We start from the raw sequence: 86445 nt of genomic DNA, 5'->3' as shown, positions 1-86445 counted from the left end.
CATTGACTTATGACCTCGAGGGGCAAACGCCTGGAACTAGACATCAAGAAATGTGGAGGCGACTGTTAAGCTCCGACAAGCATAAGACAAATACCATTTTGCCCCAATACAGCATTCCTTCAGATACTTCAAGAATTTATTTTAAAATCCATTTTTTCAGACGAAAAAAGAGAGGTGAATAATCACCTCTCTCCATTTTTTTAGTTACCACTAACAACTTTTACTTTATTAACTTGAATGGGACCCATTCCTCTAGGTAGCTCAACATTTTCACGCGTATCAGCTTCAAGAGCCTCAGCGATATAGTTTGCAGCTACATTTGGATCAATTCTATCACCGCAAGTGTAAACATCGATACTTGCATAACCATGCTCAGGAAAACTGTGAATAGTTAAATGTGATTCTGAAATGATTACGACACCACTAACGCCATGAGGAGCGAACTTGTGAAAAGCAACTTCACGAATTTCTGCACCCGAACGTAATGCAGCATCAACAAAAGTCTCCTCAATAAATTTCATATCATTTAATTTTTCTGTGTTACAACCCCATAATTCCGAAATGACGTGACGACCCATAGTATCCATATTCATTTCCCCCTTAAATAATTTTACATGACTCCTATTGCAAAAGTATGATCAACTACCACGGGGGAAAGTTAGTCCAAAGAGGTCCTAACCCTTTAAGTAGTTAGTTATACTTTTAGAAGTTCACGAAAGTTAGTATACTTTCTTTAAATTTGAATTGCAAGATAAATTTCATTTTTTTGTAATTTACTAGTTTAAATGTGAAAAAAATATGGATAAAACAAGCCATTTGCCCAATGCCAAGCAAGCATTCTTTTAAACTTCGAAAAGACTAGCCGATTCAATCAGCTAGTCATTTGTATTCGCTTACATTAATTTATGAGATTACGTTTGTTAATTTTGAACTGTTTCAAGCTTAGAGATTTTAGAAGCAACAATTGACACTAAGTCAACAACACGTCTAGAATAACCCCACTCATTATCATACCATGCTAGTACTTTCACTTTTCTACCATCAATCACCATTGTTGATAGTGAATCAATGATCGCAGAATGTGTATTACTATTGAAATCGATTGATACTAATGGTTCATCACAGAATTCAATGATTCCATGCATAGAGCCTTTAGAAGCCGTTTCAAATACTTCGTTTATTTCATCTACTGTTACATCTCTTTTTAAATCAACAACTAAATCTACAAGTGATACATTTGGCGTTGGTACACGTAATGCCATACCATGCAATTTTCCATCTAAATGAGGCAGTACTTTAGAAAGTGCTTTTGCTGCTCCCGTTGTTGTTGGAATGATTGACTGGCTACAAGCACGCGCTCTACGTAAATCCTTATGTGGATTATCTATATTCTTTTGATCATTTGTAAATGAGTGAACAGTCGTCATTAGACCATTTACAACTCCAAATTGCTCATCTAATACTTTCACAACTGGCGCTAAACAGTTCGTCGTACAAGAAGCATTTGAAATTACATTGTGTTTTTCTAAGTCTAATTTGTCATCGTTTACACCAATTACAACAGTGATATCTTCATTTTTACCTGGAGCAGTTAAGATGACTTTTTGTGCTCCTGCAGTTAGGTGCATTTTAGCTTTTTCTGCATCATTAAATTTCCCAGTTGCTTCGATAACGATATCAACATTTAGTTCGTTCCATGGAAGTAACTCTGGATTTCTCTCACTAATTAGGTCAACACGTTTTCCATCAACGATTAAATGATCTGTATTCGCTACAACTTCACCGTCAAACTTTCCATGAACAGTGTCATATTTTATTAAATGCGCTAAAGTTTCAGCTGGATAGCTAGCATTTATTGCAACGATGTTATAATCTGCATTTTTAATTGCTTGACGGAAAACCATGCGTCCAATTCGACCAAATCCATTTATTGCTACATTTACCATAAGTAAACCCCCAATTAAGTTATACTGATTTATTATATCCCCTTAATTAGTATAACACATAACACGGATTTTGGTTAAACTATTTACATTATTTCTATAAATTATTTTATTTTTTTTAATAAGTCCATTACTTGTTTTTTTGTATCCTCTAAATTTCCGTTATTATCGATCACAAAATCTGCTTTTTCTTCTTTTTCTTTCACAGGTATTTGTGACGATATTCTACTGATAGCCTCTTCTCTCGATAAATGATTTCGATTCATTAATCTACTTAACTGAGTTTCTTCATTTACTGTAACGACAATTACTTTTTCAACTAAATGTACTAAATTACTTTCATACAATAACGGTATGTCCATAATGACAAGAGTCTCGCCGTTTTCTAAATATGTATTTGTTTGCTCTAACATAACTCGTCTTACTTCAGGATGAACGATGGAATTTAATTGTAAGCGCTTTTCTTTATCATTAAAAATAATACTACCAAGTAGAGGGCGATTTATCTCTCCACTTTGTAGGACGATGTCAGGACCAAATGCTTCAATAATTTTTTTATAGGCAGGTTGTCCAATTTCAACTACTTCTTTTGCAATGATGTCTGCATCGACAATTGGTATGTTACATTCCTTCAAAAAATTTGAAACAGTACTTTTCCCACTAGCAATACTACCAGTTAATCCAAAAACTTTTCCCATTTATCTCTTCTCCTAACAAAGTTATAGAGGTACCAAATGGAAGAAATTCCATTCGGGTACACTCTAACAGATTGATTCACTACATCTTCATTAATCCTAGTAAAATCAAGAATACACCTGGTAAAAACGTTAATTTCTGAAGCCAACTATTCTGTGACAGAACATTTCCTAACTTCATACCAAACATTAAAAATAGCGCACTTGCAGTTGATGTTACGGCGGCTGTTAACAATGGTGAAAATCCCAACATTGATGCCCCAATACCAGCTCCAAACGCATCAAGTGATAGCGCAAAGCCTAGTAACATCGCTTCTAATCCATTAATACTACCCGAACGATCTAAGTCTGCCGCTGTAGGCTTTTTGAGTATCTTCACAACAATTCCGAGCACTTCAATTTCAAAATTGATGATTGTATCCTCAGAATCATTTTTTTCCTCAATGACTGAATTTGCCCCTTTATGTGATCGGTAAAATTGATATAAAACCCATAAGCCTATACATACTAGTACAAATCCACCAATTCTTTTCGCTATGATTGGTGAGAAAAAATTAGTTACCGCATGGCCGATCCCCATAGAGGTCATTAAAATAATCCCAGAGCAAATTGCAATTGTGATAATTGATTTCATAGGGATCTTCACTTTTCTAAGCCCATAAGTGAAACCAACGCTACAGCTATCTAAGCTTAATGCACATGCTAGTAGAATTAATGATAGCATATTTACCATAAAAATAGGCTCCTCTCTTTCGTACTCACGTTATAGTATGAAAGAGAGGAACCGTATGTTAATTTTTTTTAGGCTGACATGTAGGACAATACGAAGTACCTCTTCCACCAACTGTAATTTTTTCAATTGGCTGACCACAATTTACACATTCTAACCCTTTACGTCCATAAACTTTAATAATCTCCTGGAAAGTACCAATTTTACCTTGCGAATTCACATAAGATCGAATCGTACTCCCACCTAAATCAACTGCTTCTTGTAATGTTTCAGTAATGATTCTTGCAAGTTCTTTAATCTGTTTTGGTTTCAGTGCTGATGCTATCGTTTCTGGATGAATACCAGCTCTAAATAAAACTTCATCAACATAAATATTTCCTAGACCAACAACCAATTCCTGATCTAATAAAACAACTTTTATTTTTCTATTTGATTGTCCAATCTTCATCTTCAAATAGTCAGCGTTAAATTCATCTGAAAAAGGCTCTGGGCCAAGCTTAGCTAATGGTGGCTGGAATTGTTCCTCACCTTTTATAAATAAATGCATTGTTCCAAATTTACGTACATCTTGATAGCGAAGCTCTGTATCATCATCAAATAAAAATCTCACATGAGTATGTGCTGCTACAGGCTCATCAGCTGGAAAGACACGATATTTCCCTTCCATTCTAAGGTGTGAAACAAGGGTGAAATCCTTTAGCTGAAATAAAAGAAATTTTCCTCGACGATGAACATCCTCAACAGTTTGTCCTTGTAATAAAAACTGAAATTCTTCAATATCCTTAGGTAGTTTAATAATATTTTCCCATGAAACAATGACAGAAGAAATCGTCTTTCCAACGACTAAATCAAATAACGTTCTTCTTACGGTTTCAACTTCAGGTAATTCCGGCATTTACATTACTTCCATTCTATTTATTTTGCTTCAAACCATGATTCTCCAGAGTTATAATCCACTTTTAAGGGAACAACTAACTCAACAGCGTGTTCCATAACTTCTGGTACAAGTTTTTCTAAAATCACTAGTTCTTCTTTTGGTGCTTCTAAAATTAATTCATCGTGTACTTGTAAAATTAATTTCGCTTGAAGTTTTTCAGATTTTAACCGCTCATCCAATAAAATCATCGCTTTTTTAATAATATCAGCTGCACTTCCTTGAATAGGTGTATTCATAGCAGTTCGTTCCGCGAAACCTCGAACATTAAAGTTTGAGCTTGTGATTTCAGGAATGTAACGACGTCTATTTAAAATCGTACTAACAAATCCTTCTAATTTTGCTTTTTGAATGATATCAGACATATAATCTTTGACTTTAGGATAACTAGCAAAATATTTTTCAATAAAAATTGAGGCTTCTCGACGAGTAATACCAAGTCCTTGAGATAAACCATAATCACTTATTCCATAAACAATACCGAAGTTTACTGCTTTCGCTTGTCTTCTCATATTGCTCGTTACTTCGTCCTCGCTTACATGAAATACGTCCATTGCTGTTTTTGTGTGTACATCAAAATCATTTTTAAATGCTTCCATTAAATTTTCATCTTGTGCTATATGTGCAAGAACTCTTAATTCGATTTGAGAATAATCCGCTGCAAAAATAACCCAGTCTTTCTTTGATGCAACAAATGCTTTTCTAATCTTTCTTCCTTCTTCTAAACGAATCGGTATATTTTGAAGGTTTGGATCAATTGAACTTAATCGACCAGTTTGCGCTAACACTTGATTGAATCGTGTATGAACCTTCGAATCCGCTGCATTGATCACCTTTAATAAGCCTTCAACATAAGTAGAATTCAATTTACCAACTTGTCTAAAGTGTAAAATCATTCTAATAATCTCATGTTCAGATTCTAATTTTTCAAGTACGTCAGCTGAAGTTGAATAACCTGTTTTTGTTTTTTTACCTGAAGGCAGCTGAAGCTTTTCAAATAAGATGACACCTAACTGTTTTGGAGAATTTATATTGAACTTTTCACCTGCAAGTTCATAAATTTTCTCTTCAAGTTCTTTTAATTTACTTGCTAACTCAGTACCCATTGTCTTAAGTGTTTCTTCACGAACAGTTACCCCTTCAAATTCCATATCTCCAAGAATAAATGTTAAAGGTAGCTCTAATTCCGTTAGAAGCTCATATTGGCTATTTTTACGAAGTGATTCTTCAAGTGATTCCTTCAACTTACTGATCGCGATTGTTTTGCGAACAACGTAATCTGCTAATATTTCGCTAGAAGGTTGTGCTTGTTTAGCGCCTTTACCATAGATTGACTCAGCTGTTTGAATTGAAAAATTTATTTTTCCATTGATTAAATCAGAGAATTCTTTATTTGACTGAGCTGGATCATTTATATAAGAAGCTAGTAAAGGATCAAAGTTCACACCTTTTAAATGTATCTCTTTCCATTTTAATGCTACATATGCTCCTTTAGCATCGTAGACGTTTTTCTTCGCATGTTCATCCTCTAGCCATGTTTTAAAAACGTCAGAATCTAAGCCAACTGTAGTCGGAATAAAGAAATGACCTTTTTCATTTGATAAACCAAACCCTTGAATTACTTCAGTATGATAGTTCTCACCAATCATCTCAACAATTAAGCTAGAATCAGCGCTTAAGTGATCTTCACTAATTGTTTCAAGAACCTCAAACTTAATTTCTTCTAATTCCTCAGTTGGTTCATTTTCAAGCGATACACCTAGTTTTGTAAGTAATGATGTGAATCCAAGTGATTTAAAAAATTCTGCAACCTTGTCCATCTCAGCGTCTGGACGTACCGTATCATTCACTGTTAATTCAATCGGTGAATCTGTATTAATCGTCGCTAATTCTTTACTCATTAATGCTTGTTCTTTGTTTTCACTTAAATTTTGAAGAAGTTTCGCACCACTTACTTCATCAATGTTTTCATAAACACCTTCAACTGTTTTAAATTGTTTTAGAAGTTTGATTGCTGTTTTTTCACCTATACCAGGAACGCCAGGAATATTATCTGACTTATCTCCCATTAAACCTTTCATATCAACAATTTGCTCAGGCGTTAGTTCATATTTTTCTAAAATTGCGGCAGGCGTATATTCTTCGACCTCTGTAATTCCTTTTTTCGTCATACTAACTGTAATTTGCTCATCAACAAGCTGTAATAAATCTCGGTCTCCCGAAATGACCTTTACTTCATAATCTTCTTTTGAAGCTTGTTGAGCCAGGGTACCTATAATATCATCAGCCTCGTAATTTTCTAATTCGTAGCGTGCAATCCCATACGTATCTAATAATTGTCTTACAAGTGGAAACTGTTCACTTAATTCTGGTGGCGTTTTCTGTCTTCCACCTTTATATTCTTTAAACGTGCTATGTCTAAATGTTGTTTTCCCTGCATCAAAAGCTACAAGCATATGACTTGGTTTTTCATCTTCAAGAATTTTCATTAACATCATTGTAAAACCATAAATTGCATTCGTATGTACACCCTTATCGTTGCTCAAAAGTGGCAAAGCAAAAAAGGCCCTATAAGCAATACTATTTCCATCAATCAGTATGAGTTTCTTTTTCAAAATAAATCCTCCATATCATTAAGAAATGAGAAAGGCGTCTTTTTTATCGTAAAAAATATTTACGGGTTACGCTTATTTACTCGCATTTACCTATATTTTTCTGCGCGAGTTCCTTCTTTTTCCTGCTCTATTCATTTTATCTATATTTTACCATGAACTATTCACAAATGAAAAAGAGGTAGTCTAAGGAATCTTATTTTCCAAAAGAATCGAATCTCCAAAGGAGTGAACTTCTTTTAAGAAATAAAATCTTAGAACTTCCTCTTGATTAATCGTGTAGTTCTCTCTCAAAAATTAATTCAACACTCGCACCTTCTTGTGCTTTTTGATTATTTAATACTTGGTGCAATCGCCAACCACTTTTTGCATAATTCCCAACTACATCATAGTAATGACGGTTTGAGGATTTCGTGTTAACTTTAACAAATTCATATTCGTACATTGGCAACCCTCCACTATCATTTCTTATAATCATAATTTCCCCAAATTCGAGGAAGTAATATCAACAAAAAGTGAAAAAAAGTAAAAAAATCCCGAGAGCAGCTTCTGCTCTCGGTTTCATTCTAACTCCTTGGATGAAGGGGTTTTCATCATTACTATAACAACTTTATATTAACTATAATTAAATCTACTGTAAAATCCTTGTAAATTGTTATGAATTAATATGTTTATTCAGCGTTACAATAAATGATGTTCCATGGCCAAGCTTGCTTTCAACTTCAACTTTCCCTTTGTGAGCTTCAACAAGATGCTTCACGATTGCAAGGCCTAACCCCGTTCCTCCAGAGTTTCTACTTCTCGCTTTATCAACACGATAAAAACGTTCAAAAATACGAGATATCTCGTCTTTCCCTATTCCAACCCCTGTATCATTTACACGTACAACAATTTGCTCATTCGTTTCTGACGCTGTAATAAAAACTTTACCGCCTGTAGGAGTATAATGGATTGCATTGTCAATTAAATTGATAAAAACTTGTTTTAATCGCAGTGCATCTGCATTAACAACGAGTGGAGTTTTTAAATAAAGCGCAAAATCAATATCCTTTTCTTCAGCTTTTTGAATTAGCATTTGCTGTACTTCTTCAATAATAAGTTTTACAGACACATCCGCTCTGTCTAATTTGAAATTTTGTTGTTCAATTTTTGAAAGGTCCAATAAGTCTTGAATTAATGATTGCATACGATCACTTTCAGTTAAAATGATGGATAAGAAATTTTTACATAGCTCTTCATTCTCCATTGCTCCATCAAGTAAAGTCTCTGTGAAACCTTTAATTGAAGTAATTGGTGTTTTCAGTTCATGAGATACATTCGCGAAGAAATCCTTACGCACCTGCTCAAGTTTTTTCAATTCGCTTATATCATGGAAAACTAATACAATCCCTTTCCACTCATGATTTATACCAATAATTGGTGCTCCGTAAACTTCAAAGTGCTTTCTCTCGATAGAAAGTGGTAAGATGATTTGCTTTCTAACTTTTACTTCCTTCAGAAAAATTTCTTCAACTATTTCAACTATTTCTTTATGCTTAAATGCATCGTAATACAACTCACCAATAATGCTTCTAGAATCAACTTTAAATATTTCTTTATACGTTTTATTAATTAGGTTTACATGTCCTCTACTATTTATGAGAACAACGCTACTACCAATATTATGAATAAGTGTATTTAACCGATCTTGCTGCATTTCTTGTTGTGTCGTCATCTCTTGAAGATTTTTAGCTAATACATTCATCGATTGACTCAACATTGTTGTTGTTTCATTACTTTCGGTATATGTTCTAGCTTTATAATTCCCTTTTGATAACTCAATTGCTACTTGTGTAATGTCATCAATTGGTTTAGAAAATTGATGAGAATATCGAATGACTAAGACAATAATCGTCATCAGAACAAAACCTAATAAAGAAATTAATAATATCCAAATACTGCGATAAACTTCATTTATTGATTTAATCGAATAATCAATCAGGAGATAACGTGTGTCTCCATCCTTGTTTATCATTTTTTTCCCGTAAAATTTTTCATTATCATTTTCATGTTTTAGTTTTATGGCTTCATTATTCTTATCTAAATTTTTAAAGAAAAATGCTAGCGTACCTTTTGATAATTTGAGTTCATTATTTGATTTTGCTACTAAACGACTTTGATTGTCATATAAAAATACTTCAATATTCAAGTCTTCTGAAATACTGTTCATCGTTTTTACAGTAATATTATTTGGATTAGATTCGATAAAAGAAGCGATTAAATTAGTCTCTTTCTCGATTCTTTGGTCATAGCTTGTCAGATAGAATGACTTAAATGTCTGACCAAGGATAACTCCTAGGATGATTAAAATAACGATAATAATACTTGATAAACCATAAAGCAATTTCTGATTCAGTTTACTCATTGAATCTCGGTTCCTCTAGTTTATAACCTAATCCTCTAATTGTTTTAATGTATTGTGGTTTTTTTGAATCTTGCTCAATTTTTTCTCGCAAATGGCTAATATGGACGTCTACAATTCGAGTATCACCTGCAAAATCATAGTTCCAAACTGCACTTAATAATTGATCTCTTGTTAAAACTCTACCTTTATTTTTCGTCAAATATAATAACAGCTCAAATTCCTTAGGTGTTAATTCTAAAATTTGCCCTTGGAAATAAGCTTCATAGTATTCCGGTAATATTTTCAAATCCGCAATCATTAATGTATCAGTTTCATCATTCGTTTCGACCGGAGTTTCAGTAATTTTACTTCTTCTTAAAATCGCTTTAACTCTTGCTACAACTTCCCTAGGGCTAAATGGTTTTGTCATATAGTCATCAGCACCTAGTTCTAAGCCCAGAACTTTATCAAATTCATCATCTTTTGCTGTAACCATTAAGATCGGTGTTGTATTTCTTTGTAGACGTAATTCTTTACATACTTCCATACCATCTTTTTTAGGTAACATTAAATCTAGCACAATTAATTCTGGTTTTTCATCAATTGCTTTTTGCAATGCTTCATCTCCATCGATTGCTGTAACAACTTGAAATCCAGCTTGTTCTAGATTGAACTTAATTAACGTTAAGATATGTTCTTCATCGTCTACTACAAGAATTTTATTGTTCATTACATATTCCTCCAGGCTTTATTAGAAAACCTTCATCCAATATTTATCTCTATATCTTTTTTAATCATACTAAAATTTCTTTATTACGTAAATTTAAATACTTATTCTTTATCATCCCTAGTCGTGAAAATTTTATTGATGGATTAGCTATCACTTTAATAGGAAAAAAGCATAAAAAAAGAATGTCATATGACATTCTTCTCTTAAAAATTATCGTATAAAAGACTATTTGATTGCTCTACTGTTGGTGGAATAACTGTAATATTTCCAGACGCAATTTTATGTTGTGATTTATTTAAAACGCTTACATTTAATGATACTTCTTTATTTTTCAAATCAATATCAACTACTTCGAAGTGAATTGAGATTGTTTCATTATGGTGTAAGTGATGATGGTATTCCATTTCTTTTTTAATTTCATGGCTTCCAGGACCAGGTAAATGCTTTGTCACTGCAGCTGATACCATCCCACTAATTAAAACACCAGGTACAATCGGTTTCTGGAATTTTGTTTGTGATGCATAATTATATTCAGTATATAAAGGGTTTGTATCTCCAGTTAATGCGAGGTATAAATAAATATGTTTTTCTTCTATGTGTTCTGTAACAATTAACTTTTCACCAATTGATAATTCTTCAAGTTTTCGTCCGATTTTTGCTCTTTTCGTTAACATATTGAACCCCCTGTTTATCTTAATATTTTAAAAATTCTATAAACACCATCAATATTCCTGCTTTTATTTACATTTTACCCAATAAATCTACTTTATTTTTATATTTATATATAATAAAAAGGCTTGGTTTTAAACCAAGCCTTTTTCGTAACTATTAAGCTAAAACGTTCATTACGTTTTTAACTGCTTCAACTGAACGATCTAATGCCGCTTTTTCATCAGCCGTTAAATCTAATTCAATAATTTGTTCAATACCGTTTCCACCGATGATTGTTGGAACTCCTAAGTAAATACCTTTATATCCATACTCACCTTCTAAGTAAGCGATAGTTGGTAACACTCGACGTTGATCCTTAAGGATTGCTTCAACCATTTCAACTAAAGAAGCAGCTGGTGCATAATATGCACTACCATTTCCTAATAGATTTACGATTTCTCCGCCACCCTTACGAGTACGTTCAACAATTGCATCTAAACGTTCTTTTGGTATTAAGTTTTCTAATGGAATCCCACCTGCATAAGAGAAACGCACTAGTGGTACCATTTCATCACCATGTCCCCCAAGAACGAAACCAGAAATATCTTTAACAGATAAGTTTAATTCTTGTGCAACGAAAGTTCTGAATCGAGCTGTATCAAGAACACCTGATTGTCCAATAACGCGATGTTTTGGGAAACCAGATTCTTTGAATACCGTATATGTCATTGCATCAACAGGGTTAGTTAATACAACAATTGTACAGTTAGGAGAGTGCTTAACGATTTCGCGAGTAACTGCCTTCATAATGTTAGAGTTTGTTGAAACTAAATCATCACGGCTCATACCTGGTTTACGAGCAATTCCAGCTGTGATTACAACCACATCTGAGTTTGCTGTGTCAGCATAATCGCTTGTACCGATGATGTTTGCATCAAATCCTTGTACTGGACTTGCTTCAAGCATATCTAGCGCTTTACCTTTTGTAGGATTTTCTAATTGAGGAATGTCTACGATTACTACATCCCCTAATTCTTTTTGAGCAAGCAAGAAAGCTGTTGTAGCACCAGTAAATCCAGCACCTACTACAGAAATTTTACGTCTACGAATTGACATGTTAATTACCTCCCTTATGTTTACTCTTTAATTATACAAGAACTGATTCCATATTAGAAATTAATTCATTTGCAAATTCTGAGCATTTTACTTCAGTTGCGCCATCCATTAAGCGAGCGAAGTCATAAGTTACTACTTTAGAAGCAATAGTTTTCTCCATAGATTTTAAGATCATTGAAGCAGCTTCGTTCCATCCCATGTGCTCAAGCATTAATACGCCTGAAAGAATAACTGAAGACGGGTTAACTTTGTCTAATCCAGCATACTTTGGTGCTGTACCATGAGTAGCTTCAAAAATTGCATGTCCAGTTTCGTAGTTGATATTTGCTCCTGGAGCGATACCAATTCCACCAACTTGAGCAGCAAGTGCATCAGAAATATAATCACCATTTAAGTTCATTGTAGCAACTACATCAAACTCACGTGGTCTTGTTAAAATTTGTTGTAAGAAAATGTCAGCAATGCTGTCTTTCACAAGAATTTTGCCAGCTTTTTCAGCATCTTCCATTGCTTTGTTAGCAGCATCTTTACCGCTAGTTTCTACAATGCGATCATACTCAGCCCAAGTGAAAACTTTATCACCAAATTCTTGCTCAGCAACTTCATAACCCCAGTTCTTAAATGCACCTTCAGTAAATTTCATGATATTACCTTTATGAACTAATGTTAATGATTTACGGTTCTCTTGAATTGCATAGTTAATTGCAGCACGTACTAAGCGTTTTGTTCCTTCTTCAGAAATAGGCTTAATTCCAATTCCTGATGTTTCAGGGAAACGAATTTTATTAACACCCATTTCTTTTTGTAAGAATTCTAATACTTTCTGAACTGCTTCAGAACCTTTTTCGTATTCAATACCAGCATAAATATCCTCTGTATTTTCACGGAAGATAACCATGTCAGTATCTTCAGGACGTTTTACTGGAGAAGGTACACCTTCAAAGTAACGTACTGGACGTAAACATACGAAAAGATCCAATTCTTGACGAAGAGCAACGTTTAATGAACGAATTCCTCCACCAACTGGAGTCGTTAAAGGTCCTTTAATAGCGATCATATATTCTTCAATAGTGTTTAAAGTTTCTTGTGGTAACCATTCGCCAGTTACATTAAATGCTTTCTCACCAGCTAATACTTCTTTCCACTCGATTTGACGAGTGCCATTATATGCTTTTTCAACAGCTGCATCTAATACACGTGAAGATGCTGCCCAAATGTCTGGACCTGTCCCATCTCCTTCAATAAAAGGAATAATTGGATTATTTGGAACGTTTAACTCGCCATTTACTAATGTAATTTTTTCAGCTTGCATGATTTGCTCCCCCTTGAATAAATACTTAATTACATACTTATAGAGGAAGATTTCTCTTCCTCTCATTACTATACCATTATTATTCAAACATTAAATACTATTTTAAGTATTCAATATTTTTCTTATGCACGCTCTTCAATTGGAATGTAAGAGTTTTTCTCTGGACCTGTATAATCTGCACGTGGACGGATAATACGATTGTTATCATATTGTTCTAAAATATGTGCAGTCCATCCAGACATACGGCTAATTGCAAAGATCGGAGTAAATAGATCATGTTCAATTCCTAAGCTGTGATATACAGACGCAGAGTAAAAATCAACATTTGGTGGTATATTCTTTTGAGTTGTAACAATCTCTTCAATTTTTTCAGACATTGTATACCACTTTAATTCGCCAGTAATTCCACCTAGTTGACGTGACATTTCTTTAAGATGCTTAGCACGAGGGTCTCCACCACGATATACGCGATGACCAAATCCCATAATTTTTGCTTTTGCATCCATTTTTTCTTGAATGTAAGCCTCTACATTTTCAACATCACCAATTTCAGCTAACATTTTCATAACGCTTTCATTTGCACCGCCGTGTAAAGGTCCTTTTAAAGCACCGATAGCAGCCGTAATACCTGAATAAATATCAGATAATGTTGCTACGCAAACGCGTGCAGTAAATGTCGAAGCGTTTAATTCATGGTCTGCATGTAATACTAATGCTTTGTTAATTGCTTCTTCAGCGATTTCATTTGGTTCTTCACCTGTTAGCATATATAGGAAGTTTGCCGAGAATGAAAGATCTTTACGAGGAGCGACTGGTTCAAGCCCTTGACGAACTCGAGAAAACGCTGCCACAAATGTCGAAATTTTTGCTTGTAATTCAATTGCTTTTACATAATTTGAGTTTGCATCCATCGCTTCAGCATTCTCATCATACAATGCAAGCATTGAAATTACGGTACGTAGCACTGTCATAGGATGTACATCTTTAAAGTTAGTAGATTTTAAGAAAGTAATTACACCTTCTGGTAATTCCGCATGATCCGCAAGTTGAGCTTTTAACTCTTTAAGTTGCTCTTTGTTTGGTAATTTGCGGTGCCATAGTAAGTAAACTACTTCTTCGAAACTTGCAAATTCTGCTAATTCATCGATGCCGATACCTACATACGTTAATGTATCATCAATAATAGAACTTATAGAAGTTGTAGCAGCTACAACACCCTCTAAACCACTTTTAACTGTCATATTCCCCTCTCTCCTTTACGTAAAAAATTTCCCCTAGTGTTTTACATACATATACTGGTATAACACTTAAAATATACACGTGTATATGTAGAAAGGAACCCTACTATAACTTATTATAAACAATAATCTGACTTTTGTGAATGAAAACAATTTACTAAAATATAATTATTATTAAATTACTTAATAAAATCAACAATCCAAATGAATAGATATGCGATTCCAGCACCAATTAATGGCCCAACTGCAACCCCTTTAAATAAAGCAACTGACAAGACAGTTCCAAGTACTAATGCAGCTGTAATTTGCGGACTAGTTGCTAATAGATTTACGCCACCTTTTGCTAGTAGGGCAACTGCAATCCCTGATAATAAGGCAATCCACGCAACTGGAGTTTTTAGTGCTTCTCCTAAATGTTTAAAGCCAATTTCACCTGTTGCAATTGGCACTAATACTGCAATTGTTATGACAGTTACACCTAAATTTATTCCTTTTGATTGTAAATATGGAAATACTCTATCACCAATTGGAGTATATTTTAATAGTAACAATACTATAATTGAAATAATTAAGGAGTTATTTTTCGCGATTACACCAATTAATAATAGGATTACTAGGAATAATGTAGATTCACTCATTATTTTTTTCCTTTCTATGTATAATTTATTAATAAATACATTTAAACTTTACTATTATAAAAAAATAATTCTTGGTAAAATAGAACTGAGTTAACATAATTTCTCAAACGAAAGGGGGACGAAAAATGAGCCGAGATTTAGTTTACCAAATCATTCGTTTCTTATTTGTCACTACATGTATTATTCTCGGACTTTACGTGGCTTTGTTTGTATCAAAACTTACATATCCATTTATAATTGCTTTTATTATCGCTTTTCTATTAAATCCACTAGTAAATTTATTAAATGAAAAAGCTAAAATTCCGAGAGGGATCGCTGCTTTTATCTCGATTATTTTATTGTTGTCAGTTGTTGCTGGATTATTTACACTCTTAATTACTGAAATCATTTCAGGATCCACTTATTTAGTGCAAGTAGTACCCGAAAGCTTTCAACGTCTTGTGTATTTTGTAGAAAACATTGTGACCGATAAAATCATACCTTTATATGATGTTGTCATGAACGAATATAGTCAGCTTGGAGCAGGACAACAAGCAACCATTCGTACAAATATCCAGTCAATCGGAGATTCAGTTATTAACCTAGGAAAAGGCGCATTAAATGGGATTATTGATGGGATTAAATTGATTATTGCGGTACTACCAAATACTGCAACATTAATTTTTGTATCATTACTAGCTACCTTCTTTATTAGTAAAGATTGGTATAAAATTAAAAATTTATTTGCCATTTATACGCCTAAACGCATAAAACATTACAGCAAGACCATTTTTACAGATTTACGAAAAGCATTATTCGGTTTTATTAAAGCACATATTACTTTAATTTCTATGACAACAGTGCTTGTATTAATCGGATTATTAATTTTAAGAGTTCCGTTTGCTATTACAATTGCAATCTTAATTGGCCTAATTGATTTACTTCCTTATTTAGGCACCGGCTTAATTTTTGTTCCATGGATTCTATATACATTCTTAACTAGTGATTATTCTTTAACTATAGGACTTGCAATTTTATATGCAGTCGTAATTGTTCAACGTCAACTTGCAGAACCAAAGATTTTATCTTCAAATATCGGCTTACACCCACTTCCAACTTTAATTTCTTTATTTGTTGGATTTAAATTCCTTGGATTATTAGGATTAATCGTAGGTCCTGTTACCTTAGTAGTTTTATCTACATTGTATAGAGCAAAGGTTTTTCATGAGCTTTGGTACTATATTAGAGGGACACATAAAAAAACGTGAAAACTTAGTTTTCACGTTTTTATTTTTTTATATAACCCGTCCAAACAATGTTTCCTTTAAATTTTTTCATCACAATCATAAGTAAAAGTTGAACGAATTTAAGTCTGATTGGTTTAATTAATAAAATAATCGCAATTAAATCTGTGATTGGTCCAGGAATCGCTAATAATAATCCGATCAAGAAGAATGAAAGTCCTTCGACCATTAATACATCGGGCATTTTCCCAGCTCTGAACTGTTCAATTGCCTGTTGTTTTACTGTGATCCATACATTTTTTATAATGTACGAACCGATTAATAACGTACCAATTAACCATAAGAATACGGAAATTGACCCTATAAATCTACCAAGTATGATTAGAAAAATGAAGTCAATTATAGGAATCAACATTAGCCAACCGAAAAGTTTTTTCAGAGAACTCACCTCATTATTATTTTGGATGTAAAAAAAGAGAAGGAACATCGTTCCTTCTCTTTATTATATATTATAAGATACTTTTATGTCCTGTACTAACTATTCCACGAGAAGCATCTACTGTAACTGCTTGACCATTTACTAAGATATTCGTTGCATTTTCAACACCAACGATTACCGGAATACCTAAACTTACACCAACAACCGCAGCATGGCTAGTTAATCCGCCTTCTTCAGTAATAATTGCTGCCGCTCTTTCAATAGCAGGCATCATGTCTTTATCAGTACAATTTGTTACTAAGATACTACCAGAAGTAACTTTAGAAACAGCTTCTTCTCCAGTTTTTGCAACAACTACTTTACCTGCTGCAGATTTACGACCAATACCTTGACCTTGAGCGATTACATCTCCAACTACATGAATTTTCATCATGTTAGTCATTCCAGTTTCACCTACAGGTAATCCAGCAGTAATGATCACTGTATCTCCATTTGAAACGAATTTCGCTTCTTGAGCTGCATCCATTGCATGCTGTAGCATTTCATCAGTTGTGTTTGCTCTTTCTCTATATTGAGTTTGAACACCCCATACTAATGTTAAACGACGACAAATACGGATATCTGAAGTAATTGCTAAAATCGGTGCTTTTGGACGATATTTAGAAATCATTTTCGCAGTATGTCCGCTTTCAGTAGGTGCGATAATTGCAGCTACTTGTAAGTTTAATGCTGTAGCAGCAACAGACTGACCAATTGCATCTGTGATCGTACCTTTATTTTCTCTTTGGCGTTTTTTGAACAATTCATCATATTGTAGACTTTGTTCAATACGTAAAGCAATTGAGTTCATCATCGACACAGATTCTACCGGATATGTTCCTGCAGCCGTTTCACCTGATAACATAATTGCATCAGTTCCATCTAAAATTGCATTTGCAACGTCACTTGCTTCAGCACGTGTTGGACGTGGATTACGTTGCATTGAATCTAACATTTGAGTAGCTGTAATAACTGGTTTACCTAGAATATTACACTTTTTAATTAATGACTTTTGCACTAAAGGTACATCTTCTGGTGGAATTTCTACACCCATGTCTCCACGAGCTACCATTAAACCATCAGAAACTTCAAGGATTTCATCAATATTATCGATACCTTCTTGGTTCTCAATTTTTGTAATGATTTGGATGTATTCTGCACTATGTTTACCTAAAAGCTCACGGATTTCTAATACATCAGATGCTTTACGAACAAATGATGCAGCAATGAAGTCAATACCTTGCTCAATACCAAATTCAATATCACTTACGTCTTTTTCAGTAATACCAGGTAAGTTTACACGTACATTTGGTACATTTACACCCTTTTTATTCTTCACTAGTCCACTATTTAATACTTTTGTGCGAATATCTTTTCCTTCAATTCCGATTACTTCTAATCCAATTAGGCCGTCATCGATTAGGATTCTAGAACCAACATGCACATCTTCAATTAAACCTTCATATGAAACCGCAAATTTTTCAGCTGTTCCCATTACAGGCTCTGTTGTAATGATTACTTCATTACCAGTTTTTAATTCAGCTTGCCCACCTTCAAAATCTAACGTACGAATTTCAGGTCCTTTAGTATCTAATAAAATTGCTACTGTTTTACCAGTAATTTCTGACGCTTCACGGATACTCTTAATTCTTCCTGCATGCTCTTCATGTGAACCATGAGAGAAGTTTAATCGAGCAACATTCATACCTGCATTAATTAATTGTACTAATTTTTCTACCGATTCACTAGCCGGACCAATCGTACAAACTATTTTTGTTTTACGCATTTTTTACCCTCCAAATATATATAAAGAAAACTTAAATAAAATCATATTACTCAGTATAGCTTACATAAAGTATTAAAATACTGATTTTTACATGCGGAAACGATTGCTCAAAAAAAGTAGCTAACTTAGATTGAAAGCTCTTGAGATAGTTGATACATATCTTTATCAAGTTCATGTTTTTGTGCTAACGCTTCAATGATGTCATGGTCAACCAATTTATTATTTTGGATACCTACACAACGTCCACCTTTGCCTTCCATAAGGAGTTCAACGGCTTTAGCTCCTAAACGACTAGCAAGCACTCTATCTGCTGCGCTTGGTGATCCTCCACGTTGTACATGACCAAGGACAGTAACACGTGTATCAAAATTCGTTCTTTCTTCAATTACTTTACCGATTTCAATCGCACTTCCAACGCCTTCTGCAACTACAATAATACTATGCTTTTTACCACGTTCGTTACCGCGAGTTAATCTATTAATAATATCATCCATGTCATAGTCACACTCAGGAATTAAAATCGTTTCAGCACCATCAGCTAATCCAGCCCATAAAGCGATGTCTCCTGCATTGCGTCCCATTACTTCGATTACATAAGTACGTTCATGTGAAGTAGCTGTGTCACGAATCTTATCAATCGCGTCAATTACAGTATTAAGAGCTGTATCGAATCCAATTGTAAAGTCTGTTCCTGGGATGTCATTATCAATCGTACCTGGTACACCAACACATGGATAACCATGTTCAGTTAATTTTTTAGCTCCTTGGTAAGAACCGTCACCACCGATTACAACTAATCCTTCAATTCCAAACTTTTTCAGTTGTTCAATACCCTTCATTTGACCTTCTAATGTTTTAAATTCCGGACAACGTGCACTAAGTAATTTCGTACCACCGCGATGAATAATGTCACCTACTGAACCTAGTTCAAGTTTTTCGATATTTCCATTGATTAAGCCAGAGTATCCTTGATACACACCATATACTTCTAAGCCATGAAAAATCGCTTTACGAACAACTGCGCGCACTGCAGCATTCATACCTGGAGAATCTCCCCCACTTGTTAATACTCCAATTCTTTTCATATGTATCCACCTCAAATGATTTTCCATTAATACTTTATTAATTCATTTAAATAAAGTAACATGTTCTACCTTTTTAAACAATAGATATAATGTGAACTTTTTCATAAACTTGCATAGAAAAATGATTTTCTAAAATAATGCAAGTACAAAAACACAGATTTACAGATATTTTTTACAAATTCCTTAAAATAATACAAAAAAAGAGTATGCTCACATGATTGTTTCACACACTCTCGAAGTTAAATCTTAGTTTTATTTGTAAAAAGAAATTTGTCCTAACTTTGCGTGTTTATCATATCTTTGTTGAACTAGTTCTTCTTTATCCATTGATACAATTGATTTTAATGCATCATATAAATACTTATCAATGTTTTTCGCCTGTTGTTCAACATCATTTTGTGCTCCACCTTTTACTTCAGGTATCATTTGGTCTACAACACCTAATTCAAGTAAATCTGGAGCAGTAATTTTCATTGTTTCAGCAGCCCTACGAGCTTGAGAAGCATCTTTCCATAATAATGCAGCAGCACCTTCTGGTGAAATAACAGAATATGTTGAGTTCTCTAACATTAGTAATTTGTTACCAACGCCTAAACCAAGAGCTCCACCACTACCACCTTCACCGATTACGATACAAATTGTTGGTACTTTTAAACCTGCCATTTCAAATAAATTGCGGGCAATTGCTTCACTTTGACCACGTTCTTCAGCAGCTTTACCAGGGTAAGCACCTTTAGTATCGATAAATGTAATAATTGGTCTGTTAAATTTCTCAGCTTGCTTCATTAATCTTAATGCTTTTCTGTATCCTTCAGGATGAGGCATACCGAAATTGCGGCGTATATTTTCTTTTGTATCTTTGCCTCGTTGATGACCGATTACTGTGACAGGCAATCCATGATAAGAAGCAATGCCTCCTATAATAGCAGCATCATCACCGAATAGTCTATCTCCATGACATTCAAAGAAATCCGTAAATAATCGATTAATATAATCCATAGTTGTTGGACGTTCTGGATGTCTTGCTACTTGAACGCGATCCCAAACTCCCATGTTACCATATATTTCGTTTTCTAAAGTTTTTAAACGCTCTTCTAAACGTCTAATTTCTTCAGAAAAGTCTACGTCATGTTGGTTTGTATAAACCTTTAGTTCATCTATTTTTGTTTTCAGTTCATGTATCGGTTTTTCAAATTCTAACATAACCACTATTGAAGGACACCTCCTTGATGTAAATGAAGGATCGTATATAATTTTGAACGCATTTCTGTACGTGGAAGAACTGCATCAAGTTGTCCATGATTTAAGAGAAACTCTGCTGTTTGGAAATCCTCAGGCAATTCTTCACGAATCGTTTGTTCAATAATACGACGGCCAGCAAATCCAATTAACGCTCCTGGTTCTGCAAAATTAAAATCACCTAATGATGCAAAACTTGCCGATACTCCACCTGTTGTAGGATTTGTTAAGATTGAAATTGCTAAACAACCAAGTTCGCTATGTCTATTCAGCGCAGCACTTGTTTTAGCCATTTGCATTAAGCTTAAAATACCTTCTTGCATTCTTGCTCCACCAGATGCAGTGAAAATAATGAAAGGTAAAAACTCTGAAGATGCACGCTCGATTGCTCTCGTAATTTTTTCACCAACAACAGATCCCATACTTCCCATTCTAAATCTTGAATCCATCACAGCAATTACAACAGGAATCCCGTCAATTGTTCCTTTTCCTGTTACTACAGCTTCGTTTAAATCAGTCTTTTTACGATCACTTTCAAGTTTTTCTATATAATCTGGGAAATGTAAAGGATTCGAAGAAATCATATCTTTATCAAACTCTTCGAATGAAGCTTCATCTAGTAAAAATTCAATTCTTTCAAAGGCAGTCATTTGATGGTGAAAACCACAATTACTACATACTTTTACATTTTTTATTAATTCTTTCGTTATACTTATTTTTTTACATTTAGGACATTTTGTCATAACACCATCAGGTAAATCTTGTTTCATTACTTCTGAAGGTATGGATGCATATTTTTTCTTTTTGGAAAATAAGTCTTTTATTTGCAACCTAATTCCTCCTAACTTTTTTAGTACTAAATACTAATAGGATACAATAAATGTTATACACTTTTTGTTAACATTTGTCGATAAAATTCAGCTAAATTTCGTCATTCACAAATTTCTAAACCGTAGAATTTTGTAAAAACTTATCAATAATTAGCTCGTTAACTCACATACAAAAACCTTTAAAATTCAACGTTTTCTAATGTTTTTTTATCCATTTAAGTATTATAACAGATAAAAAAGGATAGTACTACACTACTTATTTTGAGCATTGTAATACTATCCCCTCCAAATATTAATATCTGGTGATAAAAACTATTTAATTAAAGCTAGTTTTTTTGTTTTTTCTTCGATTTCCTTAGGGTCCACTTTAATTCGTGCAACACCTGTTTCCATAGCAGCTTTCGCAACACTTGCTGCTACTTTTGGTGCAACGCGTGGATCAAATGGAGCTGGGATAATGAAATCTGGAGCTAATTCATTTTCACTAACTAAACTTGCAATTGCCTTTACGGCTGCAATTTTCATTTCTTCGTTAATATGTGTAGCTCGAACATCTAATGCACCTCGGAAAATTCCTGGGAATGCAAGTACATTATTAACTTGGTTTGGATAATCACTGCGACCTGTACCAATTACTAGTGCACCAGCTTCTTTTGCATCTTCTGGCATAATTTCTGGATCTGGGTTAGCCATTGCAAAAATTATTGGATTTTCATTCATTGAACGTACCATTTCTTTCGTAACTGCTCCTTTTACAGAAACACCTACGAATACATCTGCATCTTTAATTACATCTGCAAGGCTTCCTTGAATTCTGTCCTTGTTTGTATATTTAGCTACTTCATTTTTTACACTATTCATACCAGTTGGACGACCTTCATAAATAGCACCTTTTGTATCACACATGATGATTGAACGTACACCGAAACGATATAATAGTTTTAAAATTGCAATTCCTGCTGCTCCGGCACCGTTTAGTACTACTTTTATGTCTGCCATATTTTTATTAACTAATTTTAAAGCATTTACTAATCCAGCTAATGTAACAATAGCAGTTCCATGTTGATCATCATGGAAGATTGGAATATTTGTTTCACGTTTTAATCGTTCTTCTATAATAAAGCAGTTTGGTGCTGCAATATCTTCTAAATTAATTCCTCCAAACGTAGGCTCTAACAGCTTTACTGTTTGGATGATTTGTTCAACATCTTGCGTTGCTAAACAGATTGGAAACGCGTCTACACCAGCAAAACTTTTAAATAGTGCAGCTTTTCCTTCCATTACAGGTAATGCAGCTTCTGGTCCTATATTTCCAAGACCAAGAACAGCAGATCCATCCGAAACAACACCAACCATGTTACCTTTCATCGTGTACTCATACACTCTGCTTTTTTCTTCATAAATTTCTTTACATGGCTCAGCAACACCTGGTGAATATGCTAAACTTAATTCTTTCGCATTTGTAACAGGTACTTTTGAAATTGTTTCTAATTTACCTTGATGAACCCTATGCATATGTAATGCTTCTTCACTTAATAATGACAAACTGTTCACTCTCCCTAATAACGACGAGTTGAAATTCAATTCAACTGTTTATTTCTTGGAAACTTTATTTTTATAAAAGATGTCTTTATTTTTAGAATAACATCCATCTTAATAATAAATGATTTTAAAGAAAAATGTCTATTTCTTTAATACAACATTTTCATCTCCGACAATATTTTTCAACATAGACAGACATGTAACAGAAGGATTCACAAAGTATTGTTCAGATAATTGAACTGCTTTCTTTTCTTCTTCATAGTATAAAACGACCTTCGTATGACCCTTAAATTGTGCAATTGCTTGTTGTATTGTAAATGAAATGTTTTTATTAGTATGTCCACTTATTTTAATAAATAAAGTTAACTCTTTTTGGCTATTTCTCTCTTCAATTTCCTCAACTGTAAAGATTTCATTTATGATTAATTGCTTTCGCTCATCACGTTCATCTATCTTAGCTCTTACAACGACGACTTCTTTTTCCTTTAATTTATGACGATATTTTTCTAAAGTTTTTGGAAAAACAACAGCATCAATTAAGGTGCTCATATCTTCTACTTGTAAGAATGCCATTTGTTGCTGTTTCTTTGTTTTCATTACTCTTAAATCCCTAATGTACACAAATACAAGTTGTTCCTCTTTACTATTTTGGATCATTGATGTTATCGTTGCTGTTTTGCTTTCGTTTTGTAATTTCTCATATTGACTAATTGGGTGACCCGTTAAATACGTTCCTAGCGCTTGTTTCTCAAGTTCAAGCTTAATTGAAATTTTCATAGGTTCTACTTGGATTAATTGTGGTTTTGGTACAAAATCTTCATCCAAAAATAAATCGAATTGATCTTCATTTTCTGGTCTTACAATATCAACATAATCAAAAATAATATCAATATTGGCAAGAAGAGTAGCCCGGTCTATTTTGAACTCGTCAAAACATCCAGCAAAGATTAAGTTTTCAGTACTTTTACGATTTAAAGCCTTTGGAGATATTTTAATACAAACTTCAAAGAAGTCATTATATGGACGTTTTTGTAAAATTTCTCTAACAGTAGCCATTCCAATATTTTTTATAGCTAGCAAGCTAAAGCGAATACCTTTCCCCTCAACAACAAAAGCATACTGACTTTTATTAATTGAAGGTGGATAAATTGGAATTCCTTTTAATTTTGCTTCACCGATATAAGTTGAAACCTTCTCTTCACTTCCAATAAAACTTGATAATAACGCTGCATAAAATTGTAATGGAAAATTTGCTTTCAGATATGCTAATTGATATGCAATCATACTATAAGCAACTGCATGACTTCGGTTAAAACCATAGTTTGCAAATTGCACAATCAAGTCATATACTTCATTAGCAATTTTTTCATCGTAGCCTTTTTTTATAGAACCTTCAACAAAGTGAATTCTTTCCTCGTCCAGCACTTCTTTCTTTTTTTTACTGACAGCTCGACGAAGTAAATCCGCTTCACTTAAAGTAAAACCAGCTAAGGAAGATGCAATTTGCATAATTTGTTCTTGGTAGATGATTACGCCATAAGTAGGCTCTAATATTTTTTCCAGATCAGGATGAGGATAAGTAACCTTTTCTAACCCATGTTTATATTGAATAAATTTAGGGATTTGCTCCATTGGACCCGGACGATATAACGCATTTACAGCGACAATATCTTCAAATTGATTTGGCTGTAATTGTTGTAAAACTCTTCTCATACCTGATGACTCTAATTGGAAAACACCTGATGTATCACCTTTACTTAGAATTTCAAATGTCTTTTCGTCTTCTAATGGAATTTGTTCTAGTTGAATTCTCTGACCCGTTGTTTCTGTAATTAACTTACATACTTCTTCTAACAAGCTTAAATTTCTGAGCCCAAGAAAATCCATTTTAACTAATCCAAGCTCTTCAAGAATTTCTGCTGGATATTGAGTTAAATAAACACCATGATTCCCTTCCTGTAAAGGCACCACATTCGTTAAAGGTATTTCTGAAATAATAACGCCAGCAGCATGTATGCTTGTATGCCTCGGCAAGCCTTCTACTCTACAAGCTACTTCAAATATTCGTTTATGGATACCTGAATGGTCAACATGATTTCGGAACGCTTTTGATTGTTCGTAAACATCTTTTAACGAGATCCCAATTGTTGATGGGATTAGTTTTGAATACCGATCAATTTCAACAGGGGCTAGCCCCATTACCCTAGCTATATCTCGAATTGCAGCCTTTGCTCCTAATGTTCCAAATGTAATGATTTGAGCAACGTGCACATCACCATATTTTGCAGCAACATAATCAATCATTTCATCTCGACGATGATCTGGAAAATCTATGTCTATATCAGGCATTGAAATACGTTCTTCATTTAAAAAGCGTTCAAAAAGCAGATTATAATGAAGTGGGTCTACATTTGTAATATTTAAAACATAAGCAACTAGAGACCCTGCAGCTGAACCTCGTCCTGGCCCTACAGTAATCCCTTGTTCTAGTGCATATTTAATGAAATCCCATACAATTAGAAAGTAATCATCAAAGCCCATTTTATGTATAATTCTGAGCTCCATCTCCAATCGTTCCATATGTTTTTCTTCGATTACACCATAACGTTCAACTAAACCTTTTTCACAAATTAACTTTAAGTATTCTACAGTGGAATAAGACTCAGGTACTGGATACTTAGGCAATAACGGTTGATGAAACGGTATATCCACATCACATAATTGTGAGATTTTAACTGTATTTAGAAATGCATCCTCTTCTTCAAAAAATAAATTTTGTAATTCATTTTTCGTTTTAAAATAATACTCATGTGTTCTTAATCTCGGTCTTGATTCGTCTGATAATTTTGTAGCATTCTTAACAGAGAATAAAGCATCCTGGATCAGCGCATCATCTTTTTCTATATAGCGGACATCATTTGTAACAACTAATTTAACGTTCGTTTCATTTTGAAGCTGTTTAATGAGTGGATATAAAGTACGATCTTCAGGTAAACCGTGATCTTGAATACTGATAAAAAACTCTTCAAAGATGTTTTGATACTCTTTTACCTGTTGAACCGCTCGTTCATGTTCGCCATTTAGCAAATATGTTTCTATTTCTCCTTCAATTCCCGGTGTAATCGCAAGGACGTCTTGACTATATGCAGATAACCATTTTTTAGGAACGCCCAAGGGCGACTTTGTTCCGATAATACTAGTTAATTTTAGAAGGTTTTCATAACCTTTTAGAGATTTAGCTAGCAAAACTAATGGAAATACTTTTTGATCTTCTGTTAATATGGAAAGCTTTACTCCAATAATAGGTTTTATACCTGCTTTTCTACACGCATGATAAAAAGGAATAACACCGTACATGACATTTTCATCTGCAATAGCAAGCGCAGGATGGCCTTGTGTAACAGCTGCATTTATTAAATCTTCAATTTTACAAGCGCTTTGCAGTAGGCTAAACGAACTTTGAACCTGCAAATGAACGAAACTCATCTACACTCCTCCTTATCTTCCTTCTTTATATAATCTATTCTATCACAAAATACGAACTTACATTCTATTTTTGTTCGTAAAAAAATTCAGACAACGTTTCTATTCTTTATTAAAACATACATGAAACAATCATCATACATAAAACACTTTGTCCATATATATTTAAAGAAGGAGTGATTTATAATGGAGCTTAAATTACCGTTTATTCCAACGTTAATCTCAATGTACTTTATAGCACTTGGGATTATCATTGGTGGTGCATTAATAGGGTCAATTGGATACTATGTGATTGGGGAACCACCACTTAGTAAAATGTATGATTTGTCGATGAGTTTACGTATTTGGGCAATTGTTGGGGCGGTTGGCGGAACATTTGATACGTTTTATAGCTTTGAAAAAGGACTATTTGCAGGAGAAACGATTGAGTTTATTAAGCAAATATTTATGATTATAGCTGCAATGGGTGGAACACATACTGGAACAATCATTATTCAATGGTTCACTGGAGAGCATGTATAGTGAAAGCTCCACCAGAGAAACTTTCTTTTGGATGGGCTAAGTTTTTTGCCGGTATTTTTTTTGGCTCAGTTATTAGTTGGATGGTCTTCATTTATCAGTATGGCGTTACACAAGAGCAGCAGGTTAAAATTATTAATGAGCTAAAAGATGAAAGAAATGACCTGATACGCGATAACAATATTTTAATTGAAAACCAAGAAAGGTTAAATGAGGAAAATAAACGGAACTTAACAGTTCAGGAAATTAAAGTAACGATAATTAATGAAAAGCAATATAGCTTAAATAAATTCACTCGCTTTCAATTAATTGAAGATGTACAAAATGATTTAAGTCACTTACTGACGCAAGATATTCGAAGTGTATCAAGGAATCGTGAATTATTAAGAAGAGCAATTGAAAACAAAGTTTACAAGAAAGATGATCGAAGGTTTAAGCTTGAAGTCGATACAATTTACTTTGATACGACGTTAGAAATCACATTAAAAATCAGAAGTACAAAATAAAGAGAGGCATTTGCTAAAAAAAGGTTGCCTCTCTTTATACATCATATTATTGTTCCTCTTTACATACCTTTTTTAACTCTTCAACTACTTGATCCGCTTCTTCCCACGTGAAGACTTTTGCTCCAGAAGCAAGTGGGTGTCCACCACCATTAAACTTCGCCGCTACTCCATTAATTACAGGTCCTTTTGAACGAAGTCGAACACGAATTAAATCATCTTCTTCTAGGAAAATCACCCATGCTTTTACACCTTTAATATGACCAAGTGAGCTCACCGCTAAAGATGCTTGTTCAGAATTAACGTTGTATTTCGCCATTAATTCTTTCGTCATTCTAATATGTCCTACACCCTCTTCAGTTAGGCTGAAGTTTTGAAGAACATATCCGTTTAAATGAGCCATTTCAATAGACGTCTCATACATATTGTCATAGATATCATTGATTGAAAAATCTTTTTGGATTAACTGACTAGCTGCATGGAACGTTCTTTCTGTCGTACTAGAGAATAAAAATCTACCAGTATCACCAATAATTCCTGCATAAATTAAACGGGCTGCTTTGTCAGTTATGACAAGTTGCTCATTACTGCTCTCAGCAAGTTCAAAGATTAATTCACTTGTTGAGCTAGCAGTTGTGTCAACATGCATAATATCACCGTAAGGATCTACATTTGGATGGTGATCAATTTTAATTAGTTTTTTTCCAGTTGAATACCGAACATCATCTACTCGCTCTGTATTTGCTGTGTCACATACAATTACAAGTGCATCGTTATATGTTGCATCTTCAATATCATCCATTTGATATAAATAATGTAAAGACTGTGGTAATTCACCAACTACATATACATTTTTTTCAGGATAGCTTGCTTTAATCATTTCAGCTAAACCACACTGCGAACCAATCGCATCAGGATCTGGACGAACATGACGATGTAAAATGATTGTATCGAACATATGTATATCTTTTAAAATTTGATCTTTCATCGTTTTACCCCTACTTTCCATTATTTTAAAACTTTTGAAATATAGTTTCTATCAAGTTAAAATAGAATTATGTATTTGTTATTGAAAGGTGGAAGCTAAGTGGATAGCATCGCAACAATCGTAATTATTTCATTTCTATTATTCTTATTTTATGTTACCAAATTTTTCTTTACAAGCGAACTATTAACAAAAAAAATTGCTGGCTCTCGAGCTAGATTAACTTTTGGGTTGTTCTTGTTACTTTACGGAGTGTTTCAAATGATGTCAAAACTTGAGCTATTAACAATCGTAATTGGAATTGTTTTTATCATTTTTGGTTTTGCTAATCTATACAGAGGATATTTGCAAAATAAACATTACAAAGCAATTCAAAATAAACAAACAATGTAAAAGATACAGAACAGATCTATAAAATGATGAAAAGGAAGGGTATTGTTTTGCCCTTCCTTTTTAATTTAACGATCTAATAATTGCATCATCATTAATGCTTTTCCAACTAGAATTCCTTGTTGGTATACCTCAACATCAACTTTTCCAAATTTACGCCCTAGTTCTAATACTCTTGGTTTAATCTCAATCACATCATCTATTTGAACTGGTTGTACGAAATAAATCGTAATGTTTTCGACGATTACATCTCCATTTTTCTTCATTTCTCGAACAGCACGTTTTCCTGATTCAGTAACAATTGTAGTAAATACGCCATGTGATAATGTTCCAATTACATTTGTCATTTGAGGAGTAACATTACAACGAATAATCAATTCTTCACTTTTTTGATCCTTTTCATTATGAAATTGACTAGTAATAATATCATCAATTGTTTCTCCAACTTGTGGTTGACGCTGCAATTGTTGTAATGCTTCAAGTACGTCCTGACGGCTAATAATTCCTAGTAATATATTTGATGAATTAACTACTGGAAGTAATTCAATGCCTTCCCAAACCATCATTCTAGCTGCAGCTGCCACTGACATTTTTTCATTTACACTGATTGGGTGCCTTGTCATAACTTTATCAATTCGTTGAGATCTCTGTTCATGAATGACATCTTTTGAAGTGACAATCCCGATTAATTTCCCTCGATCATCTACAACTGGATAACGTCCATGCCCCGTATTCCGATTATATTCAAACCATTTTTCTACTTCATCAGTAGGTGATAAAGTAGATGTTTTTTCAAATGGAATTAATATATCTTCAACTAATACAATGTCTTTCTTTATTAGTTGATCATAAATTGCTCTGTTAATTAATGTTGCAACTGTAAAAGTATCATAGCTAGACGAAATAATCGGCATTTTCATCTCATCTGCTAGACGTTTCACACTTTCATCTGTATCAAATCCACCTGTTACTAAAACAGCAGATCCTTCTTTTAGAGCTAGTTCATGTGCTTTCACACGATTGCCAACGATTAATAGATTATTCGCTGTGATATAACGCATCATTGCATCAAGCTGCATTGCTCCAATAACAAACTTATTTAATGTTTTATGTAATCCTTCTTTTCCACCTAAAACTTGTCCATCAACAATATTAACGACTTCTGCAAAAGTTAACTTTTCGATATTTTCTTTTCGCTTTGTTTCAATTCGAATTGTACCAACTCGCTCAATCGTACTTACATACCCTTTATTTTCTGCATCTTTAATAGCTCGATAAGCAGTTCCTTCACTAACGCTTAAATCTTTTGCTATTTGTCTAACAGAAATTTTATGACCTACTGGTAGTTGTTCAATGTGTTCTAATATTTGATCGTGCTTTGTTGTCAATTGCCTCACCAAGCTTTCAATGGTTGTATTAATATTTTTATTAACTATTATATAACAATTCATACCATTAAAAAAAGCACGTTTCAACGTGCTTAATAAACTGTACCATAATTTTAACGCTTAATTTATATTACAATAATGAAATAGTTGTATTTGCTTCTTGAACAAAACCGTTTTTCTTTGTTAACTTTTCTAAAAATTCATTAGGGTCCGCTTGAATAGCCGGGAATGTATTGTAATGAATTGGCACTACTTGTTTTGCATTGATCCAATCTGCAGCTATAACTGCATCATCAATCCCCATTGTAAAATGATTGCCGATTGGTAAGTAAGCTAAATCGATTTTTTCGAATTCACCAAGTGTTTTCATTCCTCTAAATAACGCTGTATCTCCTGCATGATAAATCGTTTTACCTGCAATTTTTAGTAAAACTCCTGATGCAGGACCTACATTAATAATTTGTTTATTTTCTTCGTCAACAATACTTGAGCCATGAATTGCTTCAACTAATTTCAGTTTTCCAAAAGAAAACTCCTTTTCTCCACCAATATGCATTGGTACAACATTCACACCCTGCCATGAAATCCATGTTGCTAGTTCAACTGGAGCGATGACTGTTGCATTATTTTGTTTTGCAAGTTCTACCGTATCACCTAAATGGTCTCCGTGTCCGTGTGTAACATAAATATAATTTACTTTTATATCCTCAACCTTAATATTCGTATGAGGATTACCATTAATAAACGGATCAATGATTATAGCATCCTGCCCATGTTCTACTAATAAAACACTTTGTCCAAAATATGTGATATTCAAAAGAACTCACTCCTTTACATAAAATTATTTCTACCATATTTTAACAGATATTCTGTATTTTCAAAAACAATAAACCAAGTAATGTTGTTGTTATTTTACGACACTTATAACTAATGATAAAATAATGATATAAAACACTGTAAAGACTATTTGTTGAATGCAGTAAATTGCTTTTTGAGAAAGGATGTTACATATGGAACACCGTATACAAAATCTATCAACTTGGTTAAAAGAACAAGATATTCAACTAGGATTCATTACATCTACTGAGAATGTATTTTATTTAACTAATTTCCATTGTAATCCACATGAACGCCTACTAGCAGTTCTTGTATTTCCAAATGAAGAACCAATTCTAGTTTGTCCACAAATGGAAGTTGGACATGTAAAACACGCTGGCTGGAAATATGATGTGATTGGCTTCAATGACAGTCAAGACCCTTGGGATATGATTCAAGAATCATTAGCTAAACGTAATATTACTGTTAGTCGTATGGCAATTGAAAAAGAACATTTACTTGTACAACGATATGAGAAGCTATTACAACTTTTCCCAGGTGTACAATTCTTAGCTGCCGAAGAAAAATTACATGATTTACGTTTAATAAAAGACCAAGAAGAAATACGTCGTATGCAAGCTGCAGCTGGAGCAGCTGATTTAGCATGTCAAATCATTGTCGACCGTATTGCTGAAGGTAAAACTGAAATGGATTTAATTGCAGAAATGGAATACGAAATGAAGAAAAAAGGTTTTGCAAAAACTTCATTTAGTACATTAATCTTAACTGGTGCTAATTCAGCATTACCACATGGTAACCCAGGAACAAACGCAATTAAAAAAGGTGAGTTTGTTTTAATGGACTTAGGATTTATTGTTGATGGATATTGCTCTGATATCACTCGTACGGTAATGTTCGGAGAGCCTAATGAACAACAACGTGAAATTTACGAAACTGTATTAAAAGGTCAACTTGCTGCAATCGATGTAAGTAAACCAGGTGAGACTTTAGGTAATGTTGATCGTGCTGCTCGTAACATCATTGCAGATGCAGGTTATGGTGAATACTTTGTTCATAGAATCGGTCATGGTTTAGGAATCGGTATTCATGATTACCCTTCAGTAAATGATTCAAATACTGGCATTATTAAAACTGGCATGTCATATACAATTGAGCCTGGTATTTACGTACCAAACGTTGGTGGAGTCCGTATTGAGGATGATATCGTTATTACTGAAACAGGAGCTTTAACTCTTACAAAATTCCCTAAAGAGTTAATCATTTTATAATATGTGTCAAGTAGGTACAATAATTGTTCGTCAGGTATCCCCTTCAGATGTTCCGATAATGCACAAATGGGAATGTGATGATGCGATTGGTAGGCTAGTTGGAGTAGAAAAACCAAGAAGTCTTGAAGAAATGCAAAATGGCTATAAACAGTATTTTGAAGGTTTAAAACCAACGCTTCATTTGTTTACAATTGAGTATAATGGCCAATGTGTAGGCAGAGTCGAGCTTGGAAATCTTGATCAAGAAAATGGTCATGCCGCTTTTGGCATTCTCATTGGCGAAAAAGATTTACAAAATAAAGGCATTGGTTCATTCGCTATAAACTATTTATTAAATTTTGCTTTCAACAATTTACATTTAACAAAATTGTATGGGGAAGCTTATGATTTTAATGTAGCATCACAAACATTCCTTACAAAAAACGGTTTTCATTTAGACGGAATCCTAAGAAAGCATGAATTTTTTAGAGGCGAACATCGTGATATGTACCAATATAGTTTTTTAAGAGAAGAATTTTTGAATTAATAATAAAAGGTAGTTTCAAGTTTACTTGAACTACCTTTTTTACATTTTTAATGAGGGTATTGCTATCAAATATTTAATAAGAGTAAATAAAAAATCCCTTTCCACCATAGGAAAAGGGATTTAATTTAATTAGTTTGTTGATACAGAAGTACCTTGTAATAATGTAGCTGCTTCTTTAAACTCTAAACCGTGAGATTCAGCAACTGCTTCATATGTTACATATCCATCAAGCGTGTTAATACCTTTTAATAATGCTGCATTGTCTAGGCAAGCTTTTTGGTAGCCTTTGTTAGCAATTTGAACAGCATAAGGTACAGTTACATTTGTTAATGCCATTGTTGAAGTACGTGGTACTGCACCAGGCATATTAGCAACTGCGTAATGAACTACTCCATGTTTCTCATATGTTGGGAAATCGTGTGTAGTAATACGATCAGTCGTTTCAAAAATTCCACCTTGATCGATTGCGATATCTACTACAACAGAACCTGGTTCCATTGATTCAATCATTTCTTTTGTAACAAGTTTAGGCGCTTTAGCACCTGGAATTAACACTGCACCAATTACTAAATCTGATTCCTTAACTGCTTCAGAAATATTATATGGATTAGACATTAAAGTTGTAATTTGATGTCCGAAAATATCATCTAATTGACGTAAACGATCTGGGTTTAAGTCGATCATTGTTACATGAGCGCCAAGACCTACAGCTACTTTCGCAGCATTTGTTCCAGCAACTCCTCCACCAATGATTGTTACTTTTCCACGACGAACACCAGGAACGCCACCTAATAAAATACCTTTACCGCCTTTGTTTTTCTCAAGGAATTGAGCACCGATTTGAGCTGACATACGACCAGCAACTTCACTCATTGGAGTTAACAATGGTAATGTGTTTCCAACTTGTACAGTTTCGTATGCGATTCCAACTACTTTTTTATCAATTAAAGCCTTCGTTAATTCTGGCTCTGGAGCTAAATGTAAATATGTGAAAAGGATTAAACCTTCACGGAAATAGCCATACTCACTCGGAATTGGCTCTTTAACTTTCATAACCATATCATTGTTCCAAGCATCTTCAGCTGTTTCAACAATTGAAGCACCAGCTTTTACGTATTCTTCATCAGTAAAACCTGAACCTAGACCAGCTGCTGTTTCGATGAATACTGTATGACCATGGCCTACTAAATTCATTACTCCAGCTGGTGTAATCGCTACTCGATTTTCATTATTTTTAATTTCTTTTGGTACCCCAATACGCATTTTATTTCCCCCTGAAATATAATTAATTCGTGCCTCTTAGGATGAATTCTATATTTAAAAATATAACACCTTTATTTTATCACAAAAAGGTAAAATGACCCAATGAAAACGCTTTTTTTCTAATTAAATTGTTAATTCACAATCTTTTGTACTATAATTTATGCTTCAATATTGGAATTGTCCCATTTATTCATTATAATGATTGATGCCTATATTTATGAATCACATCTAACCCACCAGTTATTTCGATTACATCACCCGTAATAAAGTCTGATTCATCTTTACATAAAAATTGAACCATTCTTGCTATATCCTCACCAGTTCCGAATCGACCAACTGGTGCATTTCCATTACCTTTTTGTAGTGCATCGATTCTAGAAGCTTCCTTCATTTCGCCATATATATCGCCAGGACAAATCATATTAGAAGTGATCCCATTTTCGGCCTCTTCATATGCAATTGTTTTAGTTAGTGAAACTAACCCTACTTTTGCAGCACTAAAAGCTGATCTGTAAATCCAACCCGATGCTGAATTTGCCCCTTGGAAACCATAATTGATAATACGACCAAATTTTTGTTCTCTCATGATTGGTATGATTTGCTTTAACAGATAAAACACGCTGTGCAAGTTACCATATAACAAGTATTCCCACTCCTCTTCAGAGTAGTCAGCCAGTTTTTTACGGTTAAACAGATAGGGTCCAGCATTATTGATTAAACAATCAATTCTTCCAAATTTCTTCATGGTTTTCGTCGTAATCTCTTTTAAAAATTCTTTATCAGTTATATTTCCTTTTAAAAAAAGAATTCGGTCTGAATATTCATTCCACTCTTCTTTTCTTTTGCTCATTGCTTCTTCATCTGAGAAATAGGTAACTGTTACAGAGTAACCCTCTTTTAAGAATGATTCTGTAACTTTTTTTCCTAACCCTTTCGTCCCTGCTGTTATGACAGCATGTTTCATATACTTCTTCCTTTCAAATCTAAATAACAACTTTTTTATGTTTTAAGACTAAAATGAGTATTTTTTTATTTAAATTTCATGCGTTTTATGTAAGTATCTATCTCTTCTATCTTATACAATATAGAAAAAATTAATTTGCAACAGGTATACTAGAAAAAATTAGATATGTAAGGTAAATATAACTTAGTTTCTGATTTATGTTAAATAGAATGTCTTCAAAAATGAAGCTGAGACTATATTTTAAAAATATCAAAAACAAATTGTTTCACTTATTTTTTTCAATGTATAATATAGTGTAGAGGGGGAGTACGGATGTTACAAGATTATTTTTCATTTGATGAACGATTAGGTATTTTTCTACCCAACCTATTATTAGACTGGGAAGAATACTCTCACGAACAGCAGCAGGCGATCCTGACAGAATGGGAATGTATTAGAGGCGATATTCCTGATCGCATCAAACGCCTTGAGTTCTCAATTAATCATAAACAAGAGCAATTAAATAATGAAGCTGATTTTGTCGTTAGCTGTAAATTAAATTCTGAAATAGCGGAATTGGCTTCCATTATTAATGATTTATGGATTTGGTTTAGAAGTAACCAACAGGTATCTATTGATGATATGAAGATACATGGATAAAAAGGGCCAACAGTGTTAAACTGTTGGCTCTTTTTTGATTCGTTTTGATAACAATCTATACTGATAAAAAGCTTTCGTGTATTCTAGAACGTTTTTAGTAAGATTTTCATTCCACTTGGCCCCAACAGCTATTCCAACTACAGGAACGCCACCAATTAAACGATTTTTTAACGAGTGAAGAATGAATAGCTTACTAAATTGTAGAAATAATGTTTGGTAAAAATCTTCTCCATTAAATTCACTGTCCCAAATTGCAAATACATCCTCATCTTCATGCTTCAAAGTGTCAGTCATTAGTGAATGCCATCTCTCATATTTAACTGGCGAAGGAAGTAAAGCACCTTGCAATACTTTTAAACAGCATTCCATTTCTAATGGAATACTGACGTCATACCCATAGCACATTGCAATTTCTTGGACAGTTTTCAAATTTACAAGTACTAATGCCGGCAAATCACAAAACATCGCAAGTTTAGAGCTTGTGCCGCTCATCCCACCTTGTACACTTGAAATAATGAGTGCTTTAGAAATCTCTTGCTCGGCTAAAAAATTCAGTTGACGGATTGGTAAATTCCTTAGGTCATTAATCTTCGTTATATCACTTCTTAATATCTGTGCTCTTCTTAAAATATCATGTTTCTTTTCATGGAAATGCTTAGAAGTTTGTAGTAAGGATTGTGAGTGAAAGAATGCAGTTGATAAAAAATCTTTAAAAGCATCAGAATATGCTTGTGGAATTTTTTGAAAAATATAAGAAGAGGATTTTTTAAACATCTGCTCAAATCGATTTGCGTTATTTTGTCTTTTCTCATTCATCCTTTCACTAATCTCTAACCAAAGATTTAATTCTTTTATACTGTCCATTGCCATCACCTCGAAGTATAAAAAAACGTAGAGCGCAAAAAAAGTGAACTCATAATAAGAATATGAGATCTTCTTTTTTTGTATGCTCTACGTTACATTAAATCATTTGACTATTTTTCATCTTATTGTTGCTATAAAAGAATGCTTTAGTTGATATTACATTCCAATACGAACAACGTCTCTTGCGATTACAACTTCTTCATTCGTTGGAATAACAATTACTTTTACAGGTGAGTGGTCAAAGCTAATAAATGCTTCTTTACCACGAATATTATTTTTACTTGGATCGAAGTAAACTCCCATAAACTCTAGTCCTTCTAATACTGCTTCACGAATTTCTGGACCATTTTCACCGATACCTGCTGTGAAAATAATCGCATCGACACCTTTCATACGAGCAGCATAAGAGCCTAAATATTTATGGATTCGACTTACAAAGACATCTTGTGCAATAATAGCACGTTTGTTACCTTCTTCTGCTGCAGTTTCAATATCACGTAAATCACTAGAGAAGCCTGAAATTCCAAGCATTCCGCTCTCTTTATTTAGTACTTCAAGTACTTCCTCTGCTGTTTTGCCTGTTTTTTCCATGATATAAGGAATTAGTGCAGGGTCTAAGTTACCTGAACGAGTACCCATCGTTACACCTGCAAGCGGTGTGAATCCCATTGAAGTATCAATAGACTTTCCACCTTCAACAGCTGCGATACTTGCACCATTTCCTAAATGACATGAAATAAGTCGTAATTCTTCGATTGGTTTACCGATTAATTCAGCAGCTCTAGCAGTTACAAACTTATGAGATGTACCATGGAATCCATATTTTCGAATACCAAATTGTTTATAGTATTCATAAGGTAAGCTGTATAAGAATGACTCTTCAGGCATTGTTTGATGGAATGCCGTATCAAATACTGCTACTGCAGGAATATTTGGTAAAATTTGTTTAAACGCACGAATTCCAACTAAGTTAGCTGGATTATGAAGTGGTGCTAAATCTGAAAGTAGTTCAATTTGTTTCTCCACTTCTTCAGTAATTAAAGCTGAGTCAGTAAATAACTCACCGCCGTGAACTACACGATGTCCTACACCGTGAATCTCATCGAACGAAGAAATAACTCCTAAACCTGTTAGCTTATCTAATAGCATTTTTACTGCTACAGAATGATCAACTATGTCTGTTACTTCTTTCATTTTTTCGCCATTTACAGTGATAATAAAAACACTATCTTTCAGACCAATACGTTCTACTAACCCTATTGTTAGTACTTTTTCACTAGGCATCTCGATTAATTGGAACTTTAATGAAGAAGAACCAGCGTTAATTGCAAGAATATTTGCCATGTTTCAACATCTCCTTTAAACATGAAACTGTTATATTTTTTTAATTAAAATCATTATAACACAAATAAGTTTACGTGTTTAAAAGTTCAATTATTGTAAATTTTCTTTAAACCATGAATTCATTTGAAGCATGATGTCTTCAACAGCCTTCATATTAGTTAACTTAGGGAAATCAACTAATAAAGCGTGTTTTGGCTTCTTCATATTTTCTGCATTTTTTCGGATAATTAATATGCTTTTTTGATGTCTTTCATCCTTAAAGGCAGATACTGGCAACTGTATTAATCCTTGAATCACACCTGTTTCATTAATATAGTTCTGTAAATCTTGAGATTGTTCAGATGTAAATAGATGATTTGGTACTAATCCGATGAAAAATCCTCCAGATTTTAAATAGTTCATACTCTGTTCAATGAATAAATGATGAGCAAACGACATACCTTCTTTTGCTTTTAGTGTATAAGCTTTTGCGCGTTCATCATTTGGATAAAAACCGATAGGTAGATCGCATACAACTAAGTCAACCGGATCGACAAATAGAGGTGCTAAGCTATCTTGATTAAATAGTTCGATTTCGTGACCTAATAAATTTCCGACTACAAATGCAATTCTTACTAAAACATCATCTACGTCTATCCCAACTGATTCAGTAAATTTATCCTTTGATGCATTTAGAATCGTTAATAAAAGATTCCCTGTACCGATAGCTGGATCTAAAATTTTCAAATCTTTTTTTCCATCAGTAAATTTTCCAACTAAATAGGAAACAATAAAGGCAATACCATCAGGTGTCATCTCATGATTTGTTTGGACACCTTGCTTCATTCCTTTTAAAATTGCTAGTTGAAAAGCCCGTCTAATACTTTCATTATCTTTTGACGTTTCATTGAACTGTTGGATCATTTGCATAAGTTTCTCTTGTTGTTGGTCAGTAATTTCTTCTTGTAATATTTCCCCTTCGAAGAAATTCTCGCCCGTTTCAATTAATGCTTCTAAATAAGATAACTCTAAACTGTCTTTTAATAATTCTGTAGATTCATCTATGTAATCAAATAGTTCAACTGATATTTCTTTACTCATTTATGTATTCCTCACCTTCTAATTTGTTCAATCATTGTTTCTCATTATACGTATGCCTTTTAAGCGTGTCCACTTTATTAATTGTGTAAAAGTTATTTCTTTCAACTAGTAAGTATTTATTTCTATATTTGGACAAATTTGATATGAAATTGCTCTTAAGAATGCGTTAGTTGATTACAATTCAAATCAAAAAATAAAGAAGACCTCGAACTAAATCAAGGCCTTTTCTCCATTAACTTATTTTTGCTTTTTTTAAGACAGGTTTTTTAAATTTGATAATTGAATCGAGTGATTTTTTTCCGTGTACAATTTTGTACAAAGTATTTACTACCATAATAAATGTGTAAGGCTTATACGCTAAATACTTTGGTTCCCAACAATTTGCAAACTTACTTTTATATGTTAAAAGCCCTTTGAAATTATAGATTGAATTACCGTATTTAAATATTAATTTAGCCGATTTTTCATATATAGTAGCATTTGAATCAATTCCTACATTCGCTAAAGGTGCCATTCCTAAACTACACTTAACAAATCCTTTTTCTTTAGCCCAAAATAGGATAGAAATAAATAGCATATCCATTGCCCCGTATGGCATATCTCTTTTATGCCTCATTAAATCAATGGAAATAATCTCTCCTTCAATTGCTAAGGTTGCAAATGCAATGATTTCCCCATCACTATTTTTTAAACTTGCAACAGGAAAATTGGAAACATAATCATAGTGAAAAGAACTGACAGAAAACGATAGTTCTTCTCGTCCATTTAACCATTCATCAGATACCTTTTTTAAATTCTCAAGGAAATACACATCATGATCTGGTATTGATACTTCAAATTCAAAGCCTTGACGAATTAATCTATTCCTTTTCGTGCGAAGCTTAGCGCCTTTTTTCCCTGCTATTTCATACTGTTCTAACTCCACAACAGCTTCTTCGCCTAGTTTAAATAAGCTATATCCCGCCTTTATATATACTTCTTTCATATTATCATTTATTTGATAGAAACACGGCACACATTTCATGCTCCTGGCAAATTGTTCAAATTCTAGTAATGCTTCTACAGAATTTTCGCCAAGTGCGTCTCCTAAAACAACGAATTTGTCTTTATTTTTTCGATATAGAAATGCAGCCTTTTTATTTTTCGTAACAAAAATATCCTTATCACCAAGAAAACCTAAATGTGTTTGAGATGAACCACCATAAGTTTGAATGAATTCTTGAATTAATTGGATCGTATTTTTGTCTTTATGCTGAATACATGTTTGTTTCATAATTCCCCCCTTATGAAGCTTCAATATCACTTGCATGTTCTATTTTACAAAAAAATGATGTGAACGGGAATAAATTATTAAAATTTTTTAACAAACTATTATTTGGTAAAAATTAGGTCCTACTGTATAATTCAATTTATTACTTAATAATGGATGTGAAGAAATGGATAAAAAAATAGGCTTTATAGGCTGCGGAAAGATGGCTCAAGCGATGATTGGTGGGTTAATTGACTCCAATCTAATAGAAAGAAACAATATAATTGTAAGTGCTAAATCGAATGAAACACTTGAAAAAGTAAAAGGTTTATACGGCGTTCAAACATTACAAAACAATGTAGAATTAGCTTCGAAAGTCGATTATTTATTCTTAGCAGTTAAACCAGATCTGTATCCAACGATCATTGATGAAATTAAGGATCAAATTTCAAATCATACAGTAATTATCACAATTGCGGCAGGTATAACATTAGAAGGGGTAGAAAAATCTTTTGGTAACGAAGTAAAGATTATTCGTACAATGCCAAATACACCATCATTAGTAAGAGAAGGAATGAGTGCACTTTGCCATAATCAAATCGTTACAGATTCTGAACTTGAAGAAGTTATGTCTATTTTTAATAGCTTCGGAAAATGCGAAATTGTAAATGAAAATGTAATGGATGCAATCCCTGCAGTTAGTGGATCTTCTCCTGCTTATGTATATTTAATGATAGAAGCACTGGCTGATGGTGCTGTTTTGCAAGGTATCCCACGTAAACAAGCTTATAATCTAGCTGCCCAAGCCGTACTTGGTGCTGCTAAGATGGTCCTTGAAACAGGATTACATCCAGGCGAATTGAAAGACCAAGTATGTACACCAGGTGGTGCAACAATTGAAGCAATTGCTGAGTTAGAAAAGCAAGGATTCCGCTCTTCTATAATCAGCGCTATGGAACGATGCACAGCAAAATCTAGCGCTCTTGGTAAATAAAAATTCATGGAAAATGATAAGTAAACAATAAAAAGACAACTAGCATTTTCATTAGTTGTCTTTTTTCTATGATTGTCCACACCAAACCACCATCTCTTCAGAAATATAAAAAAACTGCCGAGTATCACTCGACAGCTTTGTTTACTAAAATAGAGTTTTATTATTTCGCTGCTTTTACAGCTTCGATTGCTGCTTCGTAGTTTGGATGGCTTGTACCTTCACTTACGTATTCAACATAAGTTACTACGTCATTAGAATCTACTACGAATACTGCACGAGCAAGTAAACGTAATTCTTGCATTAATACGCCATAAGCTTCACCAAAAGAAGCATCACGGTGATCTGAGAAAGTATGTACATTTTCTAATCCGCTAGCTGCACACCATCTTTTTTGTGCGAATGGTAAGTCCATAGAAATAGTTAATACTTCTACATTTCCAATGTTAGATGCTTCTTCGTTAAAACGACGAGTTTGTGCATCACATACACCAGTGTCTACTGAAGGTACAACACTAATTAAACGAACTTTACCAGCCGAAGTTTCTAAAGTAACAGGGCTTAAGTCATTAGCTAATACAGTAAAGTTTGGAGCTTTTTCTCCTACTTTTACTTCAGAGCCGATTAAAGTTACTGGATTGTTTTTGAATGTTACAGATGCCATGATAATTCCTCCCAAAAATTACAAAATGTTCACAACATTTATCTTACTGGAAGGAATGCATGAATGCAATTAACTTTACTCAAATTTTATATTTAATCTAGTTCTGAATCGTAGCCATCTTCTTCATCAGTTGGTTCTTCTTTTTTCTTCATATAGCTCTTAACTTTTTCTAATGCTTGCGGTGTTAAGTCCATTAGTTTTTCAATTAAATGTGTGTTCTGATCTAAGTGTAAAAGTTTTACTCCATGCTTGTTTACAATTAAGAAAGCAATTGGCGTGATTGATGCTCCACCACCAGTACCTCCTCCAAATGGATGAGGACTTCTAGTTTCAGTTTGTTTGACACCATCAATTAAATGATAGTTTCTAAACTCACTTCCACCAGCTGCAAATCCAACACCTACTTTTGAAACAGTTAATATGATGCTTCCATCAGGTGTTGAAATTGGATCACCGATTATTGTATTAACGTTTATCATTGCAGATAGATTTTCCATCGCTGCATGCATTAAATCACCGATTGGATGTTGACTCATTACTAATCACCTCGAAATAGATTCAAATGGATGTGTAACCTGAAATTCTTTTCTTGTCTTCCTATAAGCCAAAAACATTAAAAAGCCTGTATAAACTGCTTTTCTAATTGAAAATGAAAAACGAATTTTCCCATTCGCCTCAATGATTGTTGCATAATAATTAGGTGTTATATCTATATTTGGTGGTTTATGTAAGATTGTAAATCGTTCTAGAATGTTCTCTATTAAACCAATCATACTGTAAGCTGCACCAATAGATACTCCTGTTATAGCCGAATTTCCAACACCAAAGTGGACATGGTAATTTACATTATATATTTGCACTGATTGTAAAAAACGAATAATGATAGTATGTGCATTTGAATATAAATTTATGAAAAAATCAATTTGTTGAAAGATAGAAATATCTCTTTTTTTCTCTAAGTGCTCTAACTCTTCTTTTACTTCGTTTGGTTTTAACGGAATGATAAATTTATATCTCAACAAATTTTTTAACATAGAAATTTTTACAATCATAATTCGTTCCTGATTTGTGTAAATGGTATGACTCATTACTCTTAGATCAATAAATAGTATCATTAGAATTAACGTTAAAATTAAGATTCCAATAATGATTAAGAAGGAATATAAGTAAAGCAAGAAACCACCCTTTTTTGTATCAGTATGGGCAATCAAACTTTTCCATAAACAAAAAAGAATGGTAAAAATACTTACCATTCTTTCAGACTATTGACAAACGTTCACTTTCTTCGTTACTTTTCCTGTTTGCGGTGCTCATTACCGTCAAAGGTAACATCCGGTTTTCCGCCTCGAAAGACAAGCGTTTTCAAATTTTTTAAGAAAAAAATAACTAGTTTCTAGAAAATACAACTCTTCCTCGACTGATTGTTTCACTACATTCTAATGTTAATAAATCATTTGGGTTCATTTGAAATGGGTCTTCTTCAAATAATATAAAATCGGCGTTATACCCTACTTTGATTAATCCCCTATGATTGTCTTGTCCAAATGATTTTGCACTACTAACTGTATATAATTGTATAGCCTCAAATAGACTAATTGCTTCTGATTCATTATATGTTAATCCATCTTTTGCTTTTCGAGTAACTGCAGAATATACACCTTGCCATGGATTTATTGTGTCAATTGGTGTATCTGATCCATTCGCTATCGGTATTTTTTCATCTAATAGGGTTCTTATAAGGAAAGCATTTTGATTACGCTCCTCCCCTATTCTCTCAATTAGCCATGGATAATCTCCATATAAAAAGGATGTTTGAACGTCAACAACGATATGTAGGTTCTTCATTTCTTCAATTAATTGATTTGACAATAATTCACAATGGATAAACCGATCAGGTAGTTCTAAATGATTCGGATATTTCGTAACAACATCAATTGCCTGTTTTACTGCTAAATCACCAATCATATGAAAAGCTACTGGAAGGCCTGCCTCTCTTGCTTTTTTTGTAATTGACTCCAGTTTAGTAGGTGCAGTGACTTGTAAACCATTTGTATTGTGATCATCAGCATATGGCTTTTCTAAAAGAGCTGTTCTACCACCAAATGAGCCATCTATAAAGGCTTTCACTCCACCAAAAGAAACATTTTCATTACCACTATGTAAACGCCCTTTTACATCATCAAGTGTTGAATGGTGTATTAGTACATGTGTATGAAAGGAAAGCTCTTCAAGTAATTGTTCATACAAATCAACAACGAGGTTTGCATTGCCATAATAAGATAGATCCTCTGTCACACACGCGACGATTCCATAGCGATGGCAATCCTTCACAGCTGTAGTAATTGCTTTTGATAAATAAAGATCATCAGGCGCAGGCATTGCTTTTAAAATTAAATTGACTGCCTCATCATATAGCAGGCCATTTAATCTACCATCTACGCCTACTCCAATTTGTCCTCCTTCAATCTCCGTTTGATGGTCGATTCCAGCTTCAATAAGTGCTAAAGAATTTACAAAGTAAACATGTCTACAAGTTCTTTTTAAAACGATTGGATTTTTATTTGATAGCTGATCTATATCAACAATTGAAAAGTCTTCTTGAATTGTCCATTCATTTTCATTCCACCCCTCCCCAATGATCCATTCATTAGGCTTGGCATCTTTTACTGCGGAATGCATTTTTTGAAGCATCTCATGGTAAGAGGAACAGTTTGAAAGGTCAACTCGATTCATCGCTTCACCATGGCCAATTAAATGCATGTGACTATCGATAAAACCTGGCAGTCCTACTTTCCCTTTACAATCAATCAACTCAACAGCCTCATCAGCTATCCATGTTATCAGATCATTGTATGAACCTGTTTTCACAATTTTTCCGTCTTCGGTACAAATTGCTTCAAGTGTCTCTCCTTCTCTTGCCATCGAATAAAATAATCCATTAAACCAAAGCTTTTTCAATTAGAACACCGTCCATTCTAAAATAATGCTATTTTCGTTTGTTATTATTTTTTATTACCGCATTTTCTGTTTTATTTGGATGCTTTCTTCTGATTAAAGAGCCAAAATAAAAAAAGAGGGAATTTCCCCTCATTTTAACATAAGTATTTGTTTATTTCGATTCTGGCATTTGTTCCCTAGCACGTAATTCAACTCTTCTTATTTTTCCTGATGTCGTTTTTGGTAATTCATGAACAAATTCAATTTTTCTAGGATACTTATATGGAGCAGTTACTTTTTTTACATGCTCTTGTAATTCAATGACTAGCTCATCATTGTTAGAAGAGTTCTCCGTTAACACGACATATGCTTTTACGACATTACCTCGCAATGGATCAGGACTTGCTACAACAGCACATTCTTTAACCAGCTTATGCTGAACAAGAGCATCTTCTATTTCAAATGGACCAATTGTATAGCCTGCACTGATAATGATATCGTCGCTACGACCATCGAACCAATAGTAACCGTCTTCGTCCTTTTTAGCTCGATCTCCTGTAATGTAATAGCTTCCTCTTATTTGAGCCTTTGTTCTACTCGTATCATTATAGTAATGTTTGAATAAAGCAGGAGAATTAATATGAACTGCAATATTTCCAACTGTATTAATCTCAACCGGATTACCATCTTCATCAACAATTTCAACTAAATTCCCCGGAGTCGGAACTCCCATTGAACCTACTTTGGCTTTTAAGTCTTTTAACGTTCCAATTAATAAAGTATTTTCTGTTTGGCCATAACCATCTCTTACATCAACCTGAAAGTATTTTTTAAATGTATGAATTACTTCTTGATTTAATGGCTCCCCTGCAGAAACAGCACTTCGTAAAGAAGGTAATTTGAATTGGTCCAAATTCTCCGCTTTTGCCATGAAACGATACTCCGTTGGTGTACTACAAAATACAGTGATATTGTGTTCATTTAATAAAGTTAAAAATGTTTCGGGATCAAATTTACCTTCATAAAAGAAACCTGTTGCACCGCTTCCTAGTGTAGCTAGAAATGGACTCCATATCCACTTTTGCCACCCTGGACCCGCTGTTGCCCACACAATATCATCTTCAGTTACATCTAACCAGCTTGAAGCGATTGTACGAATATGTGCGTATCCCCAACTATGAGTATGTACCACACCTTTTGGATTGCCAGTTGTACCTGATGTATAAGAGATAAATGCTAAGTCATCACTTTTTGTTTCCACAGTTAAAACATGAGCTCCTAAAATTGCTTGATCGTTTAATGAGTTCCATACACCAGTTTCTTCGTTGATCGTAAACAATTTATAATTTCCACTTTTAGCAAAGCTACTAAATGTATCTAAATACTGATTATGCGCTACAATTCCTTTTACTTCACTATGGTCAATTCGATACTGAATATCTTTCACTGTAAGCATTTCTGAGCCTGGAACAATGACACAGCCAATTTTTAAAATCGCTAAATAAACAGCGTATGTCTCTACGCATCTAGGCATCATAACAAATAGTTTGTCCCCTTTTTCAATCCCATTGTTCTTAAATGAAAATGCATATTGGTGAACCTTACTATATAAATCTTTATAAGTTATCGAATGAGTCTCACCGTTCGAATTTACCCATCTTAATGCTACCTTACTTGTTGTCGCAAACTTTTCAATCTCCCAAACAAGATTATATACTTTCGGAGCAACTAAATTGATTCCATTCATATGGAAACTCCCCCTTTTATACGATTACTAATTTATATTTAGTAGCTGTCCAAATTAGAATAATTAAACATTTCGTTAATAATATGCGTAAAACCTTCTTTTATTCAGAAAATTTAAACAAATAAAAAAACCACCTAAAAAGATGGTTTTTACTTACTCATTTTCCAATCGTAATGTTATATGTACAATCGAAGCTTTCATTTGGTTCAAGTATATTTACACCTAAACGATTTTTCATTTCTTTCACTGGACCTGCTTCATCAGCGATACCGTACCAAGGTTCAATACAAACAAATGGTGCTGTTTCCGTCGTCCAAATCCCTACATAAGGAAAGCCCTCAAAATCCACCTTAACAAAACTTGAATGATTTTTTGAGTGAATTGAAATAGAATTTTTCTTCAAATTTTCAAGAATTAATGCATCATCTTTAAATAGCTCGCGAGTTAATGGAAGAACACTCGTCTTGTCTGCTATCAATTCTCTCTTTCCATTCCGATAAGATCCTTCTAATTTGATTGTTTCGATTGTTTCCTTTTCTTCAAATTGTATGTAATAGTCTTCAAAAGATTCATTTTCCAATAAAGGTACATTAAAAGCTGGGTGAGCACCAATTGAAAACGGCATTGAAACATCATCTTTATTTGTCACTTTGTACGTGACATATATTGATGAACCTTCAATTCGATATTTTATTTTTAAAGAAAATTTATAAGGGTATTTTAATAATGTTTCACTATTACTAACTAACTCATAAATAATCTCATTTTGATCTTCCTTTATTACGTTAAATACCATATCACGAGCAAAGCCGTGTTGCGTTAATTCAAATATTTTTTCATTCACCTTATATTGGTTGTCGATTAATTTACCCACAATTGGAAATAGGACTGGAGCATGTCTCCCCCAGAATGAAGGATTCGCATTCCACAGAAATTGAATTCCATCAGTTTTTGATAGGATACTCGTCAATTCTGCACCTTCAGGTTTAGAGGTAATTTTAATGAATTCATTTTCTAATATTGACATGATCAATTTGCTCCTTTATTTTCATTAACCATTATTATAGCAAATTTCATAATCAAAAACCCATTTTACTATTTCCAGTCCATTTTACTAATATAATGTTTTCGAAAGCTTCTTTTAAAGAAGAATGCTTTATTCCGCTTCAGGTTGCTCACTTTCCATGGGATTAACAGTTTACTTACTGGTCACATAAAGGTCATGCATGCATTACCTGAGGACATCGTGATATGCAAATTAATTCTCATGTAGAGGGGTCTCACTTGCCCTACAATTACCCTAAGAGTCGTTCTTTTTACAACCTTGGTTATATTCACAGCTCAAAGTGCACAATTTATTCCAAATTATCTCTAACAAATAGAAAAGAGGTAGGTTTAACCCTACCCCTTAATCCATAGATATTTAAAAAGTATTATCGAGAAAATCCACCAAGGCTTTGTTCAGCCATTTGTACTAAACGCTTTGTGATTTCACCACCAACAGAACCATTCGCACGAGAAGTTGCATCAGGGCCAAGGTTTACGCCAAACTCTGAAGCAATTTCATACTTCATTTGATCTAAAGCAGCTTGTGCACCTTCTACCACTAATTGATTACTACCTGAATTATTTCTATTTGACATGTGTTGTCACCTCCTTGTGAGTATAGAGTGTGATAAAACACATATCTTCATACATAATTTTTCTGGAAATTTTTAGTAATTTATAATAAAGCGTCTATATCAACCTGTTCTTCTACTGAATTAAACTGTTTTCGCATCATTTCATTTTCAAAAATAAGTGTTTCTTTCGAGGCTACTGCCTCGTTTATTAAATCAGTGAAGTCAAAACGACTTTCAAAACGCGCCACTTTATCACGCTTTGGTTTTGTTGTTGGATTCGCTGGTGTAAAGATCGTACAGCAATCCTCATACGGTCTAATACTAATATCATACGTATCAATTTTTTTAGCAATATCCATGATTTCTAATTTATCCATCGCAAGCAACGGACGTAATACTGGATAGTTTGTAACCTCATTAATTGTATGCATACTATCTAGCGTTTGGCTCGCAACTTGTCCTAAGCTTTCACCAGTCGCTAAAGCAAGTGCTTTTCGTTCCACTGAAACTTTTTCTGCAATTTGTAACATGATACGTCTCATAATTGTCATTGTATAGCTAGCAGGCATTTCTTTGTGGATCGCTTTTTGAACTTCTGTGAAAGGTATGACATGAAGCGTTACTCTCTTACAATATCTTGTTAATGTACTAGCCAGATCTGTTACCTTTTGTTTTGCGCGATCACTTGTAAAAGGCGGACTTTCAAAATGGATTGCCTCAATTGAAACACCTCGTTTTAAAAGCATATAAGCTGCAACTGGACTATCTATTCCTCCAGATAATAGAAGCATTACCTTTCCGCCTACTCCAACTGGATAGCCACCTGCTCCATATTCTTCACCGCAAGTTATATAAGTTGCATCATCACGCACTTCCACTCGTACGGCAACATCTGGATTATGAACATCTACTGTTAGATGCTCTGTATTTTGCAAAATATAGCCACCTAGTTCACGATTTAATTGTGGAGTGTTTAATGGGAATTGTTTATAGCTTCGTTGAGCATTCACTTTAAATGTTTTTACAGTATCGCCTAATTCCTCAATTGCTTGTAATGCGCCTTTTTTAATCGCTTCTAATTCTGTTTCAACCTTTCGAGCATAACTAAACGTATGAATACCAAAAACTTGTTTCAAGCTTGCAGCAACTTTTTCATGGTCATCACCATTTAATTTAATATACATACGATCTCGAGTAGCAGTAATTTTAATGTTTTCAAAACTTTTTAAGCGATTTCTAACATTTTCTCTTAATATACTTGTAAAACGACCTCTATTTTTTCCTTTTGTTGTCATTTCACCATAGCGGATTAATATATATTCTACATTCATTATGTTACCTCGTTACTTTATATAAATTTTTAATTACTTCACTCATAACTTCATTAAATTGCTTAACTTCTTCATTTGTATTTTCATAAGAAAGACTGATTCTAATCGCACTTCCAGCGACCTGTTCGCTTTTTCCCATACTTTGAAGTACACGACTGATTTCATAATTCTTAGATGAGCAGGCCGATTTAGTCGAAATATAAATATTTTCTTCAGATAGAGCATGTACAATTACTTCAGGCTTTAACCCTACAAAAGAAATATTTAATATATGAGGTGCAAAATTTGAAGATGGAGAGTTAATGACAGCACCATCAATTTTCTCCAAATGATGCAATAATTCATTTCTTAATGTTAATAAATGATCACTCATCGATTTTTGCTTCTCAAGTGTAATTCTTAAAGCTTTTGCCATTGCAACAATTCCAGCTAGATTCTCAGTACCAGATCGAATTTCTCTTTCTTGAGAACCGCCAGTCATCATAGAAGATAATGTAACTCCTTCACGAACATATAAAAATCCAGTTCCTTTTACACTATGAAATTTATGACCTGAAACAGTGAGTAAGTCAATTGCAGATTTCTTTATCTGTAAAGGCACCTTTCCAATTCCTTGCACCGCATCAACATGAAAGAAAATTTTTGGATACTTTTTTAAGAATTGTCCAATTTCACTAATCGGTTGAATGGCTCCAGTCTCATTATTTACATGAATAATTGAAACTAGAATTGTATCTTCTCTCAAGGCAGCTGCTACATTTTCTACTGAAATAAATCCATCTTCATCAGGAGACAAATACGTTACTTCAAAACCGAGTTCCTCAAGCTGCTTATAAGCTTCATAAATCGAAGGATGCTCCATTTCTGTTGTAATTAAATGTTTTCCTCTAGAACGATGCATCATAGCAGTTCCTTTAATAGCTAAATTATTGCCTTCTGTTCCACCCGATGTAAAGATAATTTCTGAAGGTTGAACCGAAAGGAGATCAGCTATTTGTAATCTTGCCTTGGATAGTAATTGCTCAGACTTACCACCTAATTTATGAATAGAGGAGGGATTACCAAAAAACTGTTCAGAGACAGTCATGTATGTTTCCAATACCTCTTTATATGGTTTTGTTGTCGCACTATTATCAAAATAAATCATCACAGTTCCTCCATGCTGCTCACTTAAGTCCTTATTATAGCCGAAAACAGACTGAAACCCCTAAGATTTAATCTATAGGGGTAGTGTGTACTTTTGTTCATTTAGTATTTCTTGTAATTTATTAATTGCACCTGGTTCAACACTTTCAATAGAAGCAGCTGCTTCTTCAAGAGCTTCATTATATTGGAATTCCCTGAAAAGTTGTTCTGATTTATCCATTGCAGATGCAATTTGTACATTTTTACTTCTATAGCGATTACCATATTGTATCACTTTTTCTACAAAATATCCTTGTTCAATCATAAATTTTGTATCATTATAGCATTCATTCACAGCAGTTGATGCTTTTTCTAATAGAATAGAAACCTTGCCCATTTTTAAAGGCTTTTTCTCTAATTCTAAATAGACATTCTGCATACTTTCTTGCGCTTTTTGAATTTGTTCTAATGATGAGACAGGCATCCCTGGTAAGTTAGAAATTTGAACAAGACGTTTGACCTCTAACATTAGTCGCTTCATATCGATCAACTGATCTCTTGCTTGAAGTTCATCTTTACGAAGTGCCTTTAACATTTCAACATACATTGCATGTGATTCTTTCACATCCAGCATTTGCTTTTTCAATAAATCTAGTTCCTCTCGAATGACTGAAAATGCAAGATCTTGCTCTGCCACTCGAATTTGTAATAATTCAAAACGCTTTGTAATGATACTTACTTGCTTTTCAACAAGTTTTTGAGCTTGCGTATCTTCTTCGTTTAACTCATAAATTTGTTGAACTAATTGAGTTTCTTCTTTTGTTTTTAAATTCGCTTCACGAATTCGATGTATTTCTTCTTGTGCTGACCAAATTTCTTTCTCAACAATATATTTACTTTCCACTTCTTGCTCTAATGAATCATAGATTGAATCAATTTTATCTTTAACAGATTCAAGCTTTTCATTTGCTTCAGTGATATTTAATTTCTTAATTAATTCAATACATTCATTACATATTTTCGAACAGTCAGCTGCTTCACTTTCAATCACTTCAAATTCAAGTGCGTAGCCATCAGATTTCATTTGTTTAACACCTTCAAGTAAATTATGTATTTGTGATGGCATTGTCGTTGAAGATTCAATATACAAATCTGGTATAATTTGCATTTGAGCTTTTATTGTATTTACTTTATCAACGATTGTTTTTACTAACTCTCTAGCTTCTAAATAATTCCCTTGTTCTGTAGTTTCATTAAACAATTGAATTTCTTTTTTTATTTCATCAAGCTTTTTCTCTAATTGAGTTTCCGCAATTGAATATAAGTGACGATGAGTAAGTAATAGTTTTCTTTGTTCGAGATATTCTTGATTTAAATGTTCAATATCCGAATTATTCTGTTCTTCACTACCTATTAACTCACTTACTTCACTTAAAATCGTATCAATATTTGCTTCTGCTTCTTTTAGTACGCTTTCTAATTCAGCAATTGTATATTTTGCTTCCATGAAATGGTACTTATTGATTGCTTCGTCAATATCATAAACCGAATCTGTTACTTTTGGTAACACAGTTGTGACTAATTCATCCCAATCGGTTCTCCATTTTTCAAAGAGTTCCTCTGTTTGACCCGTCATATTTAGTCCCTTAAGCTTTGACAACTCGTCAGTAACTGGCTTACTCATCAGCTGCATTCTCCAAGCCTCAAGCTCATCAAGTCTTTTGTATAAACGGTTGCGCATTGTTAGGGCTATTATCATTAAAGCAATAACAATAGAAATTACAATTAAAATTACTGGGATTGTCATTTCCTAGGTGTACCTCCTCTGCTTGCCTTCTAATCTATTTATCGTTCCGTGACATTTTTTGATGTTTTAAGTCGTTTCATCTTAGACTTTATAGTTTATCATAACATGATACAGTTGATTTTTGACCTTATTTTTTCAATTTTTTTAAATATTTATCAAACTATAATAAATATTGTAATAACTTGTCTAAAAACATGTTTTTTAAACAAGGAAAATCGCCTCTCTTATTGTGATTACTCACATTAAAAAGGCGAATCTTTTAAGAGTACATTTTTAATTCAGTCAAACCATGTGTATCTAATACGAAAAGTGAAGAAATCCACTTTTCCACATATTCTTTATATCTATCAAAAAAATAAGTATCATTCTGTTGAATATATAGGACTTCATTCATATAACTAGGAAATAAGTATGGTGTAGATAGAAAAGATTTTAATTGGACAAAGAACACTGAAAAAGGCACAGTGATGTTTGTATTATTTAATCTTAACGCATCATAGATCTGAATAAATGTATATCGCTCTCTTGCCAAGTATGTCATCATAATTTCACGGATAAAAACGGAATCAAGTGTTAATTCCCTATAAAAAATAGATGCATATTCTTTTTTATGAAAATTATAATTCAAAACTTCTTCTACTAGGTCAATTAATACTGAATCTGCCTTTTTAGTTTCCAGAAGTAGAGTATATTTATTTAATATCGCTACGTAGCCTTCTAAAAAATCTACTATTATGTGCTCTAATAATCCCTGTTTACCTTTAAAATAATATGAAATTGTTGCGATATTAACATTGGCTTTTTTAGATATATCTCTCACTGATGTACCTTGATAACCATTCGTCTTAAATAATGCTAGGGCTGTCTCGATGACTTTATTCTTAGTTGCAAGTTTTTCTTGCTCCATACTTGTCACCTCTGCTTCTACACAATTTCCTTTTTTAAAACATTGGCGAAAACTTACTAAAATCCTTTATGAAATAGTCGACAAAATTACCAGTAATCTCTTGAAATATGCTATGATATTCCAAACGATATAGGGAAAGGGGTCAACTTATGTTTCAAAAAGTCGAATATTCAGGTACGAAAGAACAACAATATAAGACGCTTACATCACAAGTGAAAGCATTAACACATGATGAATTTAATTTAATTGCAAATTTAGCTAATACAGCTGCACTTTTAAATCAATTTTTACATGATATAAATTGGGTTGGTTTCTATTTAAAAGATGGAGATCGCGATGAATTAGTATTAGGACCATTTGTGGGTCTTCCAGCTTGCGTCCGTATTCCATTTGGAAAAGGTGTTTGTGGAACATCAGCTCAAACAAAAACTGTACAACGTATTGATAATGTTCATGATTTTCCAGGTCATATCGCATGTGATGCAGCATCTAACTCAGAAATCGTTATCCCAATTTACCATAATGGTGAAGTAATTGGAGTACTAGATATCGATAGCCCTGAATTTAATCGTTTTGATGAGATTGATCAACAATATTTACAAGAAATTGTTCAAATAATCGAAGGAAACATTAAGTAATAAAAAAGGAATCCAAAAATAGACATATTCTATCTTTGGATTCCTTTTAATTTGCAATTGTCACTTTATTTTTACCTGTATTTTTTGCAATGTATAAAGCATCGTCAGCGCTTTTAAATAATTTATCAATTGATGAAGTATTATAAGTACCATTTCCCCACGCAGATACCCCACATGAAGTCGTTACTCTTGGACTAGAAATCTTTTCAACTTCTTCAATAATTCTTGATGCTACTTTCTTTCCAGTATCAATACCGATTTTTGGTAAGTATGCAGCTAATTCTTCTCCACCCCATCTTGCAGCGATATCAGTTGAACGCACTACATCTTTTATAATATTCGCAACTTGAACTAGAACATTATCGCCGATTTGATGACCGTAAGTATCATTTATTTTCTTAAAATCATCAATATCCAGTAGTATTAATGTTCCTTGGGAATCTTCCTGCATACTTTTGCTAATTTGCTCTTCTAAGTACGCTCTAGAAAATAGATCAGTTAAGTGATCCGTTGCAACCAATTGCTCCAATTTCTCTTGTAGCATTGTATTTCGAAGCGCTAATTTAGTTGGCTCCATAACATTTTGGACTAACGTGCGATCATCATATTTGAATTTGAATGGATTACGATGAAGCATAATTGCTACACCTTTTAAACCTGTCGTCTCAATTTTAACGGCCACGATGGAATTAAAAGGGTACTGTTCATAACATTCTTCCTGTGTTGCATTTACTTTTAATAAAGTTCCGTCATGCAACCTTATATCATCGACTATTTGTCCAATCAACGAATTAGCAATTTCCGAGTTAAAATAGCTTGTACTACCATCTAACACTTTAAATTGATTATGTTCTTGAAGAATTACAATCGCAAATTCTTCACATTCAAAACGATTCTGAAACTTATATACTAAATAGTTTACAAGCTCTAAACTATGAAGGTTCTGATTTAAATTTTGTCCAACTTCATTTACAAATTGAATTCGTTTTGCACTATCTTCAACCTGTTGATACAGCTTTGCATTTTCTAAAGCAATACCTGCTTTAGATGCCAATAAAGTAAAGAACTCTTGTTCAGAGACTGTAAATCGATTGACATTCTTATTCCATATTTGAAGAACTCCATAAACACCCTGTTGTCCATGAACCGGTGCATACATAAAAATCGAATCACTATTTGTTTCATAAGTATTAACATTTTCACTATAAGCCTGAATAGCATATGGATTTGCATCCTTATCCATAGGTGAAAATTGTTTTACTTCAATATGTGACGGTTCTACACTTTGATTTGTCAGTAATAGTAGATATTCATAATTTGGATAGACTGTTTTTAATGAAGAGATAATTTCGGAAAAAACATTTTCGATATTAAATGATGAATGTAGTTTCGAAGTAATTTTTGATAATTGTAGATACTGTTTACCTTGTTCAACCGTTCTCGCTACTTTTACTAGTAAATCTCGTAACTCAAACGTTTCTTTGTGGATATTTATTAAAAATCTTTCACTATATTGCTCAAGCTTGTCCACTGCACCTGTAAAATCAAATTCTACAATGTGAATATCACTGTCTTCGAAATACCATAAATACAAAAAAGTATGATGTAAATTGTGTACTATTCTGTATTTACTCTCTCTGTCAAATTCAATATTTAATTTTTCAATCGATACATTCGAGTTTACTTCATATTGATCGTCTTCCTCGGAAAATCTATTATAAGTTAAAGACTCAAGCGTCTCTCCATTACCATTTTTACCGTACAATGTAACAGCTCTTGACCCTAAAACATCACACACCAATTTAGAATATTTCTTATATACTTTTGAATGTTGCTGAAAATTTTCTTGATTTACCATTAAATCAAAAAATTCCGATTTCAAATACAATATTTTACTTTTCTCGTCGAGATTCATACAAAATCACCTACTTACAATTTAAGAAATGAACTAATATAACTATTTTTACTATTCCCATTATAAAACAATTAGTAAGTTTTTCCTACAACTATTTTTATACAAAATTGGACATTTTCTTATAATTCCGACAAAATTACTTCCTTATTAAATAGCAAGTTTCTATGCAATTTTTCATTTTTTCCCAAGAATAATTTCTATACTTATAAAAAATGCGTTCTTGACTAAATAACGTAATCTAGATATAATATTCTTTGTGTAAAATAACGCAGCGTTGTAAGCACGGGCTTGAAATTTATTTTGTTCCTCTTAACAGAGGTGTCATCGCGTAACTCCGGCTGCTGGGGCGAGGATACATGAAAGCAAAATAAACAAACTGGGGCTACACGAACGTTTTTATTTTACTCCAAAATAAAAACTTGAAGGAGGAGACAATCAATGTCTCGTTATACAGGATCTACTTGGAAATTATCTCGCCGTTTAGGCATTTCATTAAGCGGAACAGGTAAGGAATTAGAAAAACGTCCTTACGCACCAGGTCAACACGGACCTAACCAACGTAAAAAATTATCAGAGTACGGTTTACAATTACAAGAGAAGCAAAAACTTCGTCACATGTTCGGAGTTAATGAGCGTCAATTCCGTCGCACATTCGACATCGCTGGTAAATTAACTGGTAAACACGGTGAAAACTTCATGATCTTATTAGAAACTCGTTTAGACAACGTAGTTTACCGTATGGGTCTTGCTCGTACTCGTCGTGCTGCTCGTCAATTAGTTAACCACGGTCACATCTTAGTTGATGGTAAACGTGTAGACATCCCTTCTTTCCGCGTAAAAGTTGGCCAAACTATCAGCTTACGTGAAAAATCACAAAACTTAGCTGTTGTTAAAGAAGCTGTTGAAGTTAACAACTTTGTACCTGAGTACATCACTTTCAACGCTGACAAATTAGAAGGTACTTTCAACCGCTTACCAGAGCGTTCTGAATTACCAGCTGAAATCAACGAAGCTCTTATCGTTGAATTCTACAACCGTTAATAATATCGCTTCTTAAGAAGTGATACAAAAACCTCTAGAAAAGTTGATTTATCAACGATTCTAGAGGTTTTTTATTTTAACTAGATTAATTGTAGGTGGATTTTATTATAAAGGTGTGTAATGAGTCTTTACATAAAACAAAAAAGGCCTCGAAAAAATCGAGAGCCAAAAAAGAGAGGTGTTTTTTCATGAAAGCAAAGCTACTGTTATTTTAAGCTTAATCTTGCTAAATCATGTTGTACTGCGTTATTACCAGTTTGTGGATCAAAGTCAAGAGCACTTAATCCAAAAGTACTCACTACAACGTCTTTGTCTTTCGGATGAACAATTCTTACTTCATACGCAAATACAGTTGGTGGTAGTGCAAGTGATCTAAAAGTGCGATATTGACTTGGTGGAATTAAAATTGTTGAAGGATCTATCATTGGTAGAATGACTGGTGAGCCTGAAGACCAATCAAACATTTGAACCGTTACAGAACGAAAGCTGTCTGGATCAGCATTCATTGCTTCAACTGTTAGAAATGAAGTGTCAGAATGTCTTCTTAATACACCAGTCGATAAAATTTTTGTACCCAATTCTATCTCTCCTATTATATTATTTGGACAAGCTTTGTCCATATAATATAAAATGTAAAATCAGAAAAAAAGTAACGGACAATCACACAAATGAACCTATTATTTCTTCAAAAATAGTTAATAAATCTATTAAATATGATCATAGTATAGAGCTTTTAATATAGATAAACATTCTCTAATATATGCAGTAGGTAGAATAACGGTTGGTGTTTTTGCTGGTAATCCAACAATTTGTAAGCCTTGTTTTTGAGCTAACTTAATTGATCTGAATAAGTGATAGTCATTCGTTACAATAATTCCTTTTTCATTCTCATTAATAAAATTTTTGGAGAACTTCATATTCTCATATGTATTCGTTGATAAATCCTCTTTTATAATTCTTTTTTCTTCTATACCTAGTTTGATTAATTCAATTTTCATACACTCTGCTTCTGAAATTAGTTCATCCTTACCTTGTCCACCTGAAACAATAATTTTTGTTTTTGGATTTTCTTTTGCATACACAGCTGCGGTTTCAATTCTGTATTTCAGTGCTAATGTTGGTTTATTCTTCTTTAATCCTGCTCCTAATACAATTACATAATCGGCATTTTTAGGAACTTTATGTTTATATTGCAAATAACTATTTATGCCGATAAATAAAAAACAAAATACATAGACAAAAATTCCAAATAGAACGAAATAAGTTATCATTTTAATAAAGCCCATTTGAAGGTTTCCTCAATCTTTCATTTTTTACTTTTAATTGTAGCGAAAATTGAGGTCTTTTTCATTAAAAAAAGCAAACAATTTAATGTTTTACCATTTAATTGTTTGCCTCAGTATTTATTTATCTAGGATATTTTTCATCCATTGGATCATGTTGATCTTTTGAAAGTCTTTTTTGATGAGCTTTCGTTTTTGCATCTACATGATTTGCATCACTCGGACGATTTTTCTTTGAACCACCTGCTGCATGACTCATTTCTTTCCCTCCATCTAACCAGTTAGTACAAAAACTAGTTTACGTAGAAAGAACTTGTTTATGCAATTTTTCGAGAATCTTTCATTTCATTTTTACCATCTAGACTTTTGCCAATGATCGCTGCAATGATACTAAATATTGGTGTAATAAATAGGATAAATGCAAATGGTAAGTATTCTAATACTGGAACACCTAATGTTGCTGCAAAAAATGCGCCACTTACACTCCAAGGTACGATTGGGTTGAATAATGTTCCACCATCTTCAAGTGCTCTTGATAAGTTTTTAAGCGGTATGTTTCTTTTTATAAATACATCCTTTAATAATTGACCCGGAAGTAAAATTGACAGATATTGTTCTCCTGTTAACAGGTTCACACAGATTGCTGATAAAGTACTTGCAATAACAATATTACCTTTTCGTTTTAAATTAATTAATGATTGAATCACTGAATCAAACACTCTTAATTCTTGTAATAAACCACCTAAAGCCAGTGCAATAAAAATTAATGAAACAGACCACATCATAGACTGTAAGCCACCACGGTTTACGATTGAGTTTAACATTGCATTCCCTGTATCTAGTTGGAAACCGCTTTGAAGTGTCGTAAATACTTGTTCTAATGATACTCCCTTTTGGATAATAAATGCTAAAATAATTGAGCTAATGATCCCTGCAGACATTGTAGGTAAAGTTGAAAAGCCTTTAAATGACATAATAAATACGATGATACAAGGTATTAATAAAAATGGATTAATTTCAAAGCTTGTTGCAATTGCTTTTTTCATCTCGTTAACTTGTGCCATGTCAGATTGTCCATGACCCATTCCAATTATTAAAAACAATATAATTGTCACAATTAATGCCGGAATTGTCGTGAATGCCATATGACGAATGTGTTCATTTACTTTAATTCCTAATACACTTGGTACAAAATTTGTCGTATCTGAAATTGGTGACATTTTATCCCCAAAGCATGCACCACAGATAATTGCACCTGCTGCAATTGCTGGAGAAACACCCATTATATGTGCGATCCCCATTAATGCTACACCTACTGTTCCTATCGTAGTAAATGTACTACCTGTAAAGCTCGCTACGATAATTGTGATAAAAATTGCACTAATTGCAAACCATTTTGCTGAAAGTACTGAAATCCCGTAAAAAAGTAGTGTTGGAACTGTTCCGCTTAACATCCAAGAACCAATTAATAGTCCAATCATCATTAAAATTAATGTAGGTGATAGACCATTTTGAATACCTTTTTTCATACCATTTTCAATTTGCTCCCATTTAATTCCTTTCGCAAAACCAAAAATAGCTAGACTTACTACACATAGCAATAAAGGAATGTGTGGCTCTGTTTTTAATATAACTAGACAACTAGACATAATCAATGTGAAAAATCCTATAATTGATATTAATTCGATGTGTTTCATGACGCTTATCTCCTCTTTCATTGTAATTTTAAATTTCCATAAATACATGTTCTCTAAATTTTTTAAACCCTAGTTTTTCATAAAAATTCTTTGCGATTCTGTTATCCGTCCAGTAATCCAATTCAATTCTGTTTATTTCATGCTCACGAGCAAAACTAACTATTTTATGAATGATAAAAGACCCATATCCTCTATTTCGTTCACCTTCTATAATATTTATTTGGTGAACATAAACAGTCCCAAAAGCCTTCTTAAATGGAGTTTCTAAAGAATGTTTAATTTCGATCCATGCATATCCGACAAAATCATCCTCATCCTTTATCAATAAAAATAAATGGTTTGGCTTATCCACTACTTCTTTAAAAAACTCAGTTACTTCATCTATATTGTGAATTTTAAATTGCTCTGGAAATAGTTCAGCATGCAAATTTTGCACACCTTCGTTTAGTTTTGCCAATATTCCGTAATCTTTAGTTAGAATCATTTCCATGAATTATCCCCCTTTCAAAAAAATAAAAAAATCGAGGTTATCCCTATAAAAATAGGGACGACCTCGATCGCGTTACCACCCTAGTTATAAAGAAAAATTACTTTTTCTCGAAAAGTTTTTTCTTTATCACTCGATATCTGTAACGTAGACATACGTTCTTCCCTTCATTAGAATCTCTAACTACGAAAAGAAAACTCCCGAAATGTAATTCGCTGATTGTTTAGACGAGTTCACACCAACCACTCGCTCTCTGGATCTAGTGACAATCAAACTACTGCTTTTTCGTTCACTGTTTATTCATTATGATAATGTAATTAAGTGGTATTTCTTTTTACCACGACGGATAATAATAAATTGCTCTTCAATTGCATCAAGCTTAGATAAAACTTTTGCAACGTCTTGTATACGATCTCCATTTACGTACACTGCACCGTTTTGTACATCTTCACGTGCTTGACGTTTAGAAGGTGAAATTTTAGCAGCTACTAACAAATCAACTAATCCCATTTCTGCTTCATTTAAAGCAAAAGATGGAACATCTTTAAAGCCTTGTTTGATTTCATCAGCAGTTAATTCTTTAACAGATCCACTAAATAATGCTTCTGTAATTTTAATTGCTTGATCAAGTGCCTTTTCACCATGAACTAGTTTAGTCACTTCAGCAGCTAATGCTTTTTGAGCTACACGTTGCTCTGGTGCTTCATTAAATTGTTTTTCTAACTCTAAAATTTCTTCTTTCGATAAGAAAGTAAAGTATTTTAAGTATTTAACAACATCTCGATCGTCAGTGTTAATCCAGAATTGGTAGAATTCATATGGAGTCGTTTTTTCAGGATCTAACCATACTGCTCCACCTTCTGTTTTACCGAATTTTGAACCATCAGCTTTTGTAACTAAAGGTACAGTTAAACCAAATGCTTTTGAATCTTCTTCAGTTTTTCGAATTAATTCCATACCTGCCGTAATATTACCCCATTGGTCACTTCCACCAATTTGAAGTTTACAATTATGGTCTTGGTATAATTTTAAGAAATCGTATGATTGTAAAATCATGTAGCTAAATTCAGTAAATGAAATACCTGCATCTAAACGTGATGCTACAGAATCTTTAGCAAGCATGTAATTTAATCCAAAGTTTTTCCCAATATCGCGTAAGAATGTAATTACGTCTAAATCGCCAGTCCAATCAAAGTTGTTTACAACTTTAGCAGCATTCTCACCTTCAAAGCTTAAGAAAGGTAAAAGCTGTGTACGAATTCGTTCACTGTACATTTGAACTGTTTCTGTTGTATTAAGTGTACGTTCTGCTTTTTTACCACTTGGGTCACCAATCATACCAGTTGCTCCACCTACAACACCTATCGGTTTATGACCAGCAACTTGGAATCTTTTAAGCATTAAAACAGGTAATAAATGACCGATGTGTAAGCTATCGCCTGTCGGGTCGAAACCACAGTATAAAGAAACCGATTCTTCATTTAGTAATTTTTGTAATCCTTCTTCGTCAGTCATTTGATTAATTAATCCACGAAATTCTAAATCCTGTAAAATCGTTGTCACTTTTAATCAATCCTCTCTCTCTATCATTGCATCATCAATTTTTCAAAACAAAATAAAAAGTCCCTACTGTTAAACAGTAGGGACGAATAATTAAAATCGCGGTACCACCCTAGTTGTAGCTAATTAAATTAGTCTACCTCTCATACAATTAACGGTTGTTAACCGTTCTAATCCTAGTTTGCTATGTACAACAAATGTCGAAAAAGAATGCTCCAGGGTGTAATTCATGTCAATGTTTGTGCTAATTCTCACCAACCATTAGCTCTCTGAGACAATATCATTCACACTACTAAACCTTTCAACGCTCACTATTAAAATGTTATGAAACATTTATAACACATATAAATCTAGAAAGTCAAATAGGTTTTTATCATTTTTCTATATTAATTTATTCAAAATTGTAGAAAATTGTTCTCTAAATTCGTAAAAAAAGAAGGAAACATCCTATAAAAGAGCTTCCTTCTAAATGATGATTATTAGTCTTCCATCGTAGATAAATCGCCTGTAGGTAGATTTAATTCCCAGGCTTTTAACACCCTACGCATAATTTTACCGCTGCGTGTTTTTGGTAATTTATCTCGGAATTCAATTTGTCTTGGTGCAGCGTGTGCCGCTAAGCCTACTTTGACAAAGTTTCGAATTTCTTCTTTTAACTCATCAGTTGCCACATAACCATCACGAAGGGCAACAAAGGCTTTAATGATTTCACCACGAACTGGATCTGGAATCCCAATAACACCAGCTTCAGCGATAGCTGGATGTTCAACAAGTTTACTTTCAACTTCAAATGGCCCTACTCGTTCACCTGATGTCATAATTACATCATCAACACGGCCTTGGAACCAGAAATATCCATCCTCATCCATATAAGCTGAATCACCAGATACATACCATTCATCGTTTAAAAAATATGATTGGAATTTTGGCTCGTTATTCCAAATCGTATGCATCATTGATGGCCAGCCCTTTTTGATTGCTAGATTCCCCATCGTATATGGAGCAACCTCTTTACCGTTATTATCTACAATTGCTGCCACTACGCCTGGTAATGGTTTGCCCATTGATCCTGGTCGAATCGGCATACATGGATAATTACAAATTAACTGCGCACCTGTTTCTGTCATCCACCAAGTATCGTGAATACGTAAGTCGAACACCTTCGCTCCCCAACGAACTACCTCTGGGTTTAACGGTTCACCTACACTTAAAATATGACGTAGTGAACTTAAATCGTATTTTTTAAGGACATCTTGACCTGCACCCATTAACATACGGAACGCAGTCGGAGCACTATACCAAATTGTAACTCCAAAATTTTGAATCGTTTCATACCAAGTATCAGGGCTAAATCTTCCTCCTAATACTACGTTTGATGCACCATTTAACCATGGACCGAATATTCCATAAGATGTACCCGTTACCCAACCTGGGTCAGCTGTACACCAATAAATATCATCTTCTTTAATATCTAATACCCATTTACCAGTTTGATAATGCTGAATCATAGCTTGTTGAACGTGAAGTACCCCTTTTGGCTTTCCAGTTGAGCCAGAAGTATAGTGCAAAATTAAACCATCATCACGGTTTAACCATGTAATGTCAAAGTCAGCATTTGCTTCCTTAAATCGTGCCGTGAAATCAACGAATTTCCCACCTTCATTAATTTCATTTCCCACAAGGAAAATTGTTTTTAATGAAGGTAAATCATTGATTGGAACACGAGATAATAAAGCTGGTGTTGTAATTAAAACTTTTGCTTCACTATCTTCTAAACGATCTTTTACCGCACCTTCCATAAAAGCTTCAAATAAAGGCCCTACGATTGCACCCAATTTCAAAGCACCAAGTAATGCAAAATATAATTCCGGCTGACGTGGCATGAAGATGAATACACGGTCACCCTTCTCAATATCACCATATTGTTTTAGTACATTTGCAGCTTTATCAGAGTTGGTTTTCATTTCTCCAAATGTATATTTTTCATTGCGTTCATCATCTTTATAATACAAGGCAATTTTATCTTTACGATGGGAATTTGCATGACGATCTATCGCCTCATATGCAACATTAAACTTTTGTGTAGTATGAAAAGAGAACTCTTTTTCTACTTCTTTCCAATCAAAATTTTGATAACTCTCTTCATAATTTGTTAAATTAAAATGACCATTTTTCACAGGAAGCGCTTCCACTTTCATTAAAATCCCTCCTCGATTATGTATATAAGTATTATACCTTTAGTAAACTTAATTTTCAGTATTTTTACTATATTATCTACTTTTAAATAATTAGACACATTATGATGTTTTTCCTGTATCTATTTCTGCATAATTTTTAGTATGATAAGAAAAAAGGTGTTTTCCTAGGGAGTGAGTTTAATTGGATCACCCAAAAAAGTATTTTTCAAAGAAAATTCTTACAAATAAAGGTGAGTTAATCATAGAAGGCCCGATTGAATCTGCTTTACTTGAAACATATGAGTTTCACGAGAATTTAACTTCATTTAGGCCACCGAAGCAACAACATAAAGCTATTGTTGAAATTGCTAGTTTGCCTGAAGCAAGGATTATAATCGCAAGGTTTGATCAGACAATCGTAGGATACGTGACATATTTATATCCTGATCCACTTGAAAGATGGTCACAAACAACATTAGAAAATTTGATAGAACTTGGCGCAATTGAGGTCATTCCTGAATTTAGAGGGTTTTCTGTAGCCAAAAATATGTTAATGATTTCAATGATGGATGATGCAATGGAAGATTACATTATTATTACAACAGAGTATTACTGGCATTGGGACTTAAAAGGAACCGGCCTAAGTGTTTGGGATTACCGTAAAATGATGGAAAAGATGATGAACGCAGGAGGACTTATTCAATTTGCAACTGATGACCCCGAGATTTGCTCTCACCCTGCAAACTGTTTAATGGTTAGAATTGGAAAACGAGTTCCAACTGAAGACATTCAAGCTTTTGACGCTCTACGTTTCTTACAAAGATACATGTACTAACTGACTTCTAATCTCGAAAGGTAGGTTTCTAAAAAATGCTTATTCAAGATATTATGCGCAGTTCAAACGTTACTTTAAAGAAAGAAAATACTATTGGAGAAGCCGTTACAATTTTCCGAAAAGGTGAAGTCCGTCATATTCCAATTATTAATGATGATTCAGAAGTAATTGGAATTATTTCTGACCGAGACGTTCGCGATGCACTACCCTCTACTTTGTTTCCCCAAGAAATTTCAACTGTTTTTCAAGTTTCAGTTGAAAAAATAATGACAACAAATGTGATAACTTGTAGTCAAATGGACTTCGTTGAGGAAGTAGCAACAAATTTTTACCAATATAAAATTGGTTGTTTACCAGTCGTTTCTAGTGGGAAATTAGTTGGCATTGTCACCGAGATTGACGTTCTTCATACATTGGTCACACTAACTGGAGCATATCAACCAAGTTCACAAATTGAACTTTTAGTTCGTGACCAACCAGGCATTTTAAGTGAAGTCGTAACTGTATTTGCGAAAGAAAATATAAATATCGTTAGCGTTTTAGTTTATCCAGCAAAAGATCCTTTGCATAAAGTGCTCGTTTTTAGGATTCAAACAATGAATCCATTATCGATGATTACGAAATTAAAGACTGAAGGATATACAATTCTCTGGCCAAATGAAGCGAGTGAATCGCTATGAAAAAGGATGCTTATTTAATATACAGTGAAGATTATCATTCATATCAATTTAATAAAAATCATCCGTTTAATCCAATTCGCTCACAACTAGTTTATGAATTGTTAAAAGAAAGTCAATTATTAAATGATACAGATGTACTAATTCCAAGAGTCGCAACGGATGAAGAGCTTTTATTATTTCATGATAGCCAATATATAGAACAAGTAAAAAAAGCTAGTCACGAAACAATTAATGGACAAATTGCAGAGCAATTCGGTTTAGGAACTGAAGACACCCCTATTTTTAAAAATATGCATGAGGCAAGCTCCCTAATTGTTGGCGGTACTTTAACCGCTGTTGATGCCGTACTAGAAGGTAAAGCAAATCATGCCTTTAATTTAGGGGGCGGTTTGCATCATGGGTTTAAACGGAAAGCATCAGGATTTTGTGTATATAATGATTGTGCTATTGCTATTAAATATATTCAGAAAAAATATGGATTAAAAGTATTATATGTAGATACGGATGCTCACCATGGTGACGGCGTTCAATGGGCATTTTACGATGATCCGACAGTTTGTACATTATCAATTCATGAAACAGGCCGTTACTTATTTCCTGGCACTGGTGGGGTTAATGAAAGAGGACAAGGTAAAGGTTTTGGTTTTTCTTTTAACGTTCCAATTGATGCGTTTACGGAAGATGAATCTTTTCTAGTAAACTATAAAAAAGCACTTTCTGAAATTGCAGAATATTTCAAACCCGATATTATTTTTACTCAAAATGGTTCAGATTCACATTGCTTTGACCCTTTAACTCATCTATGTACAACAATGAAAACATTCCAGGAAATCCCTAAAATCGCACATGAAATCGCGCATAAATACTGTGAAGGAAGATGGGTCGCCGTAGCTGGTGGTGGATATGATTACTGGAGAGTTGTACCGAGAGCTTGGTCCAATGTTTGGTTAGCTATGACAAATCAACAACCTTCTTCTGAACAAATTCCGAGCTCTTGGCTTGAAAAATGGCAAAAAGTGTCAAATGTAAAATTACCTAAAACTTGGACAGATGACCCATCTATTGTCCAAACCATTCCAAGAAAAAAAGAAATAGAAGAATACAATTCTCAAATACTTAACCGTGCACTTGATCCACTATACATACATCAAAAGAAGCCCTTTATATAAAAAAAAGAAGCTATTGAACAACATCGTTCTTAGCTTCCTTTTTTTATTTTGTTGATTGACGAATTTGAAGATGATGTGGAAGTATAACATGTGAATCTTCCACTGTTTCTTTATTCATATATTTTGTTAATAGACGCATTGCAACAGCGCCAATATCATACATTGGTTGTGCTACAGTCGTTAACTTTGGACGTACCATTAATGCAAGTCTTGTATTATCAAATCCAATAACTTCTAAATTATTTGGTATTAATAACCCATGATCCTGAGCACTATGAATCACTCCAATTGCCATTTCATCTGAAGCTACGAAAATTGCGCTTGGTGTTATATTGCGTTCATGAAACGTTTCAAATGCCTCACTACCTGATTCATAACTATGATCACCATATGTTAGTAAATTTTCGTCAAATTCAATCCCATTTTCTTGTAATGCTCTTAAATATCCGTTTAATTTACTTAAGCTAATGATGTTATTTTCAATTGGACCATTTACAAAAGCAACTGATTTATGACCTTTTTTAATTAAGTAGTCAACTGCATCAAAAGCAGCCTGCTCATAGTTAATATTAACTGAAGGAATAGTTTTTGCCTCATCATAAGTTGTTGCTAAAACGATCGGAACACCAGCTTTTTCGTATTCCTCCTTATGTACATCACTAACCGTTCCACCAATAAATAAAATCCCGTCAACTTGTTTAGCTAACATATTATTGATTAAAGTAATCTCTTTTTCAATATTTTCATCAGAGTTACTTAAAATGATATTGTATTTATACATTGTAGCGATATCTTCAATACCACGTGCAAGTTCTGCATAAAAACTATTTGAAATATCAGGTATAATAACCCCTACAGTCGTAGTTTTCTTACTAGCTAATCCTCTTGCTACCGCATTTGGTCTATATCCTAAACGACTAATTGCTTCATTTACTTTTTTTCTAGTAGTAGGCTTAACATTTGGATTGCCATTTACTACGCGAGAAACAGTAGCCATGGAAACGTTTGCCTCTCGTGCGACATCGTAAATTGTAACCGTCATTTTTATCACTCCTCTATTCATTTCTATCTATTATGTAGTTTGTTTGTATTTCAGTAAAATAGTCATAAATTGTCATATTCCACAAAAATAGTACCTTCAGTATATCTTATAGTGAATTGTATATTCATTCAATAGAACGATTAGAAAAAATGTAAAATATTTGCAGATTTTTACTATATAGAGCTAATTTAAAACAAATTGTCACAAATTATTCAAAAAAAGCACTACAGGAATGAATCCTATCAGTGCTTTATGAACATTATCTATTCATGAATGAATGTAATTCTGACATAAATTGCTCATATTGTACAAAATTCATTTGCTGTGTTGAATCACTTAATGCTGTTGCAGGGTCTGGATGAACTTCTGCCATTATTCCATCTGCACCAATCGCTAAACCTGCTTTTGCTGCCGGAATTAATAAATCTCTTCTTCCTGTCGAATGGGTTACATCAACTAAAACAGGCAAATGCGTCTCTTGTTTTAATATCGGTACTGCTGTAATATCTAATGTATTTCTCGTAGCTTTTTCGTACGTACGAATACCACGTTCACATAAAATGATTTCTTGATTTCCTTTTGACATGATGTACTCTGCTGCATAAATAAACTCTTCGATAGTTGCTGCTAAACCACGTTTTAATAAGATTGGTTTATTAACTGATCCTGCAGCTTTTAGTAATTCAAAGTTTTGCATATTTCTTGCACCAATTTGAATGATATCGACATATTCTAGAGCCATTTCAATATGCTCTGGACTGACGATTTCACTAATAATAGCTAGTCCATGATTTTGACCGACTTCTTTTAGTATTTTTAAGCCTTCTTCTCCAAGACCTTGAAAATCATAAGGTGAAGTACGTGGTTTAAATGCTCCTCCACGCATAATCTTAACACCTTGTTCTTTTAGAACCTTTGCGACTGAATCTACTTGCTCATAGCTTTCAACTGCACAAGGTCCGGCAATAATGATTGGACTTCCATCGCCTATTTTTACTCCATTTACTTCAACAATCGTATTTTCAGATTTTCTTTTTCTAGATACTAATAAAACTTTTTTATCATCTTCTTCTTGAAGCTCTAAACTACATTTAAAGATTTCTTTGAAAATGTGTTGCAGTGTAGATGTGCTATATGGTCCTTCATTTTGATCAGCAATATAATCAAGCATTTTACGTTCTCTAACAGGATCAAATCGTTTTACACCTTTATCTATTTTCGCAATGCCTATTTTCTTAACAATTTCTCCTCTTTTATTCAGTAATTCAAGCATCTGATGATTAATCTCATCAATTTCACTTCTTAGTTGATCTAAATCATTGTTGTTCAATTTAAGTCCTCCTTGCAAATAACCTAATATATCTCATTTGTTATTATGACACTTTCTAGAAAGCTAATCAAAATAACTGCATGATATGAGAAAAATAGTGTTTCAATTCATTTTCAATGTGTCGATTATTTGATAGTTATCCTATATTAGGTGTAATGTATAGTATGAAGTTTCCAATTTAAGGGATTTCTACGATATACATTAATGGAGGTAATAAAATGGCAATTACTTTTAAACAAATGGTAGCAGAAGCTCGTGAAAATGTTCCTGGTATTAGTTCTGCTGAAGCACGTGAAAAAATTAATGCAAATCCTGATACTTTCGTTATTGATGTTCAAGATGCGAAGGATTCTGGCGCTTGTGGGTTAATTCCAAGTAGCGTAAATATTTCACTTGGTATGCTACCAATTCGTGCTGACCTTGAGTTACCTGAACATCTACGTGAGCCAAGATTAGCTGATAGAAATCGTCCCGTACTAGTTACATGCGGTGCAGGAGGACAAGCTTCATTAGGTGCTTATTTACTAAAAAAAATGGGCTTTACTGATGTAGCATATATCGACGGCGGTACTGCAGCATGGAAAGCAGCTGGATTCGACGTAGAGTAAGCGTTCTTCATCTTAATGCTATACCTATTTTTTACTAAAAAAAACGTGCATTTAAGCACGTTTTTTCTTTTTGATCTGATGTATTTTATTATAGATTCCTACTTTGGATAACCGGTTTGATTCGATTGATGCCAGTTCCATGCGTCTTTTATGATTTCATGGATTGAAGCTCGCTTCGCTCTCCATCCAAGGACATCAACAGCTTTTTCTGAAGATGCAATTAGACGACTAGGGTCACCTTGCCTACGCTCTGTTACTTCCGACGGAATACTATGTCCAGTAACTTCTCTTGCTGTTTCAATGATTTCTTTAACTGAGTAACCTTGACTGCTACCAAGATTAAAAATATTACTTTCTCCTCCATTTTGTAGATAATGTAGTGCGAGGATATGTGCTTCTATTAGGTCTTCAACATGTATATAATCACGGATACAAGTTCCATCATGTGTATTATAATCGTTTCCATAGATTGATATATGGTCCCGTTGATTTAAAGCTACTTGAAGGACAAGAGGGATTAAATGTGTTTCTGGTTGATGATCCTCACCTATTTCTCCTGTTGCTCTTGCACCAGCAACATTAAAGTATCTTAATGAAACAAATTTCACTTTATGGGCAATATCACACCACTTCATTAGTTTTTCCATAATCAATTTTGTCTCACCATATGTATTTGTAGGATTTGTAGGCATTTCCTCGGTAATTGGCATAATGGTTTGTTCACCATATGTAGCTGCAGAGGATGAGAATACAATGTTTTGTACACCAAACTCAATCATGACATCCAACAATACTTGAGTCCCATATACATTATTATCAAAGTACTTAATAGGTTGCTCCATTGACTCTCTTACTAGTGAATTAGCAGCAAAATGAAGAACTCCCTCAATTTTTTCCTTTTCAAAAACAGATTGAAGAAATTCTTTATCCCTAATATCACCTTGATAAAAGATTGCGTTCGAATGAATAGCTTGACGGTGTCCAGTCTGTAAATTGTCGACAACGACAACTTCATAGTTTTGATCGATTAGCTGATACACTGCATGTGATCCAATATAACCAGCTCCACCAAGAACTAAAATACTCATTTTTTACCTCCTGTGTGATGCGATATGGATTTCATTTGAAAATCTCTCACGTGTTTTTTGTAACTGGTTTCTATCTTCATTATATTTTCAGCTTTTAATTTCACGCCTCTTTTATTCAGCAAGTTTGTTATTTTAACTAAAAAAATACCTCAGTACAGTAAGATTTACTATACTAAGGTATTTCTTTAGATATAAAACAACTAAATATTGTCTACTTATTTAAAAAAGCATTCTCAATAGAGTCTTTTTTAATGGAAAAGTGTGATGTATTAAATACTGCTTTTCCATTTTCAAAAATGAATAATTGAGGCGACTCATGTTTAATTGATGTTTTATCTGCTATATAATTTGATAACTCTCGATCATTCTGTACTTGTAAATAATATAAAGGAATATTTTCATAAGCTGTATCAAATGCAAGGAATTCAGTATATGCTGCATGACTGATTGGACATGTCGTACTATGTTTTAAGAAGATGAACTTCTCGTTTGAGCTAAGTAATTCATCAAACTGTTGAATCGTTGAAATTCGATTGACCATTTTTCTTTTTTCCCTCACGCTTCGTTTTAAACTTTTCCCAAATATCAATTGCAGTATTTCCCCATTGTAGAGCTTGGGACACTTTTTCAGTACTTGTTTTTACTGTATTTGTGACATTTGTTGCAGTATCTCTTACTTTTTCGTTCATTTCAGCAATCGTAACGCCAACTTCTTCTACTGATTTAGCTAATACATCAAGGGATTTTGCACGCTCACGCATATCTTTTGCTAATTCATTTGAATTTCTAACTAAAGTTTTAGCTTCTTCAGCTAAATGATTCGAAGTATGTATGAATTGAACTGTTTCCACACTAACATCATGTAAATCTTTTTGTGTCTCTGACAGTGTCGTTTCTACCTCTCTAAACACTCTTTCTAATCTAAACAATGTGCGACTAATAAATACGACTAAAACAACAAATGCGATTGCTGCAATTAATGCACTAACTGAAATTAGATTCATTTTAAATTGACCCCTTTCATACAGTAGCTTTCCACAAAATTAATCACTTATTTCGTATTATACTACAAAATTTACCAAACACTAAATATGTCATTTTATAAGTTTTCAAATTCTTTTGTAAAAAAAGAATACTATCAGTAAACAAAACTGACCAAATAGTTTACAATAGTATTATAGTCTTAAATAATGGAGGGAATTTTCATGAAAGATCCACGAATTGCTAAGTTAGCTAAAAACTTAATCAATTACTCAGTAAAATTACAACCAGGTGAAAAAATCCTGATTGAGAACTTTAAACTTGAAACTGAATTAGTAACTGCACTAGTAAAAGAAGCATATGCTGCTGGTGGGTTTCCTTTCGTTTCAATAAAAGATCATAAAGTAGACCGCGCATTATTAATGGGTGCTACAGAAGAACATTTTAATAAAATTGCTGACTATGAAGCAAATGTAATGAAAGACATGGATGCGTATATCGGTTTACGTTCTGGTGTTAATATTAGCGAACTTTCTGATGTACCTGATGAAAAAACAAAAATTCATGGTAAAACAGTTGGTCATAAAGTACATAGAGAAATCCGTGTTCCAAAAACAAGATGGGTTGTATTACGCTTCCCTACAGACTCAATGGCTCAATCTGCAAAAATGAGCACTGAAGCTTTCGAAGATTTCTATTTCGATGTTTGTAATCTAGACTACGGTAAAATGGACAAAGCAATGGATGCTCTTGTATCGTTAATGAACCGTACTGACAAAGTATCAATCAAAGGTCCAGGTACTGATTTAACATTCTCAATTAAAGATATACCTGCAATTAAATGTGCTGGTGAAATGAATATTCCTGATGGTGAAGTATTTACTGCACCTGTACGTGATTCAGTAAACGGTACGCTTTCTTATAATACGCCATCTCCTAACAATGGCTTTACGTTTGAAAATGTTCAGCTTAAATTTAAAGATGGTAAAATCGTTGAAGCTACTGCAAACGATTCAGAACGTATCAATAAAATTTTTGACACAGATGAAGGCGCTCGCTTCATTGGTGAATTTGCAATTGGTGTAAATCCATATATCTTACACCCAATGGGAGACATCTTATTCGACGAAAAAATCGATGGTAGCTTCCACTTCACTCCTGGTCAAGCTTACGACGAAGCATACAATGGAAATAACTCAAACATTCACTGGGATATGGTTTGTATCCAACGTCCAGAATACGGTGGCGGAGAAATTTATTTCGATGACGTATTAATCCGTAAAGATGGCCGCTTCGTAGTTGAAGAACTACTAGGCTTAAACCCTGAAAACCTAAAATAATATTTTAATGGAAATACCACATATTCAGTGAATATGTGGTATTTTTTTGAAGATTTATCATTTGACTTGCGCATAGGTCATCAGGACATGCAACCAGGAATTGAGTCAATCATGAATCAAGTTCCAAAATTCAAGTATCCATTTTTTATATTTAGAATTAGAATAAAAAAAGGGAACTAATTAACAACTAATTAGTTCCCTTTTCTTGTCCAATTTTAAAATTTTCTCTAAGCAGAGTAAATTACCCTTAAGCAGATTTCTTTCCATTTGTCATTCGTTCTACTAGCATACTTGCAGATAAGTCCCCTGTTGCATTTAACATTGTTGCAGGAGGATCAATAATTGTACTGATCGCCGCTAGAATTGGTAAGGCTTCAACTGGTAAACCAAATAACGAAAGGATTAACATCTCACCTATCATCCCACCATTAGGTATCGCTCCCATAACCATTCCAACTAATAGCGCAATTCCGATTGTCACAAGATATATATTTAATCCTGAGAAATTCATATGGAATACTCCGAATGCGAAGGCAATTTTTACAACGCCTCCCATTACAGATCCGTCTTTATGAAGCGCACTCGCAAGCGGTATAACAGTTTCTCTTACGTTTTTCGATACGCCCATTTTTTCAGCAGATTCAAAGTTTGTAGGAATTGTTGCAGCACTACTACAAGTTCCAAGTGAAGTTAGCGTTGAAGGGATAACATTTTTCCAATAACTGATAAAACCTTCACGGCCACCAGCCATATAAGCAAATATACTATATACAATAAAATATAATAAAATAGCTGTTACATAGTATAGTATAAATACTCTTGCATATGATCCTACTAATTCTTTTCCGTAAGTAGGTACAAGGTAAGCAAAATATGCTCCAAGTCCAAGCGGTGCAAGATACATAATATAGTTAACCATATTCATAATAACGATATTACCACTTGATAATAATTTCTTAACAATGTCAGCTTTTTCTCCAGCTTTATTAGTAGCCAAGCCGACTAAAACCGCAAATACGATAATTGCCATCATATTACTTCGAGAAAATAGTCCAGAAAAATCACCAACTGTAAATGTATTAACAATTTGCTCTGCCACTGATAAATCTTCAGTAGCATCAGGTTTAACGATTGGAATATTTACTCCATATGCAGGTGGATAGATTTTCATAACAACGAGCATAATAACCGCTGAAATAATACCTGTAAATAAGAAAACACCAGACATATTTCTGATCATTTTCCCAAAATTCTCTCCTCCACCATTCGCAAAGCTTGATGCGATTGAGAAAAATACAAGCGGTACAACAACAACAAATAATAAGTTTAAAAACAAGTCACCTATTGGCTTAAGTGCGAGCCCAACATTTTCTGACATTAAACCGATAATTGAACCTATTGCAATGCTAATAAGTAAAATCAACGGAAACGCATAATTTTTCCATGAAAACTTCATAAAGTTCCTCCTAATCTAGTTGCTATTATTGATAGTATAACGAAATATTTATTTTTTGTATCCTTTTATTAAAAATCCAATAGATTTAATCAAAGTAAAAAGAGAACACATAACATAATGTGTTCTCTTTTTTACGAAGCATTAGATTATTTTTTCGCTTGCTCGTCTAAACTTGATTGTCTCTCAACAATACGATAAGGTACAATCACACTTTTCGAATGTGTATCATTTGACTGAATTCGGTCGATTACTAGTTTAGTAGCTTCGTTTCCAAGTTGAAATATATTGACATCAACAGATGAAAGTCTAGGAGTCGCTAGTTCAGCTAGTACTAAATTATTGAAACTAATAACCGATACCTGTTCAGGTACTTGCTTCCCTAAATCAGCTAATGAGCTTAATATACCCAATGCGATGATATCATCAGCTGCTACAATAGCTGTTGGTGGTTCTTCTAATCTCATCAAATGATCAATCGATGCTTTACCACTTTCTAATAGGAAGTCATCATGAAAAACATATTCTTCATTTAATGGTAAACCAGATAATTTCATTGCATCACAATAACCACTTAATCTCTCCTGTGTTACAAGAAAATCTCTACTACCACCAACAAAGGCGATTTTTTGATGTCCTTTACGGATAAAAGTGTTCGTAACTTCTCTAGCTGCACCGTAATTGTCATTATCAATATAGGTAATTCTTTCAACATGTTGATATGGTTTACCAACAAGAACAAACGGAAATTCTTGTTTTAATAAATATTGAATAATTGGGTCATTTTCTCGTGAGTATAGAAGAATAATTCCATCAACACGTTTTCCCATTACCATTTTTTCTACTGCCTCAAGTATTTGCTCCTCTGTTTCACCTGTTGAGAGTAGTAAAGAATAATCCTTCATATGAGCAGTTGAACTGATTCCCCTAATTACCTCAGGGAAAAAAGGATTTTGGAATGATTTACTTGCTGAACTCGGCATAACAATCCCTAAAGTTTGAGATGTTTGATTCGCTAAGTTACGTGCATTTATATTAGGATGATATCCTAGATCCTCCATTATTCTTTTTACTTTTCGTTTTGTACGATCACTAATCAGTGAACTATCTGAGATAACACGAGAAACTGTAGAAGGGGCAACTCCAGCTGCTTTTGCTACATCATTTATTGTAACTCCCATCGTAACACCTCATTTTTTCTCTAGCTTATTTATATTTAAGTTTCTATTCTGCGATTAAATATATGATATCACTATCATAGGGGTTCTTGATATAGTACATTATTTTTGAATTTCAAAAATGATTGTGCCATAGCCATTTAAAGTAAGATTTGATTGATTAAAAGTAGCTTGATTCATATATAAATTCTTGGTGATTTTCTCTTTTACATTTAGTTTAATCGATTCTGCTTCAATATTATGAATGACTAAAATCTTTTGATTCTGACTTTCTCTATAATAAGATAAACTCGATCCTTCATTATAAGGACCTTCAATAAAATCACTAAAAATATCAAATGCCTCATTGTTATTTCTAACTGATATTAAATTTTTGTAATGAGAAAACATTGATTGAGGATTTTTTCTTTGTTCATCTAATGAAGCTAGTTCTTTATTTAAACTTATCGGCTCCCACTTTGTTGTACCGTCAGTTAGTGTTTTATTCCACTTAAATGGTTCCCTAATTTGCTCATCTGGCTTTTGCCCTAACATTCCTAATTCCTCACCATAATAAACATAGGCAATTCCAGGCAATGTTAAATAAATACTTGCTGCTAATTTTGCTTGTTCAAGATTTCCATTAACTTGGCTTGCTACCCGATTTTGATCATGATTGCTTATAAATACAGAATCGATAAATCGCTGTCCATCCTTCAATTTTTTTCCTTCAATTTCATTTGAAAAGAAAGATTGCAAGTCAAATGCTGTGCCAGTTTTCACAACACGCATTATTTGATCTGACCCATCAAAATTAAACATTGAATCAAATGATTCATAATATCTCTTTTGGTCATTAATCGGTTTCCAAACTTCTGCTATTACAAAGGCATCTGGATTGGTTTTCTTAACGTTGGATGTATATTCTTTCCAAAAATTTATATTTTTGCCGAGTACATTTGTACCCCGTTTATATTCACTTGGTTCAAATCCCATTGCTGCAGCGTCTAGACGAAATCCATCAATCCCTTTATCTAACCAAAAATCTGAGATTTTATATATTTCATTTCGTACATCTTCATTATCTAAATTTAAATCAGGCATTCCTTCCCAAAAGAATGCATGATAGAATTGTTTCCCTGCACGATACCATGGTCCTTTTAATGGAAAATCTTTGTCTTTCCCATCGTTGAAAATATAATAATCCTTATATTTCCCTTCACCTTTAACAGCCTTTTTAAACCAAGGATGCTGAATTGATGTATGATTAAACACCATGTCCATCATAATTTTAATATTTTTTTCTTTTGCAGTTTGTAATAGATTTTCAAAGTCATTCATCGAACCAAATTTGGGATCAATAGCATAGTAATCTAATACATCATATTTGTGGTATGAAGGAGATGGATGAATCGGATTCAGATAAATACATTGAATACCAAGTTCTTTTAAGTAATTCAATTTATTTTCTATCCCTTTTAAATCACCATATCCATCATTATTTGAATCAGCAAATGATATTGGAAATAATGAATAACATGTTCGAACATCTTCACTAAAAGTCTTACTTATATTAAAATTTTTGATTTTTTTATCTTCAATCGATGTTTTTTTTTCTGTTACAGTTTGATTCGAACATCCAATTAGTGAGGCAACACATAATAAAGCGATTAGCGTTTTTATTGATTTCATCTTCTGCCCTCATTTTGAAAAAAGAGTGAGATACTAGACCTCACTCTGTTCATTTTTATATTTTGTTACTGATTAGCCTTTATTAGCACCAGCAGTTACACCTTGAATAATGTATTTTTGTAACCATACATATAAAATCGTAATTGGAACTGCAACTAATACTGCACCAGCAGCAAACATTGTAAAGTTTTGGTTTGTTTGACCTTTAATTAATTCAAATAATCCGATTGCTAATGTTTTCTTTTCATTTGAACTAATTAACAAACGTGGAAGGATGAAGTCCATCCAAGGTGCCATAAATTGTGTTAAGGCAACGAATGTTAAAATTGGTTTTGATAAAGGTAAAATAATTTTAAAGAAAATTTGTGTCTTCGTTGCTCCATCAATCATTGCTGATTCATCCAGCGCTTTTGGCACTGCACCTAGGTATCCTTTAATTAACCAAGTATTAAATGGAATTTGTCCCGCTGCATATACCAATACTAATCCTAAGTGATTATTTAATAATCCAAAGTTTAAGAATAAGATGTAAATCGCAATCATTCCCATAAATGAAGGGAACATTTGTAGAACTAAAATTGCAACCATACCAAATTTTTTCCCTTTAAATTTAAAACGAGAAAATACATATGCTGCTGAAGTTGATAAAAATACTGAAATGACCATGTTTAATAATGCAATCTTTAGTGTATTCCAGTACCAAAGAGAAAACTTTGTCTTCTCAAATAATTCCTTGTAGTGTTCAATTGTAGGATTTTTTGGAATCGGTGTTGCACTTGCAAGACCTGTTGACTCTCCAAATGACGAACCTACAATCCATATAATTGGAAATAATACAACAATCGCAACTAATACTAGTAAAATGTAAGTTAATGATGTTAATAATGCGCTTCCAAAATTAAAACTCTTCTTGTTTATTTTTATATTTGTAGACATTTTAGAACTCCTCCTCTTTAAATTGCTTTGTACGAGTAAAGTTCCAAGCAGAAATTGATCCGATAATTAAGAAGATTAGAATCGACATAACAGACGCCATATTATACATACGGTTATCTAAAGTCAATTTGTAAATCCACGTAATTAGGATATCTGTAGATCCAGCAAACTGGTAATTCGGATTAGCTGGTCCACCTTCTGTTAAGAAATAGATAACGTTGAAATTATTAAAGTTTGTAGCAAATGACATAATTAATAGTGGTGCTGTTGCAGCAAGTACTAATGGGAAAGTAATTTTCCAAAATTCTTGAGTTCTTGTTGCACCATCAATTTTAGCAGCTTCATAAATTTCTTTATCTAAGCTAGTCATAACCCCAGTCATTAAAGCCATAAAGTAAGGGAAGCCCAACCATAGGTTAATGACAATGATTGTTGCACGAGCAATGTTTGGATGATTAGAATCTGTAAACCATCCGATTCGTTCTGCAGTCAAGCCAATATCTACTAGGAACTGAGAGATTGGACCAAATTGACCATTGAATAATGTTTTAAATACTAGAAGTGAAATCATACTTGGAATTGCCCAAGGTAAAATAAAAATTGTACGCCAGAATTTCTTACCTTTTACTCGATTACTATTTACGACGACTGCCATAAACAATCCACCAAAGAAACATGTTACTGTAGATAAAATTGCCCAAACAAATGTCCAAGTAAATACACCAGTAAATGTATGTGTCCAAATTGGTAAAGAAAATAAATTAACGAAGTTTTCGAATCCAACCCAGCTTACTAGTTTAGTAGGCGGTAAGTGGAATTTATTATAATCTGTAAATGCGATTAAAACGCCAAATATGATTGGCATTAAAGAAATTAGTGTCAACATAACCATTGATGGAATTAGAACGATAAATTCAAACATTCCATCCCATAAGTCTCTTAAGTATTCTCTTGAAGTTTGTACAAAGTTTGTTTCATTTAAAGTTCTTCTTACTTTGTATGCATCTTTTATGTTCCAATAGTATATTCCAATAAGTACTGAAATAAATATTAGTGCTATAATTCCATTTATTAAAAGTACAATTGAGTGATCACCCTCTGTTAGTCCAGTGATTCCCATCGTACGAGGCTGTGTACCAAGTGTTACTAAACCCCAAAAACCTTTTATAAAAAATCCACCATTTTCTCTTAAATAGAAACCTTCAGAAAGATCAGCTTTTGAATAGTGACCTGTTGCAATCTCAACTAATACAACCAATAATTGTACTGCAAAGAAGAATAATCCTTTTAAAAATTGCTTGTTTACGACTTGTCCAAGTCCCCAAATAAAGACTGACAGAATGGCTGGCAGTGATGGGTTCATATTTTTTGATCCGTTATCAGGTATATTAGGCTTTTGTTCTTTAACATTCGCCGTTGCCATATCTTTTCTCCCCCTTCCGTACCAAAAATCGGTACCCGTATATGCAAAACAATATCTTATTATCTTAAATTATGCAAATAGCAGAAACCGTTTGCATAATTAGTTGATAATACAGCCTCTCATATTGTTGAGAGGCTGTAATGATACTAGATTGATTATTTACCAGCACCACTTTGTAATGCTTCGAAATCTTCAACAGCTTTCTTTTGTGCTTCTTCAGGTGACATTAAGCCATCCCAAACGTTTACGATCATATTTTTAGCAGGATCCCACCAGTTAGCCATTTCTGGAATTGAAGGCATTGGTTTTGAGAATGCTGCTTGAGCTGCAACACCTTGAAGTAATACATCATCACTTAAACCTGGAACTTCACTTGCAAAATCCTCTTTAAGAGCTGGTAATTTACCAGTTGTTTTGTATAAAGCTTCTGCACCTTCTTTAGAACCTAAGAACATTGCGAATACACGAGCAGCCGCTGGATATTTAGAGTAAGAAGATACGTTTGCAATTTGGTTACCAGAGAAAGTTACAGGTTGGTTACCATTAATTTTTGGAAGTTGAGCAATTCCAAATTCAAATTTATTTTTCTCAGCACCTTTTTTCACATCACCAATCGCCCATGGACCAGTAATTAAGAATGGTGTTTTACCTTTAGCAAATTCTAAAGTAGTTGTATCATTTGTAGCATCTGCAGAGTTTACATCCCACTCAGGACGTACTGCTTTTAATGCTTCTAGACCAGCTTTTGCTTCTGCTGAATCGAATCCGATTTTAGAAGCGTCTGTTCCATCTTTACCGAATAAATCATAACCATTAGCTGATAAGAAGAAGTAACTCATGTAAGAGTTTCCAACTTCCCAACGAACTGTCCATTGGTTTTTCTTTTTATTATTATATGTTTTAGCTAACTCAGAAATTTGATCCCACTCAGTAGGAGCAGCATCTGAACCAGTTAATTCTTTTAGTAATGTTTTGTTATAGAATAATGCAACCGATTCTGTAGAGATTGGAACACCATAAGCTTGACCATCGCTCATTACAGTACCAACTGAAGAATCTAAGAAACGATCTTTAATTTGATCAGTATATTGTCCCATTGGTCCAATGATTGCTGATTCTAATGAAGCACCGATACCATCATGTGGTTGAACGAAAACGTCTGCACCTAATCCAGCTTCACCATCAAGTTCCATTTTAGCACGTGTATCAACCGCACCAACTTTTTCATACTCAATTTTTACTTTTGGATATTTAGCATTGAAAGCTTCAATGATAGCGTTTGCATAATCGTCATTATCTAACCATACTTTTAATGGAGCTTCACCATTTAGTACTTCTTCTTCCATTTTGTAACCTTTTGCTTGTTCATCCCAAGGAAGGTCGTCTTTCTTTTTGTCTTTAGCAGTGTTTGTAGTATCTTTTGAAGATCCACATCCAGCTAATGCACCTAAACTTAAGCTTACCGTTGCGAATACAGCAAACATTGATTTTAGTTTCACTTTCGTTTCCCCCTAACAAGGTTATAATTTTCATAAAGTATAGCAAGCGCTTTCACACTTTTATAATAATCTACTAAAATATGAAAGTCAAACAAATTAGTATATTTTAATTTTTATATCAATTGTTTTTATAAGCGCTTACATTTCACTTTTTTAAGAAATTCTACTTTCATCATAAACGATGAAGACGAAAATATATATAGCTTTTCGATTTAAATATATTGGACAATTTGGTAATTAATACCAAGTTAATTCTTAATTTTTAGAAAATTTAAAAATAAAAGGAGAACTGCTCGTCCTCCCCTTGTCACTACTGTATTTAAACAACTCGATTATATTTACGATAGATATAGAACGCAAATAAAATGACCCCAAAATTAAAAGCAATATATAGAAATGCGATTGAAAAAATCGTTCCTATCATAAACGCAAAAATAGCTGGTAATGTAGCTGCGTATGATAGAAATGAGAAGAATTGCCTATATGTCAACTTTTTAGAATTTCCAATATTAAATAATAAAGCCATTAACGATACAATTGCGATATAAATAATATTCGTAACAATCGTTATTGGGTAAAATAATTGCATCATCATTGCAACTGCTTGCATTTTGACACTTGAGACAATTCCAAGTAATAATTGTTCCGCATTTTTTTGATTTAACGCATTTACTAATTGGTCATTGTATCCTCCATAAAGATCAAATCCTAGTAAATTTGCATGGATAGTTGTTTTCCCAAAAATAATCGTGATACTCTCTTTATCATCCACATCATATTGATCTGTTGGATCAAAAACAATTCGCTGATTTTTTAATTCAATTACTTTTTGTTTATTGTCCTGACAAGAAAGTTGATGATCGAAACGACAATCAGGTAATTCTTTCTGCCAACTAGTGTTTTCGTAATACGGAGCAAATACTCTCTCCGCTAATCTTTGTGAATCAGTTTGTATGATTTGAAACACTAATGGAAAAGCAATTAATGAGCCAACTAATATATTTTGAATTAATACATAAATTAGTTTGCTATCTTTTGCTTCATATATACTTTTTAACTTAAATCGCTTTGTAAAAAAGTTTCTGATCAATTCTGCTCCTCCTAGTACATTCTGCTCTTGTCTACTCTATCACATATTATACATTTATAAAGTATGAAATAAAAATCATTCATTGTTCAAATATGTGCTTTCAAAACAATTGACAATGAAAGCGTTTAATTATACTCTTTTTTTAAGCAAACGATTGTCTAAATAAGACGCTGGAGGTAGCATAATGTTAAAAGAAGCTATATATCACCGCCCGAAAAATAACTATGCATACGCTTACAATAACGAGACACTTCACATTCGATTACGTACAAAAAAAGATGATGTGTCGTCTGTTAATTTACTTCATGGTGACCCTTATCATTGGGAAGATGGAGCTTGGCAAATTAATAAAACAGAAATGAAAAAAAGTGGTAGTACGGAATTGTTCGATTACTGGTTTGTAGAAATCAAGCCTCCATTCCGTCGTCTTCGTTATGGTTTTGAACTTAGCAATCATGAGGAAACGATTGTTTATGCAGAGAGAGGATTTTATGATGAAATCCCGACAGATGATACAGCATATTATTTCTGTTTTCCATTTTTAAATGAAGCTGATATCTTTAAAGCTCCTAGTTGGGCTAAAGATACAGTATGGTATCAAATATTCCCAGAAAGATTTGCAAATGGTGACCCTTCGATTAACCCTAAAGGTACATTAGCATGGGAAAGTGAAGAACCTGCTACAAATAATTTCTTCGGTGGAGATTTTGAAGGTGTGATTCAACATCTGGACCATCTTGTAGAATTAGGAATTGGCGGAATTTATTTTACTCCAATTTTTAAAGCACATTCAAATCATAAATATGACACGATTGATTATATGGAAATTGATCCTCAATTTGGCACGAAAGAAACATTTAAGAGATTAGTAGAAGAGTGCCATGCGCGCAATATTAGAGTAATGTTAGATGCTGTGTTTAATCACAGTGGCTATTTCTTTGAGCCGTTTCAAGATGTACTGCAAAAACAAGAAAAATCAATTTATAAAGATTGGTTCCACTTAAAGGAATTCCCAATTGTGACTGAGCCGACACCGAATTATGATGCTTTTGCATTTGTACCATCAATGCCAAAATTAAATACTGAACATCCTGATGTAAAAGCATACTTATTAGAAGTTGGTAAGTATTGGGCTAAAGAATTTAATATTGATGGATGGCGTTTAGACGTTGCAAATGAAGTCGACCATGCATTTTGGAGAGAATTTAGAAAAGAAGTGAAATCTGTTAATCCTGACCTTTATATTTTAGGTGAAATATGGCATGATTCAATGCCTTGGTTACAAGGAGATCAGTTTGATGCTGTTATGAACTATCCATTCACTAATGGCGCTTTAGATTTCTTCGCAAAAGACAAAATCACTGCTGAGGATTTCACCAATGTGATCAGTGAAGTACTTCATTCGTATCCACAAAATGTAAATGAAGTTGCCTTTAACTTATTAGGAAGTCATGACACACCTCGCGTGTTAACAATTTGTGACGAAAATATTGAAAAATTAAAGCTATTGTACACATTCCAATTATCATTCCCAGGTGCACCTTGTATTTATTATGGTGATGAAATTGGGATGACTGGAAAACAAGATCCTGGTTGCCGTAAATGTATGATTTGGGATGAAGAACGTCAAGATCGTGAACTGTTTGAATATGTTCAAACACTTTTAAAGCTTCGTAAAGACCATATAGCTATTGGTAGTGAAGGAACATTTAGCTTTATTGAAGCAAACAATGAAAATAATACAATTGTTTACGCTAAAACATATGAGAGCGATACTTTTGTTTATATTTTAAGTAATAATCCTAATAAATTATCAGTCAAAACGCCTGATTTATTCAAAAATAAAACAGTATTTAATGTCATAACAGAAAAAAATGAAACATATAATACAGAGTTTACACTTGAAGGTTATGGTATCAAAATTATTAAATTATAGGATTTGTTAAATTTATTTTAACTAAAACCAAATTATAAAATGTAAAGGGTGTCCTAACACAATACATTATTGTATTGAGACATCCTTTTCTTTTTTGAAAAGGTAGGGATGAAACATGGAATCTTCAAACAAGATTCAAAGTAACGATAAGCCACTCTCCCTTTTGCATATTACCTGGCCAATATTTATTGAAATATTATTATTCATGTTAATGGGTAGTGTCGATACCTTAATGCTTAGTAAGTATTCGGATCATGCAGTAGCCGCTGTAGGTGTTGCGTCTCAAGTCATGGGTCTAGTTACATTATTATTTGGTTTTGTAACTGCTGGTACATCAATATTAGTCGCTCAATATTTAGGTGCAAAAAATGAGTATAAAGCAAAAGAAGTTTTTACAGTATCTATGATTGCAAACTTCGGGATCGGTATTATTATTAGTATTTTATTATTCTTCTTTTCTTCCTACATTTTAAAATGGATGGGATTAGATCCAGATTTAATCGTAAGAGGAAATTCATTTTTAGAAATCGTTGGTGCATTTATGTTCGTGCAAGCAATCATGATGACGATTTCGGCAACTTTACGTAGTTATGGTTTCACAAAAGATATGATGAAAGTCACTATTTTAATGAACATATTAAATGCAATCGGAAATTATTTTGTCATTTTTGGTCCTTTTGGATTACCAGTTCTTGGTGAAGCTGGAGTAGCATGGTCGACTTCAATTGCAAGGATCATTTGTACAATTTTAATTATTTATATTTTCATGAAAAGGATTGGCTTTATTTCGTTTAAAAAAGTCCTTCAATCTAAGCCGATTCAGCATTCGAAAAATTTATTTAAAATCGGCGTACCGGCAGCCGGAGAAAATATCTCTTATAATGCCTCTCAAATTGTTATTACGATCTTTATTACAATGATTGGCACTGAGGCTCTGACAACTAAGGTATATGCACAAAATATTATGATGTTTATTTTCTTATTTTCAGTAGCAATTGGGCAAGGTGAACAAATTATCATTGGTAGACTAGTAGGTGCCAGAGATTTAAAAACTGCATATGAACATTGTCTACGCAGTCTAAAATTAGGAATCTGTATTTCAACATTAATGGCCATTATTGCAGCCTTATTCTCTAAACCATTATTTTCAATCTTTACTGATAATGAACAAATTATCCATACAGGTACATTGCTTTTAATTTGCACTATTATTCTTGAACCTGGTCGTGCTTTCAATTTAATCGTCATCAGTTCTCTACGTGCAGCTGGAGACGTGAAATTCCCCGTCATGATGGGTATTATATCCATGTGGGGCATTAGCATTCCTGTCGCGTACATACTAGGAGTTCACTTTAACCTTGGACTAATAGGTGTATGGATTGCATTTATTGCTGATGAATGGATACGTGGATTACTCATGCTTTGGAGATGGCGTTCAAAAAAATGGGAATCTGCCTCATTCGTACAGAATGAATCAATAAGCGAAACCGTTCCTGCTTCAAGTTAATTATGATAAAAAAAGTAGAAATTGTATCATCTCAATTTCTACTTTTTTATGTTTTATTCTTCTTCTTTTAGTGATTGATCAAATGCAGCAGATACTTTTTCAAATTCTTCTTCTGTTTCAATATCAAAGAATTCGCCACTTTCTTCTACTCTTAAGAAGAAAACATCAATATCTTCTTCACTCTCTTGTTCCACATCTTCAACTAAGCCAACTGCTATGTATTCTACACCTTCAATGTCAATTGAACCTAGTACTTCATAGTCTTGTTCTTGATCATCTTCAT

General features: G+C 33.5%; 79 protein-coding genes and 2 other annotated features (1 of these 81 cut by a window edge). Of the genes, 17 read left to right on the top strand and 62 right to left on the bottom strand.

Annotated features, from left to right (window positions below):
• Positions 1 to 200: 200 nt before the first annotated feature.
• The 14 genes from speD to ACX6U0_RS14985 all read right to left on the bottom strand — a co-directional run bounded on the left by speD (position 201) and on the right by ACX6U0_RS14985 (position 14985).
• A complete protein-coding gene (gene speD / locus ACX6U0_RS15050; RefSeq protein WP_088002927.1) occupies positions 201 to 587 on the bottom strand; it encodes an adenosylmethionine decarboxylase in 387 nt (128 codons plus the stop codon).
• A gap of 333 nt (positions 588 to 920) precedes the next feature.
• Complete coding sequence (locus ACX6U0_RS15045) at positions 921 to 1946, bottom strand: glyceraldehyde-3-phosphate dehydrogenase (RefSeq protein WP_464960693.1); 1026 nt, start codon at positions 1944 to 1946, stop codon at positions 921 to 923.
• Positions 1947 to 2047: 101 nt separating this feature from the next.
• A complete protein-coding gene (coaE, locus tag ACX6U0_RS15040) occupies positions 2048 to 2641 on the bottom strand; it encodes a dephospho-CoA kinase (RefSeq protein WP_464960692.1) in 594 nt (197 codons plus the stop codon).
• A gap of 79 nt (positions 2642 to 2720) precedes the next feature.
• Positions 2721 to 3371, bottom strand: a complete 651-nt coding sequence (ytaF, locus tag ACX6U0_RS15035; protein WP_464960691.1) for a sporulation membrane protein YtaF — start codon at positions 3369 to 3371, stop codon at positions 2721 to 2723.
• 58 nt (positions 3372 to 3429) lie between these two features.
• Positions 3430 to 4263: a DNA-formamidopyrimidine glycosylase gene (mutM, locus tag ACX6U0_RS15030; RefSeq protein WP_464960690.1), complete on the bottom strand. Its 834-nt coding sequence runs from the start codon at positions 4261 to 4263 to the stop codon at positions 3430 to 3432.
• Positions 4264 to 4283: 20 nt separating this feature from the next.
• Positions 4284 to 6917, bottom strand: a complete 2634-nt coding sequence (gene polA / locus ACX6U0_RS15025) for a DNA polymerase I (RefSeq protein ID WP_464960689.1) — start codon at positions 6915 to 6917, stop codon at positions 4284 to 4286.
• A 268-nt stretch (positions 6918 to 7185) separates the two neighbouring features.
• The gene (locus tag ACX6U0_RS15020) at positions 7186 to 7359 is read right to left on the bottom strand and encodes a DUF4177 domain-containing protein (protein WP_464960688.1); all 174 of its coding nucleotides are present in this window, start codon (positions 7357 to 7359) and stop codon (positions 7186 to 7188) included.
• 210 nt (positions 7360 to 7569) lie between these two features.
• Positions 7570 to 9318: a two-component system histidine kinase PnpS gene (gene pnpS / locus ACX6U0_RS15015; RefSeq protein ID WP_464960687.1), complete on the bottom strand. Its 1749-nt coding sequence runs from the start codon at positions 9316 to 9318 to the stop codon at positions 7570 to 7572.
• Entirely contained in the window at positions 9311 to 10027 is a 717-nt protein-coding gene (locus tag ACX6U0_RS15010) for a winged helix-turn-helix domain-containing protein (protein WP_464960686.1), read from the bottom strand. Before ACX6U0_RS15010 ends, pnpS begins: the two co-directional genes overlap by 8 nt.
• A gap of 203 nt (positions 10028 to 10230) precedes the next feature.
• Positions 10231 to 10701, bottom strand: a complete 471-nt coding sequence (locus ACX6U0_RS15005; protein ID WP_464960685.1) for a MaoC/PaaZ C-terminal domain-containing protein — start codon at positions 10699 to 10701, stop codon at positions 10231 to 10233.
• Between the two features lie 154 nt (positions 10702 to 10855).
• Positions 10856 to 11794: a malate dehydrogenase gene (gene mdh, locus ACX6U0_RS15000; protein WP_192602977.1), complete on the bottom strand. Its 939-nt coding sequence runs from the start codon at positions 11792 to 11794 to the stop codon at positions 10856 to 10858.
• A 31-nt stretch (positions 11795 to 11825) separates the two neighbouring features.
• The gene (icd, locus tag ACX6U0_RS14995; RefSeq protein ID WP_167374480.1) at positions 11826 to 13109 is read right to left on the bottom strand and encodes an NADP-dependent isocitrate dehydrogenase; all 1284 of its coding nucleotides are present in this window, start codon (positions 13107 to 13109) and stop codon (positions 11826 to 11828) included.
• A 119-nt stretch (positions 13110 to 13228) separates the two neighbouring features.
• Positions 13229 to 14347, bottom strand: a complete 1119-nt coding sequence (gene citZ, locus ACX6U0_RS14990) for a citrate synthase (protein WP_464960684.1) — start codon at positions 14345 to 14347, stop codon at positions 13229 to 13231.
• Between the two features lie 176 nt (positions 14348 to 14523).
• Entirely contained in the window at positions 14524 to 14985 is a 462-nt protein-coding gene (locus ACX6U0_RS14985) for a DUF441 domain-containing protein (RefSeq protein ID WP_464960703.1), read from the bottom strand.
• A gap of 122 nt (positions 14986 to 15107) precedes the next feature.
• On the opposite strand from ACX6U0_RS14985, the gene ytvI reads away from it, so the two are divergent.
• Complete coding sequence (gene ytvI, locus ACX6U0_RS14980) at positions 15108 to 16229, top strand: sporulation integral membrane protein YtvI (protein WP_464960683.1); 1122 nt, start codon at positions 15108 to 15110, stop codon at positions 16227 to 16229.
• Between the two features lie 19 nt (positions 16230 to 16248).
• Here the strand turns inward: ytvI and ACX6U0_RS14975 are convergent, their stop codons facing one another.
• From ACX6U0_RS14975 to dnaE, 7 genes are all read right to left on the bottom strand, one after another.
• Positions 16249 to 16617 carry an FxsA family protein gene (locus tag ACX6U0_RS14975; protein ID WP_464960682.1) on the bottom strand — a complete coding sequence of 123 codons (369 nt, stop codon included), beginning with the start codon at positions 16615 to 16617 and terminating at the stop codon, positions 16249 to 16251.
• 97 nt (positions 16618 to 16714) lie between these two features.
• Positions 16715 to 18469 (bottom strand): pyruvate kinase, encoded by a 1755-nt coding sequence (pyk, locus tag ACX6U0_RS14970; protein WP_464960681.1) that lies wholly within the window; start codon positions 18467 to 18469, stop codon positions 16715 to 16717.
• A gap of 125 nt (positions 18470 to 18594) precedes the next feature.
• Positions 18595 to 19554: a 6-phosphofructokinase gene (pfkA, locus tag ACX6U0_RS14965; protein WP_464960680.1), complete on the bottom strand. Its 960-nt coding sequence runs from the start codon at positions 19552 to 19554 to the stop codon at positions 18595 to 18597.
• Positions 19555 to 19806: 252 nt separating this feature from the next.
• Entirely contained in the window at positions 19807 to 20763 is a 957-nt protein-coding gene (gene accA, locus ACX6U0_RS14960; protein ID WP_464960679.1) for an acetyl-CoA carboxylase carboxyl transferase subunit alpha, read from the bottom strand.
• A complete protein-coding gene (gene accD / locus ACX6U0_RS14955) occupies positions 20763 to 21563 on the bottom strand; it encodes an acetyl-CoA carboxylase, carboxyltransferase subunit beta (protein WP_464960702.1) in 801 nt (266 codons plus the stop codon). The genes accA and accD overlap by 1 nt, the downstream gene beginning before the upstream one ends.
• Before the next feature lie 372 nt (positions 21564 to 21935).
• A complete protein-coding gene (gene ystJ, locus ACX6U0_RS14950; protein WP_464960678.1) occupies positions 21936 to 23168 on the bottom strand; it encodes an NADP-dependent malic enzyme in 1233 nt (410 codons plus the stop codon).
• A 138-nt stretch (positions 23169 to 23306) separates the two neighbouring features.
• On the bottom strand, positions 23307 to 26651 hold the full coding sequence (gene dnaE, locus ACX6U0_RS14945; RefSeq protein ID WP_464960677.1) for a DNA polymerase III subunit alpha: 3345 nt from the start codon (positions 26649 to 26651) through the stop codon (positions 23307 to 23309).
• Between the two features lie 183 nt (positions 26652 to 26834).
• Between dnaE and ytrH the strand changes: the two genes are divergently transcribed.
• Positions 26835 to 27170, top strand: coding sequence for a sporulation membrane protein YtrH (ytrH, locus tag ACX6U0_RS14940; protein ID WP_088002864.1), 336 nt, complete (start codon positions 26835 to 26837; stop codon positions 27168 to 27170).
• Complete coding sequence (gene ytrI, locus ACX6U0_RS14935) at positions 27170 to 27673, top strand: sporulation membrane protein YtrI (RefSeq protein ID WP_464960676.1); 504 nt, start codon at positions 27170 to 27172, stop codon at positions 27671 to 27673. Before ytrH ends, ytrI begins: the two co-directional genes overlap by 1 nt.
• 46 nt (positions 27674 to 27719) lie before the next feature.
• On the opposite strand, the gene ACX6U0_RS14930 is transcribed toward ytrI, so the two are convergent.
• On the bottom strand, positions 27720 to 28658 hold the full coding sequence (locus ACX6U0_RS14930; RefSeq protein WP_464960675.1) for a DHH family phosphoesterase: 939 nt from the start codon (positions 28656 to 28658) through the stop codon (positions 27720 to 27722).
• Between the two features lie 99 nt (positions 28659 to 28757).
• Between ACX6U0_RS14930 and ACX6U0_RS14925 the strand changes: the two genes are divergently transcribed.
• Positions 28758 to 29048: a YtpI family protein gene (locus ACX6U0_RS14925; protein ID WP_464960674.1), complete on the top strand. Its 291-nt coding sequence runs from the start codon at positions 28758 to 28760 to the stop codon at positions 29046 to 29048.
• A gap of 65 nt (positions 29049 to 29113) precedes the next feature.
• Here ACX6U0_RS14925 and ACX6U0_RS14920 read toward each other — a convergent pair whose 3' ends face one another.
• Together ACX6U0_RS14920 and ACX6U0_RS14915 are read right to left on the bottom strand one after the other, a co-directional pair.
• A complete protein-coding gene (locus ACX6U0_RS14920; protein WP_464960673.1) occupies positions 29114 to 30433 on the bottom strand; it encodes a DRTGG domain-containing protein in 1320 nt (439 codons plus the stop codon).
• Positions 30434 to 30563: 130 nt separating this feature from the next.
• On the bottom strand, positions 30564 to 31250 hold the full coding sequence (locus tag ACX6U0_RS14915) for a metal-dependent hydrolase (RefSeq protein WP_464960672.1): 687 nt from the start codon (positions 31248 to 31250) through the stop codon (positions 30564 to 30566).
• 193 nt (positions 31251 to 31443) lie between these two features.
• On the opposite strand from ACX6U0_RS14915, the gene ACX6U0_RS14910 reads away from it, so the two are divergent.
• Entirely contained in the window at positions 31444 to 32538 is a 1095-nt protein-coding gene (locus ACX6U0_RS14910; protein ID WP_464960671.1) for a M24 family metallopeptidase, read from the top strand.
• A gap of 1 nt (position 32539) precedes the next feature.
• Positions 32540 to 33064, top strand: coding sequence for a GNAT family N-acetyltransferase (locus ACX6U0_RS14905; RefSeq protein ID WP_464960670.1), 525 nt, complete (start codon positions 32540 to 32542; stop codon positions 33062 to 33064).
• A gap of 129 nt (positions 33065 to 33193) precedes the next feature.
• Here the strand turns inward: ACX6U0_RS14905 and ald are convergent, their stop codons facing one another.
• Together ald and ACX6U0_RS14895 are read right to left on the bottom strand one after the other, a co-directional pair.
• Positions 33194 to 34327: an alanine dehydrogenase gene (gene ald / locus ACX6U0_RS14900; protein WP_464960669.1), complete on the bottom strand. Its 1134-nt coding sequence runs from the start codon at positions 34325 to 34327 to the stop codon at positions 33194 to 33196.
• Between the two features lie 193 nt (positions 34328 to 34520).
• Positions 34521 to 35291: an SDR family oxidoreductase gene (locus ACX6U0_RS14895; protein ID WP_464960668.1), complete on the bottom strand. Its 771-nt coding sequence runs from the start codon at positions 35289 to 35291 to the stop codon at positions 34521 to 34523.
• 312 nt (positions 35292 to 35603) lie between these two features.
• On the opposite strand from ACX6U0_RS14895, the gene ACX6U0_RS14890 reads away from it, so the two are divergent.
• On the top strand, positions 35604 to 35930 hold the full coding sequence (locus ACX6U0_RS14890; protein WP_464960667.1) for a hypothetical protein: 327 nt from the start codon (positions 35604 to 35606) through the stop codon (positions 35928 to 35930).
• A gap of 15 nt (positions 35931 to 35945) precedes the next feature.
• Here the strand turns inward: ACX6U0_RS14890 and ACX6U0_RS14885 are convergent, their stop codons facing one another.
• From ACX6U0_RS14885 to ACX6U0_RS14870, 4 genes are all read right to left on the bottom strand, one after another.
• A complete protein-coding gene (locus ACX6U0_RS14885) occupies positions 35946 to 36794 on the bottom strand; it encodes an EcsC family protein (RefSeq protein ID WP_464960666.1) in 849 nt (282 codons plus the stop codon).
• A gap of 156 nt (positions 36795 to 36950) precedes the next feature.
• A complete protein-coding gene (locus ACX6U0_RS14880; RefSeq protein WP_464960665.1) occupies positions 36951 to 38138 on the bottom strand; it encodes an acetate kinase in 1188 nt (395 codons plus the stop codon).
• Positions 38139 to 38228: 90 nt separating this feature from the next.
• Positions 38229 to 39218 carry a class I SAM-dependent methyltransferase gene (locus ACX6U0_RS14875; RefSeq protein WP_464960664.1) on the bottom strand — a complete coding sequence of 330 codons (990 nt, stop codon included), beginning with the start codon at positions 39216 to 39218 and terminating at the stop codon, positions 38229 to 38231.
• Positions 39219 to 39450: 232 nt separating this feature from the next.
• Positions 39451 to 40491: a phosphatidylglycerol lysyltransferase domain-containing protein gene (locus ACX6U0_RS14870; RefSeq protein WP_464960663.1), complete on the bottom strand. Its 1041-nt coding sequence runs from the start codon at positions 40489 to 40491 to the stop codon at positions 39451 to 39453.
• Positions 40492 to 40654: 163 nt separating this feature from the next.
• On the opposite strand from ACX6U0_RS14870, the gene proC reads away from it, so the two are divergent.
• Positions 40655 to 41461 (top strand): pyrroline-5-carboxylate reductase, encoded by an 807-nt coding sequence (proC, locus tag ACX6U0_RS14865; RefSeq protein WP_464960662.1) that lies wholly within the window; start codon positions 40655 to 40657, stop codon positions 41459 to 41461.
• 160 nt (positions 41462 to 41621) lie between these two features.
• On the opposite strand, the gene tpx is transcribed toward proC, so the two are convergent.
• The 11 genes from tpx to refZ form a co-directional block, all read right to left on the bottom strand.
• A complete protein-coding gene (gene tpx, locus ACX6U0_RS14860; protein ID WP_192602999.1) occupies positions 41622 to 42122 on the bottom strand; it encodes a thiol peroxidase in 501 nt (166 codons plus the stop codon).
• A gap of 92 nt (positions 42123 to 42214) precedes the next feature.
• Positions 42215 to 42658 (bottom strand): GerW family sporulation protein, encoded by a 444-nt coding sequence (ytfJ, locus tag ACX6U0_RS14855; protein ID WP_464960661.1) that lies wholly within the window; start codon positions 42656 to 42658, stop codon positions 42215 to 42217.
• A 6-nt stretch (positions 42659 to 42664) separates the two neighbouring features.
• Entirely contained in the window at positions 42665 to 43297 is a 633-nt protein-coding gene (locus ACX6U0_RS14850) for a DUF2953 domain-containing protein (RefSeq protein ID WP_464960660.1), read from the bottom strand.
• 211 nt (positions 43298 to 43508) lie between these two features.
• Positions 43509 to 45080, bottom strand: a complete 1572-nt coding sequence (locus tag ACX6U0_RS14845) for an amidohydrolase (protein ID WP_464960659.1) — start codon at positions 45078 to 45080, stop codon at positions 43509 to 43511.
• A 151-nt stretch (positions 45081 to 45231) separates the two neighbouring features.
• On the bottom strand, positions 45232 to 46806 hold the full coding sequence (mbcS, locus tag ACX6U0_RS14840; protein ID WP_464960658.1) for an acyl-CoA synthetase MbcS: 1575 nt from the start codon (positions 46804 to 46806) through the stop codon (positions 45232 to 45234).
• A 157-nt stretch (positions 46807 to 46963) separates the two neighbouring features.
• Positions 46964 to 47836 (bottom strand): aldose 1-epimerase family protein, encoded by an 873-nt coding sequence (locus tag ACX6U0_RS14835; protein WP_464960701.1) that lies wholly within the window; start codon positions 47834 to 47836, stop codon positions 46964 to 46966.
• Positions 47837 to 48239: 403 nt separating this feature from the next.
• Positions 48240 to 48449 carry a small, acid-soluble spore protein, alpha/beta type gene (locus ACX6U0_RS14830; RefSeq protein ID WP_464960657.1) on the bottom strand — a complete coding sequence of 70 codons (210 nt, stop codon included), beginning with the start codon at positions 48447 to 48449 and terminating at the stop codon, positions 48240 to 48242.
• 80 nt (positions 48450 to 48529) lie between these two features.
• Positions 48530 to 49762, bottom strand: a complete 1233-nt coding sequence (gene thiI / locus ACX6U0_RS14825; RefSeq protein ID WP_464960700.1) for a tRNA uracil 4-sulfurtransferase ThiI — start codon at positions 49760 to 49762, stop codon at positions 48530 to 48532.
• A 1-nt stretch (position 49763) separates the two neighbouring features.
• Entirely contained in the window at positions 49764 to 50906 is a 1143-nt protein-coding gene (locus tag ACX6U0_RS14820; protein ID WP_464960656.1) for a cysteine desulfurase family protein, read from the bottom strand.
• Positions 50907 to 50978: 72 nt separating this feature from the next.
• A complete protein-coding gene (gene ezrA, locus ACX6U0_RS14815) occupies positions 50979 to 52691 on the bottom strand; it encodes a septation ring formation regulator EzrA (RefSeq protein ID WP_464960655.1) in 1713 nt (570 codons plus the stop codon).
• A gap of 259 nt (positions 52692 to 52950) precedes the next feature.
• The gene (gene refZ / locus ACX6U0_RS14810; protein ID WP_464960654.1) at positions 52951 to 53598 is read right to left on the bottom strand and encodes a forespore capture DNA-binding protein RefZ; all 648 of its coding nucleotides are present in this window, start codon (positions 53596 to 53598) and stop codon (positions 52951 to 52953) included.
• A 149-nt stretch (positions 53599 to 53747) separates the two neighbouring features.
• On the opposite strand from refZ, the gene ACX6U0_RS14805 reads away from it, so the two are divergent.
• Complete coding sequence (locus ACX6U0_RS14805; RefSeq protein WP_464960653.1) at positions 53748 to 54236, top strand: GAF domain-containing protein; 489 nt, start codon at positions 53748 to 53750, stop codon at positions 54234 to 54236.
• Between the two features lie 46 nt (positions 54237 to 54282).
• On the opposite strand, the gene ACX6U0_RS14800 is transcribed toward ACX6U0_RS14805, so the two are convergent.
• Positions 54283 to 56151 (bottom strand): sensor domain-containing diguanylate cyclase, encoded by a 1869-nt coding sequence (locus tag ACX6U0_RS14800; RefSeq protein WP_464960652.1) that lies wholly within the window; start codon positions 56149 to 56151, stop codon positions 54283 to 54285.
• A 438-nt stretch (positions 56152 to 56589) separates the two neighbouring features.
• Here ACX6U0_RS14800 and rpsD point away from each other — a divergent pair, with 438 nt between their 5' ends.
• Positions 56590 to 57192: a 30S ribosomal protein S4 gene (gene rpsD, locus ACX6U0_RS14795; protein ID WP_464960651.1), complete on the top strand. Its 603-nt coding sequence runs from the start codon at positions 56590 to 56592 to the stop codon at positions 57190 to 57192.
• Between the two features lie 206 nt (positions 57193 to 57398).
• Here rpsD and ACX6U0_RS14790 read toward each other — a convergent pair whose 3' ends face one another.
• From ACX6U0_RS14790 to acsA, 7 genes are all read right to left on the bottom strand, one after another.
• On the bottom strand, positions 57399 to 57770 hold the full coding sequence (locus ACX6U0_RS14790; protein WP_464960650.1) for a hypothetical protein: 372 nt from the start codon (positions 57768 to 57770) through the stop codon (positions 57399 to 57401).
• Positions 57771 to 57899: 129 nt separating this feature from the next.
• Positions 57900 to 58478: a YdcF family protein gene (locus ACX6U0_RS14785; protein ID WP_464960649.1), complete on the bottom strand. Its 579-nt coding sequence runs from the start codon at positions 58476 to 58478 to the stop codon at positions 57900 to 57902.
• A 121-nt stretch (positions 58479 to 58599) separates the two neighbouring features.
• Positions 58600 to 58734: a hypothetical protein gene (locus ACX6U0_RS14780; protein WP_088002766.1), complete on the bottom strand. Its 135-nt coding sequence runs from the start codon at positions 58732 to 58734 to the stop codon at positions 58600 to 58602.
• A gap of 58 nt (positions 58735 to 58792) precedes the next feature.
• On the bottom strand, positions 58793 to 60172 hold the full coding sequence (nhaC, locus tag ACX6U0_RS14775; RefSeq protein WP_464960648.1) for a Na+/H+ antiporter NhaC: 1380 nt from the start codon (positions 60170 to 60172) through the stop codon (positions 58793 to 58795).
• A 28-nt stretch (positions 60173 to 60200) separates the two neighbouring features.
• Positions 60201 to 60662, bottom strand: coding sequence for a GNAT family N-acetyltransferase (locus tag ACX6U0_RS14770; protein WP_464960647.1), 462 nt, complete (start codon positions 60660 to 60662; stop codon positions 60201 to 60203).
• Positions 60663 to 60712: 50 nt separating this feature from the next.
• Positions 60713 to 60961, bottom strand: a binding site (T-box leader).
• A 1-nt stretch (position 60962) separates the two neighbouring features.
• A complete protein-coding gene (gene tyrS, locus ACX6U0_RS14765) occupies positions 60963 to 62213 on the bottom strand; it encodes a tyrosine--tRNA ligase (protein WP_464960699.1) in 1251 nt (416 codons plus the stop codon).
• Between the two features lie 84 nt (positions 62214 to 62297).
• Positions 62298 to 62533, bottom strand: a binding site (T-box leader).
• Positions 62534 to 62698: 165 nt separating this feature from the next.
• A complete protein-coding gene (gene acsA / locus ACX6U0_RS14760) occupies positions 62699 to 64417 on the bottom strand; it encodes an acetate--CoA ligase (RefSeq protein ID WP_464960646.1) in 1719 nt (572 codons plus the stop codon).
• 181 nt (positions 64418 to 64598) lie between these two features.
• Here acsA and ACX6U0_RS14755 point away from each other — a divergent pair, with 181 nt between their 5' ends.
• The 3 genes from ACX6U0_RS14755 to ACX6U0_RS14745 are packed head-to-tail and all read left to right on the top strand — an operon-like array spanning position 64599 to position 67080.
• A complete protein-coding gene (locus ACX6U0_RS14755) occupies positions 64599 to 65231 on the top strand; it encodes a GNAT family N-acetyltransferase (protein ID WP_464960645.1) in 633 nt (210 codons plus the stop codon).
• 35 nt (positions 65232 to 65266) lie between these two features.
• The gene (locus tag ACX6U0_RS14750; RefSeq protein WP_464960644.1) at positions 65267 to 65911 is read left to right on the top strand and encodes an acetoin utilization AcuB family protein; all 645 of its coding nucleotides are present in this window, start codon (positions 65267 to 65269) and stop codon (positions 65909 to 65911) included.
• Positions 65908 to 67080 (top strand): acetoin utilization protein AcuC, encoded by a 1173-nt coding sequence (locus ACX6U0_RS14745; protein ID WP_464960643.1) that lies wholly within the window; start codon positions 65908 to 65910, stop codon positions 67078 to 67080. The genes ACX6U0_RS14750 and ACX6U0_RS14745 overlap by 4 nt, the downstream gene beginning before the upstream one ends.
• Positions 67081 to 67123: 43 nt before the next feature.
• Here the strand turns inward: ACX6U0_RS14745 and ccpA are convergent, their stop codons facing one another.
• Both ccpA and ACX6U0_RS14735 read right to left on the bottom strand, forming a co-directional pair.
• Entirely contained in the window at positions 67124 to 68122 is a 999-nt protein-coding gene (gene ccpA / locus ACX6U0_RS14740) for a catabolite control protein A (RefSeq protein ID WP_464960642.1), read from the bottom strand.
• Between the two features lie 259 nt (positions 68123 to 68381).
• Positions 68382 to 69452, bottom strand: a complete 1071-nt coding sequence (locus tag ACX6U0_RS14735; RefSeq protein WP_464960641.1) for a bifunctional 3-deoxy-7-phosphoheptulonate synthase/chorismate mutase — start codon at positions 69450 to 69452, stop codon at positions 68382 to 68384.
• A 218-nt stretch (positions 69453 to 69670) separates the two neighbouring features.
• Between ACX6U0_RS14735 and ACX6U0_RS14730 the strand changes: the two genes are divergently transcribed.
• Positions 69671 to 70060, top strand: a complete 390-nt coding sequence (locus ACX6U0_RS14730; protein ID WP_464960640.1) for a rhodanese-like domain-containing protein — start codon at positions 69671 to 69673, stop codon at positions 70058 to 70060.
• 98 nt (positions 70061 to 70158) lie between these two features.
• Here ACX6U0_RS14730 and galE read toward each other — a convergent pair whose 3' ends face one another.
• From galE to ACX6U0_RS14715, 3 genes are all read right to left on the bottom strand, one after another.
• Entirely contained in the window at positions 70159 to 71148 is a 990-nt protein-coding gene (gene galE / locus ACX6U0_RS14725; RefSeq protein WP_464960639.1) for a UDP-glucose 4-epimerase GalE, read from the bottom strand.
• Between the two features lie 211 nt (positions 71149 to 71359).
• The gene (gene ytxJ, locus ACX6U0_RS14720; protein ID WP_464960638.1) at positions 71360 to 71689 is read right to left on the bottom strand and encodes a bacillithiol system redox-active protein YtxJ; all 330 of its coding nucleotides are present in this window, start codon (positions 71687 to 71689) and stop codon (positions 71360 to 71362) included.
• Positions 71655 to 72152, bottom strand: coding sequence for a DUF948 domain-containing protein (locus ACX6U0_RS14715; RefSeq protein ID WP_464960637.1), 498 nt, complete (start codon positions 72150 to 72152; stop codon positions 71655 to 71657). The genes ytxJ and ACX6U0_RS14715 overlap by 35 nt, the downstream gene beginning before the upstream one ends.
• Before the next feature lie 201 nt (positions 72153 to 72353).
• On the opposite strand from ACX6U0_RS14715, the gene ACX6U0_RS14710 reads away from it, so the two are divergent.
• A complete protein-coding gene (locus ACX6U0_RS14710; protein WP_464960636.1) occupies positions 72354 to 73469 on the top strand; it encodes an aminopeptidase in 1116 nt (371 codons plus the stop codon).
• A gap of 247 nt (positions 73470 to 73716) precedes the next feature.
• Here ACX6U0_RS14710 and ACX6U0_RS14705 read toward each other — a convergent pair whose 3' ends face one another.
• The 7 genes from ACX6U0_RS14705 to ACX6U0_RS14675 form a co-directional block, all read right to left on the bottom strand.
• Positions 73717 to 74925, bottom strand: coding sequence for a dicarboxylate/amino acid:cation symporter (locus ACX6U0_RS14705; RefSeq protein WP_464960635.1), 1209 nt, complete (start codon positions 74923 to 74925; stop codon positions 73717 to 73719).
• 146 nt (positions 74926 to 75071) lie between these two features.
• Entirely contained in the window at positions 75072 to 76103 is a 1032-nt protein-coding gene (locus ACX6U0_RS14700) for a LacI family DNA-binding transcriptional regulator (RefSeq protein WP_464960634.1), read from the bottom strand.
• Between the two features lie 99 nt (positions 76104 to 76202).
• Entirely contained in the window at positions 76203 to 77771 is a 1569-nt protein-coding gene (locus tag ACX6U0_RS14695; protein WP_464960633.1) for an alpha-amylase family glycosyl hydrolase, read from the bottom strand.
• A gap of 72 nt (positions 77772 to 77843) precedes the next feature.
• Entirely contained in the window at positions 77844 to 78707 is an 864-nt protein-coding gene (locus ACX6U0_RS14690; RefSeq protein ID WP_464960632.1) for a sugar ABC transporter permease, read from the bottom strand.
• Position 78708: 1 nt separating this feature from the next.
• Complete coding sequence (locus tag ACX6U0_RS14685; RefSeq protein WP_464960631.1) at positions 78709 to 80130, bottom strand: carbohydrate ABC transporter permease; 1422 nt, start codon at positions 80128 to 80130, stop codon at positions 78709 to 78711.
• Between the two features lie 155 nt (positions 80131 to 80285).
• Positions 80286 to 81629, bottom strand: a complete 1344-nt coding sequence (locus tag ACX6U0_RS14680; protein WP_464960630.1) for a sugar ABC transporter substrate-binding protein — start codon at positions 81627 to 81629, stop codon at positions 80286 to 80288.
• A 319-nt stretch (positions 81630 to 81948) separates the two neighbouring features.
• The gene (locus ACX6U0_RS14675; RefSeq protein WP_464960629.1) at positions 81949 to 82719 is read right to left on the bottom strand and encodes a DUF1189 family protein; all 771 of its coding nucleotides are present in this window, start codon (positions 82717 to 82719) and stop codon (positions 81949 to 81951) included.
• Positions 82720 to 82903: 184 nt separating this feature from the next.
• On the opposite strand from ACX6U0_RS14675, the gene ACX6U0_RS14670 reads away from it, so the two are divergent.
• On the top strand, positions 82904 to 84655 hold the full coding sequence (locus ACX6U0_RS14670) for a glycoside hydrolase family 13 protein (protein ID WP_464960628.1): 1752 nt from the start codon (positions 82904 to 82906) through the stop codon (positions 84653 to 84655).
• A 115-nt stretch (positions 84656 to 84770) separates the two neighbouring features.
• Positions 84771 to 86162 carry an MATE family efflux transporter gene (locus tag ACX6U0_RS14665; protein ID WP_464960627.1) on the top strand — a complete coding sequence of 464 codons (1392 nt, stop codon included), beginning with the start codon at positions 84771 to 84773 and terminating at the stop codon, positions 86160 to 86162.
• Between the two features lie 53 nt (positions 86163 to 86215).
• On the opposite strand, the gene ACX6U0_RS14660 is transcribed toward ACX6U0_RS14665, so the two are convergent.
• Positions 86216 to 86445, bottom strand: partial view of a DUF1292 domain-containing protein gene (locus tag ACX6U0_RS14660; RefSeq protein WP_464960626.1) — the 3' portion only. 40 nt of this gene lie beyond the right edge of the window; the window shows 230 of its 270 coding nt (coding positions 41-270); its start codon lies beyond the right edge, outside the window; the stop codon is at positions 86216 to 86218.

The organism is Gottfriedia sp. ABJ_BB2_2, from assembly GCF_055484705.1.
The sequence above is the reverse complement of the archived record's forward strand: the minus strand, read 5'-3'. Positions and strand labels throughout refer to the sequence as shown.

Bases quoted from the DNA above. Each gene is read 5' to 3' on its own strand.
- ACX6U0_RS14690 (WP_464960632.1), bottom strand. From the start codon at position 78,707: ATGTCTACAAATATAAAAATAAACAAGAAGAGTTTTAATTTTGGAAGC.
- acsA (WP_464960646.1), bottom strand. From the start codon at position 64,417: ATGAAAGTGGAAGCGCTTCCTGTGAAAAATGGTCATTTTAATTTAACA.
- ACX6U0_RS15010 (WP_464960686.1), bottom strand. From the start codon at position 10,027: ATGAACAATAAAATTCTTGTAGTAGACGATGAAGAACATATCTTAACG.
- ACX6U0_RS14770 (WP_464960647.1), bottom strand. From the start codon at position 60,662: ATGGAAATGATTCTAACTAAAGATTACGGAATATTGGCAAAACTAAAC.
- ACX6U0_RS14930 (WP_464960675.1), bottom strand. From the start codon at position 28,658: ATGAAAGATCAAATTTTAAAAGATATACATATGTTCGATACAATCATT.
- ACX6U0_RS14785 (WP_464960649.1), bottom strand. From the start codon at position 58,478: ATGGGCTTTATTAAAATGATAACTTATTTCGTTCTATTTGGAATTTTT.
- ACX6U0_RS14730 (WP_464960640.1), top strand. From the start codon at position 69,671: ATGGCAATTACTTTTAAACAAATGGTAGCAGAAGCTCGTGAAAATGTT.
- ccpA (WP_464960642.1), bottom strand. From the start codon at position 68,122: ATGACGGTTACAATTTACGATGTCGCACGAGAGGCAAACGTTTCCATG.
- ACX6U0_RS14665 (WP_464960627.1), top strand. From the start codon at position 84,771: ATGGAATCTTCAAACAAGATTCAAAGTAACGATAAGCCACTCTCCCTT.
- ACX6U0_RS14710 (WP_464960636.1), top strand. From the start codon at position 72,354: ATGAAAGATCCACGAATTGCTAAGTTAGCTAAAAACTTAATCAATTAC.
- ACX6U0_RS15045 (WP_464960693.1), bottom strand. From the start codon at position 1,946: ATGGTAAATGTAGCAATAAATGGATTTGGTCGAATTGGACGCATGGTT.
- refZ (WP_464960654.1), bottom strand. From the start codon at position 53,598: ATGGAGCAAGAAAAACTTGCAACTAAGAATAAAGTCATCGAGACAGCC.
- speD (WP_088002927.1), bottom strand. From the start codon at position 587: ATGGATACTATGGGTCGTCACGTCATTTCGGAATTATGGGGTTGTAAC.
- ACX6U0_RS14670 (WP_464960628.1), top strand. From the start codon at position 82,904: ATGTTAAAAGAAGCTATATATCACCGCCCGAAAAATAACTATGCATAC.
- ACX6U0_RS14910 (WP_464960671.1), top strand. From the start codon at position 31,444: ATGGAACACCGTATACAAAATCTATCAACTTGGTTAAAAGAACAAGAT.
- citZ (WP_464960684.1), bottom strand. From the start codon at position 14,347: ATGACAGTTAAAAGTGGTTTAGAGGGTGTTGTAGCTGCTACAACTTCT.
- nhaC (WP_464960648.1), bottom strand. From the start codon at position 60,172: ATGAAACACATCGAATTAATATCAATTATAGGATTTTTCACATTGATT.
- ACX6U0_RS14885 (WP_464960666.1), bottom strand. From the start codon at position 36,794: ATGGACAGTATAAAAGAATTAAATCTTTGGTTAGAGATTAGTGAAAGG.
- ACX6U0_RS14880 (WP_464960665.1), bottom strand. From the start codon at position 38,138: ATGGCAAATATTCTTGCAATTAACGCTGGTTCTTCTTCATTAAAGTTC.
- dnaE (WP_464960677.1), bottom strand. From the start codon at position 26,651: ATGAGTTTCGTTCATTTGCAGGTTCAAAGTTCGTTTAGCCTACTGCAA.
- ACX6U0_RS14780 (WP_088002766.1), bottom strand. From the start codon at position 58,734: ATGAGTCATGCAGCAGGTGGTTCAAAGAAAAATCGTCCGAGTGATGCA.
- tpx (WP_192602999.1), bottom strand. From the start codon at position 42,122: ATGGCATCTGTAACATTCAAAAACAATCCAGTAACTTTAATCGGCTCT.
- mdh (WP_192602977.1), bottom strand. From the start codon at position 11,794: ATGTCAATTCGTAGACGTAAAATTTCTGTAGTAGGTGCTGGATTTACT.
- ACX6U0_RS14820 (WP_464960656.1), bottom strand. From the start codon at position 50,906: ATGATTTATTTTGATAATAGTGCGACAACAAAACCATATAAAGAGGTA.
- ACX6U0_RS15005 (WP_464960685.1), bottom strand. From the start codon at position 10,701: ATGTTAACGAAAAGAGCAAAAATCGGACGAAAACTTGAAGAATTATCA.
- rpsD (WP_464960651.1), top strand. From the start codon at position 56,590: ATGTCTCGTTATACAGGATCTACTTGGAAATTATCTCGCCGTTTAGGC.
- mutM (WP_464960690.1), bottom strand. From the start codon at position 4,263: ATGCCGGAATTACCTGAAGTTGAAACCGTAAGAAGAACGTTATTTGAT.
- mbcS (WP_464960658.1), bottom strand. From the start codon at position 46,806: ATGAATGGAATCAATTTAGTTGCTCCGAAAGTATATAATCTTGTTTGG.
- galE (WP_464960639.1), bottom strand. From the start codon at position 71,148: ATGAGTATTTTAGTTCTTGGTGGAGCTGGTTATATTGGATCACATGCA.
- accD (WP_464960702.1), bottom strand. From the start codon at position 21,563: ATGAAACAAGATTTACCTGATGGTGTTATGACAAAATGTCCTAAATGT.
- coaE (WP_464960692.1), bottom strand. From the start codon at position 2,641: ATGGGAAAAGTTTTTGGATTAACTGGTAGTATTGCTAGTGGGAAAAGT.
- ACX6U0_RS14800 (WP_464960652.1), bottom strand. From the start codon at position 56,151: ATGAATCTCGACGAGAAAAGTAAAATATTGTATTTGAAATCGGAATTT.
- ACX6U0_RS14905 (WP_464960670.1), top strand. From the start codon at position 32,540: ATGTGTCAAGTAGGTACAATAATTGTTCGTCAGGTATCCCCTTCAGAT.
- ACX6U0_RS14685 (WP_464960631.1), bottom strand. From the start codon at position 80,130: ATGGCAACGGCGAATGTTAAAGAACAAAAGCCTAATATACCTGATAAC.
- ACX6U0_RS14895 (WP_464960668.1), bottom strand. From the start codon at position 35,291: ATGAAACATGCTGTCATAACAGCAGGGACGAAAGGGTTAGGAAAAAAA.
- pyk (WP_464960681.1), bottom strand. From the start codon at position 18,469: ATGCGTAAAACAAAAATAGTTTGTACGATTGGTCCGGCTAGTGAATCG.
- proC (WP_464960662.1), top strand. From the start codon at position 40,655: ATGGATAAAAAAATAGGCTTTATAGGCTGCGGAAAGATGGCTCAAGCG.
- pfkA (WP_464960680.1), bottom strand. From the start codon at position 19,554: ATGAAAAGAATTGGAGTATTAACAAGTGGGGGAGATTCTCCAGGTATG.
- ytrH (WP_088002864.1), top strand. From the start codon at position 26,835: ATGGAGCTTAAATTACCGTTTATTCCAACGTTAATCTCAATGTACTTT.
- ald (WP_464960669.1), bottom strand. From the start codon at position 34,327: ATGCGTATTGGGGTACCAAAAGAAATTAAAAATAATGAAAATCGAGTA.
- ezrA (WP_464960655.1), bottom strand. From the start codon at position 52,691: ATGACAATCCCAGTAATTTTAATTGTAATTTCTATTGTTATTGCTTTA.
- ACX6U0_RS14870 (WP_464960663.1), bottom strand. From the start codon at position 40,491: ATGAAACAAACATGTATTCAGCATAAAGACAAAAATACGATCCAATTA.
- ytaF (WP_464960691.1), bottom strand. From the start codon at position 3,371: ATGGTAAATATGCTATCATTAATTCTACTAGCATGTGCATTAAGCTTA.
- ytvI (WP_464960683.1), top strand. From the start codon at position 15,108: ATGAGCCGAGATTTAGTTTACCAAATCATTCGTTTCTTATTTGTCACT.
- ACX6U0_RS14805 (WP_464960653.1), top strand. From the start codon at position 53,748: ATGTTTCAAAAAGTCGAATATTCAGGTACGAAAGAACAACAATATAAG.
- ACX6U0_RS14745 (WP_464960643.1), top strand. From the start codon at position 65,908: ATGAAAAAGGATGCTTATTTAATATACAGTGAAGATTATCATTCATAT.
- ACX6U0_RS14830 (WP_464960657.1), bottom strand. From the start codon at position 48,449: ATGTCAAATAGAAATAATTCAGGTAGTAATCAATTAGTGGTAGAAGGT.
- ytfJ (WP_464960661.1), bottom strand. From the start codon at position 42,658: ATGAGTCAACATCCAATCGGTGATTTAATGCATGCAGCGATGGAAAAT.
- ACX6U0_RS14695 (WP_464960633.1), bottom strand. From the start codon at position 77,771: ATGAAATCAATAAAAACGCTAATCGCTTTATTATGTGTTGCCTCACTA.
- ACX6U0_RS14890 (WP_464960667.1), top strand. From the start codon at position 35,604: ATGTTACAAGATTATTTTTCATTTGATGAACGATTAGGTATTTTTCTA.
- pnpS (WP_464960687.1), bottom strand. From the start codon at position 9,318: ATGAGTAAACTGAATCAGAAATTGCTTTATGGTTTATCAAGTATTATT.
- ACX6U0_RS14700 (WP_464960634.1), bottom strand. From the start codon at position 76,103: ATGGGAGTTACAATAAATGATGTAGCAAAAGCAGCTGGAGTTGCCCCT.
- ACX6U0_RS14875 (WP_464960664.1), bottom strand. From the start codon at position 39,218: ATGAGTAAAGAAATATCAGTTGAACTATTTGATTACATAGATGAATCT.
- ACX6U0_RS15020 (WP_464960688.1), bottom strand. From the start codon at position 7,359: ATGTACGAATATGAATTTGTTAAAGTTAACACGAAATCCTCAAACCGT.
- ACX6U0_RS14750 (WP_464960644.1), top strand. From the start codon at position 65,267: ATGCTTATTCAAGATATTATGCGCAGTTCAAACGTTACTTTAAAGAAA.
- ACX6U0_RS14715 (WP_464960637.1), bottom strand. From the start codon at position 72,152: ATGAATCTAATTTCAGTTAGTGCATTAATTGCAGCAATCGCATTTGTT.
- ytxJ (WP_464960638.1), bottom strand. From the start codon at position 71,689: ATGGTCAATCGAATTTCAACGATTCAACAGTTTGATGAATTACTTAGC.
- ACX6U0_RS14705 (WP_464960635.1), bottom strand. From the start codon at position 74,925: ATGAAGTTTTCATGGAAAAATTATGCGTTTCCGTTGATTTTACTTATT.